A 115,343-nucleotide genomic window follows, 5' to 3' on the forward strand; every position below is an offset into this window, starting at 1 on the left:
TTACGTGCCGCTTTGCGATACACCAGGTTGCCCCAACGGTCGCCTTCGTGAGCTTTGATTAATGCAAAGTCTGCTTTCAGCGGGTATTCCAGTACATAGTGACGCCCGTCGATTTCACGCGTTTCTTTGCCTTCTGCGAGAGGCGTTCCGTAACCGGTTGGCGTGAATACAGCACCCAATCCTGAACCTGCGGCCTGAATTCGTGCCGCGAGGTTGCCTTGTGGCACCAGTTCCAGCTCGACTTCACCACGGCGATACAGGTCATCAAAAATCTGTGAATCCACCTGACGTGGGAATGAACAGACCATTTTGCGCACCCGTCCGGCCTTCAGCAGCGCCGCCAGGCCGACTTCGCCATTTCCCGCGTTGTTATTGATAATCGTCAGGTCTTTCGCGCCCTGAGCAATCAACGCATCGATAAGATGAGTGGGCTGGCCTGCGGTACCGAAGCCACCAATCATGATGGTTGCCCCGTCGAAAATTCCGGCAACCGCCTCTTCGAGCGAAGCCACACTTTTGTTGATCATCACGGTTCTCCTTGATGTGCGCATTTCGCACAAGATTGCGTTGTTCGAACAAAATGTGACCCCGTTAACGAAGCTGGTCAAGGGCGATAATCGAAATATGGTGCGATTATCGAACATCATGTATGTTTGTTTTAAGAGTGTGATCAACGGCGTGATCTACGGCAAACAATCAGGAGAACAGAATGGAAATTCAACGTGATGAACTGGCTGCGGGTGATGGTGATCCGTTTAAGGGCGATCCTAATTTTATGGCGTCTCTGGCTCGCGGGTTGGAAGTGATTCAGGCTTTCACCCCACAGCGTCGGCAGTTGTCTATCTCACAAATCAGCCAAAAAACGGGAATTCCTCGTGCTGCGGTTCGCCGTTGCTTGTACACGCTGGGGAAACTGGGTTTTGTCTACGCAGAAGATGGAAAATATTATCAGTTGAGGCCACGAATTTTATCGCTCGGCCATGCTTATCTGGCTTCAACGCCGCTGGCGAAGTCCACCCAACCGGTGCTGAAACATTTAAGCGAAATGCTCAATGAGTCATGCTCGATTGCCACCCTTGATGGCGACGATATTCTGTATATCGCCCGCGCTTCCAGCTCGCGCATCATGACGATTGATTTAGATATTGGCAGCCGCCTGCCCGCCTGGTCGACGTCGATGGGGCGCGTGTTGTTGAGTTATTTGCCAGAAGAACAGCTCAATGATTTTCTCGGGCGCATCACGATGATCCGCTACACCCCGCAAACGGTGGACTCGGTGAGTAAACTGCGCGAGGAGCTAAAACGCGTGCGCCAACAGGGATTCGCGCTTAACGATCAGGAACTGGAAATGGGGCTGCGTTCGATTGCTGTTCCGCTGGTCAATCCAGACGGTGCGGTGGTTGCTGCACTGAACGTTGGCGTTCACGCCGGGCAAGTTTCCGCTCAGGAACTGCTCACCCGCGTATTACCAAAACTGCAAACTGCGGCAGAAGAGTTGTCGCTGTTATTGAAATAAATTAACGGCTGCGTTTTGCGTGGCGTTCCCAGTTTTCGACTTTTGCCTGGTCGGATTTTTTGAGCGCCACATAGCACGCCCCGCTGCCGCCGTGGTGTGGCATCGCGCTGCAAAACGCCTGCACTTCGTCAAATTCTGCCAGCCAACGGGCGACATAACTGCGCACGATGTTGGCATGAGATTTATCGTCGCGCCCTTTGCCATGAACGATCAGCAAATTGCGCAGTCCGTCTTTTTTAGCCTGTTGAAGGTAAGCAAAAAGCAGCTGGCGGCACTGTTCGACGGGCTGGCGAATGAGGTTGAGGCTGGCTTCCTGTTTATATTTACCCTGCCGCAGTTTATCCAGCACACCGATTTGCAGCCCTTCGCGCTTAAATTCAAGCTGCGTGCCGAGCGGAATAATTTCCAGAAAATCGGTGGTGAGAAAGTTATCAAGCTGAGCGGTATCGAGTTTCTGCACCACCTTCTCTTTCACCGGTTTCAACCACTGGCTGTTGTGACAGTCTTTCAGCGGTTTGACGTCCTCCATGGCATCAAGAAACAGCGATTTTTCGTCAAGGCTCATGCGCAAATCCTCCAGGCTTAATTCTGAAGTCACTATAGCCGCCGATGTGGCGTGGCTCAATGCCCGATTAACGGCACTGGCGACGAAATTGATTGATTAGCGCAGTGGTCAACGGGGCTTGGGTCACATCACGCCGCTGAATCAAATAGTAAGTGGCCTGCGGGAGTGTTTCTGTGATGTGAATTTGCTTGAGTTTATGTGCAAGCAACGGATCGTAGCCGAGTTCTTCGGGCAAGATACTCAGGAAATCACTTTGCGCAATCAGGCTAATGCAGGCGGAAAAGGTTTCGCAGAACACGCTAACATTGGGAATTTCTGAACGCTTATGGAACAGTTCTTCCAGTTGTTTGTAATAACTGCCGCGTGGCGTGGGCAGCGTCCAGTTATAGTGCAGCAACTCTTTTATGGATGTGGCATTGATCGCCGGATGGCCTTCACGGGCAAATATCGCAAACGGCTTTTCAAATAACCGTTCAAAGGTAAATTCCTGATCGTACGGCCCCTGATAATAGGTGTTTATCGTGAAATCCAGTTCGCCCTGGCGCAACGAGTTAATCATGGACACCAGTTGCCCCTCCATGATGCGCACTTTGACCTGAGGATGTTTTTGATGAAACGCCGTGATAACGGGCGGCATCAGGGTGCGGGAGACGCTCGCGCCTAAACCAATGTTGATCTGCCCGGCCAGTTGGCCCTGACGTTGCAAAATATCCTCTTGCGCAGCCCGTAGCTCTTCAAGAATAAGCTGCGCATGCTGATAAAAACTTTCGCCGCATTCGGTCAATGCCACGCCCTGGCTGCGGCGGATAAACAGACGTGCCGATAGCCCCTCCTCTAATTCTTTGATCGATTTTGTCAGCGCGGGCTGTGACATATTTAACGCCCGACTGGCTCCGCGAATGCTGCCATTTTGTGTCACAGCCACGAATGCACGGATTTGATGAAGCTTAACCTGGAAGGTCACACCGCCTCCTGATAACCATTAGCTATCAACCGAAAGATTTTGGCATCTACTGTAATTCAATCTCTTGTGCCAGGGTAATTCCTCGAAGGCGAAAACTTACAAAAATCGCTGAGTGATAAGTAAAAACTATCACAGCGTGAACTCGATCACAGAAGAGGCTTTTACAGGAAGGGTTATGTCGCAAATAGAATTAGCAGTACATGAACTGGCACCGCGCATGCAGCACTGGCGGCGTGATTTTCACCATTTTGCAGAGTCCGGCTGGTTAGAATTTCGCACGGCGACCATCGTGGCAGAAACGTTGCATCAGCTTGGTTATCAGTTGGCGTTGGGCCGTGAAGTGGTTGATGACGCGGCACGTATGGGCTTACCGTCTGCAGAGGTGTTGGCTCGCGAAGAACAACGTGCGTTGGAACAAGGCGCTCTTGCCCGCTGGTTGCCGCATTTTTCGGGCGGATTCACCGGGATTGTTGCCACTCTCGAGACGGGACGCCCGGGCCCGACTCTCGCCTTTCGTGTTGATATGGATGCGCTGGATTTAGGCGAAATGCAACAGCCCGCCCATCGCCCATTTGCCGAGGGGTTTGCCTCATGTAACGCAGGAATGATGCACGCTTGTGGGCATGACGGACACACCGCGATTGGACTGGGTCTTGCCACCGTCCTGCAACAATTTTCCAGCCAGCTAAACGGCACCATCAAACTCATTTTCCAGCCAGCTGAAGAAGGTACTCGCGGGGCGCGAGCGATGGTCGCTGCGGGCGCGCTCGATAATATCGACTATTTTACAGCCATCCATATCGGCACCGGCATACCAACCGGCACCGTGGTGTGTGGTAGCGATAACTTTATGGCAACCACCAAATTTGATGTGCAATTTACCGGTGTTGCTGCACATGCGGGCGGTAAACCTGAAGAAGGTCGTAACGCCCTGCTCGCCGCCGCACAAACCGCGCAGGCATTACATAGCATCGCCCCGCATAGCGCGGGGGCATCACGCGTGAACGTCGGTGTTTTACAAGCCGGAACCGGGCGCAATGTGGTGCCCGCGTCGGCCCTGTTAAAAGTCGAAACCCGGGGTGAAACCAGCGTCATCAACGATTACATGTTTGAGCGTGCCCAAGAAATCATTCGCGGCACGGCGACCATGTATGGCATTGAAGCGCAGGTTAGCCTGATGGGTGCGGCAACCAATAGTGCGCCATCGCCTGAGTGGGTGGCATTTATCCACCAACAGGCATGTGAAGTGAACGGCGTCACGGACGTAGTCGATTCCGTAAAAGGCGCTGCGGGTTCCGAAGATGCGACATTAATGATGGCGCGGGTGCAGGAGCAAGGTGGGAAAGCATCGTATATGGTTTTCGGCACACAATTGAGCGCCGGGCATCATAACGAGAAATTTGATTTCGATGAGAGCGTGATGGAAGTTGCCGTGTGTACCCTGGCGCGCCTCGCACTTAATTTCCCCTGGCCGCGAGGTGTGTAATGAGTTCAATTTATCAGTTTGTTGATGATGTGATTGAAGCTAAGCGCGACACGTTTACAACTATTGCAGATGATATCTGGGATCATCCGGAAACCCGTTTTGAAGAGCACTGGTCCGCAGAACGCCTGGCTTGCGCCCTTGAAGCAGAAGGGTTTAGTGTTGAGCGAAACGCCGGGAATATCGAAACCGCGTTTGTGGCAAGTTTTGGCGCAGGTCTGCCGGTTATTGCGCTGCTCGGTGAATACGATGCGCTGGCAGGGTTAAGCCAGTGCTCGGGTGAAGTGTCGCCTAATCCGCTGGTTGAAGGGGCCAACGGCCACGGCTGCGGCCACAATTTGCTGGGAACCGCCGCGTTTGCTGGGGCTGTGGCCGTGAAACAGTGGCTTGAGCAGTACGGTGGCTCAGGAACGGTGCGTTTTTATGGCTGCCCTGGGGAAGAAGGCGGTTCAGGTAAAACGTTTATGGTGCGCGAAGGGCTTTTTGACGATGTTGATGCTGCCGTTACCTGGCACCCTGAAGCTTACGCGGGCATGTTCAGCACCAGTTCACTGGCTAATATTCAGGTGGCTTATCGCTTCCAGGGGATTGCTGCCCATGCGGCCAACTCTCCGCATTTAGGCCGTAGTGCGCTGGATGCGGTTACGTTGATGACTACCGGGACAAATTTCCTTAACGAACACATCATTGAAAAAGCTCGCGTGCATTACGCCATCACCAACGCAGGAGGAATTTCACCAAACGTGGTCCAGGCGCAGGCCGAAGTACTGTATTTGATTCGCGCTCCGGAAATGGCGCAGGCACAGCATATTTACGAGCGCATCAATAAAATCGCTGAAGGCGCGGCGTTGATGACGGAAACGTCGGTGAATGTGCGTTTTGATAAAGCCTGTTCGAATTACCTGCCGAATCGCCAGTTAGAAAACGTGATGTATCAAGCATTACAGGCGCTGGGTGTGCCTGAATGGGATGAGAAAGAGCTGGCGCTGGCTAAAAAAATTCGTGCCACGTTGACCGAAAACGACCTGCAAAACAGCTTAAATAATATTGCTAACACCTCCAATGATGAGGGAAAAGCGTTTGCTCGTCGCCATCGTGAAACTTTGCTTATAAACGAAATTGCGCCCTATGCGCCAAACGACAAAATCCTCCCGGGTTCAACCGACGTGGGCGATGTCAGTTGGAAAGTCCCGGTCGCACAATGTTTTAGCCCATGCTTTGCAGTAGGAACACCGTTACATACCTGGCAATTGGTGAGCCAGGGGCGTACATCGATTGCACACAAAGGGATGTTACATGCCGGGAAAGTGATGGCAGCCACCGCGCTGCAACTGTTCACTCAACCGCAGACACTGGAAGCCTGCCAAAGCGAGTTGCACGCACAACTTGCTGAACGCCCATACCAGTGTCCGATCCCAGCAGGCGTGACACCGTCACCTTTAAAATAATAAATAAACAACAACACATCGCATGAGGTCAGCCTATGAGCATCTCCTCCATCCCTTCGCGTCCCGGCCCAGGTAAGTTGTATGGTCTGGTCGAAAAGATTGGCAATAAAGTGCCCCATCCTTTTTTGCTGTTCGTCTATTTGATTGTCATTTTATCGGTGAGCACCGCCGTGCTTTCGGCATTGAATGTGGGGGTGCGAAATCCCGCTGACGGCAGTTTGGTGCAGGTCAAAAATCTGCTGAGTGCCGATGGGGTTCAGTGGTTTTTACCCAATGTAATTAAAAACTTCAGCGGGTTTGCGCCGTTAGGGGCCATTCTGGCGCTGGTACTGGGTGCGGGGTTGGCAGAACGTGTCGGTCTGTTACCGAGCCTGATGGTGAAAATGGCTTCGCATGTCAGTGCGCGTTATGCCAGCTATATGGTGTTATTTATCGCCTTCTTCAGCCATATTTCGTCCGATGCCGCGTTGGTGATCATGCCACCGATGGGCGCACTCATCTTCCTCGCCGTGGGTCGCCACCCTATTGCCGGTTTACTGGCGGCCATCGCCGGTGTCGGTTGTGGCTTTACCGCGAACTTATTGATTGTCACCACCGATGTGTTGCTTTCGGGGATCAGTACCGAAGCCGCTCATACTATCGACCCTTTGATGCACGTTAGCGTCATTGATAACTGGTATTTTATGGCGACCTCGGTGATTGTGCTGTCGATTGTAGGCGGGTTGATTACCGATAAAATCGTCGAGCCGCGTTTGGGTGTCTGGCAAGGTGAAAATAAAGAAAAGCTTCAGCAATTAGATGATGTGCAACGCTTCGGTTTGCGCGTCACGGGGATTGTGGCATTGCTGTTTGTTGCGGTTATCGCTCTGCTGCTGGTTCCGGAGAACGGTTTACTGCGTGACCCGGTAAAAGGCACCATTATTCCCTCCCCGTTTATCAGCGGAATTGTGCCGCTGATTATTCTGTTCTTTTTCATCATTTCGCTGGCTTATGGCATCGCGACAAAAAAAATTCGCAAGCAGGCAGATTTACCGCAGTTGATGATCGAACCGATGAAAGAGATGGCGGGTTTTATCGTGATGGTGTTCCCGTTGGCGCAATTTGTCGCGATGTTCAACTGGAGCAACATGGGCAAGTTTATGGCTGTCGGGCTGACTGATGTGTTGGAAGGTTCAGGTCTGAATGGTATTCCGGCGTTTCTTGGTCTTGCGTTACTGTCTTCGTTTTTGTGTATGTTCATTGCCAGCGGTTCGGCTATCTGGTCGATTCTGGCCCCCATTTTTGTGCCAATGTTCATGATGCTCGGTTTTCATCCAGCGTTCGCTCAGATCCTTTTCCGTGTGGCAGACTCATCCGTCATCCCACTCGCCCCGGTTTCGCCTTTTATTCCATTATTCCTGGGCTTTCTGCAACGCTATAAACCCGATGCCAAATTAGGCACGTATTACTCTTTAGTATTACCTTACCCCCTGATCTTTTTGGGTGTCTGGTTGCTACTACTGGTCGCGTGGTATCTTGTGGGCTTACCCATTGGGCCAGGGGTTTACCCACACCTGAGTTAACCGGAGCACAGAATGCTGACACTGTTAGAAGACAAAATCGTTACGCCATTAGGCCCGTTATGGATCATTTGCGACGAGCAATACCATTTGCGTGCAGTGGAATGGGAAGAACATAGCGACAGAATGGTGCAATTACTGGGTCTTCACTATGGTGTCAGCGGCTATCAGCGTGTGGCTTGTGCCAATCCTGACGGCTTGAGCGATAAGTTGCGCGACTATTTTAATGGTGATTTGGCGGTAATTGAAACACTGCCAACCGCCACGGCAGGTACTGCGTTTCAGCGGGAAGTGTGGCAAACACTGCGTACCATCCCTTGCGGTCAGGTGATGCATTACGGGCAATTAGCGGATCTCATTGGTAGACCAGGTGCTGCACGAGCGGTCGGTGCAGCTAATGGCTCAAATCCCGTCAGTGTGGTCGTGCCATGTCATCGCGTTATAGGGCGTAATGGCACCATGACAGGCTATGCCGGTGGCGTGGGGCGAAAAGAGTGGTTATTGCGTCATGAAGGCTATTTGCTGCTTTAGGTTATTGTGCGCTGATCGTTGTTCTTTTTTCGTGCAGACACAATCCACACTCAAAGATAACCCCATTAATTTCAATAGGATGTTTCTTTATCCCTAATATTAATGGTCGTTATATTCTGAATGCGCTTGCATCATACTTACGTGCTCAAGAAAAAGATGTTAAAATTGACTAATATCAATAACGGCCCGAGCATATCTATGATCCCTGAAAAGCGAATTATTCGACGCATTCAGTCTGGCGGTTGTGCTATCCATTGCCAGGATTGCAGCATCAGCCAATTATGCATCCCCTTCACACTCAATGAACATGAGCTTGATCAGCTTGATAATATTATCGAGCGTAAGAAGCCTATTCAGAAGGGACAAACCCTGTTTAAGGCAGGTGATGAGCTGAAGTCGCTGTACGCTATTCGTTCAGGGACCATTAAGAGCTACACCATCACTGAACAAGGTGACGAACAAATTACAGGCTTCCATTTAGCCGGTGATTTGGTGGGCTTTGACGCCATTGGGACAGCAACGCATCCAAGTTTTGCGCAAGCACTCGAAACCGCAATGGTCTGCGAAATCCCATTCGAAACCCTTGATGATTTGTCCGGTAAAATGCCAAACCTGCGCCAGCAGATGATGCGTCTAATGAGCGGCGAAATTAAGGGCGATCAGGATATGATCCTGCTGCTTTCCAAAAAGAATGCAGAAGAGCGTCTGGCCGCATTTATCTATAACCTTTCACGTCGCTTTGCCCAGCGCGGTTTCTCACCTCGTGAGTTCCGTCTGACCATGACGCGCGGTGACATCGGTAACTACCTGGGCCTGACCGTTGAAACCATCAGTCGTCTGTTAGGTCGCTTCCAGAAAAGCGGCATGCTGGCAGTGAAAGGCAAGTACATTACTATCGAAAATAGCGAAATTCTTGCACAACTCGCTGGTCAATCGCGCAACGTTGCCTGATTTCTGCTTCCCTGAGTCGGATCTCTAAATTTTCCTGATTTATTGATCCGGCAAAGGGTTATCACCTGTTTCAATCTACACATATAGGTTAATCTTACTTAACAGACTGTGGTTAAGCAGTTGTAAGGAGACCTGTATGGCAAAGTATCAAAACATGCTAGTCGCAATAGATCCCAATCAGGACGATCAACCCGCCCTGCGGCGTGCTGTTTACTTGCATCAACGGATTGGTGGCAGGATTAAAGCCTTTCTGCCTATCTATGATTTTTCCTACGAAATGACCACCCTTCTGTCGCCAGATGAGCGCACGGCTATGCGTAAAGGTGTAATTAGCCAGCGTGCAGCCTGGATTAAAGATCAAGCCCAGTACTACATTGATTCAGGTGTCCCCATTGAAATCAAAGTGGTTTGGCATAATCGTCCGTTTGAGGCAATTATTCAGGAAGTAATAAGCGGTGGACACGACCTGGTGCTCAAAATGACGCACCAGCACGATAAACTGGAAGCGGTCATTTTCACCCCAACCGACTGGCATTTGCTTCGTAAATGCCCAAGCCCGGTGTGGATGGTTAACGAAAAGCCATGGCCGGAAGGTGGACGAGCGGTCGTCGCAGTAAACCTGGCGAGTGAGGAACAGTACCACAACGCGCTCAACGAGAAGTTGGTTAAAGAGACGATTCGTCTTGCCGAAGATGTTAACCACACTGAAGTTCACCTCGTGGGGGCCTACCCGATAACCCCTATTAATATTGCCATCGAACTTCCTGATTTTGACCCGAGTGTTTATAACGATGCCATCCGCGGCCAGCATTTAGTCGCGATGAAAGCGTTGCGGCAGAAATTTGGTATCGATGAGAAAATGACTCACGTCGAGAAAGGACTACCGGAAGAAGTGATCCCCGATCTGGCAGAGCATCTGCAAGCAGGTATCGTGGTTCTTGGTACGGTGGGACGCACCGGGCTATCCGCTGCTTTCCTCGGCAATACCGCTGAGCAAGTTATTGACCATTTGCGCTGTGATTTGCTGGTCATCAAACCTGATGAGTACCAAACTCCGGTTGAAATGGATGACGATGAAGACGATTAACGCTCTGATTTGATAAAGAAAAGGCCGCTCGTGCAGAACATGAGCGGCCTTTTTATTTGGTAAGGTGCTTAATCTCATACATCACGCTGATGTGGCGAGGAAAATCCCCCGCCACTGAGCTGCTTAACTTGTGCTTACGCCTTCATACAGGCTAACGATGCCACCACCTCAATACTTCCTTTTCGATAATGAAATTCACACAGTGAATCCTTTACCAGGAAAATAATCATGAGGATTGTCAGACAGATAACGATCAAACTGAACAACCTGTTTTTCGATGACATCTTCGCCTCCTGCGTTGCAAACACAAAATTAAGAGGCTACTATCATGGTGTTGATGCATGAGAGGCCTCGGGTTGGTTTAACTGACTCGGGGCTTTTTTCTGTCTGCTTTTCACCATACGGGTCGAAGCATACAGCTTCAGCACCCGGCGATATTTTACTCACCCCCTGCCAATATATCTATTAAATTAATCCATAGATTCAAACAGTTAAATGTAATATTGCATTCATTCCCGTGATGCACAGACGAAAAAAAACCGCCTGTTAAGGCGGTTTTGGTATACAACTCGCAAATTAGAGCGCTTTAAGAATTGCTTCAACGCTGGCTTTGGCATCGCCAAACAGCATGTGCGTATTATCTTTAAAGAACAGCGGGTTTTGCACCCCAGCGTAACCGGTATTCATCGAACGTTTGAACACGATAACGTTCTGCGCTTTCCACACTTCCAGCACTGGCATACCAGCAATTGGGCTACGAGGATCTTCAAGCGCTGCTGGGTTAACGGTGTCATTCGCGCCGATAACCAGAACGGTGTCGGTGTCGGTGAAATCATCGTTAATTTCGTCCATCTCCAGAACCACGTCGTACGGAACGCGGGCTTCTGCCAACAGAACGTTCATGTGGCCAGGCAAACGCCCCGCAACAGGGTGGATACCAAAGCGAACTTTGATGCCGCGTGCGCGCAGTTTCTCAGTGATTTCAGCCACCGGATATTGCGCCTGCGCCACCGCCATGCCATACCCTGGGGTGATGATCACAGACGTCGAGTTCTTCAACATGTCAGCCGTGTCTTCAGCATTAATTTCACGGTGCTCGCCCACTTCCTCGCCTTCACCCGTAGATGAGCCATCTGTGCCGAAGCCGCCCGCGATAACGCTGATAAAGGAGCGGTTCATCGCCTTACACATGATGTAAGACAGAATCGCACCGGAAGAACCGACCAGCGCACCGGTCACGATCAGCAAGTCGTTGCTGAGCATAAAGCCCGCGGCCGCTGCCGCCCATCCTGAGTAGGAGTTCAGCATGGAAACCACAACCGGCATGTCTGCACCGCCAATCGACGCCACCAGGTGCCAACCAACAACCAGTGCGATGATCGTCATCACCAGCAATGCCAGAACCTGTAGGCCAACGCTTTCAGTGCGCACGAAGATGATGAGCATAGCAAAGGAGACTACGATTGCTGCCAGATTCAGCTTGTGGCGGTTTGGCAGCATCAGCGGTTTGGAGGAAATTTTGCCGCGCAATTTACCAAAGGCCACGATAGAACCTGTGAAGGTCACCGCACCGATGAAGATACCGAGAAACACTTCCGTTAAATGGATATTTTCCATTACCGGTTCAAGACCTGGCGCGTGATCAAGGTAGCTGTTGAAGCCAACCAGAACCGCCGCCAGACCAACGAAACTGTGCAGAATCGCAACCAGCTCCGGCATCTCGGTCATCTCAACTTTTTTCGCGAGGTGAATACCGATGGCACCACCAATTACCATAGCCACGATAATCCAGACAACATTGCCCGTTTCAGGCCCAAAGATGGTCGCAACCAGTGCGATCCCCATCCCAGCCATACCGAACAAGTTACCTTGTTTAGATGTTTCGTGTTTTGACAGCCCCGCCAGGCTGAAAATAAACAGAATAGCGGCAACAATGTATGCTGCTGTAACTAATCCACCAGACATGTGTTACCCCTTAGTTCTTCCGGAACATTTTCAGCATGCGCTGAGTGACGGTGAAACCACCAAAAATATTGATACTGGCAATCAGCACCGCGATAAAGCTCAGGAAGCTAACCCAGCCACCATGGCCAATTTGCAACAATGCGCCGACCACGATGATCCCTGAAATGGCGTTTGTCACTGACATCAACGGTGTATGCAGTGCATGAGAAACGTTCCACACCACGTAGTAACCGACCACACATGCCAGTGCGAATACGGTGAAGTGGCTAAGGAACTCTTTCGGAGCGACATCCGCAAGCCAACCAAACAGAATAATCGCCAGGGCCATAAACGCATATTTACGCCATGGTGATGCCGGTTTTTTCTCTTCAACCGGTGCAGCAGCAGGTTTTGCTGCAGCTTGTGGCTGTGCAGAAACCTGGATTGGAGGCGCAGGCCAGGTCACTTCGCCATCGCGAATAACCGTCACACCGCGGATCACCACATCTTCGAAATCAACCACGGTATTGCCATCTTTTTCTTTGCAGAGCAGTTTGAGCAAGTTAACCAGGTTAGTACCGTAAAGCTGAGACGACTGGGTTGGCAAACGGCCCGGTAAATCGGTGTAACCGATAACTTTTACCCCGTTTGGCGTGACCGTCACTTTGTCCGCTACGGTGTATTCGCAGTTCCCGCCGTTTTGTGCAGCCAAATCAACAATGACGCTGCCTGGCTGCATGGAATCAACCATTTCACGCGTAATGAGTTTTGGTGCCGGTTTGCCTGGGATCAGAGCCGTGGTGACAATAATGTCGACTTCTTTAGCTTGTGCCGCGAAGAGTGCCATTTCAGCTTTGATGAACGCCTCGGACATGACTTTGGCGTAACCATCACCACTGCCCGCTTCTTCCTTAAAGTCCAGTTCAAGGAACTCAGCGCCCATGCTTTGCACTTGTTCTTTTACTTCCGGACGGGTGTCGAATGCGCGGACGATTGCGCCAAGGCTGTTTGCCGCACCAATCGCTGCAAGACCAGCAACACCTGCACCGATGACCATCACTTTAGCCGGCGGTACTTTACCTGCTGCCGTTATTTGCCCGGTAAAGAAACGACCAAATTCATGAGCAGCTTCAACAATTGCGCGATAACCCGCAATGTTTGCCATCGAGCTCAGGGCATCAAGGGATTGCGCACGAGAAATACGCGGCACGGAATCCATCGCCATTACGGTGACGTTTTTGGCCGCCAGTTTTTCAAGCAATTCTGGATTTTGCGCAGGCCAGATAAAACTCACCAGCGTTGACCCTTCACGCAGGAGTTCGATTTCGCTGTCCTGTGGTGCATTCACTTTCAGAACAACGTCAGACTGCCAAACGTCAGCGGTATCTGAAATGGTTGCGCCAGCGTGTACAAACGCTTCGTCATCGAAGCTTGCCAGTTTACCCGCGCCACTTTCGACTGCGACGGTGAAGCCTAGCTTCAGCAATTGCTCCACTGTTTTTGGCGTGGCTGCCACGCGGGATTCTCCCGCCCATCGCTCTTTTGGTACCCCAATACGCATAGTATTCCCTTCCATCTGATATTTTTTGTTGATGGTTTGTCAGACATTGCCATGGCAATTCAGACACGTTGCCCGTTTAACACCCAAGGCAATCGTTATTTCCGTTACCCTTTCAATGAAAAATACATCTGTAACAAACTTTTTATAACCTACTGAAAATAACGCCTGTGATCTAGATCAGGATCTCAGTATTTGTATCATTATCGTAAAAGATTAGCGTTGAGCACCTCAGACAGCTCTTTTCGACTGACTTTCATCTGTGAGACCTGATAATCCGCTTTAACAGCGACTCAATTCACGATTCTGAGCCATCGCAAATTGCATATTTAACATTGCATTAACTAATTAAGTTGTAAGCTTTACCGCTTTAACTGGTCAAAGCACTCTTTTATTAACATATAAATTTTCGTTATGGAAAATATCTGCACTGAACGTTTGCAGAATGAAAAATCGCGCAGACAGTTGTTGTGTTTCGATGCATAATCGGCGGCTAACAGGTAACCCTCAGAGAATGCGGTATTTGTATTCATTTTGCGCAAGGCGAAGGATTATTTTTATGAAGCTCAAGACCACCCTTCTGGCGTCAGCACTGATTTCCCTTACTACGCTGTCCGCACAGGCAGCAACGGAATTGACACCGGACCAAGCTGCTGCTCTTAAACCTTTTGATCGCATTACCATCACTGGCCGTTTTAATTCAATTGGTGATGCTGTCAATGCTGCTTCTAAACGTGCGGATAAAATAGGTGCAGCATCCTTCTACGTGTTAGACACCAACGATACCAACGGTAACGGCAACTGGCGCGTAATTGCAGATGTGTATCATACTGATGCCCCTAAAGCTGAGAAACAGAATTACCGCGTAATCAATGGCGTGACCGAATTACCGAAAGACCAAGCATATGCTCTTGAGCCATTCGATACCGTGACAATCCAGGGTTTTTATCGCAGTCAGCCTGAAGTTAACGATGCCATTACGCGCGCCGCTAAACAAAAAGGTGCGGATTCGTACTTCATCGTGCGTCAAATCGACACCAACTCAGGTGGCAACCAGCGCATTACTGCGTTCATCTATAAAAAAGATGCCAAGAAACGTGTACTGCAAAGCGCTGATGCGATCCCTGCTAACTCCGAAGCGGGTAAAGCCGCGTTGGCAGCAGGCGGCGCGGCAGCTGCCAACGTTGAGATCCCAGGTGTTGCAACAACCAGTACCCCTACTACTGATGTCGGTCGCTTCTTCGAAACGCAAACCACTAAAGGTGGTCGTTACACTGTAACGCTGCCAGATGGCACAAAAATCGAAGAAGTGAATAAAGTGACTGCGGCGCAAATGGTTCCGTTTGATAGCGTGAAGTTCACGGGCCACTATAGCAGCAGCACTGAGGTGTCTTACCAGGTGGCTAAACGTGCCGCCAAGAAAGGCGCGAAGTACTACCACATCACCCGTCAATGGGAAGAGCGTGGCGGTAACCTGACGATTAGCGCTGATTTGTATAAGTAAGTTTTCACCTCGTTAAAACTTTCAAAAAGGGCCAGTTGTGCCCTTTTTTTATTTCCCCGCGTATTTTGTGGTTCATGCCATTGCAAGCAGCGCTTACACTCCGTAAAATCCCGCGCCTTAGTGTTACCCACCATTTTTATGCACAAAAGCATAATAATTATTCTGGCTCTATTTTGAATTTTACAGGACTGCAATGGAAAAGAAGCTTGGCCTCGCTGCGTTAACTGCATTGGTTTTGAGTTCAATGCTCGGTGCTGGTGTATTTAGCCTACCGCAAAACATGGCGAGCGTGGCAAGCCCGGCAGCGTTGCTGATCGGCTGGGCCATTACAGGTGCTGGGATTTTACTGCTGGCACTGGCCATGTTGGTGTTGACCCGTTTGCGTCCCGATCTCGATGGCGGGATTTTTACTTATGCACGCGAGGGCTTTGGTGAGCTGATCGGTTTCTTTTCGGCTTGGGGCTACTGGCTTTGTGCGGTCATCGCCAACGTTTCATATTTGGTTATCGTTTTCTCGGCGCTGAGTTTCTTCACTGACACACCAGAATTGCGTCTGTTTGGCGATGGTAATACCTGGCAGTCGATTGTTGGTGCTTCGGTATTGCTGTGGATGGTGCACTTCCTGGTGATGCGTGGTGTGCAAACGGCTGCCAGTATCAACCTGGTCGCGACCCTTGCGAAACTTCTGCCGTTAGGTCTGTTCGTTGTGCTGGCGGCGATGGCCTTTAAACTCTCAACATTTAACCTCGATTTCAGCGGAATTGCGTTGGGCATTCCGGTTTGGGAACAGGTCAAAAACACCATGCTCATTACCCTGTGGGTGTTTATTGGTGTTGAAGGTGCCGTCGTGGTTTCTGCCCGCGCGCGCAATAAAAATGACGTAGGTCGCGCCACATTGCTGGCGGTAATTGCCGCATTATGCGTTTATCTGCTGGTGACGTTACTTTCACTGGGCGTCATCGCGCGTCCAGAACTTGCCGGAATGCGTAATCCGTCAATGGCCGGTTTGATGGTTGAAATGATGGGGCCATGGGGTGAAATCATTATCGCCGCAGGGCTGATTGTTTCAGTGTGCGGAGCCTACTTAAGCTGGACGATTATGGCAGCCGAAGTGCCTTTCCTGGCCGCCACCCACAAAGCTTTCCCGAAAATGTTTGCCCGTCAGAACAAAAATAATGCGCCATCCGCGTCCCTGTGGCTCACTAATATCAGCGTACAAATTTGCCTGGTGTTGATTTGGTTGACCAGGTCGGATTACAACACCCTGTTGACCATTGCTTCAGAAATGATTCTGGTGCCCTACTTCCTGGTCGGTGCCTATTTGCTGAAAATCGCAACTCGTCCACTGCATAAGGCGATTGGTCTTGGTGCATGTATTTATGGCTTATGGTTGCTTTATGCATCTGGCCCCATGCATTTACTGCTTTCAGTGGTACTGTATGCGCCTGGTTTATTAGTCTTTATGTACACACGCAGTACACATACGCATGAAATCGGGCTGAATTTGAAAGAAAAATCAGTCATCGTCTTCATGCTGGTGGCTGCGTTTCCGGCGACGTGGATACTGGTGAAGTAACTCGCTTCATCGCACAAAACAGGTCAGAAAACAGGAGCCGCCAATGGGGATTGCATCATCCGCACGTCCAATTTTAATTACCGGAGCGGGTAAACGAATTGGCCTGGCTTTAGCTCAGCACTTTCTGGCCCAACGACAACCGGTGATTATCAGCTACCGCACGCGTTATGCGGCGGTAGATTCTCTTGAGCAAGCCGGTGCAGTGTGTTTGTACGGGGACTTCTCGAGCAATGACGGCATTGAGCAATTTGCTAATGCCGTGAAACAACATTGCAGCGGCCTGCGCGCAATTTTGCATAATGCCAGTGCCTGGCTTGCGGAATCACCGGATGTATCACCCGCTGAGACTCTGGCGGCAATGCTACAAATTCATGTCCATGCCCCCTACCTGCTCAATCTTCACCTCGAATCTTTACTTCGCGGACAAGGTCATGCCAGTGCAGACATCATTCACTTCACCGATTATGTTGTTGAGCGCGGAAGCGACAAGCATATTGCCTATGCAGCCAGTAAAGCCGCACTGGATAATCTGACCCGTTCGTTTGCCCGTAAGCTGGCACCTGAAGTTAAAGTGAATGCGATTGCACCTGCGATGATTATCTTCAACGAACATGACGATGCTCAGTATCGTCAGGAAGCGCTCAACAAATCGTTGATGAAAATTGCCCCCGGTGAGCAAGAAATTATTGCCCTGGTCGATTACCTGCTCAGCAGCCAATACGTCACAGGGCGAACACATGCTGTGGATGGTGGCCGCCCGCTTCGGTGAATCTGTTTATCCACCATATATGGTGTTAACCGTGTAACCAGGGTATGTTTTCCTTTTGATTCGATGTGCTGGCCATGAACAAAATCGTATACGTAGAAGACGATCCGGAAGTAGGAGCGTTGATTGCCGCTTACCTCGGCAAACATGACATCGACGTTATTGTCGAAAGCCGGGGTGATCGCGCCGAAGCGACTATTGCACAACAAAATCCAGACCTCGTGCTGCTGGATGTGATGTTGCCAGGTAAAGATGGCATGACGTTGTGCCGTGATTTGCGTCCGCAATGGGATGGCCCGATTGTTTTACTCACCTCGCTCGACAGCGATATGAACCATATTTTGTCGCTTGAAATGGGGGCTAACGATTATATTCTTAAAACCACTCCGCCTGCCGTTTTGCTCGCTCGTTTACGTCTTCATCTGCGCCAGCGCGTCTCTGCGCAACTGACCGTTGAAAGCAGTACAAATGCGCTTAAACCTCACAAAGCGATGCGCTTTGGCACGTTGTGTATCGACCCGGTAAACCGTCAGGTCACGTTGGGTAGCGAAACCATTACGCTCTCAACCGCAGATTTCGATTTGTTGTGGGAACTCGCTACCCATGCGGGACAAATCATGGACCGCGATGCGTTGCTAAAAAACCTGCGCGGCGTAACTTATGACGGCTTAGATCGCAGCGTCGATGTCGCGATTTCCCGCTTGAGAAAAAAACTCTACGACAGCGCTACTGAGCCATTCAGAATCAAAACCGTGCGTAATAAAGGCTACCTTTTCGCCCCACATGCCTGGGAGAGTGAGGCGTAAATTTCTCTATCGAGAAAATGCTTCAATTATGCAGTCGTCGCCCCTTCAGTAAAGTACGCGTTTTCGGTGCTATCCCATCGAATTCGCGTCCTGCATATTTATTACCCTAAGGGATCGTTTAATTAAGTCGTCTGCACTATAGAAACACTCGCTCTCGATATGATAGATTCCACTACCGATATATTTATTCGCACATCACTTATTTAATATCTCCTAAGAAGAGAAACTTTATTATTTCGATGTGTTTATTTTGTTATCAGTCTGTTTTACTTACAACTAGCCTGACGATTCCATTGTTTATACAACGCTATTATTTGTTGTAAGCATGTTGCCAATAACAATTAAATTTGAATTTTTTAATGCTTTATTATGGACATTATAAACTCAGTCAAATGTACAAAAAAACAATTCAGCACCTCAGTGAATACTAAAATGACAGAGTTTTATAATTCAGTTATTTGCTTAAAAACAACCCTTAATGAGCTTAATTGCTTTAGGTAATTTCGTGATAAAAGAGTGGCTTTACAACAATCTGCTACGTCGTTTAAATAACAGTCAGATCAAGTTGTTAAACAATCGCTATGCTAATGCCATTATCGCCAGCACGATGGCTATCGTTCCTCTTTCGATTGTTCGTGGGCTTGTGATTACCGCGTCGGTCATCTGTGACACGGCAGGATTCAACAGCGCCGCCGTTTGGTTCATGCAATTGCAGATCGGCTTCTTAGCCTTGGCGCCGCTGGTGATGAATATCTATATCGCCGTACACTGGGCCGTGAGAAACCGTCTTTCCCAAATTTACTGTATTGCACTGAGCATCAGTACCCTGATGATTTTCCGTCGCATACTCGATAATAATGCGCAGTTTTTCCTCGATATAAGTATTCCTATGGCGTTAGCCTCAGGAATTATCGGCAATGTATTGCAGGAGATTGTCAGTAAAAAACTGCTCAAAATCCGTCAATGGAATGATAACTCTAACATCACTATTCTCTCTTTTTTCATCACACTGGGAATTATCGCCCTGTTTAGTAGCGTAATAAAATTAGGGGCGGAAATTTACGTCACCAATGTGATGAGCTTCTTTAGCCGTATTTCGGTGTATTTTTATCCGACAGATTTTTTGCACGGTATTTCGTATGTGCTGTTACGCAGTGTGCCATGGTTCTTTGGTTTGCACGGTTATTATCTATTTATGGACATTGATGTCGCTTTTACTGCGGCTGCCAAAGTTAACATTAGCGAATGGCATGCAGGACACAGCACGCTCAATATTCTCAGCCCGGTTTTTTATGATATGTGGTGTAATTCTGGAGGTACCGGAAACACGCTAAGCCTGATCATCTGTATTTTAATGCAACCAAAGAGCCCGCACCGACGTTTGCTGAGTATTGCCGCCCCTATGGCGTTATTTAATATCAATGAGCCACTGATTTTTGGCTTCCCAATTGTACTCAATCCCGTGATGATTATTCCGTTTGTCCTGACACCGTTAACGGCCTATCTGGTGGCCTACGGCGCGACCTATATGGATCTCATCCCACGAATTTCAGAAATCGTCAGTTGGTCAACACCTGGACCGCTTAAAGTGTGGTTAGCCAGCGGCCATTCAGCGAGCGCGCTAATAGTGTATCTACTGCTACTCGCCCTTGGGGTCATCATTTATCACCCATTCGTCAAAAGCTCGTTAAAACAGTCAGTCGCTGAAAATACCAATCTGGATTTACTGACAGGCGAGATGAAAGTCAATCAGCCGGCTGATTTTGAAATGGTGCCCAATTACAGCCATGTCGTTGAGCAAAACAACTACATCGAGGCGCAGCGGCAAATTGAGAAGTTGCAAAGAGACGGGCAGTTCATCCTCTATTTTCAGCCCCAGGTGCGTATTGCAGACAGCAAAATAGTCGCTCTTGAGGTATTGATACGCCACCAAAGCGACGCAGGAAAAATCACTCCACCGGTGTTCCTGAAATATTATGAGCAAACCGGCATGATGCCGGAGATTGATTTCTGGGTGATGGAACATGCACTGGATTATGTCCGCGAGCATATGTCTGACTGCGAGAAGATGACGCTCTCGGTGAATATTTCACCTCAGACGCTAATCGACTACCGGCTTCCGAACCTGGTGCGTAAGGTGATGGCAACCCCTCTCCCATCCGGGTGGAATCTGGAATTTGAAATAACCGAGTCACAAAAAGTTCAGGATCCGGTACGCGTCGCTGAAGTTCTGGAAAAACTGCGCGGTCTTGGCATCAAGATTGCGTTGGATGACTTTGGCTCCGGATACTCAACGTTGCACTATCTGACACGCTACCCGCTGGATAAAATTAAACTCGATCGTTCCATGGTTCTGGGTTTAGCCAAACCCGATGGATTTAACTTCCTGCAGCAAGTCGTAAAGTTATGCACGGTGATTCAGTGTGAAATTTTGATTGAGGGAGTCGAAACTCAGCAAGAATTAGAACTGGTGCAAAAAGCAGGAATTGAGCTGTGTCAGGGATTTTTCTACTATCGGCCATTACCGGGTGACGTGGTTTACCCACTCCTGAAGGAACAACGACAGCAAGCAAGTCATGCCCATCAAAAGGTTGTCGTAACGGTTTAGCGCCCTCCTTTCTGCACGGATACTCCAGAGTTCTGCACGCCAGATATTGTCAGCAGGGGCAAACCCTGCTTACATAGCCAGCCAGATGGGGCATGAAATTTCTAAAACGACGCCACTCCTGTCCCCATAGCGCGCCTGGACTCCAGGAGGCTGCCCCAACCAACTGATAAGCCGGTGATTTTCGTTGAAAAAGTTATTTATTCAGTTCTATCTCTTGCTGTTCGTCTGCTTCCTGGTGATGACCATGCTGGTTGGCCTGGTTTACAAATTCACCGCTGAGCGTGCTGGCCGCCAGTCGCTGGATGATTTGATGAAGAGCTCGCTGTATTTGATGCGCAGCGAGTTGCGTGAAATCCCGCCTCGCGACTGGAACCGCACCATCAAAGATCTCGACCTTAACCTGTCCTTTAAACTCCATATCGAGCCGATGGACAAGTTCAAACTTGATGAAATAACCATGCGTCATCTGCGTGAAGGCGAAATTGTCGCCCTCGACGACGAATACACCTTTATTCAGCGAATTCCTCGCAGCCATTATGTTCTTGCCGTCGGCCCGATTCCCTATCTCTTTTTCTTGCATCAAATGCGCTTGCTGGATGTGGCACTGATGGCATTTATTGCGATCTCGCTCGCCTTCCCGGTTTTTATTTGGATGCGGCCCCATTGGCAGGACATGCTGAAACTGGAAACTGCGGCGCAAAGATTAGGTAAAGGGCATCTTGATGAGCGTATCCATTTCGACAGCGCTTCAAGTTTTGAGCGTTTAGGTGTCGCATTCAACCAGATGGCAGACAGCATCAACGCACAAATTGCCAGTAAGAAGATGCTGATTGACGGAATTGCGCATGAACTGCGAACACCACTGGTGCGCCTGCGTTACCGCCTTGAGATGAGCGACAACCTTACGGATGCGGAATCATTGGCATTAAACCGTGATATTGGGCAACTGGAAGCCCTGATTGAAGAGCTGCTGACTTACGCACGCCTTGACCGCCCGCAAACGGAGTTGCAACTGGCAAGTGTGGATGTTCCACGCTGGCTTGATGAGCACATTGCCGATGTCAGAATCATTCATCCTCAGCTCGATATTCAACTGGATATTCCATCAGCAGGTAATTTTGGTTTAATCGATCTGCGCCTGATGGAGCGTGTCACCGATAATCTGGTCAATAACGCGCTGCGCTACAGTAATGAGAAATTGCGAATCAGTCTGTGGCTCGACAACCGAACCGCAATTTTACAAGTTGAAGACGATGGCCCAGGCATCCCCGCCGAAGAACGCGAACGGGTATTTGAACCGTTTGTTCGCCTTGACCCCAGCCGCGACCGCGCCACGGGCGGATGCGGGCTAGGGCTTGCGATCGTTCATTCTGTCGCAACAGCGATGGAAGGTTCGGTGGGCGTAGACAGCGGTGCGCTGGGTGGCGCCCGCTTCCGCTTTAGCTGGCCAATCAAAACGGAATCCCCTTTAGCGTTAGCCTCCGTGACGCCGCGCCGCTAAAAATCATTTATCCCTGCCAGGCCATCGAAACGACGATGGCTAGGTTCATCTCCTTGTGTTATAAATTCATGAGTATGTTGTAACTAATGAGTGGCGAAATGGCAAAATATGAATTGATTGAACGCCTAAACAGCACCTTCCGCGAGCTTGAACGCGATTTACATCAACTTCGTGAGCAACTCGATAGTTACAGATTATTGGTGGGACGGGTGTTCCCTTTACCGACCGTGGATAAAGGGAAGGAACATGATGCCGTCACGAAAATAGAAGTCACTCAATTACTGGGGCACGTGGCACATCAGTCCACCCTTTCCCACTTTACGCACTTGTTCATCCAGCAGCAGTCGGAGAAAATCAGCAGCAAAGCCGCTGTACGCTTGCCTGGTGCCGTTTGTTATCAGGTCGATGAGAGAGAACGCGAACAAACGCTGGCACTGATTGAACGCATCAATCAGCGTAAACAGGCGTTTGAAAACATTGTCAGCGTGGAATCCGGTTTACCCAGCGTGCAGCGTTTTGAATGGGTACACCGCCAACTTCCGGGGCTTATCACGCTCAACGCTTATCGGACTATCACCCTGCTGGACAACCCCAGCACACTCAATTTTGGCTGGGCGAATAAGCAAATAATTAAGAATTACACTCGTCGCGAAGTGATGGAGATACTCGAAAAGAGTCTTTTGGCTAATCGCGCTGTGCCGCCGTATACCCGTGAACAATGGGCTGAACAGATCACCCGCGAACTCAATGATATCAGTCGCCTGTCGGATAATACGCGTCTTAAAATCAAGCGCCCCGTCAAGGTACAACCTGTGGCCCGAGCCTGGTATCAGGAACGCAAAAAACAGGTTCAGCATGCCTGTCCTTCGCCGCTGGTCGTCCTGTGTAATCCTGACAACGGTGAAATGCCGCCAGATATTGGCGAGTTGCTCAATTATGATGCGGATAATATTCGTCATCGCTACAAACCGGATGCGCAACCGTTGCGGTTGGTGATCCCGCGCCTGCATCTTTACTGCGAAGAATAGATACAGGCGCGATGAAGCTTACTGTTTCATACTGCCGACCATCTCTTCCGGACGTACCCAGGCATCAAATTCGTCCTCAGTCACATAACCCAGCTTTAACGCAGATGCCTTCAATGTAAGCCCTTCTTTATGGGCTTTTTTGGCAATCTCTGCAGCTTTGTCGTAGCCAATATGGGTATTGAGTGCGGTCACCAGCATCAGTGATTCATTCAGCAATTGTGTGATTCGGTCCCGGTTAGGTTCGATACCCACCGCACAATGTTCGTTGAAACTTTCCATGCCATCGGCCAACAAACGCACAGATTGCAGGAAGTTATGAATCACCATCGGGCGATAGACGTTGAGCTCAAAGTTACCCGAAGCGCCGCCCATATTGACCGCCACGTCGTTACCCATCACCTGGCAACACAGCATAGTCATCGCTTCACACTGCGTCGGGTTGACTTTGCCTGGCATAATTGAACTGCCGGGTTCGTTTTCAGGAATGGCGATTTCACCAATTCCACAGCGCGGCCCTGAGGATAACCAGCGGACATCGTTAGCAATTTTCATCAATGATGCCGCCAGCCCTTTTAATGCTCCGTGGCAATGAACCAGCGCATCACAGGTTGCCAGTGCTTCAAATTTATTCGGTGCAGTGATGAACGGTTGGCGAGTAATCTCAGCCAGTTCTTTTGCGACACGTACCGCGTATTCAGGATGGGTATTCAGTCCAGTTCCCACCGCTGTGCCGCCTAATGCCAGCTCCGCAACGTGTGGTAAGCTGTTTTCGACATGTTTGAGATTATGTTCAAGCATGGCCACCCAGCCGGAAATCTCCTGGCCAAGTGTTAGCGGTGTCGCATCCTGTAAATGCGTACGACCAATTTTGACGATGTCGCGGAAAGCGTCAGCCTTGCCTTGTAACGTCGCTTTCAACACGTTTAATTGTGGGATGAGCTGTTCATGCACCGCTATCAGCGCCGCAACGTGCATCGCTGTCGGGAAAACGTCATTTGAGCTTTGGCTCTTATTCACGTCGTCATTGGGATGAACGTGGCGCTCCATTCCGCGCACACCGCCAAGAATTTCACTTGCACGGTTTGCCAGTACTTCATTCATATTCATATTGCTCTGGGTACCAGAGCCTGTTTGCCAGATGGCGAGCGGAAACTCATCAGGATGCTTGCCGTCCAGCACTTCGTCAGCCGCCTCGATAATGGCTTGACCTCGGTTGTTGTCCAACAAGCCGAGATCCATATTCACCTTCGCGGCAGCGCGTTTGGTTAATGCCAACGCCTGGATCAGCGCCGTGGGCATTTTTTCAGTGGAAATGCGGAAGTGCTCAAGTGAGCGCTGAGTTTGTGCGCCCCACAGTTTATCTGCCGGGACGTCAATTGGGCCCATTGAGTCTGATTCACTACGAACGGCTACCATTTCATTCTCCTTAGATTTTGAGCAAAAAAAACCGCCCTTAAGGGCGGTGATTGAGATTTACTTCACGCATCGCGTACATTGTGAGGCGTGTATTTTCTGGAAGAAGTCATTGCCCTTGTCATCAACCAGAATAAAGGCCGGGAAGTCTTCGACTTCGATTTTCCAGATAGCTTCCATCCCCAGCTCCGCGTACTCGACACAGGTCAGGCTCTTGATGCTTTGTTGCGCCAGAACTGCGGCTGGGCCGCCGATACTTCCCAGATAGAAACCACCGTGTTTATGGCAGGCATCCGTCACCTGTTGGCTACGGTTACCTTTTGCCAGCATCACCATGCTGCCGCCATTGGCTTGCAGCAGATCGACATAGGAATCCATTCGCCCTGCTGTTGTCGGTCCCAACGAACCCGATGCATAACCGTCTGGCGTTTTGGCCGGGCCTGCGTAATACACAGGATGATCCTTGATGTATTGCGGTAAGCCTTCGCCGTTGTCGATACGCTCTTTGAGTTTAGCGTGGGCGATGTCACGTGCCACAATAATCGTGCCACTCAAAGACAGGCGCGTGGAAACCGGGTATTGCGATAACTGTTTTAAGATCTCACTCATTGGGCGATTCAGGTCGACTTTAATCGCCTCACCTTCGCCCGCCTGACGCAGTTCCTGCGGAATAAATTTGCCAGGATTATGTTCGAGTTTCTCAATCCAGATACCGTCACGATTGATCTTCGCTTTAATGTTGCGGTCAGCGGAACAAGAGACGCCCATACCTACCGGGCATGACGCCCCGTGGCGCGGCAAACGCACCACGCGGATATCGTGAGCGAAATATTTGCCACCAAACTGCGCACCCAGCCCCAGATTCTGTGCTTCTTTGAGCAACTCTTCCTCAAGCTGAACATCGCGGAAGGCCTGGCCATGTTCATTACCTTCCGTTGGCAGCCCGTCGTAATATTTGGTGGATGCCAGTTTGACCGTTTTCAGCGTCGCTTCAGCTGAAGTCCCACCAATGACAAATGCCACATGGTACGGCGGGCATGCAGCCGTACCGAGGCTACGCATTTTATCGACCAGATAATCTTTCAGGCGGCCAGGACTCAGCAGCGCCTTCGTTTCCTGATACAGATAGGTTTTGTTCGCTGAGCCGCCGCCTTTGGCAACGCAGAGGAATTTATATTCGTCACCATCAACGGTGTACAGGTCGATTTGCGCAGGCAAGTTGGTGCCAGTGTTGACCTCTTTGTACATATCCAGCGCGGCGTTTTGCGAGTAGCGCAGGTTATCTTCGATAAAGGTGTTATAGACACCGCGAGACAGCGCTTCTTCATCACCGCCGCCGGTCCAGACGCGTTGCCCTTTTTTACCCATGATGATCGCCGTGCCGGTATCCTGGCAGGTCGGCAAAATACCTTTCGCAGCGATTTCGGAGTTACGCAGGAACTGGAGCGCAACGTACTTATCGTTTTCGGAGGCTTCAGGATCATTCAGGATATCGGCCACTTGCTGTTGGTGAGCGGGGCGCAACATAAACGAGGCATCATGGAATGCGTGTTGGGTCAGTAACGTGAGGGCTTTGGGATCAACTTTCAGGACTTCCTGCCCTTCGAACTCTGACACTGAAACATAATCACTGCTTAGCAAGTAGTATTCTGTTTCGTCTTTTTTTAACGGGAATGGATCTTGATAATGAAAGGCTTTGTTGGACATTGTTCTCTCACTTACGACATTTATTTTTAGCTCGCCAATATGCTACACAATTTTTTAACAAAAACTGAGACTAGTACGACTTTTTGCTCCCCTGGTTACTTCATCTCAGATAATTGGTTTAATAGCCGGAACTTTGTCTACATTACTACAGGGCTTGATAATGCAAAAACTCATCAACTCAGTGCAAAACTATGCATGGGGAAGTAAAACTGCGTTAACGGAACTTTATGGCGTGCAAAATCCTGAGAACCTGCCGATGGCAGAACTATGGATGGGCGCACATCCGAAAAGCAGCTCAAAAATTCTTGAAAATGGTCAGCCACGTTCATTGCGTGATGTTATTGATGCTAACAAGCCCACCCTGTTAGGTAAGAACGTGGCAGAGCGTTTTGGTGAGCTGCCGTTTCTCTTCAAAGTGTTGTGTGCCGATCAACCTCTTTCCATTCAGGTTCACCCTAACAAGAAAGCTTCTGAGATAGGTTTTGCCAAAGAGAACGCCGCAGGCATTCCCTTAGATGCGGCCGAACGTAACTACAAAGATCCTAACCACAAACCTGAACTCGTGTTCGCATTAACACCGTTCCTCGCCATGAATGCATTCCGCGAATTTGCCGATATTGTTTCGCTGCTGCAGCCGGTTTCAGGCGCACATCCAGCGATTGCGCACTTCTTGCAAGAGCCTGATGCTGAGCGTTTGTCACAGCTTTTCGCCAGTTTGCTGAACATGAAAGGTGATGAAAAGTCGCTTGCATTAGGCGTACTAAAAGCTGCGCTCAACAACCAACAGGGCGAGCCGTGGGAAACCATTCGAGTTATTTCTGAATTCTACCCGGATGACAGCGGCTTGTTCTCACCCCTGCTGTTAAACGTGGTAAAACTTCAGACAGGTGAAGCGATGTTCCTGTTCGCCGAAACGCCGCACGCCTACCTGAAAGGTGTCGCGCTGGAGGTAATGGCGAATTCCGATAACGTGCTGCGCGCCGGTCTGACGCCAAAATACATCGACATTCCTGAGCTGGTCGCAAACGTGAAGTTTGAACCTAAACCGGCTGATCAGTTGCTAACTCAACCGGTGAAACGGGCAAACGAGCTAGACTTCCCTATTCCGGTTGATGATTTCGCATTCTCTTTGCACGATCTCAGCGCTAAACAGACCCCGCTTGCCCAAACCAGCGCGGCTATCGTGTTTTGTACCGAAGGTGAAGCGGTATTGAGTAAAGACCAACAGCAACTGGTGCTCAAACCGGGTGAATCTGCATTTATCTCCGCAGAAGAATCGCCGGTTTCTCTCAGCGGTGTTGGCCGTGTAGCGCGCGTCTATTCCAAAATCTGAGTTGTAAGCAACTTACTGATTTTTTATGGATAGATTGCTAAGCTTCACAGGACTGTTTTCTTAGATGCCTGCTGGCATTTCAATCGTCTGCCGGAGGACTACCGGCAGACGCACTTAATATGGACGACGACAGAATGAAAAAATCACTGGTTGCTGTAGGTGTCATTGTAGCGCTGGGCGTAGTGTGGACGGGCACCGCCTGGTACACCGGTAAACAGCTTGAAGGCCGCATGGCTGAGATGGTGGGTAATGCTAACGCCGTATTGAAAAAAGCCTCGCCAGAAGCAGGTTTAACGCTTAGCTACCAGGACTATCATCGTGGTCTGTTCCATAGCTCAATGCAGCTGGTTATCAAACCCACTGCGGGAATGACCAGTGCGATTCTCAAGCCTGATCAAAGCATCGTTTTCAATGAAATCATCGATCATGGTCCGTTCCCCTTCGCACAGCTGAAAAAATTCAATCTGCTGCCGTCCATGGCATCCGTTCATACCACACTTGTGAACAATCCGACGACTAAACCTTTGTTTGATATTACTAAAGGTCTGTCGTTTATCGATGCACAAACGCGTATCGGCTATAACGGTGATACCTCTTCAGATATCGATTTGCTGCCACTCGACTATGTTAAAGGCGAAGAGAAAGTCGCCTTCAGCGGTGGCCAGTTCAAAGCGGATGTCGATGGAAAGGGTGACAAAATTTCCATTCGCGGTGAAGCACAAAGCGGCTTGGTGAATACCAGCAATGAGTATGGCCAGCACGTGCAGATGACCTTTAACGGCATCAAAACCGAAGGCGATAGCAGTCGAAGCGAATTTATCGAGCGTATTGGTAGCCAAAAAGCGTCTATCGAAAAACTCGCTATTTCCGTTGAAGGCAAAGAAATGGCCGTTGTTGAAGGCTTAAGTATCAATGCCAAATCCGAGTTGCAGGAAGATAAAAAACATCTTTCCGGCCAAATTGATTACACCCTGAACTCACTAAAAGTGCAGAACCAGGATATTGGCAGCGGCAAATTAACGTTAAAAATCGGTAACCTCGATGGCGCAGCGGTTCAGGAATTCAGCAATAAGTACAATGCTGAGTCCCAAAAACTGTTGGCAGACCCCGCAACCGCGCAGAATCCAGAAGCTTATCAGCAGCAAATTGTCGAACTGTTTGCCGCTAACCTGCCTCTTCTGTTGAAAGGGGATCCGGTGATCACCGTGGCACCATTAAGCTGGAAGAATGCAAAAGGTGAAAGTAGCTTTAATCTTTCGCTGTTCCTGAAAGACCCTGCCCTGACGACGACCGAGCCAACCACGCCGGAAGAGCAACTTAACCGTGTTGTGAAATCGCTGGATAGCAAGCTGGTTATCCCAGTGGATATGGCAACTGCGTTTATGACGCAGGTAGCCCAGCTTGAAGGCTACCAGCCAGCCGAAGCCGCTAAACTTGCTGAACAGCAAATCAAAGGCCTGGCCGCGATGGGGCAAATGTTCCGAGTGACCACAATGGAAGACAACAAAGTGGTTTCCAGCCTGCAATACGCAAATGGCCAGGTGACGCTGAACGGGCAGAAAATGCCGTTAAGTGATCTACTGGGTATGTTCGGTATGCCAGGCATGGACGATCAAACTGCGCCAGCGCCTGAACTGGAAGCGCCAGCGGCTCCAGTTGCGCCAGCAGTACCGCAGCAGTAATCCTGAATTGTCTCGGTATAAGCCTCCTTCGGGAGGCTTTTTTTTAAATTAATGTACCTTCATGCGTAAACACAAATTTCTGGAGAGGGATAGTGATGTTGACCGGCCTTAATCATTTGACTCTCGCAGTGAGCGACGTGGCCCGCAGTTTCGATTTTTATGTACATCAGCTTGGTTTCACTCCACGCGCTAAATGGGCAAAAGGCGCTTACTTATCTCTGGGCGACCTTTGGCTGTGTTTATCGCTTGATACGGTAGATGACAAACGTGATTACACTCATTACGCCTTTACCATTTCAGAGCCGTACATCGTTAGCTTCAGGGAAAAACTGCGTGCTGCAAGGATCGTAGAGTGGAAGGACAACACGAGTGAAGGTGCATCACTTTACTTTCTTGATCCTGATGGCCACCGATTAGAAGTGCATAGCGGTGGCCTTGAAACCAGACTTCAGGCCTGCAAAGAAAAACCCTATGAAGGAATGATCTTTTACTGATATTCGAGCAGATAACCAACTACCGCCCCCTCTCCTGTCGCGCCTCAAGCACGACAAACGGCATGCCCCCAAGACACTGCATCATGCGAGAAAACATCACCATGAGTCCCGCAGACACTATAAATACCACGCCGGCTCGCTTTATGGGTCGGTTTTAATGCAGCTGCAGTTCAGCATTCCTATCACGCGGCTACTGGGTTTATTTTTGTACACAAACCTCAGACGATACATGCATTTGCATGTATGGATACTGACGAGCCACACGGACAGTCTGCGAGTCACGAGGTACGCTTGCCCTACTCTGTGCAGCAATGTACAAATCAAAATCACCGCCATCGCACCCTCGACTCGCTCATCAAATTCAATGAGGGATACGTAAAGTTGACGCCCTGGCGTTAACAGTTGCGGCTATATCAGTTAAAGGTTTATCAATTCATCTGATTGAGACGGCTTGCTATACACTTCCACGGCATTGCTGCCCCCTTTCTTGGCACGGTACATCGCCTCATCACCCAAGAGCAGTAAGTCGCGCGCATTATTCGCATGGTCGGGGTACATCACCACACCGATACTCGATGAAATATCCAACGCCACACCCGTATCCATGATGAAAGGTTTCTCGAGCCAGCTTCGGATTTTCTCAGCAACCAGAACCGCTTCCTCTGTATGGCTAATTGCGGGAAGAAGAACCACAAATTCGTCGCCACCGATGCGTGAGGCAATATCAGAAATGCGTAGAACAGACTGGATTCGGCATGCAACCTGCTTCAGTAACCAGTCGCCAGCCTCGTGCCCATGTTGATCATTGACCGCTTTGAACTTATCCAAATCGATAAATAGCAGTGACAATTTACGTTTTTCCCGCTGGCACAGCGCCAGCATTTGACCAAGCTGTTCTAACATCATTCTGCGATTGGGTAATCCGGTCAGCGGATCGACAAATGCCATGTTACGTATGGTTTCTTCTGCCGCTTTTCGCTCGGTAATATCCATCATGATGCCCACGATGCCCGCCACTTCACTTTGATTATCGCGGAATACGGCCTTATGGAATACGCCGTCTCGAAGTGTTCCATCGTGATGAACAATTTTTGCTTCATAGACGGAGGATGAATTGCTCTCGAGCAGAGCGATGTCTGCCTCGACGTAGGTTTGCGATACCTCTCGCGGCCAGAGTTCTAAAGCGGTCTTACCAAGAACTTCCTCAGGTGATTTTCCATTGTGCTCTTCGAATGCTCTGTTACACATCAGATAGCGTCCCTTCAGGTCTTTGGCGAAAACCGGGCTGGGTATTGCATTGATGAGTGTTTGCGCAAACAGTAACTGGTTGGCAAGTTCTTCCCGAGCCTGAGCCAGAGCCTTTTCCGCCGCCTTACGCTGAGTGATTCTCCGGGAGCTGCCCACAATGTGAATCGGCCTGGATTCGCTGTCCAGCATTATGGTCGCCACCACCTCAATGGGGAAACTGTATCCCTCCTTGTGCAGGACCTCGGTCTCAAAATGGATGAATCGCCCCTTCATATCACCGTCGTTCACACGCTGAAAATGTTTCGCCAGTACTTCATTACACTGGTCACATGAATCCCTGGGCATTAAAGCTTCGCCAGTGAGGCTGGAAAATTCTTGCTGATTCCAGCCGCGCAATCGTTCCACCGAAGGGCTGACATAACTGTATTTTAACGAGGGGTACTGCATCACCCAGACCATATCGTTACTGTTTTCCGCAATCAGTCGATACTGAGTCAGACTTTCGTGTAACGCATCAGCGAGGCGCGAACGCTCGATGACCATCTGCGCGAGCCTCGCATAATCCGCCAGCAGAACAAGATCATGGGTTTCGGGTTTCGCAATCTCCCGTTTATACAATGTAAAGACTCCCAGGATCTTACCCTCATTGTTTTTGATAGGCTGAGCCCAGGACGCGCGCAGCCCCAGTTCAAGCGCCATTTGACGCTTTGCGACCCAACAGGAATGGGTAGCCACATCCTCCGCAATCACGGTTTCACCATGAAGAACGGCGGCTACTGCAGACCCGTATCCTTCCATGATCGGGAGTCGCTTTGTTGCGCTTAACCATGCGTCAGACAAATTGGGTGCGGCACAGCCAACCAGCTCCCGGCCATCATCAGAAACGAGCAATACCGCCCCGAGCATACCTGGGCGATAGTCATCAATAATCCGCACCATCGTATCTAATACTTCTGACAGCGGGGCATTCTGGCTCAGTTTCTCCAGTACCTGATTGTTCAGCCATAAAATATGGTTGCGCGCAGCCAGTTCACGGGTTCGTTCCTGGGCCATTTCCTCAAGCATGCGGTTTCGTTCTTGTATATCGGTATGCGGCGTACAGCTTGATGAATTCAATGAGGGGATGAGTGGGTGGCGGTCGTGCTGCATCTGCGGCCTGTCATAATGAGTATTATTTAGGCCGGCACAATAGCGCTTTCAGGAGGAGTGAGATTTGATCTTATCCAACTTCAGTTATTATTTAATCGCGTTATCATTCACATTGGTTATTATTCCTGCGGTGCCTGAACCTGAATAGTTAACTTTTCCGCACCACCAGTCTCGCGGGCATTATCTGACTACGAACTTCTTCGTTGTCGTTTTGTACGCGTTTCAGTATACGTTGCCCGGCACTGCGGCCAATTTCACGTGCAGGCGTCGACACCCAGGTTAACGGTAAATCATCCAGTTCATCGTCCATCACCTCGGCGAATGCGGCCAATGCGACGTGTTGGTCGTAATAACTGTCGATGCTTCCTTCACCGCTTTGCCGTCCGGCGCGCAGTAAACCAAACCACGCGCCCATCGCTACGGTGCTGTTGTGACAAAGTACGGCGGTGATGGTCGGGTTATGTTGTAACAGCGTAGTTATTGCATCGGCCGCCTTCTTCTGGCTGGGTTCGCATTCGATTATCCATTCACTGTGAAAAGGCAAACCGTATTTCAGCAAGGTTGCGCAGTAGCCGCCGACACGCTCGGCACGGGTTAATGAAGAACCATCACCGCCCAGCCAGGCAATACGCTGATGGCCGCGCTTGATCAGGTGTTCTGTCACTAATTGCGAGGCTTGCATATTGTCCGGCCTGATAATATCGGCATCGTCGAGGTAACTGGCTCGTGAGACAAAGACAAGTGGCAGATTTTTTTGTTCCGCAACAGTACGCATATCCGCGCCCTGTCCTGCCGCACCAGCCACAATCACGCCGTCCACGCCCTGTGAAACCAGCGTCTCAAAGCAGCGCTGCATATGCTGCCCCTGAGCGCCGCTTTGTGTCAGAAAGAGCAATTTCCCCTGTTTTTCCAGCTCATCAGTCAGGCCCGCAGTCAGTTCCGCATAGAAAGGATTGCACAGATCGCGCACGATCAAGCCAATAACGCCACTTTGGCCGCCACGCAAGGAGACGGCTTGTCGGTTACGCACGAACCCCAGCTTTTCTATCGCTTCGTTCACACGCAATCCGGTCGCTGGTGAGATGCGCCCTTTACCACTGAGTACCAGAGAAACCGTGGTAACAGATACCCCAGCAGCCTCGGCAACTTCATTAATGGTTATTTTCTTTTCCTGAATCGTCATTAGTAAGACGAAACCTCCATGAATCTTAATGCAGTGATAAAACGTTTTATCTTAATGCGTATATTAGGCCCTGTACCGAGATTTGGATCTGTGAGCTTACGCGCAATAAAGCTTGGTAAAACGTTTTATCATCCGCTTCGTTTTGTTCCCCTACCCATTTATCAACCAAGGTCAAGGAGTCGTTATGGCGGCTAATACACCACAAAAAATTACGCTTTGGGAGTTTTTTCAAAACCTTGGCAAAACCTTTATGTTACCCGTGGCGCTGTTGTCGTTCTGCGGCATTATGCTGGGTATCGGCAGTTCGCTGAGCAGCCATGATGTGGTGACGCTGTTACCGGCATTAGGGAATCCCGTTTTACAGCTCATATTCGTCTGGATGAGCAAAGTGGGATCGTTTGCATTTAGCTTCCTGCCAATCATGTTCTGTATCGCCATTCCTTTAGGGTTGGCTCGCGAGAACAAAGGTGTGGCTGCGTTTGCTGGTTTTGTGGGTTACGCCGTCATGAACCTGGCGGTAAACTTCTGGTTGACCGCAAAAGGCATTCTCCCGACGACCGACGCCGCTATTCTGAAGGCAAACAACATCCAGAACATCCTCGGTATTCAGTCCATTGATACCGGTATTTTGGGTGCAGTGATTGTTGGGGTGATTGTTTTCCTGCTTCACGAACGTTTCCACAATGTCCGCCTGCCTGATGCGCTGGCGTTCTTTGGTGGTACGCGTTTTGTGCCTATCATCACTACCCTGGTGATGGGTCTGGTGGGTCTGGTGATCCCGTTGATTTGGCCGGTATTTGCTGCAGGCATCAACGCACTGGGCAATATGATCAACAGCGCTGGCGTGTTTGGTCCGATGATTTTTGGGACTGGCGAGCGTTTATTACTGCCGTTCGGTTTGCACCACATTCTGGTGGCTCTGATTCGCTTTACTGAAGCTGGCGGTACGCTGGATGTTTGCGGGCATAGCGTGAGCGGTGCGTTAACTATCTTCCAGGCTCAGTTGAGCTGCCCGACTTCTCACGGTTTTGCGGAAAGTGCAACTCGCTTCCTGTCCCAGGGTAAAATGCCAGCGTTCCTTGGCGGCTTACCGGGTGCTGCATTAGCCATGTACCACTGCGCTCGCCCTGAAAATCGTCACAAAATTAAAGGCCTGCTGATTTCCGGCGTTATTGCTTGCGTCATCGGCGGTACCACTGAACCTCTGGAATTCCTGTTCCTGTTCGTGGCTCCGGTTCTGTATCTCATCCATGCCCTGCTGACCGGCCTTGGCTTTACTGTAATGGCAGTGTTGGGTGTGACTATCGGTAATACTGACGGTAACATCATCGATTTCGTGGTATTTGGTATTCTGCACGGCCTGGCGACCAAGTGGTATCTGGTGCCAGTTGTGGCGGCGATTTGGTTCACTGTTTACTACGTGATCTTCCGTTTCGCGATTACCCGTTTCAATATCAAAACCCCAGGTCGTGATGTCGAAAGCGCGATAGAAAAAGCGGTTGTGGGCCAGGTGGGAAAATCCGGTTACAACGTGCCAGCCATCCTTGCCGCGCTAGGTGGTAAAGACAATATTGTCTCACTGGATAACTGCATCACTCGTCTGCGTTTATCGGTGAAAGATATGTCGTTGGTGGACAGTGCCGCACTGAAAAACCTGCGTGCCATTGGCGTGGTGCAGCTTAACCAACATAATCTGCAAGTGGTGATTGGGCCTCAGGTCCAGTCGGTGAAAGATGAAATGTCGCATCTGATGCAAACGGCTCAGGCGTAAATCATTCAAATAAAAATGGGCGCTCCTGTGCCCATTTGTTGTGAGGTGATATGTTCGATTTTTCCACACCCGTTGACCGACATGGAACCTGGTGTACCCAGTGGGATTATGTCGCAGACCGTTTCGGCGCCGCCGATCTCCTGCCCTTTACCATTTCTGATATGGATTTCCCGACCGCTCCGGTCATTCTGGATGCTTTGCAAAAACGCTTATCTCACGGCGTTTTAGGTTATAGCCGCTGGAAGAATGACGAGTTTCTTGGCGCGATTGCGCATTGGTATCAGACACGTTTTAACAGCGTAATTGATAAAGAGTCGGTGGTTTACGGCCCGTCCGTTATCTATATGGTTTCACAGCTGATTCGCCAATGGTCAGTCCCAGGTGATGCGGTACTTATTCACACTCCAGCTTATGACGCGTTTTACAAAGCGATTGAAGGCAATCAGCGTCAGGTCTTTGGCGCGCCGTTGCATAAAACGGACAGCGGCTGGATATCCGATATGGCGGCACTGGAAGCGCAACTGGCTAAACCTGAATGCAAAATCATGCTGTTGTGCAGCCCGCAAAACCCGACCGGGAAAGTCTGGACGCGTGATGAGCTGGAAACCATGGCAATGCTGTGCGAACGACACGGCGTCAGAGTTATCAGTGATGAAATTCATATGGATATGATCTGGGAAGGCCACGTTCATACGCCATGGTCCGAAGTCGGTAAAGGCCAATGGGCACTGTTCACCTCAGGCTCCAAGAGTTTCAATATCCCGGCATTAACCGGTGCATACGGCCTGATTAACGACGCCAATGAACGCCAACAGTATCTGAATGTGCTCAAAGGCCAGGATGGGCTGTCATCGCCAGCAATCCTTGCTGTGGTTGCCCATATTGCCGCGTATCAGGAAGGCGCTGCATGGCTGGACGAACTGCGCACTTACCTGCAAGGCAATCTTCATTATGTGGCTGACTCGTTGAATCGTGAATTCCCACAACTCAACTGGCAGCCGCCACAATCTACGTACCTGGCATGGATTGATTTACGCCCGTTGGGCATTGATGACAACGAACTGCAAAAAGCGCTAATCGAGCAGCAAAAAGTCGCCATCATGCCGGGATATACGTACGGTGAGGAAGGAAAAGGTTTTGTGCGCCTGAATGCCGGTTGTCCACGCGTTAAACTTGAAGAAGGCATGAAGCGATTAATAGGGGCAATAAAGTCGCTACAGTAAGTATTCAGGGGAGGAAACTCCCCTTTTTAATACATTATTGTTAAGTCGCCCCCATCACATAAGCAGCTTAAAGTATGACGGATAGTTAAATAGATTTGCCAAATTGGGCTGTTATATTTATCGCTTTGTACCATGCTATTTATACCCGCCTGTTTGCGGAGGAATGTTCACATACAACAAGCAATTAATTCTTCTCTTTAGAGAACATTATGCACAAATCAGTGATTCCGCTCATCACCGCGGTGATGTTTTTCTTTACAGGACTGTTTATTTTAAACATGCAGCTGTGGTTTTCTGCAGGTTACGCAATCTCTGCCGGAGCCGTGAGGGCCGCTAAAAGCATTGACGGGATCCTTGAAGAAGCCAGAACTGCGACTCAAGAAGTCAGGGGCATTGCTGATAAAAAATGTACATCAGAGGCGCAATACCAGCTCGGGACTGAAGCGGCGTTAGAACCCCATCTCAGAACCATTCTGATTGTTAAGCATGACAAAATATGGTGTTCTTCTCTCCCCGGAAATCGCCTGTTGCTGGCGAACTTAGCCGAACTCCCTGACACGATGCTCGCGCTTGTTCAGGCAAGATACAGCCTTAATGGATTGCCTGTACTGCTTTACCAAACGCCTTTAAAGGACGCAAAAATAATTGTGACCATCAGTGACTCTCATATTCGGGATGCACTGAACACCTCACTTAAAAATACACATTTCCTGTTGGTCGTTCATGGTCGGGCGATTGGCCTTACCGGTGCTGTTAAAGATTATTCCATCAGCGACGAAAAATACGGTTTTGTGCAGTCAAACAATTATCCTTTCAGGATCGTCTATAACCATCCTGCTTTTTTCAGCCTGCAACGGTTGTTTGACCAGGGAGCCGGGGTACTGCTGTTTATTCTGCTTATCTCCTGCGCAGTGGCTTATGCCCTACGGAAATACTTCAACAAATACACCACACCCGAAGACACATTGCGTAGTGCTATCAATAATGGCGAGATTGTTCCTTTTTATCAGCCCATCGTAAATGGCAGAACCGGAACGCTTCGGGGGGTAGAAGTTCTGGCTCGATGGAAACACCCGACGGCGGGTTTTATTTCCCCGTCATCCTTCATACCGATTGCTGAAAAATCAGGTCTGATTATCCCGTTAACTCAGTCCCTGATGGCACAGGTGATCGTCAATATGAATGCTATTGCCAGCAAGTTACCGGAAGGTTTTCATCTCGGGATCAATTTTAGCGCAACGCATATTAATTCCCCCGCTTTCCTCGATGACTGCATGAAATACCGCGACAGTTTCCAGTTCAGGGATCTGACGCACGTGATTGAGGTGACTGAGCGGGAACCTTTAAATGTTGACGAGCAACTCATTACTAAACTCAATATCCTGCATGACAGTGGTTTTGCCATCGCACTGGATGATTTTGGTACGGGTTATTCGGGGCTTTCTTACCTCAATGATTTACAAATTGATTATATTAAAATCGACCAGAGTTTCGTGGGCAGAGTGAACGAAAATGCGGAGTCCACCATACTGCTAGATTGTGTTATTGACCTGGCGAGTAGGCTGTCATTAAGCATTGTGGCGGAGGGTGTTGAAACCCTGGCACAAGTGGAATATCTGAACCGGCATAACATTACCTTTCTTCAGGGATACTATTTTTACAAGCCTGTCAGTTTTACGGAGCTGGTAAAAATTCTACTGTCCAGGCCCAGAGAAAAGGTTGTCATTGAATGAACCAGCGCCTTTTATGGTGAAGGTTACAGCCTCTTACCATTCCTGGTATCTTCAATACATTCTTTGTCAGACATAACGTTAACGAACAACGTTAAACTCACTTATCCCAACCCAGTCAATCTGGATTTTTGAATGTTTGCGTTTAAACGATTTCATCTTCTGGCCATTGCCACCCTTTTCTCACTGCCAGTAACGGCATTTTCCGCCCCTGAAATACAGGTCGGCTTCTCACCTGAAGGTTCCGCGCGAGCATTGGTGTTAAGAACAATTAATCAGGCACACACCTCTATAGAGATGATTGGTTATTCTTTCCAGGCGCCTGATATCGCTCAGGCACTGGTCAACGCACACGCCCGAGGAGTGAAAGTGCGTGTTGTGGTGGATGAAAAACGTAATCAGGTTAAAGCCAGCAGGAATACTATGCAGTATGTCGCGTCCCACGGGGTTGAACTACGCATTGACGGGCATTATCACATACAGCACGACAAGACGATTATCGTTGACGATCGCACTGTCGAAACGGGCTCGTTTAACTTCGCGCCCTCCGCCGAGACTGAAAATTCAGAAAATGTCGTTGTGATAAACGGTATGCCAGACGTGACCCAACAGTATATTGCCCACTGGCAGTCACGATGGGACTTAGGCAAACCCTATGCTGTTCAGGCGTTAAATATCGGATAAAAAAAGACCAGCAATCGGAAAGCTGGTCAATCATATGCAGGCGCAGATTATCTTGCTACGAGCTGAACGCTCATTGAATTGTTATGTCGAGAGCATTATCAAATGCGCTTTGAGTATAGAGCAAGAAGAAAAACACGTGGCAAGGATGGGACTGAATTCGATGTGTATGCGGGTCTGCAGAACTGAATGAATTACCACTTTCTGCTTTTATTTTCAGGTAATTATCTTTGTTTCTAATAGCTTACAACACCGTGCTATAATGTACCGCACTTTAATCAATAAAAGAGTGCGACCATGATTGATACCTCCATCCCATTAACCGATTTGCACCGCCATCTTGATGGTAATATTCGTGCACAAACGATCCTCGATCTAGGCCGCCAGTTTAACTTGTCACTCCCGGCTGATTCTCTTGAAGCACTTCGTCCTCATGTACAGGTCGTGGAAACCGCGCCTGATTTGGTGAGTTTCCTGCAAAAACTCGACTGGGGCGTGAAAGTCCTGGCCTCTCTGGATGCCTGTCGCCGTGTAGCATGGGAAAATATTGAAGATGCCGCACGCAACGGCCTGCATTATGTGGAGTTGCGCTTCTCGCCAGGATATATGGCGATGACGCATAACTTGCCGGTCGCCGGTGTGGTAGAAGCAGTGATTGAAGGCGTTCGTCAAGGCTGCCGCGATTTTGGTGTTGAAGCACGTCTGATCGGCATTCTGAGCCGTACGTTTGGTGAGGCTGCATGCGAAGCTGAGTTGGATGCCCTTCTGACGCATCGCGACCACATTACCGCGCTTGACCTTGCAGGTGATGAACTGGGTTTCCCGGGCAGTTTATTCTTAAACCACTTTAACCGCGCACGCGATGCTGGCTGGCATATTACCGTCCACGCGGGCGAAGCCGCTGGCCCGGAAAGCATCTGGCAGGCGATTCGTGAACTGGGTGCAGTGCGTATCGGTCACGGTGTGAAAGCTGTTGAAGATCCGGCACTGATGGATTTCCTGGCTGAACACGGTATCGGTATCGAATCCTGTCTGACATCAAATATTCAAACCAGCACCGTGGCATCTTTGGATAAGCACCCGTTGATTACCTTCCTGAATAAAGGTGTGCTGGCGACCATTAATACCGATGATCCGGCAGTCCAGGGTATCGATATTATTCATGAATATACTGTTGCGGCCCCGCAAGCGGGTCTGAGCGCGGCACACATCCGTACCGCGCAAGAGAATGGTTTGAAAATTGCCTTCCTGAGTGAAGCGGAAAAGCAGGCGCTGATCGCTAAAGTTCGCGCCGCGTAAATATTCCCATTCATCGTCAAACGCTTGAGTCAGGAGACTGACTCAAGTGCTCTCTTTTCTTTCGCTGTTTTGCGTGCATAACGCTGCGCCAGCACCGCACAGACCATCAATTGCACCTGATGGAATATCATCAATGGCAAAACCATCATGCCCACGGCACTGGCCGGGAACAGCACGTTTGCCATCGGCACTCCGTTCGCGAGGCTTTTTTTCGAGCCACAGAACACAATGGTAATTTCGTCCGCCGTGTTGAAACCCATAAACCGCGCAACCCAGGTATTGATCACCAGAACTATCGCCAGCAACACAATTGAACAGCCCAAAATGGCTAACAATGCGGTGCCATTAACCTGCTGCCAAATGCCTTCCACTACCGCTTCGCTAAAGGCCACATACACCACCAGCAAAATAGATGACCTGTCGGTCATGCTAATCAGTTTTTTATGTTTATCGACCCAACGACCAATCAGTGGACGCGACAAATGCCCCACCACAAACGGCACCATCAATTGCAGGATGATTTTGCCAATGGCATGCAGTGTGTCAGTAGTGCCTTCCTGGGTATTCATTAATGCACCGACTAAAACCGGTGACAGGAAAATCCCCAAAATACTGGATGCCGAAGCGCTGCACACCGCCGCCGCAACGTTTCCGCCCGCGACCGACGTGAAGGCAATGGCCGACTGTACCGTCGCGGGCAACGCGCAAAGATACAGAAAACCCATGTACAACGGCTGATTAAGAATACCTGGCGAAAGAAAGCCCATCGCCAGCCCCAACAGTGGGAAAAGCGCGAAGGTACTGAGGAAAACCACAAGATGGAGTTTCCAGTGCCCCATGCCTGCCACAATCGCATCCCGGGAAAGTTTTGCCCCGTGCATGAAAAACAGCAGCGCAATCGCGGCCGTAGTCAGGTATTCAAATGCGGTTTTTACTGCACCTTCGCAGGGGAAAAGCGAAGCAATGACCACGACGGCGATCATAATCAGTAAAAAAGTATCGATTTTCAGGCGCTGCAACCACTTCATCCGACTTCCTTCTACAGGTGCCAATATTTTTGACGTTGAATCAAACCAGCCGAACTTGCGAACGTTCGGTCTCAATAGTAATTGATGTCATTCTTGATGATGTACGTTTCAACTTTGGACGGCTTAGCATTGAGATCGGTAATGTTCAGCACACATTCCAGTGGATTAAAATGGCCGTCGTAATCGCAGGTTTGTTTAACCTTCGCAATAGATTTGCCGTTCAGCATACTTTCAGAAGTGAAATCGAGTTTTTTCTTGAGGTCACTGCCTGTTTTCGCAGTGATAGTCAGGGTTTCATCATTCGATTGCGTCGTTTTGCCTAACGGGAAACCGTCCGCATCGTAGCGATAAACTATCGATGTCTCTTTACCGTGTGCTGCGACCACAAAGCCTTTATCGTCGGTTTCATAAGTGAGGACCGCCTGGGGTAACTCCGCCAGTTGGCATTTACCCTGCAGTTTCACGCGTCTTTCATGGGTAATGGCATCGATATAATAGTTAGCATTCAGCACAAGCGTAGCGCCGGTGTTACTTTCCAGATCATGAAATTCAAGTTCGTTAAAACACCCTTCTTCCGACACCAGACCCACGACGCGTTTTATCACCTCACCCTTCTGATTGATGAGCGTTTGGGTGAAATCTTTGACTGGCCCACGTAATGGATCAAAGTCGAATTCATTTGAAAAACTGGCCATTTCTGGCGTGTAGGAGAGCGTATTATTCTGATTATCACACCCGGCAACAGAGGCTACCAGCGCACTAAGGATAATGATTTTCTTCACGTAAATCTGGCTCCGACTTGAAATGTAACCAACATGATATACCCAAAATAATTCAAGTTGCTTAAAGACGGCAAACCCGTGACAAATCTGTCTGGAACAGATTTGAACAGCGCTTGCGCTGGCCCGTAGGGTGAGCCTCATGGATGAGGCTCATCAATCCCCAGGAGCTTACTTAAGTAAGTGACTGGGGTGAGCGGGTGTAGCCAACGCATAAGCAGCTTGAAGTATGAAGGGTATAAGCAAATACAACACTTTACACTACAGAGACTATGCTTATACAACGCCCCTAAGATAAGGAAGAGATGATGAAACGCTCAATTTGGCTGGGTGTATGTCTGTTAATCGCGACCACTCCGGTTCTCGCCGCGCAGACGTCATGCGATACAGTCAAGGCCGACATTCAGCAAAAGATTATTAAAAATGGTGTCCCGGAAACAGGGTTTACTTTGACGATAGTGCCAAATGATCAGGCCTCTCAACCTGATGCACAAGTTGTTGGCCACTGCGCTAATGATACTCAGAAAATTCTCTATACGCGTACCAGCAGTGGAAACTATCCCGCTAGCGGCGGAAATACTCAGGACGGTACACCGGCTGAACCGCAGTAATCATGCTATCGGGGCGTTTTCGCCCCGTCACACCAAACATAACCAACTGAATAATAAAAATATTAATCAATAGCAAATCACAAACAGACCCAGTGCGATTTAGATATTACTGGTGGTGATTTATTTTTAAACATAATAGTTCGTGTGGTTTAGTCCTGTTTTGCGGTATTTCCATTTTTTTTGTTAAACGCAAAACGTTAGGAAACTGCAAATGGCTTTAATTTCTTGCAAGGAATGCCAAACAGAAGTATCGAGGTCCGCAAAAGCATGTCCACATTGTGGTGTCAGCAAACCTGCTGCCACCAAAGAGAAAACGGTTAAAGGCTTTTTGGGTTTGGTGACTCTCATTTTGGGCGGGTTGATTTGTTTTGGCTCGGTAAATGCCCAGGCAAATATTCAACAAAATGAAAGCGTTAATGAACCCACAACGTCGAAAGAAATCGTAAGTTACACCGCCGTTCAATTGTCCAAAGCCTATGAAGAAAACGAAGTGGCTACCGATGAGGCATTGAAAGGCAAGCGGGTAATTGTCACAGGCCAGGTGGAGTCAATAGACAAAGATTACTCCGGCACGCTATTTATCCATCTCAGCACTTTAAATGAGGTTATGCCCGCCAGAATGGATATTGCGGAGAGGCAAAAGGCCGCGGCATCTTCGCTTCGTGACGGCGACAAAATTAGTATCACATGTGAAAAAATGTCGCGACTGGTTGGAGAACCTTATGGCAGTGATTGCGTCATTAACCCACCCGCTGATGCGCAACCTGTAACTGCAACGGCCACCACGGCCACTCAGTCTGCTGAAAATAAAACGTTTACCTGTGACGAGACAGACCCTGGTTGCCTCGTGGCAAAAGTCATCCTGAGCGCCTGGCCTGAATGCTTGAGAGGCATTGAAAAAGAAGCCGGAGAAAACTTTAAATGGGGCAACGGGGGTAACGTTTCTGGTTATGATCAAATAACCAATATAGGGACTGTTGATGGCAACAACATTAGCGTTACCGATGCAAACGGGGTCACTTCTCAGCTAAATTATACATGTAAAATAGATATATCCACCAAACGCGTACTCTCTGTAAACATCAATAAGTAGCGCAATAAACTGCCGTGGTAATAAGGGGCTTTCGCCCCGTTTTCCTCACACTAGCCTCCAGCAAGTTTCATACAACTCTCCGCCCTAACTTTGATGCGTGTTAACAACACCTACTCCTAAATAGGTAAAAATCATTTTCGGTCGATAATATTCGCTTGATAAGCAATATTTCGCTTTGCCGTCATGAATACAAAACAACCACAACAACAAAGACATCCTGAGATAACACGTCATGGAGTGAGTTATGTCGAACCAATCTTGCCCTAATGGAATAACCCGTCGAAACCTGATGAAGACCAGCGCCATTGGCGGGCTGGCCCTCGCGGTGGGGGGAATATCCCTGCCATTTGGCTTGCGAGCCGCAGCCGCGGCGGTGGGAGATGCTGTTTCCCCTAATGAAGATAAAGTCGTTTGGGGGGCCTGTTCAGTCAACTGCGGTAGCCGCTGCGCCCTGCGTTTACACGTGCGCGATAATGAAGTCACCTGGGTTGAAACGGATAACACCGGTAACGATGTCTATGGTGATCACCAGGTGCGCGCCTGCCTGCGTGGCCGTTCAATTCGCCGACGTATTAACCATCCTGAGCGCCTGAACTACCCAATGAAGCGCGTCGGTAAACGTGGTGAAGGGAAATTTGAGCGAATCTCATGGGATGAAGCGCTGGATACCATCACGAACAGCCTGAAAAACACAGTAGAAAAATACGGTAACGAAGCGGTTTACATTAACTACACTTCGGGGATTGTTGGCGGCAACATCACCCGTTCCTCACCCAGTGCATCGTTGATTACTCGCCTGATGAACAGCTACGGCGGCTTCCTCGGCCAATACGGTACCTACAGCACCGCGCAAATCGCCTGCGCCATGCCGTACACCTATGGCACCAACGATGGAAATAGCACCTCCGATATCGAGAACAGTAAGCTGGTCGTCTTGTTTGGTAATAATCCTGCCGAAACCCGCATGAGCGGAGGTGGCATCACCTATTACCTGGAACAGGCGCGTGAACGCTCCAATGCGCGAATGATTGTTATCGACCCGCGCTACACCGATACCGCAGCCGGACGCGAAGATGAGTGGCTCCCTATTCGTCCAGGCACAGATGCCGCATTAGTTGCCGGTATCGCCCACGTTTTGATTACCCAAAACCTCGTCGATCAACCCTTCCTCGATAAATACTGTGTCGGATACGATGAGAAAACGCTGCCGGAGGGCGCTCCTGCCAACGGTCACTATAAAGCCTGGATCCTCGGTCAGGGCGATGACGGCGTTGAAAAATCCCCGCATTGGGCATCAGCAATTACCGGTATTCCGGTTGATAAAATCATCAAACTTGCCTACGAAATTGGCAGCACCAAACCGGCGTATATCGCTCAGGGTTGGGGACCACAACGCCAGGCAAACGGCGAACTGACTGCCCGCGCCATCGCCATGTTGCCGATTTTGACCGGAAACGTAGGGATTAGCGGCGGAAACAGCGGTGCGCGTGAATCCACCTACACCATCACCATTGAGCGTATGCCGGTATTAACCAACCCGGTAAAAACACAAATTTCCTGCTTTAGTTGGACTGATGCGATTACACGCGGCCCGGAAATGACCGCCAAACGCGATGGAGTGAGAGGGAAAGATAAACTCGATGTGCCCATTAAGTTCATCTGGAACTACGCCGGTAACACCATTACCAATCAGCATTCTGACATCAACAAAACGCACGATACGCTGCAAGACGATAGCAAGTGCGAGATGATTGTGGTCATCGAGAACTTTATGACCTCGTCGGCAAAATACGCCGATATCCTGCTACCGGACCTAATGACCGTCGAACAAGAAGACATCATTCCTAACGACTATGCCGGCAATATGGGTTACCTGATTTTTATCCAACCCGCCACGGAACCGAAATTTGAGCGCAAGCCGATTTACTGGATCACCAGCGAAGTGGCTCGTCGTTTAGGGCCGGATATTCATCAGAAATTTACCGAAGGGCGCACTCAGGAGCAGTGGCTACAGTTTTTGTACGCGAAGATGCTGGAAAAAGATCCCCAATTACCGTCGTATGAAGAACTGCGCGCGATGGGGATTTATAAACGTAAAGACCCGAACGGTCATTTTGTCGCGTACAAAGCGTTCCGCACCGACCCGGACGCTAATCCATTAAAAACGCCTTCCGGTAAAATCGAAATCTACTCCAGCAAACTTGCAGACATCGCCGCCAGTTGGGAGTTAGAAAAAGACGAAACCATCAGCCCACTGCCGATTTACGCCTCCACCTTCGATGGCTGGGATGCACCAGAGCGCAGCTCGTACCCGCTTCAACTGTTCGGCTTCCATTACAAAGCCCGTACCCACTCAAGCTACGGCAACATAGATGTGTTGAAAGCTGCCTGCCGCCAGGAAGTGTGGATTAACCCGATTGATGCCCAGGCGCGTGGTATCGCCAACGGCGATATGGTGCGGGTGTTTAATGGTCGTGGCGAGTTGCGCATTCCGGCGAAAGTCACGCCGCGCATCATGCCTGGGGTTACAGCGATGGGCCAGGGTGCCTGGCACGAAGCCAACATGGCCGGTGACCGTATCGACCACGGCTCATGTATCAACACGTTGACTACTCAGCGCCCTTCCCCTTTGGCGAAAGGGAATCCGCAACATACTAATCTGGTCGAAATCCAAAAGGCATAGGGAATAGCTGATGACAACCCAATATGGTTTTTATATTGATTCCAGTCGTTGCACCGGCTGCAAAACTTGCGAGCTGGCCTGCAAGGACTACAAAAATTTATCCCCCGACGTCAGCTTCCGTCGCATTTATGAATATGCAGGTGGCGACTGGCAGGAAGACAACGGCGTCTGGCAACAAAATGTCTTTGCCTATTACTTATCCATTGCCTGCAACCATTGCGAAGATCCCGCCTGCACCAAAGTCTGCCCAAGTGGTGCGATGCACAAACGCGAAGACGGTTTTGTGGTGGTGAATGAGGACGTTTGTATTGGCTGCCGTTACTGCCATATGGCCTGCCCGTACGGTGCGCCGCAATACAATGCTGAAAAAGGCCACATGACCAAATGCGATGGCTGTTACTCGCGCATTGCTGAAGGCAAGAAGCCCATTTGTGTTGAATCCTGCCCGTTACGTGCGCTGGATATGGCACCGATTGACGAACTGCGTAAAAAATATGGTGTGCAAGCCGCTATTGCTCCGCTGCCGTCGGCGCACTTCACCAAGCCAAATATTGTGATTAAACCCAATGCCAACAGCCGCCCTTGTGGGGATAAAACCGGCTATCTGGCGAATCCAGAGGAGGTTTGAGATGGGAAGCGGATGGCATGAATGGCCGTTGGTGTTGTTTACTGTACTGGGCCAGTGCGTCGTTGGGGCGGTAATCGTGATGGGACTGGCATGGAATGCCGCCAGTAATAATAGCGAATTACAGCAACGGGTCGTTCGATCCATGTTCTTTATCTGGCTGATCATGGGCATTGCATTTATCGCCTCGGTGATGCATCTGGGTTCACCCCTGCGAGCGTTCAACTCGCTTAATCGCGTCGGGCAATCGGCATTGAGCAATGAAATTGCCAGTGGCTCGGTGTTCTTTGCGGTTGGCGGTTTATGGTGGTTGCTGGCAGTGCTGAAGAAAATGCCGGTCGCGATTGGCAAGGTATGGCTGGCTGCAACCATGGTGCTGGGGCTGGTGTTCGTCTGGGCAATGACCCGTGTCTACCAGATTGATACCGTGCCAACCTGGCACAACAGTTACACAACGTGGAGTTTCTTTTTGACGGTTCTTCTGGGCGGCCCGCTATTGGGAACTCTGCTGCTCCAGACGGTACGGTATTCATTCCACGGCAGTAAACTGGCGACGATTAGCGCTTTAGCTCTGTTTGCGGCAATGGCCATCATCGTATTGCAAGGTAGCGAGCTGGCGGATATTCAGAGCTCAGTACAGCACGCCAGCGCGTTAGTACCTGATTATGCCTCGTTGCAGGTGTGGCGTATTGCACTGATAGCGCTCGGATTGGGTTGCTGGATTTGCCCAATTGTACGGCGCACCTCGCCAAAAACAGCCGGGTTCTTGTTCGGATTAATATTGGTCATTGTCGGTGAATGTATTGGTCGTGGAATTTTTTACGGCCTGCATATGACCGTCGGCATGGCGGTAACAGGTTAATTGATACAAAATGCGCGGGGTAACTCGCGCAACAAGGAAGAGAATGATGTCTAACACTACACAAAGACTGGCGACTATCGCCCTGACAGGAAAAGTACTGGGCGCGCTATTTTATCAAGCCCCCACCAGTCAGGATGTCGCCGCACTTTACGCCACACTTGAAGACCCTGAATGGGCAAAACAATGGCCGGTTCAGCACGCTGAGTTGGATGCCATCGCGACACGCATGGCTGAGGGTTTTAACTATTCGCAAGAGTCATTAAGCGAAGCCTGGCAACGTCTGTTTATCGGCCCTTACGCATTACCGGCTTCGCCATGGGGTTCTGTTTATCTCGATAAAGAAAATGTGCTGTTTGGTGACTCGATGCTTGAGCTGCGCCAGTGGATGCGCGAAAACGACATCGCCAATGAGCAAGAAAGTAACGAACCTGATGATCATATCGGGATTTTGTTGATGCTGGCGGCATGGCTCGCAGAAGAAGGCATGATGCAAAAAGTAGATGAACTGCTCGCCTGGCATATCCTGCCGTGGAGCGGGCGTTTTCTGGAGCTGTTTATTGCCAATGCCGAACATCCGTTTTATCAGGCACTGGGCGAATTAACCCGCATTACGCTTGCCGACTGGAGCAAGGAGTTGTTGATTCCCGTCGCGCAAAAAGAGATTTATTTCTGATAACCGGCTTCAATCCCGCTCGTCACTGGGCGGGAATGTTAATAGCTGCGATGGTTAAAAGTGACATTGTCACATAAAATCGCCATCATCCCGTCAGCATTTCGTTGTGGTTAATGGCCTTCATGACGCACAATATCCCTCTTTTCCCGCTACGCTAATTGGCATGCATCGCTTACACCACTTCCCGGACATGAAAGGCATGTTACGGCGGCTGATTTTCGCCGTCTGGATTGGCGTCGCCTCGGCGATAGTCGTCTGGCTGTTTCGCCAGTCGATGTACTTTCTGGAAGGTCTATTTTTGGGCGATCACAGCGGCAGCCTGGTTGCCGCCGCTGCGGCACTGCCATCATGGCGACGATTGCTCACCCCTGCATTAGGTGGGTTACTTGCCGGTACGCTTCTTTGGGCATGGCAACGCGCTACGCGCCAGCGCCCTTCTGCGCCCACCGACTACATGGAAGCCATTGAAACGGGTGACGGACGCTTAGATGTTGGAGCTAGCCTGGTTAAATCGGCAGCCTCGCTGATCGTGGTCGCCAGCGGCAGCGCCATTGGCCGTGAAGGGGCAATGGTGCTACTGGCAACCGTTTTTGCTTCTGTATTCGCCCAGCGTTGCTCACATAAAGACGAATGGAAGTTGTGGGTCGCCTGTGGCGCAGCCGCCGGGATGGCAAGCGCCTATCATGCGCCGCTGGCGGGTAGTTTGTTTATCGCAGAAATTCTGTTTGGCACCCTGATGCTTGCCTCCCTTGGCCCAGTGGTGATTGCCGCCGTCTGCGCCCTGCTGATGACCCACCTATTAAACGACGAGCAAACGCTGCTTTATACTGTCCGCGCACTCAGCGCCCCACAGCCGGTTCAATATCTACTCATGGCGTCGCTCGGTCTGCTTGCGGGTATTGCCGGGCCGCTGTTTCTTTGGTTGATGGCGCAAAGCAGTCAACTGTTCCAGCGTTTGCAGTTAACCCCTCCGTTACAACTTGCGTTAGGGGGATTGCTGGTTGGGCTGCTTTCGCTTATCACACCGCTGGTTTGGGGCAATGGTTACAGCGTAGTACAGTCATTTCTCTCGCAACCGCCTGCGCTGCTGTTCGTGGCTGGGATTCTGGTCTACAAATTGGCGGCGGTGCTGGCAAGCAGTGGCTCAGGTGCCCCAGGCGGCGTGTTTACCCCGACGTTATTTGTCGGCGCGGCATTGGGAATGCTAGTGGGGCAATGGTTCGGAATATGGGCGTGGAGCGGGGATAACGTTGCAATTTTGCTGGCGCTCACAGGAATGGCAACGCTGTTGGCTGCCACCACGCATGCACCGATAATGTCTACACTGATGGTTTGTGAAATGACGGGGGAGTTTACACTGCTCCCCGGTTTACTGGTGTCGTGCGTGATGGCTTCGGCACTTTCGCGCTGGTTACGCCCGCAGACGGTCTACGCTCAGCGCGCCACTAAGACGGGATAAATCGATGTAGTTTGCCAGGTCACGCTGTTCTGCGCGTGGCAAATAAGGCAACTCCCCCACCAGTGGCCCTGGCAGTTTTTTACTCAGTACATCAATGATTTCTGCGTAATGCGCAAGTCCTGGATTGATGCGGTTCGCCACCCAGCCAATCAACGGTAAACCGTCATTAGCAATGGCCTGAGCCGTCAGCAAGGCGTGATTAATACACCCTTCCTGAATACCCACAACCATCAATACCGGTAATTGCTCTTGCACCACCCACTCGGATAACGGACGTAAATCGTTCATTAAACTGCGCCACCCACCAGTGCCCTCAACCACAACGTGATCCACAAGGCCGGTTAAATTTTTCAACCCGTCAGACAGCAACGAATAGTTGATTTGGCAATTGTGGCTCACGCTGCTTTCTTCTTCGCTCAGCGCGATTGGGTTGATGGCTTCATAAGCCAGTGAAACGGTGGAAACACTTTGTAGAACTAACGCATCTTTGTTGCGCAGGCCCTCTGGCGTCTCTTTACACCCTTTGGCCACCGGCTTATAGCCGACAACACTTTTGCCACTGGCTGCAAGCGCCTGCAACAAGGCGCGAGAAACCACAGTCTTCCCGACTGCAGTATCGGTTCCTGTTATAAAGAAACGCGTAAGCATGACTAACTCCCAAGGCAATGCTTCAAATACCCGTCTTTCTCAGTGAGGTAAGACGGATATTAGTGATTAGAAATTGAATAATTCAGGAGTGAAAGTCTAAAAGAATAGTGATTCGACCAGTTTGAGATAGCGCAATTTTTAGTGGATCAGCCTACGACATTACCCTTGCAGCAGACGAATCAATAACGAACCGTTATACATTGCGTCTTTTACCAGCGCCGCACCGGCCATGGTTCCACGGTGATTATATTGCGTGCTTTCGACAATCATGTGCTCGCTATACGCCGGTAACGACTGCTGACGAATGCAATCCGTGATTGCCGGATGCAGAATTTCCGCGGCCCGGTTGAATGGCGAACCAATCAGGATTTTTTGTGGATGGAACAAATTGACCATAATCGCAAGTATTCGGCCGACGTTGGTGCCTACCCCGAGAATAATATCTTTCGCTAATAGGTCGCCGTTGAGCGCGGCATCACACAACGATTCGACGGTGAGTGGCTGTTCATGCAGCATGGACCCCATCGACTGGCTCATGCGCAACTGAGCTAACTCCAGCACGCTGTCGATGCTGGCTATCGTTTCAAGACAACCGTTATTGCCGCAATAGCAGCGTTTGCCGTAGGGGTCGACCTGAGTATGACCAATTTCGACCAGGCTGCTGCTCCCCGCGTGGAGCAGGCGTCCATCGGTAATAACACCGGCACCGACGTTATCATCAATCACCACCTGAATCACATCACGCGCACCCTTTGATGCACCAAACAGACCTTCGGCCATCGTCCACGCGCTGATATCGTGTTGAACATACACCGGCACACCCGTGTAATTTTCAAGGATCTCGCCCAGCGGCATATCACAGACGTCATAAAACGGCATCCGATGGACGATGCCGCGCTTGGTGTCGATAATCCCAGGCATCGTAATGGCAATCGCGGTGAGACGTTCGAGCTTTTGCTGGTGGCGGATAAAGAACTGGTCGATCTGCGCGATGATCCGCTCAATGAGCGGTTGTGCATCCGCAATACTGAGTGCAACGGTATCTTCAACAATCAGTTTGCTGCTTAAATCATGTAGACCAAGAGAAATTTCCCCACGGCTGATTCGCACGGACAAATAGTGCCATGCTTCAGTTTCCAGCATCAGCCCCACAGCAGGACGCCCGCGGCTGCCAGGATCCTGAATTTCAGTTTCCTGCACCAGATGGGCTTCAATCATTTCACGAACAATTTTCGTGATGCTGGCAGGAGCGAGTTGCGCCAGACGAGAAAGATCGATTCGCGACACCGGTCCATGGGTATCAATCAGACGATAAACAACGCCCGCATTGGTTTGCTTAATCTGATCGATATGGCCCGGTTGGCTATCAGCAACCACTTGCGACTCCCTTTATTTTCGCGCTTCGAAATAAACTTTGGGCTATGGTGAAACACTTCAACCAGAGGAGTCAAATATTTACGTAGGGTTGTGATTTACCGCACATATTAGGCCGCTTTAATCGTCTTTTAGAACCATTATTGACTGAGTCAGCAAGGCTGAGATTCTAAGTGCTGCGGCTGACAATTCGCGATGTTTTGGCCACACTAACCACATTTCTGACTGCGCCTCGGATTCTTCAATGGGCAACCAAACCACTTCCGATAAATGAACACGTTTAAATGATGCCGGAAGAATCGAGACTCCCAGCCCCGCAGACACCAGACCGATTATTGTCATCGCCTCACCCACTTCCTGGGTGATATAGGGTGTGATTCCATGGCGCTGTAACAGGCCGAGAATATCGTCATACAGCCCGGTTCCGACATGAGGGTCAAAAAAGACAAACGGTTCGTTTGCCAGCTGTTGTAGAGAAATCGCCGCGCATTGGGCAAGCTTGTTATCGCGGTGCACCATCGCCAGCAGGGGTTCCCGCAACACCACCTTCCAGTCCAGCGTGTCCGGAAGCCGAGTATTACGCATTAATCCCAGTTCAAGTTCACCATCATTAAGCGGCGCGATTTGCTCGCGGGTGTTAATTTCCCGCATCTGCAAATGCACATCGGGATAACTGCGGCGAAAAGTCGACAGACTGTCAGATACCGTTTTGATAAACGGCGCAGAAGAGGTGAAACCAATGCGTAATTCACCCGCCTCACCTTGATGCAACCTGGCAGCCCGCCCTGCAGCGATCTCAACCTGGCTTAAAATCTGCCGCGCATCCTGCAAAAACTGACGCCCCGCAGCGGTCAGGCTCACGCTTCGGTTGGTTCTCGCCAGTAGACGTGCACCAATTTGTTGTTCAAGGATTTGAATCTGCTGACTCAGCGGTGGCTGTGAAATACGCAGGCGTGCAGCCGCACGACCAAAATGGAGCTCTTCCGCAACCGCCACAAAGTAACGCAGATGCCGCAATTCAATATTCATATTTTAAACATATCAATTGAGATTATTAATATATTAGACAGAACATTAGCGATTTTCTACTCTGAACAGAAGACTTCAAAAGCGTATTAAGGACCCATTTTGAGCCGTACAACCCTCGTCGACACCGCAGAGGCAGAAGATGTTGACGACAGAATTTCACTCCAGCCTGCCACTTATATTAAACGGGGTTCGCCTCAGTTCATGCGCGTCACCCTGGCGCTATTTTCTGCAGGACTCGCAACCTTTGCGCTGCTTTATTGTGTGCAACCCATCTTGCCGGTTCTGTCTCATGAGTTTGGCGTTTCCCCCGCCAACAGTAGCGTTTCCCTTTCGGTTTCTACCGCCATGCTGGCGATTGGGCTGCTGTTTACCGGGCCACTTTCTGATGCCATTGGCCGTAAACCCGTGATGGTGACCGCGTTATTGCTCGCTTCAAGCTGCACATTGCTCTCCACCATGATGACCAGTTGGCAGGGTATACTGGTGATGCGCGCCTTAATTGGATTATCGCTAAGCGGGGTTGCCGCCGTCGGCATGACCTATCTGAGTGAAGAAATTCACCCAAGCGTCGTGGCCTTTTCGATGGGGTTGTATATCAGTGGTAACGCGATTGGCGGCATGAGTGGCCGTCTGTTAAGTGGGGTCCTGACCGATTTCTTTAACTGGCGTATTGCGGTCGCCGCCATCGGCTGTTTCGCCCTGGCCTCGGCCCTCATGTTCTGGAAAATACTGCCTGAATCCCGACACTTCCGCCCTTCTTCCCTGCGCCCTAAAACCCTGTTTATTAATTTCCGTCTGCACTGGCGTGACCCGGGATTGCCGCTGTTATTCGCTCAGGGCTTTTTATTGATGGGCGCGTTTGTCACTCTGTTCAATTACATTGGTTACCGCTTGATGCAAGGGCCATGGTATTTGAGCCAGGCGGTAGTCGGCTTACTGTCAGTGGTGTATTTAATTGGAACCTGGAGTTCACCCAAAGCCGGCGCGATGGCCGCAAAATTTGGTCGTGGCCCTGTCATGATCTTTTCTACCGCCGTGATGCTGCTCGGTTTGGTATTAACCGTGCTCTCACCCCTTGCGATTATTTTCATCGGGATGCTGCTTTTTTCTGCCGGATTCTTCGCCGCGCATTCAGTCGCCAGTGGCTGGATTGGCCCGCGTGCGAAACGCGCAAAAGGGCAAGCCTCATCACTCTATTTGTTTAGCTATTACCTGGGCTCAAGCCTTGCCGGGACGTTTGGTGGAATATTCTGGCACCAGTTCGGATGGACCGGTGTGGCAAGTTTTATCGGCTCTCTTTTGGTCATCTCATTGTTAGTGGGGACGCGTTTGCATCATCGCGCACATTAACTCTGCCACAGCCTCGTTTTCGGGATGGCTTTTTGCTATTTTCGCTTGCGTACATCATCTCTTCACGAGGCTCTATGGAAAAGCAAAACTACAATCACCTCACCCGCACCTTCCAGCGTCTTTCCCGTTTTGGACACCTCTCAGCCATCGCTGGCTGGGATATGTTCACCAATATGCCGCCTAATGGCAGCACAGCTCGCGGTGAAGCCCTGGCTGAACTTAGCGTTTTGCAACACCAAATCCTGACCGATAAAAAAATCGCCACGCTGTTACAAGCTGCGGTTCAGGAAGACCTTAACGATGTTGAACGCGCCAACCTGCGTGAAATGACCCGCCAATATCAAGAAGCCATTTTGCTGCCAGCTTCACTGGTAGAAGAGAAATCGCTGGTGGGTACGCGCTGTGAGCATGGCTGGCGGACACAACGCCCCGCCAACGACTGGCAAGGGTTTGCTGCCAATCTGAAAGAGGTGGTTCGCGTTTCCCGTGAAGAGGCAACACTTCGCGCCGATGCCAAAGGAAAATCCCGCTACGACGCACTGTTAGATATTTACGAGCCGGGCATGAGCAGCGCCAAACTCGATGTGTTATTCGGTGATTTACGCAGTTGGTTGCCTGAATTACTGCAAAAAGTGGTCGATAAGCAGGCGAAAGAATCTGTCATAACACCGGCAGGCCCGTTCGCTACCCATGACCAACGCGAGCTAGGTCTGGAAACCATGAAGTTGCTGGGCTTTGACTTTAACGGCGGCAGACTGGATGTCAGCGCTCATCCCTTCTGCGGCGGCGTGCCAGAGGATGTGCGTATTACCACGCGCTACGACGAATCCGACCTGGTTAGCGCACTGTTTGGCGTTATCCACGAAACAGGCCACGCTCGCTATGAACAAAACCTGCCGCGTGAATGGCTCGGCCAGCCGGTCGCCTTAGCGCGTTCGACGGCTATCCACGAATCCCAGAGCCTGTTTTTCGAGATGCAATTGGGTCGCAGCAAAGAGTTCCTGAAGCTGCTATTACCGATGGTGACGGCGCGTTTCGGCAAACAACCTGCGTTTGAAACATCGAACTTTATTGCTGTGAACCAACGCGTAGAACGTGGATTTATTCGTGTTGACGCCGATGAAGTCAGCTATCCGGCCCACGTCGTTTTGCGCTACGAAATTGAGCGGGCGCTGATTGATGGCGATATCGAGGTTGAGGATATCCCTGCACTTTGGGATGAGAAAATGCAGCACTGGCTGGGGCTGTCTACCAAAGACAACTTCCGCAACGGCTGTATGCAAGATATTCACTGGACGGATGGTGCGTTTGGTTACTTCCCATCGTACACACTGGGTGCGATGTATGCCGCGCAACTGTTCAATGCCGCCAAACTCGCATTGCCGCAGCTCGAAGCAGATATTGCCGAGGGTAACTTCAGCGCACTTTTCGACTGGTTACGTCAGAATATCTGGCAGCACGGTAGCCGGTTCACCACCTCAGAACTGATCACCAACGCGACAGGTGAGGACCTTAACCCGCTCTATTTCCGCAAACATTTAGAAGCTCGATATTTGTAATCACCTTAACTACCCAAAATAGTTCGAGTGGTAGAAAGCCGGCAAGCACGTGGACCCCAGGAGCATAGATAACTATGTGACTGGGGCAGCCCGCGCATCAACAACTTGAAGTATGACGGGGGGGTTGTACAAACCGTTACACGCCGATACCAATCACTCACTGAAGCCCTTGATCCACATGTTTATAGTTCATCTCAACGGCCCCGCTGGGGTTTAAACATAAACAAATTCGAGGATGTCGAGATGAATAAAGTATTAGCTCTGGTAGTTGCCGCTGCAATGGGTCTGTCCTCTGCCGCTTTCGCTGCTGAAACAACTGCAACTCCAGCACCTGTTGCAACCTCTTCTGCTGCTAAAGCTCCTACTGCAAAAACCACTCATCACAAAAAACACAAAAAAGCAGCCACCGAGCAAAAAGCTCAAGCCGCTAAAAAACACAAAAAAGAAGTGAAGAAAACTGAAGCAGCAAAACCTGCTCAGGTTGAACAAAAAGCGCAGGCAGCTAAAAAGCACCACAAAAAACCTGTAGCTAAAGCCGATGCGGCTAAACCTGCTGCGCAAAAAGCCCAGGCAGCCAAAAAACACCACAAAAAACCTGTAGCAAAAACTGAAGCTGCAAAACCAGCCGCTCAGCCAGCTGCATAAGTTGTTACCCGTGAGCATTCGCGTAGCAGCTAACGCCGCCTGAAGAATCACGGGTCTATCGGGGCAACCCCGAAAGCATAGCCACACTAAAAACACCCGGTTCGCCGGGTGTTTACTTCCGGAGTCTGGATGATGTTGCGACGCTATAGTTTTGAAATCATCCTCACGCTGCTCATCCTTTGCGGCATTATTACGCTAAGCTTCTGGCTGTAATGACTTTTTACTCCCACTTTCTGTGCGACCCGTCTATAGTTAATCCATTCGCTGGGTTTGTATAAAAATCAAAATTAATCGCCCCATCAGAGAGTGATATGCGCAAAAAAGTTGTGATGCTGTTAGGAGTGTTGTGTTTTTTACCTGCCCTTTCCCACGCTGATGGCGAGAGCGCAGCTGACGTCAAAACGCTGTTTTTTGGTAAGGATGACCGCACGCGAGTTACCGATCCTGCAAGTTCTCCGTGGGATGCCATTGGCCAGCTTGAGACTGCCAGTGGTAATTTGTGCACCGCAACCTTAATCTCCCCCCACCTCGCATTGACCGCCGGGCATTGCTTGTTGCAACCGCCGCGCGGAACACCTGACAAAGCTATCGCTTTGCGGTTTGTCTCGCATAAGGGAACGTGGCGCTACGAAATTCATGGCATTGAAGGACGAGTGGAATCAACGCTTGGACGTCGTCTGAAACCTGATGGTGAGGGATGGATTGTCCCGCCGGGTGCGGCTCCCCATGATTTTGGTCTGATTGTGTTGCACAACCCACCATCCGGTATCACGCCGCTGCCACTGTTTGAAGGCGACCGCGATGCGCTCACCGAAGCACTCAAAAACCAGAATCGAAAAGTCACGCAATCAGGTTATCCGGAAGATCATCTTGACGACCTTTATACCCATAACGATTGCCTGATTACGGGCTGGGCGCAGAAAACCGTACTTTCACATCAGTGCGATACTTTGCCTGGGGACAGCGGCTCACCGTTAATGCTGAAAACAGAAAATGGGTGGCAATTAATTGCCGTACAAAGTTCGGCACCTGCGGCGAAAGATCGCTATCGAGCAGATAATCGCGCCATTTCGGTGACCGGTTTTCGCGATCAGTTACAGAAATTAGCCAATCAATAATCAAACCGCCCGGTCTTCGCGCCGGGCGGTTTTTCTTTTACGCCAGTTTGATGAGTACCATCCCTGTGAGCAGTAACACCAGGCCTATACAGCCTTTACTGTTGAGCCGTTGGCCAAACAAAATCCAACCGGCCGCCACGGTTGCAATAATGCCAAACCCGCCCCACAGCGCATACGCGACCGACAATTCAATACCTTTAACCGCCTGTGACAGCGCGCTGAAGGCCGCCAGTACCGCACAAAGGGATAGCACGCCATAACCAAAACGGCGGAAACCATCAGAGTGTTTCAGGAAAATGTTAGCTAAAATTTCCAGCACGATAGCCGCCAGCAGCCACAATGCGTGTACCCATTCAAACGACGACATGTTGACCATCCTTTATGGGTTTTAAGACCTTCTCTTTTTTCGTGGCCGTGCCTGATTTAATCAGCGCGATCCCGACCACCAGCGTAGTGAGCCCCATAATTTTCATCAATGAGATGGACTCATCAAACAGCAGAACGCTGAATAAGGTTATAAATAAAATACCGATACCTTCCCACATGGCATAGGCCACCCCGAGGGCGATTTTTTTAACCGAAAATGATAATAAAATATAAGACAACGTAATCATTAACAGCATGAAAATATAACCCATGTTGTCATCGCTTACGCTTGACCATTTCATAGATAAAGTGCCGGTAATTTCCGCAACAATGGCAAGTGCCAATAAAATCCAATAGATCATGATTTCTCTCCTGAGAAAGTAAATAGCCATACCACAGCTAAAATCGCGCTAAAAATATGCAGCGATAAAATAAAAAAGCTATACGACGGGATAAAACAGGAGAGAGATCTAAAGCGCGTTGCGCCAGTGTTGCTCACCGGAAAGAGAAAAAGCAGAAGAAAAAGAGGGTGTTTGACGGATTTCTAATGTTTTGAACAGCTTGTTAGTAAGCATAATGTCCATAGTTTTCACAACTTATCCGCGTTGTTGCTTCTCATCAGTTGCGGATAGTAAATTGTCCTCAGCAGTTATACATAAGTAATTTGTACCATAACCAGGAATGTTCTTGCCTTCCCCTTTTCAATTCTTTACGAATATTTCCACAAAAAATAACGGTGTATTACTGAGTTGCGCCCCCGTATTATACCGTTAATTAAGGAATGAATAATTTCGCTGGAGATAATCAATAGTGGCAAAACCCATTATTACGTTAAGTGGATTAAAACTCGTCATCATGTTGGGGATGTTAGTGATAATCCTGGTAGGGATAAAGGTGGCGGCGGATATCATCATTCCGTTTATTTTATCGCTGTTTATTGCCATCGTTCTCAACCCGATGATACGCCGCCTGGAACGGATGCATGTCCCGCGAGTGCTGGCGATTACCATGGTTATTTCAGTGATTATCTTCTTCGTTGTACTGCTGCTTGCTTATCTTGGCACCACGCTCAATGAGCTGACCCGGACACTGCCGCAATATCGCGCATCCTTTATTTCTCCACTCCAGGCCATGGACCCCTGGCTGCAACGAGCCGGGATCACGGTATCGGTGGACGAACTGTTCAAGTATATCGATCCCAATGCCGCTATGACGTTAGCCACAAGCCTGATCACTCAGCTTTCCAACGCGATGTCTTCAATCTTTTTATTGCTGCTAACCGTGGTATTTATGCTAATTGAAGTGCCGCAATTACCGATAAAACTTCATCAATTGATGTCTCGCCCAGAGGTCGGCATGGGGGCGATTCAACGAGCACTGGACAGCGTAAGTCGTTATCTGGTGCTGAAAACGGCGATAAGCCTGGTCACCGGTCTGGTGGTCTGGATGATGTTGGCCATGCTTGATGTGCGTTTTGCTTTCGTCTGGGCGCTGCTCGCCTTCTCGCTCAATTACATTCCCAACATCGGTTCAGTACTGGCAGCCATTCCCCCTGTCGCGCAAGTGTTGGTGTTTAGTGGTTTGTATGAGGCATTGCTGGTGGTTGCCGGTTATCTGGCTATCAACCTGGTGTTCGGTAATATCATTGAGCCACGCATGATGGGCCGAGGTTTAGGATTATCCACTCTGGTGGTGTTCTTATCGTTGATATTCTGGGGTTGGCTTTTGGGGCCGGTGGGTATGCTGCTATCGGTTCCGCTCACTATTGCCGTGAAAATTGCTCTTGAGCAAAATGAAGGCGGCAAAAGTATTGCTGTGCTGCTCAGTGATGTGACTAAAAGCTAAACTGCCAGAGCCGTTTACCAACGGTGAGCGGCTCTGGCGTCTGTTTACAGGGTATAACCCGGTTTTTTGGCAAGCGTATCAAGAGCCGGAGCGATCTCTTTATCGTAAACATCCTCTTTCCAACGGTCTTTCTGGATAGGGGTTAACGCAACAGATAATGATTCATCTGTTGAATTGAAATGCTTCTTGAGTACGGCACAAATATCAGCAGCCAGCGCTTCTTTTTGCTCGTCAGTCAGTTCACGCGGAAAGTGTTTTACAGTGATATGTGGCACAGCGGTTCTCCCCTTTATTGGAAATAACATACTTACGTTAAGCATCCGTTTGTTGCAACAGCTATGGCAGATTAATCGCCGCAAATTCAGCCTGGCTGAAACCGTAGCGCGGGTCATTGACGCTCAGACCGAATTTATCCTGAAGCAACTGATATAACTCCGCTGCGTCGTCTATGGTTCGCGGCTGCCCGTCGTTAAATTGTCGATCGTTTTGCGTCAACGTAGTGCCATCGGCATTTTTCAAACACATCATTAAATGATGATAGAAATGCGACTGAGGCCAGGTCGAAACATAATGGTTGGCGACTTCGAAGTCTGATGCGTACTGAGGCTGTAAATCAAATCGATACAACGGCAGCCATTCATCCTGTTGTTGAATACTCAGCAGATAGTCATCATCGATTTGCGTCAACCGATAATCACCAAAGTCGGTGTTCTGCACCACATCTGGCTCGAGGCGCAGCGCAGACGTCAGCGTTTTGCCACCAAAACCCACATCCGCCAGATAGCGTTGCGTGTTTAGGGTGATAAGTAACAAGCGATGCGTGCGAGGCGGCATCTCGGTGGGTTGTGCGATCAACACTCGGGCACCCAGGTCTTCAACCACAAAACCGATATGCTCAAGCGCCGCACGCAACAAAGCATTTTGCTCGTAGCAGTATCCTCCCCGCCCTGCGACCACGAGTTTTTCAAAAACGGCGTCGATATCTAAGCGAATTTCACGTCTTAGTAGCACATCTATATTTTCAAATGGTATCGCGCACGTATGCAGAAGATGAATGCGTTGTAAGGTTTCGAGGTTCGGTTTTGCCTCGCCCTGGAAAGCGATGCGAGTGAAATACGCCTGAAGGTCAAAAGCCATGATCTCAATCTCTTAAAAATAGATGCATTCACTATAATGCGTTTTTTTGCCCGTAAATGATCGATAATGCCAAATACACTTCGGAAATGAACGCCACAAGGAAACCTGCCATGAAAACCAAATCGATGACGCTTTACGATGTGGCGAAACATGCCCATGTTTCCTATCAAACGGTCTCGCGCGTTATCAATCAGGCGGAACACGTTTCTGACAAAACCCGGCGTAAAGTCGAAGCTTCAATGCGGTCGCTCAATTACGTTCCCAACCGTGTCGCACAGCAACTGGCAGGGAAACTGAGCCAAAACATTGGTCTGGTGACCAGTAATTTGTCGCTGCATGCACCGTCGCAAATCGCCTCAGCCATTAAGACTCAGGCCAGCAAACTTCACTTTAACGTGATGATGTCGATGATTGAGCAGCCTGATATAGAAGCCTGTAAAAATGCGGTCAACAGTTTGCTGTCTCAGCGCGTTGACGGCTTGATTATCAACATTCCGTTGGAAGATGAGCAGGCACAAACTCTCACCGAAATGTGCGGCCATGTTCCGGTATTATTCCTGGATGTCTCGCCCGCACTGAATAGTGACAGCATTACTTTTGATGCGACAGCCGGTACGCATCTGGCGATTGAGCATCTGGTTGCGCAAGGTCATCAGCGTATCGCGTTACTGAACGGGCCGCTCACTTCCGTCTCTGCCCGCCTACGCCTTGAGGGTTGGCAACAGGCGCTGGCGCAACACCAGTTGCATGCCGCGGCGCAATTACAGGGGGACTGGAGTTCGCAATCGGGTTATCTCCAGACGCTTGCGCTGCTCGGCCAGGGGGGGAAATTCACCGCACTATTGGTCGCCAATGATCAAATGGCGTTAGGGGCTTTACGCGCGCTGAATGAATCGGGCTTATCCGTGCCAGGACACGTTTCGGTCATTGGCTATGATGACACTGAAGATAGCGCCTGCTTTATTCCACCGCTCACCACCATCAAACAGGACTTTAAAGCGCTGGGCAGTGCGAGCGTTGACCGTCTGCTTGAACAAATTCACTCGCCGAATCAACCGGTGCAAGCCTACGTACTTCCGGTCACGCTGATTGAGCGTAAAACCACTGCTGCCCCAAACGCCTTCACCGCATCACCACAAGCGCTGGCCGAGGCACTGACGGTGCTCGCCCGTCAGGTCGCACAGCTCAAATGATTTCTGTGAATCCCCTCACCTGAAACTGTTTTGTTGCTTTACATTGCAGCTCACAAAAACCATAGTGATTTAAATTGTGAGCGCATAGCAAAAACGTAAAGGAACCTTCAGCATGACATGTCTATCGGGTACAGTCGCCGCATCACTGGCAGCGATTCTTGGCCGACGCGACTGGGAAAACCCAGCGGTCACGCAATTCAACCGCCTGGCTGCTCATCCGCCGTTTGCCAGCTGGCGTGATGAACAAGCCGCACGTGACGGTCTGGCCTCACAGAGCCTGCTTAGCCTTAACGGTGACTGGCGGTTCAGTTATTTTACGCAACCCGAGAAGGTTCCAGAAACCTGGCTTGCTGCAGACTTACCTGATGCACAAACTTTACCCGTCCCTTCAAACTGGCAAATGCACGGTTTTGATGCCCCTATTTATACCAATGTCACCTACCCCATCCCCGTCACACCGCCGTATGTTCCAGAAGAAAACCCCACTGGTTGTTACTCGCTCACATTTAATGTCGAACCAGCATGGCTTGAGAACGGGCAAACACGGATTATTTTTGATGGCGTGAATTCTGCTTTCCATCTGTGGTGCAACGGCCACTGGATAGGCTACGGACAGGACAGCCGCCTGCCCTCTGAATTTGACCTCAGCAAAGTGCTCAATGCCGGGCAAAACCGCATCGCGGTGATGGTGCTGCGCTGGTGCGACGGCAGTTATCTCGAAGATCAGGATATGTGGCGGATGAGCGGGATTTTCCGCGATGTAACGCTGCTGCATAAACCCATGACTCAGTTGAGCGATGTGCGGATCTCAACACATCTTAATGAAGATTTTAGCCACGCCGTTGTTGAAACGCAGGTGGTGGTAAAAGGTGAAATCGACCCTGGATTGCAGGTTTGTGTGCAACTGTGGCGTGACCAACAGTGTGTAGGGGAAAAACAGCAGGCGCTCGGCAGTGAGATTATTGATGAACGTGGTGCATACAGTGACCGTACCACGATCAAAATCCCCGTCGCTAATCCACTGCTGTGGAGTGCCGAAGCACCTCATCTTTATCGCGCAGTGGTAATTTTGCGCGATGAGAAAGGTGTAACTATAGAAGCAGAAGCCTATGACGTCGGCTTGCGTAAAGTCGAAATTCATCAGGGATTGTTAAAATTAAACGGCAAACCGTTGCTGATCCGTGGCACCAATCGCCATGAGCATCACCCGCAAAATGGCCAGGTGATGGACGCAGAAACCATGCGGCAGGATATCTTGCTCATGAAGCAGCACAACTTTAATGCGGTGCGCTGCTCGCATTATCCAAATCATCCATTGTGGTATCGCCTGTGCGACCGTTATGGTCTGTATGTGGTGGATGAAGCGAACATAGAAACCCACGGTATGGTGCCGATGAATCGCCTGAGCGACGATCCGGTCTGGCTGCCGGCGATGACAGAGCGCGTGACCCGCATGGTACTGCGCGATATCAACCATCCCTCGATTATCATCTGGTCGCTCGGTAACGAGTCCGGCCATGGTGCTAACCATGATGCCCTTTATCGCTGGATAAAATCAGTCGATCCTTCACGCCCGGTGCAATATGAAGGTGGCGGTGCCAACACTGCCGCTACCGATATTATTTGCCCGATGTACGCACGCGTAGACCAGGATCAGCCCTTCCCGGCCGTACCAAAATGGTCAATAAAAAAGTGGATCGGCATGCCGGATGAAACGCGCCCACTTATTCTTTGCGAATACGCCCACGCAATGGGCAACAGCTTTGGCGGTTTCCATAAATATTGGCAAGCGTTCCGTCAGTACCCGCGTTTGCAGGGCGGTTTTGTCTGGGACTGGGTGGATCAATCTCTGGTCAAACTTGACGAGAACGGCGAACCTTTTTCGGCGTATGGCGGTGATTTTGGCGATAAGCCAAACGATCGTCAGTTCTGTATGAATGGCCTGGTGTTTGCTGACCGCACACCACATCCGGCGCTGTATGAGGCCCAGCAAGCGCAACAGTTTTTCCAGTTCGAGCTACACCATGAAACCCCATTGCGCCTCGAAATTACCAGCGAATATTTGTTCCGCCACAGTGATAACGAACGTTTGCTTTGGCACGTTTCGCAAGCGGGAACACGGCTCGCCGAAGGTGAAGTGCGGCTCGATATTACACCGCAGGGTAAACAGGTTATCGTTCTCGACTCACTTCCTGCCATTACTGAAAATGGCGACGTATGGCTGACCGTAAAAGTGCAGCAAATTAACGCCACAGACTGGTCTGAGGCTGGGCATATTTGCGCTTGGGACCAATGGCAGCTTGCGGACGTCCTTCTCGCAACGACACCACCCGTTGACGGCGAGTCCCCAACGCTTGAGGTCAGCCATTGTCATTTTGATATCCGCCATGGCCGCCATCATTGGCAATTCAATCGTGAAACCGGATTACTGAGCCAGTGGTGGAAAGCACAACAACCCACGCTGTTACAGCCGCTCCAGGATCAGTTCACCCGTGCTCCGTTAGATAACGATATCGGTGTCAGTGAAGTGACACGCATTGATCCCAACGCCTGGGTCGAACGCTGGAAAGCGGCGGGGTTGTACTCACTCGAGTCACAGCTGGAATTCTGTGAAGCTGAAGCCCTGGCAAATGAAGTTCAGGTACGTACGGTGCATAGTTGGCAGCACAACGGAAAATCGTTGTTTATCAGCCGTAAACTCTGGCGAGTCGATTGCATGGGCACCCTCCACGTCAGTGTGGATGTTGACGTTGCTTTTGGCACTCCTCCTCCTGCGCGTATCGGGCTTACCTGCCAGTTAGCGCAGGTTGCGGCACAAGTGAGCTGGCTGGGATTAGGCCCGCACGAGAACTATCCCGATCGTCAGCAATCGGCGCTGTTTGATTACTGGCAGCGCCCGCTTGAAGCGCTCTATACCCCTTATGTTTTCCCAACGGAAAACGGGCTGCGTTGTGAAACTCAAAGCCTGGAATATGGCGATCATCACTGGCAGGGTAAATTCCACTTCAACATCAGCCGCTTTAGCCAACAGCAACTGCGTGAGACCTCACATCGGCATTTACTCGTGGCGGAGCCTGGTACGTGGCTCAATCTGGATGGTTTCCACATGGGCGTAGGAGGAGATGACTCCTGGAGTCCCAGCGTATCGCCAGAATACTTACTCGATAAATCTCATTATCACTATGCGATAAGTTGGAAACGCGACTAACGCCGGAAACCCGGCGTCAACACGCCATGCTCGCGATGCCTACCCGTCCAGGATGCCTCCCAGCTCCTGGCGGTTTTTTTTGTCAACGTCACCACAATATGATGACCGCGCAATTCAACCAATGCCGGGGTAATGACAGTGATAGTCGCAGGTTTACCGTCGATATAAGCTGCTGCAAAATTCTCATCGACGCGAACCTCATGGTATCCCTTAAAGTTTAATGGGCCATCCGTGGCAATTCGTGCAGCGGTTTCTGAAGCCGAAGAAAATAAAGCCGCAGCCAAAATAACCCCCATTCCCATTTTTTGCCTTATTTATCGTACAAATAGCACGATACCATTAAGAATAATCTGCAACATAAATATACTGTCAGAATATAAAGTCAATCTCCCACATTAAATTAAAAGGCTATTCGTTTAGATTTAATTTAATAACCTCCCTTAGTTTACCTTTGTTAGTTAAATAACATTATCACTATTAACATATTTCACAAATTTACAATCTTTTACTGATCGGTCCACTGAACTCTAATGCAGCAAAGCTTAAATAGAGCTTAGTTTCATTGAAAACAAACAACAAAGAACATAGTTCTGATGATTTTTATTAAAACATCACTATTATTTCAATATCAAGATAGTAAATTACTATAAACCAGAATATTTGCCTTTCAACTGGTTGCACCAGTGATCAGAAAACCCACTCCGGGCTATGAGATACTTCCTGGTTAAAGCAATTCTCAAGCTCAGTTGATTTGTATCAATCAAAGACATAGAGCATGTTTACTCGAAGTTTTGGCATGCTATTTATTATGCCAGTCACAACAAATGTTATAATTACAACATCACGAGAAACATAATGAGTCACACTGACCCAAAGAAGAAAAAAAGAACGCCCATTGGGAAGTTTATGCTATGGCTGTTCTATTTATTCTGTATTTATGCTGTTTTCTGTTTATTTAAAGCAGGCGTAGCCTTTAGCCATATACACCCGGCACCAGAGCAGGAATTAGCCGTCAGAGCTGGTGAGTTTGCCGGGACATTAATCATTCTCATCTATCTCGGAATTATTGGTGGGATAATAGGCCTGTTGACCTGGTTAACTCGCGCGAAATAGCCTTTGCACAGTCAATACACAATGCTTTAATTCAGGAACACTGAAATGAAAAGATTTTTAAAATTTGCGACAATTGTTTTGCTGCCGACCATTTTCCTCGCAGGATGCGTTATCGCTGAACCGGCGGAATATGCGCACCATCATCGGGTGAAGAACCAAAGCCAGGATGCACAGGGCGTCCCTGAGTCCCAACAAAGTCAACAACTCGATGAAACCATCGACTGCAGCCTCCCTTTGCCAGTTGATGCGGTCAATTCACAAATTGATGCTTATGACCGTCAGTGTCTTTAACGTAAATTAGTTCCCCCCTCAAGCGACGGTCTGCACATTGGCAGCCGTCGGTCTTTAGCTCCTTATCTGTTAACAAAAAGACATTAGCGTCCTATCGCGTTTATGAGTAGGATTTAGCGCCCTTTTTGCCATGACGCTGAAATTAAAAAAAAGCCAGGCAAAACGGTGGGTATCTTTTTAACAACACGACAGGGACCACAATGGAAACACTACAAAAAACGGAAGTGGAAAATCACGCGGCTAAACGTCGATGGCTGAATTCGCACGACTCCGGGTATCACAAAGCGATGGGCAACCGTCAGGTTCAGATGATTGCCATCGGCGGAGCCATTGGCACCGGCCTCTTTTTAGGTGCAGGCGCGCGACTGCAAATGGCTGGCCCCGCCTTAGCACTGGTGTATCTGGTGTGCGGGATCTTTTCATTCTTCATTTTACGTGCGCTAGGTGAATTGGTGCTCCATCGCCCGTCGAGCGGCAGCTTTGTCTCTTACGCCCGTGAGTTTCTGGGCGAAAAAGCCTCTTATGTTGCGGGGTGGATGTACTTCGTCAACTGGGCAATGACCGGCATTGTCGATATCACCGCCGTCGCGCTTTATATGCACTACTGGGGCGCATTCGGTGATGTTCCGCAGTGGGTCTTTGCCCTTTGCGCACTGGGGATTGTCGGCACCATGAACATGATCGGCGTGAAATGGTTCGCCGAAATGGAGTTCTGGTTCGCATTAATCAAAGTCCTCGCCATCGTGGTCTTTTTGGTTGTCGGTACGATTTTCCTCGGCAGCGGTAAAATGCTGGATGGCAATACGACGGGTTTCCACTTAATCACGGATAACGGCGGCCTCTTCCCACATGGTTTGCTCCCTGCATTGGTTCTTGTACAAGGGGTGGTTTTTGCCTTTGCGTCGATTGAACTGGTCGGGACGGCAGCAGGTGAATGTAAAGACCCGCAAACGATGGTGCCGAAAGCCATTAACAGCGTTATCTGGCGTATCGGTCTGTTTTATGTGGGCTCAGTGGTTTTACTGGTGCTGCTGTTGCCGTGGAATGCCTATCAAGCAGGGCAAAGCCCGTTTGTGACATTTTTCTCAAAACTCGGCGTGCCTTACATTGGCGACATCATGAACATGGTAGTACTGAGTGCTGCTCTTTCGAGCCTCAACTCTGGCCTCTATTCTACCGGGCGCATTCTGCGTTCGATGTCGATGGGCGGTTCGGCACCTAAATTCATGTCGAAAATGAGCAAGCAACAAGTTCCTTATGCCGGGATCCTGGTTACGCTTGGTGTATACGTATTTGGCGTGCTGCTGAATTATCTGGTGCCTTCACAAGTATTCGAAATCGTCCTCAATATTGCGTCGCTGGGTATTATCTCTTCCTGGGCATTTATCGTGATTTGCCAGTTGCGCTTACGCAAAGCGATAAAAGAAGGTAAAGCGGCAGATGTCAGCTTTAAATTACCCGGAGCGCCATTCACATCATGGCTGACGCTGTTATTCCTGTTTAGCGTGTTGGTACTGATGGGCTTTGATTACCCGAACGGAACATACACCATTGCCTCTATTCCGCTGATTGCGGTGGTACTGGTGCTGGGTTGGTTTGGCGTCCGTAAACGTGTTCGCGAAATTGCCAACGAGGTGGATTTCCATCACGAAGAAAGCACAACGTTAACCGATAAGCGTTAAGTCATTTTGTTTGAAACAGATAGCCACCTGCCCATGGGTGGCTATCTTTTAAGCCTTCATACCACAAATCGCCATAGCATTAACGTTATGTGCCGTTAACACTTTTCAAACATTCATCACAAGTATTAACATATGGACCTGAATGTTCCAGATGGTTCGTCTGGAGCGTAAATGCTCCCACCTGTGAAAATGTCTGATGAAAATTGTGCAACATGGAAAGCTTTCCCTTCCACTGATCCTGGCTCCGGCGCTGTCGTCTTTTGCCCTTCCTGCGCTTGCGGCAGAAGAGACGATGGTCGTCACCGCAACACAAGGCCCTATTTCTGAGCTGGATACGCCAGCGGCAGTGAGTGTCGTTAATGGCGACGATATGCGCCAGGCCGCACCACGTATTAATCTTTCAGAAAGCCTGAGCAGCGTACCCGGTCTGCAAGTCCAGAATCGCCAGAACTATGCACAAGATTTACAGCTTTCGATTCGTGGATTCGGTTCGCGCTCAACTTATGGCGTGCGCGGGATACGAATGTATGTGGACGGTATCCCCGCCACGATGCCTGACGGGCAAGGCCAAACCTCGAATATCGATTTAAACAGCGTTGAAAGCGTTGAGATTTTGCGCGGCCCTTTCTCCGCGTTGTACGGTAATGCCTCCGGTGGCGTGATGAATGTCACCACCACCACTGGCGCACAACCACCGACCTTTGAAGCCAGTAGTTATTACGGCAGTTTCGGAAGCTGGCGTAACAGTATAAAAGCCACGGGCGCAACGGGCGACGGTACTCAGGCTGGCGATGTTGATTACGCCGTTTCTGCCTCACGCTTTACCACGCATGGTTATCGTGACCATAGCAGCGCACAAAAAAATCTGGGTAACGCCAAACTGGGCGTGCGGCTTAACGAAGCCAGCAAATTGACGCTGATGCTCAACAGTGTCGATATTGATGCCAACGATCCGGGCGGTTTAACCGAACAGGAGTGGCATGACAACCCGACTCAGGCGCCACGCGCTGAGCAATACAATACTCGCAAGACGACCAAACAGACCCAGGCTGGCCTGCGTTATGACCGGCAGCTTTCGGCAAACGATGATCTCAGCATCATGACCTATGCGGGGGTGCGAGAAACCACGCAATACCAATCCATCCCCGTCGGCCCGCAGTTAAACCCCACACATCCGGGTGGCGTTATCGAGCTTTCACGTCATTATCAAGGGATCGATTCACGCTGGACACACCGAGGGAATCTGCTGTCCGTTCCGGTGGTCTTTACCACCGGTGTGGATTACGAAACCCTGTCAGAAAAACGCAAAGGCTATGAAAACTTTGTCGTAGAAAGCGGCACCACCGTATTGGGTGAGAAAGGCGATCTGCGCCGTGACGAACGCAATCTGATGTGGAACGTTGACCCTTACCTGCAAACGGCCTGGCAGCTTACCGATAAGTTGAGTCTGGATGCAGGTGTCCGCTTTAGCTCGGTTTACTTCGATTCCAATGATGAATACATCACCGCGCTGAATGGAGATGACAGCGGCGAGGCGAGCTATCACAAATGGCTGCCAGCCGCCGCGCTGAAATATGCAATTACTGACGCGTGGAATGTTTATACATCGGCGGGACGCGGATTTGAAACGCCGACCATTAACGAGCTCTCGTATCGTGATAACGGCCAATCAGGTTTGAACTTTGGCCTAAAATCCGCCACCAGCGATACCGTGGAAATAGGTAGCAAAACCCGTTTCGGTAATAGCCTGTTGAAGGCGGCGCTTTTCCAGACCGATACCGACGACGAAATTGTCGCCGACCAGAGTAGCGGCGGACGTACGACCTATAAAAATGCTGGTGAAACACGACGCCGGGGCATGGAGCTATCCGCCGATAGCCAGCTTGGCTATGACTGGCGTATAAAAATGGCGTGGACCTATCTGGATGCAACGTATCGCAGCAACGCGTGTGGTGATGACCATTGCGAGGGAAATCGCCTGCCGGGTATTGCGCGTAACATGGGTTACGCATCACTTGAATACGCGCCACCAGAGGGGTTCTATGCCGGTGCCGACGTCCGTTATATGAGTGATATTCAAGCCAATGATGAGAATACTGCCCAGGCACCCGCCTATACGGTTGCCTCACTGAACAGTGGTTATAAGGTGCTTATTCAGGAAAGTTGGATGTTGGATGTGTGGGGGCGTGTCGATAACTTATTCGATCGGGAATATGTGGGTTCTGTCATCGTAAATGAAAGTAACGGTCGTTACTTCGAACCCGCACCGGGGCGCAATTACGGCGTGGGGGTGAATTTGAGTTACACCTTCCTTTAAGCATTTAAAAACAAAAACGGAACCCTGAGGTTCCGTTTTTTATTCGGTCAAGGAGTCAGATTACTCCATCGTCGCGCCGCCATTAAGCTTGAACACGACGTTGACAATCAAACCCTGGCCTGGCTTACCACTTTCGTAGCGCCACTTTTTCATCGCCATTTTCACTTCGCGTTCAAACATATTGGCAGGTTGTGCGGAGAGAATACTCACGTTACTCACACTACCATCTGGGCCAACATCAAACTTCACTCGCACTTTACCTTCGATACGTAACGCATGTGCACGAGCCGGATACTGAGGTGAATTTCGGCTAAGTGCGCGCGGCCCTGTCGCCACCGGAGCGGTCGACGCCACTGGTGCAGTCTTAGCAACCGGAGCCGGACGAGCAGGTGCTGTATTGGTTACCGGCGCTGTCGGGCGCGGTTCAACCGGCTGAACTTCACGCTTCGGCTGCTCAACCTTTTTCACAGGCTTTGGTTTTGGCTTCGGTTTCGGTTTTGGCTCTGGTTTTTGAATAACAACCGGTGCCTCTTTCGGCGGCTCGGGAATCGGTTCAGGTTCCACTACTGGCTCAGGTGGTGGCTGCACAACTTCAGGTTGTGGGGGTTCCAACTCAGCAGGAGCCACCATGGTGACACTGATAGGTTGTGCAGGCGCTGGCAACTCAATAACCTGATGTACCGAGGTGTAGAGCAACCCCGCGACAACAGCACCATGTAGCACAACCGAAAGTGCGGTCGGCCATGGAAAGCGGCGAGGTAAATCAAGGGTCATTGACGTCATAATGGCTTAGGTCTCTTAAACAGGCGTCAATTTTAAATGCAAATAGCAATCATATTCAACAACGCATCGAATAAAGTGACGCATTTTGCTGTCGGCTGGGTGAAATTCCCTCATTCGTGACCACGATTTAACATCTTGTTTATCTTTCAATTGCAGTCTTAGCGCCATTCACTTACCGTATTTTACATACCTCATATCAATAAGGAGTGCTGCACGTGCTGTATGTCATTTATGCGGAAGATAATGCCGACTCTCTCGAAAAGCGGCTAGCTGTGCGCCCTGCCCATTTGGCTCGTCTACAATTACTGCGCGATGAAGGTCGTCTGTTAACCGCAGGGCCAATGCCTGCCGTTGATAGTAACGATCCTGGTGCGGCGGGTTTTACCGGCTCAACGGTGATTGCAGAGTTTACGTCGCTTGAAGAGGCTCAAGCCTGGGCCGATGCTGATCCTTATAACGCCGCCGGTGTTTATAAGCATGTGGCGATTAAGCCATACAAAAAAGTTTTTTGATTCAACTAAAAACCATTTAAATTTAATACCTTACATTCATAAACCCATCAAAAGCATCCATAAAAGGCACTTCAAAATACACTGTGTATTTTGAAGTGCCTTTTTTATAATTCTCCTATATCTTCATCCTAATCCTGGCTTTTTACTGTGTCATTTCACCTACAATTTATGGGTGATTACATTTAATCACTCGTAAGCCTGGAGGATGTAATGATGAAAAATTTACTTCATTTTTCAATAGCTGTGATCCTGATAGCTCTTCCGATAACGACCTTTGCTGTTGATTCTCTTACCAATGGAAACTCTGCCAGTCAAGTGAGCGGCACTCTCACTGCAAAGGGAAACAGTGTTGCAGAAGTTGAAAGTTCTCTTAAATCGGAAGCAATTAACAGCGGTGCATCAGCATATACGATTACTACTGAGAGTCATGATGATGGGCAAGTCTACGGTGAAGCAACCCTCTATAAATAAATTTTGATCAACAGGAAGAATGTATCATCTGAAAAGTTAACGGCCCCCTCAACAGAGCCTCTATACCCAGGTAAAACTAAGCCCCGCATTAGCGGGGCTGATCACAAAACCAACTTAGTTATAACTGGCTGATTTATTGACGTATATGACCAAAATGGCTGTGGTCGTGAAAAATATCATGCCCCGGCAAGAGTCCAAACGAACCTGGTCTACCAGGTGTGCCGAAATCATCAAAATCACTAAATCCATCCAGACCGTGGTCATGACGTAAGCGTCCTCGAATACGCAAGTCATCATCTAACAAGTGGTTACTCTGGATAATCTGAACGCCTATATCCATCTGCATATCCGGCATTAGGGTGATGTCGCCAGCACGAGCAACAAGTGGAGAAGATATCAATAATACCATTACAAGAATCACTGACCTGAACATAATCACTCCTTACGCTCGGTATCTGTGAGGTGGGCTCTTAATACAATTTTAGGAGTTTGCAAGTGAGTGGGTTTAGTTTTGTCGTTTCATGAACTGGCTACAGCACTAATTGCTCATTTATCTGATTAAATGCGGGCAATTCCCAGAGGAGATGATGATTTTTGGACACATCCCCCATTTCCCATCTTTTGATGACAGTGATAACCTCAGAATAATTTTCGTTCTGTATTTGAAATTATCAGGAGTGTTGATGGATCTTTTTGATGAGTCTTATGAGCGGCATAAGCAGTCGGTGGGTAATCAGGAAGCTCGCTGGAACAGCTGGCTGGCCAGTCATCCCCTGGTGATTGTTGCAGTGGCTTTGGTAACAGTGATCATTATTTTACTGGCAATGCACTTCTCATAAACTCCGTTTTGCCCCCTGCTCACATCTTCCCATTCAGTCGGTAAATCAGCTTATCAGCATGGCTAAAACGTTTGGCTGGTACTGGGCACCGCATGCGGTGCCCTTTTCTTTACGACGCCCATTGATCGTGAATGGCAAACAACAAGGAATTACGCGCGCGGTTTGCCTGGCACTTTCTGATGGCGTGAATTCGCATGTTGCGGCGTGACTGACCTTCCAGCCAACGCGATCTGCGCCGTTGCGTCTGACGAAGCATACGCCACCGTCCGACCTCAGTTCTACTACGCCTCATTTTTCCGACTCTGGTTGCATGTAAGACGCGCCATTATAGTGTCTTCTGTCCCACAGACCAGCCGTTTTACGATGAGTCCTGCAACTCAAATTATTTTGGGTATAGTTTTAGTGTCAACCGGTGGCTGTTGTGCGTAAACTCAAAAGCATACGGTTTCTAAAGGATTTTTGAACGATGACAACCTTCTATACAGTCTTTAGTTGGCTGATAATTTTAGGTTACTGGCTTTTAATAGCCGGCGTGACGCTGCGAATTTTGATGAAGCGTCGTGCAGTTCCTTCAGCCATGGCATGGCTTCTTATCATTTATATTCTTCCGCTCGTCGGGATTATTGCCTATCTCTCGTTTGGCGAATTACATCTGGGCAAACGTCGTGCAGAGCGTGCGCGCGCCATGTGGCCTTCGACGGCCAAGTGGTTAAACGACCTTAAAAGCTGCAAACATATTTTTGCCGAAGAAAACAGTGAAGTCGCGACGTCACTGTTCCAGCTGTGCGAACGCCGTCAGGGGATTGGCGGTGTAAAAGGCAACCAGCTCCAGTTGCTCACGACGTCTGACGAAACGATGCATGCGCTGATTCGTGACATTCAACTGGCCCGCCATAACATCGAGATGGTGTTTTATATCTGGCAACCTGGGGGTTTAGCCGATCAGGTCGCCGAATCGCTGATGGCTGCCGCACGTCGTGGTATTCATTGCCGCTTGCTGTTGGACTCGGCGGGGAGTGTCGCATTCTTCCGCAGCCCATGGGCAAACATGATGCGTAACGCGGGCGTGGAAGTGGTCGAAGCGCTGAAAGTTAATCTTATGCGTGTGTTCCTACGCCGCATGGATTTACGCCAGCATCGTAAAATGGTGATGATCGATAATTACATCGCTTATACCGGCAGCATGAACCTGGTTGATCCGCGCTTCTTTAAACAAGATGCAGGCGTCGGGCAATGGGTCGATTTAATGGCGCGTATGGAAGGCCCGGTTGCCACCGCAATGGGGATTGTCTATTCCTGCGACTGGGAGATAGAAACCGGTAAACGTATTTTACCGCCTGCCCCAGATACCAATATTATGCCTTTTGAAGAGGCCACTGGGCACACGATTCATACCATTGCTTCCGGCCCTGGATTCCCTGAAGACCTGATTCATCAGGCGCTTCTGACGTCGGTTTATGCGGCGCGTGAATATCTGATAATGACGACCCCTTACTTTGTGCCAAGTGACGACTTGCTCCATGCCATTTGCACCGCGGCGCAACGTGGCGTCGACGTGAGTATTATCGTTCCACGTAAGAATGACTCACTACTGGTGGGCTGGGCCAGCCGCGCCTTCTTTACTGAGTTGCTTGCCGCAGGGGTGAAGATTTATCAGTTCGAAGGCGGTTTGCTGCATACCAAGAGCGTGCTGGTTGATGGGCAATTAAGTTTAGTCGGTACTGTGAATCTGGACATGCGCAGCTTGTGGCTGAATTTCGAGATAACGTTGGTGATTGATGACTCCGGTTTTGCCAGCGATCTTGCGGCTGTTCAGGACGACTATATCTCCCGCTCTCGCTTACTTGACCCGCGTTTGTGGGTTAAGCGCCCAATGTGGCAACGTGTAGTAGAGCGACTGTTTTACTTCTTTAGCCCGTTGCTGTAAAACGTGGCGCAAACTGTATTTGATAAGTGGAACCAGACATGGAAATGGATCTGAACAATCGCCTGACAGAAGATGAAACTCTCGAGCAGGCTTACGATATTTTTCTCGAGCTGGCGGTCGATAACCTCGATCCGGCAGATGTGATTTTGTTTAACCTGCAATTTGAAGAGCGTGGCGGTGCTGAGCTTTTTGACCCAGCCGAAGATTGGCAGGAGCATGTGGATTTCGACCTAAATCCAGATTTCTTTGCTGAAGTGGTTATTGGACTTGCAGATACCGACGGTGGGGAAATTAACGACATCTTCGCACGTGTACTGTTGTGCCGTGAGAAAGACCATAAACTTTGCCATATTCTTTGGCGCGAATAAGTTCGCAGAAATTAAGCATCAGGGCAGCGTAAAGCTGCCCTTTTCTTTCATATACCCGTCATACTTCAAGCTGCTTATGCGTTGGCTGCACTCGCTCACCCCAGTCACTTACTTGAGTAAGCTCCTGGGGATTCTCAAGTTTGCCGCCTTTAAGCAACTCGAATTATTTTGGGTATAGTTCCTACAACTTCGGCAACACGCTCCCGCAAGATTTGCAGAAACGGGCTTCGGCGTCGTGGTCACCCTTATGGCAGCGAGTACACAAACGGGCATTCCGTTGTTTCTGAAACTCATTGGTCATATGTGCGGTAATAATCCCCGTTGGGATGGCAATGACCGAGTAACCAATCAAGATAAGAATTGAGGCAACCATTCGGCCCGCTCCGGTATGCGGAGTAATATCGCCATACCCCACTGTCGTCACGGTGACGACAGCCCAGTACACCGACGTTCCCAAATTGCTAAAGCCGTTTGGCGGTCCTTCGATGCCATACATCAATCCGCCAGCAACGACCATCACAATAAGAATAAAGGAGTAGAAAAGGATCAACTGGTGCCGGGCATTAAGAATCGCCTGCCATAACGTATGCAGTGTCGGCATGTAGCGCAGTAGTTTGAGAATTCGCAGCACGCGTATCGCACGCATTGCACGCCACGCGAAGACATAATTGACGCCTATTTCAGGCCACAGCCACAACACGTATAGCGGCAGAATTGTCGCCAGATCGATGAAACCCCAAAAACTAAAGACATATTTCCTGGGTTCAGGCCAGCAAAGCACTCGCAGAATATATTCCAGCGTGAACAACAACGTGAAACCCAATTCCAGTGCGACAAATACTTGCCATTGATCATAGTTCAGATGATATTGCGTCCCGAGTCCTGACTCGACAAAAACCGCAATCACACTGAGTAAAGCGAATAGCCCGCATAACGCTTCAAAGCGTCGGCCTGAGCGTGTTTTTTGATCAAAGAGAAGGTGGTACATCCGCTTACGGGTGGAACGAATAAGCACGGGCAAAGTAACCTCACAAACTAAAAGGGCTGGCATCATGCCAGCCCTGCGAGATTATAGCGGGTCTACCTTCAGACAGGAAACCGCATGCTTGAAGCTGCCCTCCAGCACCGGGCGAGTTTTCGCACATTCCGGCCCGGCAATTGGGCAGCGGGTGCGGAAAACACAACCTGATGGCGGATTTATTGGCGACGGCAACTCCCCTTCGAGAAGTTGTATCGTTTTGTTTCTTTCCAAATCGGGATCGGGAATGGGCACCGCAGACATCAATGCTTTGGTATAAGGGTGCAACGGATTATGGTACACCTCGTCATAGGTGCCCAACTCCACCGCATGTCCCAGATACATCACCAGCACGCGGTCTGAAATGTGTTTTACCACAGCCAGATCGTGGGCGATGAAGATAAGCGACAACCCCATTTCACGTTGCAATTTTTGCAGCAGATTGACTACCTGCGCCTGAATCGACACGTCGAGCGCTGAAACTGGTTCGTCACAGATGATCAGTTTTGGTTCAAGGATCAGTGCACGAGCAATCCCGATACGTTGGCACTGCCCTCCTGAAAACTCGTGTGGGTAACGGTTAATCAGGTTTGGTAACAAGCCCACCTTCATCATCATCGCTTTCACGCGGTCACGAACTTCCTGACGCGGCATTTTAGGATGATAAGTACGCAGCGGTTCAGCAATGATATCGCCGATATTCATACGCGGGTTTAATGAGGCCAGCGGATCCTGGAAAATCATCTGGATGTCGCTACGCACATTGCGCCACTCGTCCTGATTCATTCCCAGCAAATCTTTACCCAACCACGCAACACGGCCTTCAGTTGCTTTGACCAGACCGATAATGGCGCGGGCAAACGTCGATTTGCCGCAACCTGACTCCCCTACCACACCCAGCGTTTCGCCTTCGTATAAACGCAGCGTCACACCATCTACGGCTTTCAACGTTTTAGAGGGTTGCCAGAACCACTGTTTACCGTCTTTGATGTCAAAATGCACTTTGAGATCGGCAATTTCCAGCAGGACTTTTTTCTCTTGTGTCACGGCGTTCATACCAACTCCTCCACTGGCTTAAAGCAAGCGCGCAAACGGCCTTCACCGAAAGGTTCCAGAGGCGGCATGCTATTACAGATTTCCATCGCGTGCGGACAACGCGGCTGGAACGGGCAGCCTTTTGGCAGACGCAGCAGGTTCGGCGGGTTGCCAGGAATGGTCAGCAAAGATTCGCCTTCAGCATCAAGTCGAGGAACCGCGTTGAGCAGACCGATGGAGTAAGGATGAACCGGGTTGTAGAACACGTCACGAGCCTGACCATATTCCATGGTACGACCCGCATACATCACCAGCACTTTGTCACAGATCCCAGCAACCACGCCGAGATCGTGGGTGATCATGATAATTGCTGTATTGAACTCACGTTTGAGCTCGTTAAGCAGTGTCATGATTTGCGCCTGAACGGTGACGTCCAGCGCCGTAGTCGGTTCATCCGCAATCAGCAGTTTTGGACGGCATAACAGCGCCATCGCGATCATGACACGCTGACGCATACCACCGGAAAACTCATGCGGGAACATCCGCATACGCTTACGGGCTTCAGGCATTTTCACGGCATCAAGCATGCGGACGGATTCTTCAAACGCTTCTGCTTTGCCCAATTTCTTGTGCAGCATCAGCACTTCCATCAACTGCTCGCCGACACGCATATACGGGTTAAGCGAGGTCATTGGGTCCTGAAAAATCATCGAAATCTGCTCCGCACGCAGGCGGTTAAGCTGGTTCTCTGGCAGATTCAGGATCTCTTTACCGTTAAATTTAGCAGACCCGCCGATACGGCCATTTGCGGCCAGCAGTCCCATCAAAGCAAAAGCTGTTTGCGATTTTCCGGAACCCGATTCCCCAACGATGCCCAATGTTTCACCGGCACGCAGGCTGAAGTTCAGATCGTTTACCGCAGTAACATCACCGTCTGGCGTACCGAAGGTGACGCGCAGATCTTTTACGTCTAACAACGTAGAAGTCTGGCTCAGTGGAGTAACCACCGCAGGATTTTCAATTGTGCTCATCGCGGCACTCCTTAACGATCTTTCGGGTCGAGGGCATCACGCAGGCCATCGCCGATAAAGTTGAAACAGAACAGGGTGATGACGAGGAAGCCTGCCGGGAACATCAGCAGCCACGGTGAAACTTCCATCGAGTTCGCACCATCACTCAGCAATGCGCCCCAGCTACTTAAAGGCTCTTGTGTACCCAAACCCAGGAAGCTCAGGAAGGATTCGAACAAGATCATGCTCGGCACCAGCAGCGAGGCGTAAACCACAACCACCCCCAGTACGTTTGGCACAATGTGACGCACGACTATATTCGCCGTTGAAACACCGCCAACCTGGGCTGCTTCGATGAACTCTTTACGCTTCAGGCTCAGGGTTTGTCCACGAACGATACGCGCCATGTCCAGCCAGGAAACCATCCCGATTGCCACAAAGATAAGCAGAATGTTTTGCCCAAAGAAGGTCACCAGTAAAATAACGAAGAACATGAACGGGAAGGAGTTGAGGATCTCCAGCAAACGCATCATGACTGAGTCAGTTTTACCGCCCAGATAACCCGCGAGCGAGCCGTATAATGTTCCTACAACCACAGCAACCAGCGCCGCAGCCACACCGACCATCAGCGAAATACGCCCGCCGATTGCCACCCTGACTAACAGGTCACGACCAGAGGAGTCGGTGCCAAAGTAGTGCCCTGACTCCATGTCAGGTGCTGCCGACATCATTCCCCAGTCGGTATCAAAATAGCTAAACTGCGACAACATCGGCGCAAAAGTCACGAATAGCGCAATGAGAGCCAGAACAATCAGACTGGCCACCGCAGCACGGTTATGCATAAAACGGCGGCGCGCATCTTGCCAAAGGCTACGGCCTTCTACTTCAAGTTTTTCACTGAAGTTTTCCAGCGCCTCGCTGTTTTTGTTACTCAACATCATGGCGAACTCCAGTATCAGTAACGGATTTTCGGATCGATAACGGCATACAGCACGTCAACAATCGCGTTAAAGAGAATAGTCAACGCGCCTACCAGAATGGTGAGGCTCAGAACCAGAGAATAGTCACGGTTCAACGCTCCGTTTACGAACAACTGGCCAATACCTGGCAATCCGTAAATGGTTTCAATAACCATCGAGCCTGTGATGATACCGACAAAGGCTGGCCCCAAATAAGACAGCACAGGTAACAGAGCGGGTTTCAAAGCGTGGCGCAAAATAATGCGACGCATTGGCAGCCCTTTGGCGCGAGCAGTACGGATGAAGTTTGAGTGCAGCACTTCAATCATTGAGCCACGAGTAATACGCGCAATACTCGCAATATAAGCTAATGAAAGTGCGACCATTGGCAGGATCATGTATTGAAGCGCCCCGCCATTCCAGCCCCCGCCAGGCAGCCATTTAAGTGTGATAGCAAATATCAGAACCAGTAACGGGGCAACCACGAAACTGGGGATAACGACCCCGGTCATGGCGATCCCCATGACGGCGTAATCCCATTTAGTGTTTTGATTCAGTGCGGCGATAACTCCAGCTAACACCCCTAAAACCACGGCAAAGATAAATGCGGCTGCACCTAATTTCGCAGAGACAGGGAAGCTCGAAGCAACCAAATCGTTAACTGAATAATCTTTATATTTAAATGACGGGCCAAAATCACCATGAGCCAGTTGCTTCAGATAACTGAAGTACTGTGTCGTGATCGGATCGTTTAAATGGTATTTAGCTTCAATGTTCGCCATAACTTCTGGCGGAAGTGCGCGTTCGCTGGTAAATGGACTACCCGGCGCAAGACGCATCATGAAGAATGAAATTGTTATAAGAATAAAGAGTGTCGGAATTGCTTCCAGACAACGACGTAGAATAAATTTCAACATTGCCCGTACCTTCTGGCGTGTGCCTTTAAGTAGTAATGAAATAAGACACGATGGGGCAAGGCGTTAAACCTCGCCCCACGATTTGCCATTAATGTTTGATGATATACATATCTTTGGTGTAGATATTGTCCATCGGGTCTTTACCGGTATAACCGCCAACCCATGGTTTCACCAGACGAGCATTCACGTAGTAATAAACCGGAACGATAGCGGAGTCTTTGCCCAGCTGTTGTTCGGCTTTATCGTACGCAGCACTGCGCTGTGCTTCATCAGTCGCCTTCAGCGATTCTGCCATGATGGCGTCAAATGCCGGGCTCTTATAATGCGCGGTGTTCATTGAACTACCAGACAGCATGGTATTCAGGAAGGACGTTGGTTCGTTGTAGTCAGCACACCAGCCAGCACGCGCCACATCGTAGTTACCCTGGTGACGAGTATCGAGGAAGGTTTTCCATTCCTGGTTGACCAACTTCACGTTCACACCGAGGTTTTTCTGCCAGATAGAGGCAGCAGCGATAGCCAGTTTTTTATGCAGGTCAGATGTGTTGTACAGCAGGTCAAAGGTCAGCGGTTTATCTTTGCTATAACCCGCTTCAGCCAGCAATTTCTTAGCTTCTTCGTTACGTTTTTCCTGAGTCCAGGAGAACCACTCAGGTTTTGTCAGCTTAGCGCCGTCAGCATAAGGAGGCGTGTAGCCATAAGCAGGCAGATCGCCCTGCGCTTTTACCTTGTTTACGATAATGTCACGATCCAGGCCCAGTTTCAGAGCGGTACGAACACGCGCATCGTTAAATGGAGCTTTCTGGTTGTTGATTTCGTAGTAATAAGTACACAGATACGGGTCAACGTGAACTTCAGCTGGGATCTCTTTTTTCAGCTTCTGGAACAGTTCGATCGGCAGGTTGTTATAAGTCATGTCGATTTCGCCGCTGCGGTAGCGGTTTACATCGGTAACTTCAGAAGAAATTGGCAGATAAGTAATCTGATCAATGACAGTTTTCGCGTTATCCCAATAATTGGTATTACGCTCCATCACGATACGTTCGTTAACAACCCAGTCTTTCAGTTTATATGCGCCGTTAGAAACGAGGTTCGCAGGCTGGGTCCACTTCTCACCAAACTTCTCAATGGCGGTTTTATTCACCGGGGACATCGCCGGGTTAACCAGAAGTTTGTAGAAGTAAGGAACTGGCTCGCTCAAAGTCACTTCCAGCGTATGGTCGTCAATCGCTTTTACGCCCAGCTCACTTGGTTTCTTTTTGCCATCGATGATTTCATCAACGTTTACGATATGGCCATATTGCGGATAGCTTGCATACGGGGAAGCGGTATTTGGATCAACCAGGCGCTGCCAGCTATATACGAAATCTTGTGCTGTTACAGGTTCGCCGTTAGACCATTTAGCATCTTTACGCAGATGGAAAGTCCACACTTTAAAATCTTTGTTATCCCAGGATTCTGCAACACCTGGAATTGGGTGGCCATCTTTTGGAGAAGTAATCAGCAGACCTTCGAACAGGTCACGGCTTACGTTTGATTCAGGAACACCTTCAATTTTATTGGGATCCAGAGACTGCGGCTCAGCACCGTTATTTCGAATCAACGTTTGCTTTTCTGACAGTTGGACACCTGCAGGAACTTCGGCCGCCGTGGCCACATTGCCTACAATTAGCGCGGTTAAAATGCTTGCTGCAACCAGACTTTTTTTTGTGATGATGGACATTGTGTTGATACTCCACTCATTATAATTACCGACCCGAAAGCCAGCCTCTTCCCCTTTGGGGTTCCTTAACAGCACAAGAGCGTTATGCGACTGCCAGGATTTATTTTGTGTTACCTGCTATCACCGACTTTATTTGGGGGATGCTCTTTATGGCACCCTGCTCCGTCGATTCTTAATCAACCTACCCTGTTCTCAGGTTGATTTTGATGAGTCATCTGTAAATGAAACATTTTTCAGATAATTGTGTTGTCTGGAAAGTATCAAAAGCACCTGATGCCCGCCAATACAATTTGCAAATTTGTTAACCATTTCTCTTTTATCTGTCCAGGATGCGGTCTGAAACGCTCCTGTTCCAGCTCATTTATTCGAGATAACTCTCTAAAAATAAAAGAAATAGCAGTATTAAGATGGTTGGTTATCTCGCGGCATGACGAAGGAACATGATTGTTCACGAAAAATTAACAATTGGTTATTTTTTAGCACATTCATCTGCGAGACAGCGTGAATAACTAATATCATCTCAATAAAGCCACAGCAAGTATCATTGTGTAGTGTTAGTTAATTAACGATTTGATTGGGAGTTTTATGTACAGAGTACAAAAGTGCACGCCGCTAATACGCGGTTTCCAAAGCTTTTTGTTATGAATGATTTTCTTATGAAGGGGATAGAAGTGCTAATGCGGCAAACAAGTTGGTGGCTATTTAACAAAAAAAAAGCAGAATTGTTATTCTGCTTTTTCCTACGCCAGTTGTAGCAGAACTAACTTAATAACCCGGGGAAAATAGTTTTCAGCCCGGTAACGATAAATTCAATACCCAGAGCCATCAGAAGCAGCCCCATAATACGGGTTATAACGTTAATGCCAGTTTGCCCCAGCAGACGCACTAAGAAAGGCGCAAGGCGGAAAACCAACCAGCAGCAAAAAGCAAAGAGTGCGATGGCTATCGTAAAACCGATTAAATAATTCCAGCTATGGTAGCGCGTGCCCCAGACGATAGTCGAACTGATTGCACCAGGACCGGCCATTAATGGAAGAGCCAACGGGACGACGCCAACGCTTTCGCGGATAGCGCTCTCTGATTTTTCTTGTTTGTTCTGTTTATCTTCCCCGAGTTTACCGCTGATCATCGACATCGCGATGGTTACGACCAGGATACCGCCAGCAATACGGAAAGAATCTATTGATATGCCGAATAGTTGCAGAATGCCGTCGCCAAGAAACAACGAAGTCCACAAAATAATCGCGACAGAAAGGTTCGCAGTGAGATTGGTTTTATTCCTCGCTATCGCAGTTTGATAGCTGGTCATGCTGATAAAAACGGGAATGATCCCTACTGGGTTTACCAGAGCAAACAATCCAATAAAGAACTTAAAATAGGTTGGCAAATCAAATAAGGATTGAGCCACTAAAAACTCCGCAAATGAACGTAGCAAAGGCCGCGGTAATGTAATGGAAAACCACTGCAGGCGCTATGCCCTTTCGCAGCATAGATAACTACTTTTATACACAATTGCGATATTAAACAATATTGTTACCCAGTTGTTGAAAATATGGTAGTTTGTTTTATCTTTGCTGTGACGAATATTTTAAAGACTTATCAACAACCTGAATCCGCCCTGCTGAATGGAGTCAGCCTTGAGATAATGTGATGCAAGTCACAAAAAACCTACTCAGAAGTGAGTACTCTTAGATACATCTGAAGAGCGTTTGATTCAGACCATGAATAGGTTTTTTCGATAAGGCTCTTTTAGTAAATCAGCAAGATGTTTTGGGAAGTTTTTGGATAGTCGTGGCCCCTCTTCTACGCAAGCTGTTGCCCGCTGACTATACTGTCGTCTCGAGCAGCTCATTTACTAAAAGAGTTTAACATTATCAGGAGAGCATTATGGCTGTAACTAATGTCGCTGAACTTAACGCACTTGTAGAGCGCGTCAAGAAAGCCCAGCGTGAATATGCCAACTTCACTCAAGAGCAAGTCGATAAAATCTTCCGCGCCGCCGCCCTGGCTGCCGCTGATGCTCGAATTCCCCTCGCGAAACTGGCCGTTGCCGAATCTGGCATGGGTATCGTTGAAGATAAAGTGATCAAAAACCACTTTGCTTCAGAGTATATCTACAACGCTTATAAAGATGAGAAAACTTGTGGTGTTCTGGACGAAGACCACACCTTCGGTACTATCACTATCGCTGAGCCAATCGGCATCATCTGCGGTATCGTACCGACGACTAACCCAACATCTACTGCGATCTTTAAGTCTCTGATCAGCCTTAAGACCCGTAACGCGATCATCTTCTCTCCACACCCACGTGCAAAAGACGCGACTAACAAAGCCGCAGACATCGTTCTGCAAGCTGCTATCGCTGCGGGTGCACCTAAAGATCTGATCGGTTGGATTGACCAGCCATCTGTAGAACTGTCTAACGCCCTGATGCATCACCCAGATATCAACATGATTCTGGCAACGGGTGGCCCAGGCATGGTTAAAGCGGCATACAGCTCCGGTAAACCAGCAATCGGCGTAGGCGCAGGTAACACTCCTGTTGTTGTTGACGAAACTGCTGACATTAAACGTGTTGTTGCTTCTATCCTGATGTCCAAAACCTTCGATAACGGCGTAATCTGTGCTTCCGAGCAGTCAGTCATCGTTGTTGACTCTGCATACAATGCAGTGCGTGAACGTTTTGCATCCCACGGCGGCTACATGCTGCAGGGTAAAGAGCTGAAAGCTGTTCAGGACATTATCCTGAAAAATGGCGCACTGAACGCAGCTATCGTTGGTCAGCCAGCAACCAAAATTGCTGAACTGGCAGGTTTCACAGTACCGGCTGACACCAAAATTCTGATTGGTGAAGTTAGCGTTGTTGACGATTCTGAGCCATTCGCTCACGAAAAACTGTCTCCAACTCTGGCTATGTACCGTGCTAAGAGCTTCGAAGATGCAGTCGTTAAAGCTGAGAAACTGGTTGAGATGGGCGGTATCGGTCATACCTCTTGCCTGTACACCGACCAGGACAACCAGCCAGAGCGCGTTAAGCACTTCGGCGACAAAATGAAAACTGCACGTATCCTGATCAACACCCCAGCTTCTCAGGGTGGTATCGGTGACCTGTACAACTTCAAGCTCGCGCCTTCCCTGACTCTGGGTTGTGGTTCATGGGGTGGTAACTCCATCTCTGAGAACGTGGGTCCTAAGCACCTGATCAACAAGAAAACCGTTGCTAAGCGAGCTGAGAACATGTTGTGGCATAAACTTCCGAAATCTATCTACTTCCGCCGTGGCTCTCTGCCAATCGCGCTGGACGAAGTGATTACTGATGGTCACAAACGTGCGATGATCGTTACCGACCGCTTCCTGTTCAACAACGGTTATGCAGACCAGATCACTTCTGTTCTGAAAGCAGCGGGCGTTGAAACTGAAGTCTTCTTCGAAGTAGAAGCGGATCCAACTCTGTCCGTAGTACGTAAAGGTGCAGAACTGGCGAACTCCTTCAAACCAGACGTGATCATCGCGCTGGGCGGCGGTTCCCCGATGGATGCTGCGAAAATCATGTGGGTTATGTACGAGCATCCAGAAACTCACTTCGAAGAACTGGCACTGCGCTTTATGGACATCCGTAAGCGTATCTACAAGTTCCCGAAAATGGGCGTAAAAGCGAAAATGATCGCGGTTACCACCACTTCCGGTACAGGTTCAGAAGTCACTCCGTTTGCAGTTGTAACTGATGATGCAACAGGCCAGAAATACCCACTGGCTGACTACGCTCTGACTCCAGACATGGCGATTGTTGATGCCAACCTGGTGATGGATATGCCTAAGTCCCTGTGTGCATTCGGTGGTCTGGATGCGGTAACTCACTCACTGGAAGCTTACGTTTCCGTACTGGCGAGCGAGTTCTCTGACGGTCAGGCTCTGCAAGCACTGAAACTGCTGAAAGAAAACCTGCCAGCGTCTTACCATGAAGGCTCTAAAAACCCAGTTGCTCGTGAGCGTGTACACAATGCTGCGACCATCGCGGGTATCGCGTTTGCGAACGCCTTCCTGGGTGTGTGTCACTCAATGGCGCACAAACTGGGTTCACAGTTCCACATTCCTCACGGTCTGGCGAACGCCCTGTTGATCTCCAACGTTATCCGCTATAACGCGAATGACAACCCAACTAAGCAGACTGCTTTCAGCCAGTATGACCGCCCACAAGCGCGTCGTCGTTATGCTGAAATCGCAGACCACTTAGGTCTGAGCGCACCGGGCGACCGTACTGCTGCTAAGATCGAGAAACTGCTGGCATGGCTGGAAAGCATCAAGGCTGAACTGGGTATTCCTAAGTCCATCCGCGAAGCAGGCGTTCAGGAAGCTGACTTCCTGGCTCACGTTGATAAACTGTCTGAAGATGCGTTCGATGACCAGTGTACCGGTGCTAACCCACGTTACCCACTGATCTCTGAATTGAAACAGATTCTGATGGATACCTTCTACGGTCGTGATTATGTAGAAGAAGGCAGCGTGCCAGCATCAACTGCGAAAGAAGCTGCTCCAGCAGCTAAAGCTGACAAGAAAGCGAAGAAAACCGCTTAATTGTAAAGCCTAATAAAAAACCCGCTTCGGCGGGTTTTTTTATGACTATTTTTCAAATACGCAGTACAACGCATCTCACGGAGATGAGAGACCAGGACGAGCCCTAGCCTCTTTTTTGTTTTTTATGCGCTCTGAATGCCCTGTAGAGAGCCGGTTTGCAACGCCTCCTTGTAATGCTTACGGCAAACCGATACGTAACGCTCGTTACCCCCTATGACCACTTGTTCACCCTGGTTATAGGGACGACCTTCCTGATCAAGTCGCAGCACCATACTGGCTTTGCGGCCACAGAAACAGATAGTTTTTAATTCCACGAGCTTATCTGACCATGCCAATAAATATTGGCTCCCGCCAAATAATTCCCCCTGAAAATCAGTGCGTAATCCATAACACAATACGGGAATATCTAATTCATCCACGACGTCTGATAACGCCAGTACCTGGTCGCGCGTTAAAAATTGGCATTCGTCCACCAGAACACAATGCACGGCATCACGCTGATGCTCATCGCGTATTTCACTGAATAACTGAGTCGCACCATTGAAAAGCTTGGCAGGCGACGACAGCCCAATACGCGAACTCACCTTTCCAGAGCCAAACCGATTGTCAATTTCTGCGGTATACACCAGTGTGCGCATTCCACGCTCTTGATAGTTGTATGAGGATTGCAGTAATGCCGTGGATTTACCCGCATTCATTGCGGAATAGTAAAAGTAGAGTTGTGCCATTGGTCAGCTAGCCTGAGTTAAAATGTAAATATTATTAACACGGATTATATCATAAGCCGTTACAGAGTTGCCGTTACACGACGTTCCCAGGAAAAATTTCTGTATTGTTCGTCTGATATATAAGTTGCAGAGCGAAATTGATGAAGGCCTCAGATGTTTGAAGTTCGTCACGTTGCACTTAACTAACGGAGCTTTAAGCATTTTCTTAGCTATTCAGTGGAACTCATTGAATCCCTAATAATAATTAACTATTAAGAATATCCCCCATGGCAAACAATAATACCAAAGGTTGATATTTCACCATTAATGCTCTCATGCCTCAATTTAGCGCCTCAACAACCCCTGTTACTATCAGGGTTGTTGTAGAAAAAGTGAGTTATCCAGGTTTTGTTAACTCACCATGTGAGACAAAATTTAAGTTAATGTTCTTTAATAAATCGACAAAATATTATGTAATTTTGAATTCCTTACATTACCGCCTATTGCAGAACTTAATTTAAGCCTCTATTATTAGCCCATCAAGCCAACCATCAATATAAGATTGAGATTACTAAAATGAGCGAAGCACTTAAAATTCTGAACAACATCCGCACCCTTCGTGCCCAAGCTAGAGAATGTACTCTGGAAACGTTGGAAGAAATGCTGGAAAAATTAGAAGTTGTAGTTAACGAACGTCGCGAAGAAGATAATGCTGCTGCAGCAGAAATTGAAGAGCGTACTCGTAAACTGCAACAATACCGTGAAATGCTGATTGCTGACGGCATTGATCCTAATGAATTACTGAATAGCATGGCTGCTGTTAAATCTGCAGGCAAAGCAAAACGCGCTGCGCGCCCTGCTAAATATCAGTACATCGACGAAAACGGCGAAAGCAAAACCTGGACCGGCCAGGGCCGTACTCCAGCTGTAATCAAGAAAGCAATGGAAGAACAAGGTAAGAAACTGGAAGACTTCCTGATTGCCTAATTTTTGCTTTTAGTGCTGCTTATTAAATCCCGCTTCGGCGGGATTTTTATTTTCTGCGTTATGCTTTTTTAAATTCTGCCGATAAACAGTAGCCATAAAAAAAGGAAGCCAGGGCTCCCTTTTATCATTTGTGGGCTAATCACGACTTAGGTATCAGCTGACTTTATAGAACGCGTTATACCAGTCTACGAAGCGCTGTACGCCATCTTGTACTGACGTCTGTGGCTTGAAGCTGATAACGTCATACAACGCCTGTGTATCCGCGCTGGTTTCCAGTACGTCACCAGGCTGCATAGGCAGCATGTTCTTCTGCGCAACTTTGCCCAGTGAGGTCTCCAGTGCCGTAATATAGTCCATCAGCGTCACAGGATTGCTATTACCGATGTTATACACACGGTAAGGCGCTGAACTGGTTGCTGGCGTCCCTTCTTCTACTGTCCATTGTGCATCAGGTTGTGGAATGACATCCTGTAAACGCACAATCGCTTCGGCAATATCATCAATATAAGTAAAATCACGACGCATTTGTCCGTGATTGTAAACATCAATACTCTTCCCTTCGACAATCGCACGGGTAAATTTAAATAATGCCATATCCGGGCGACCCCATGGGCCATAAACGGTAAAGAAACGCAAACCGGTTGTCGGCAGACCATATAAGTGTGAGTAGGTATGTGACATCAACTCGTTAGCTTTTTTAGTCGCCGCATATAAAGAAATGGGATGGTCGACGCTGTCATCCGTTGAGAACGGAAGTTTACGATTCAGGCCATATACTGAGCTCGAAGACGCATATAACAGATGCCCTACTTTATTATGGCGGCAACCTTCAAGGACATTTAAATGCCCCACCAGGTTTGAATCCGCATAAGCCAGAGGGTTATCGATTGAATAACGAACACCTGCTTGTGCCGCAAGATGAATCACACGATCGAATTTCTCTGTAGCAAATAACTCTGCCATGGCATTACGATCGGCGAGGTCAATTTTTTCGAAACGGAATGAAGTGTGAGGCGTGAGGAGATCAAGACGAGCTTGCTTAAGATTGACGTCATAATAGTCGTTCAGGTTATCGATACCGATAACCTGGTGACCGGCGTTCAGCAGACGTTCGCTAACATGAAATCCAATAAAGCCTGCCGCGCCGGTAACCAGAAATTTCATACAACCCTCATTTATTATGCAATATTGATGGACGCTCCGCGGCCAATTGCATAATAAACAAAGCCGCGTTTGCTTAGTCTCTCAGGATCATACAGGTTACGGCCATCAAAGATAACCGGTTGTTTAAGTGATTTCTTAATTGCGTCGAAATCAGGGGCACGGAAACTTTGCCATTCGGTACAAATCACCAGAGCATCCGCATCTTGCAATGCCGCTTCTTTCGTTCCCATCAGTTTTAAATCAGAACGATGTCCGTAAATGCGCTGGGTTTCATCCATAGCTTCCGGGTCATACGCCTGCACCTGAGCACCGCGTTCCCAAAGCGCTTCCATCAGGACGCGGCTTGAGGCTTCACGCATATCATCGGTATTGGGTTTGAAAGAAAGCCCCCACAGCGCGAAGGTTTTGCCTTTCAGATCTTCACCAAAGTGACGAGATATAAACTCAGGGAGTTTTAACTTCTGGTCGTGGTTGACCTCTTCTACTGCTTGCAGAATACGTGGCGTATAGCCAATCTGCTGAGCAGTACGAATCAGTGCCTGGACATCTTTAGGGAAGCAGGAGCCGCCGTAGCCGCAGCCAGGATAGATGAAGCTGTAACCGATGCGTGAGTCAGAACCGATCCCCATACGCACTTTCTCGATATCCGCACCCAGGCGTTCTGCCAGGTTTGAGATTTCGTTCATAAAGCTGATTTTGGTCGCCAACATGCAGTTTGCGGCGTACTTGGTCAACTCGGCGCTACGAATATCCATCAGGATCATACGATCGTGATTGCGGTTGAACGGTTCGTACAGTTCACGCAGCAAATCGACCACATCGTCGTTATCAGTACCGATAACAATACGCTCAGGGCGCATGCAGTCAGAAACTGCGGCCCCTTCCTTAAGGAACTCTGGGTTGGAAACCACATCGAATGTGATATCCACACCGCGGGCTTTCAGCGTTTCTTCCATTACGCTACGCACTTTGTCTGCAGTTCCAACTGGAACAGTAGATTTATCGAGCACAACTTTATGTGAAGTCATGTGCTGCGCGATGGTACGTGCTACAGCGGTGACATATTTAAGGTCAGCAGAACCATCTTCATCCGGTGGCGTTCCGACTGCAATAAATTGCATTTCACCATGATGAACACCCATTTCAGCATCGGTGCTGAACTGCAAACGGCCTTCTTCATAGTTTTTCTTAACCAGCGGCGTTAAGCCGGGTTCAAAAATCGGGATCACGCCGTTTTTCAGATTTTCGACTTTCTTCGCATCGACATCTATGCACATAACTTCGTGACCGACTTCCGCAAGCACTGCTGCTTGTACAAGTCCAACATAGCCGATACCAAATACAGTAACTTTCATCTTTCTATCCTGCGTTGAAATGAATTACTTTTTCGCGCCAACGGTCTCTTCTAACCAGGCTTTGAAATCTGGTCCAAGAGTGTTGTGACGGATGCCGTATTCCACAAACGCCTGCATGTAGCCGAGTTTATTACCGCAGTCATGGCTCACGCCTTTCATGTGGTAGGCTTCAACAGTCTGTTTCTCCATCAGCATAGCAATGGAATCAGTCAGCTGAATTTCATCGCCAGCGCCCGGAGGAGTTTTGGACAGCAGCGGCCAAATATCTGCAGTCAGAACATAACGACCCACTACCGCAAGGTTTGAGGGTGCAACGTTCGCTTTAGGTTTTTCAACGATGCCAACCATAGGCACGCTGTCGCCTTCATTCAATTCAACGCCTTTACAGTCAACAACACCGTAAGCAGTAACATCTTCTACCGGCTCAACCATGATTTGGCTGTGGCCAGTAGCATCGAAACGTTTGATCATCTCAGCCAGGTTATCCTGGGAAAGATCTGACTCGAATTCATCGAGGATGACATCAGGCAGGATTACCGCAACTGGCTCATCGCCAACAACCGGGTGAGCACACAGCACGGCGTGGCCAAGGCCTTTTGCCAGACCCTGACGAACTTGCATAATCGTCACATGCGGAGGACAGATTGCCTGAACTTCTTCCAGCAACTGGCGCTTAACGCGTTTTTCCAGCATAGCTTCCAGTTCGAAACTGGTATCGAAGTGGTTTTCGATGGAGTTTTTCGAAGAGTGAGTTACCAGCACAATTTCAGTAATACCTGCGGCGATACATTCGTTGACCACATACTGAATTAAAGGTTTATCAACCAGAGGCAGCATTTCTTTAGGAATAGCCTTGGTAGCAGGTAACATACGCGTGCCTAATCCCGCGACAGGGATTACTGCTTTTCTTACTTTAGAATTAATGGCAGCCATTGAAAAATCTCCTGGACTGTTCAAGTTTTCACTTGCAAGTCAATTAAAAAACGCCTCGAGTATATCAGCTTAAAAATGAAATCTACGGCTGATTACCCGATGCGTTGGTAATTTAAGATAAATACGAATGCGTTAAATGCGATATTAACACCCACGCTGGCAGGGGAGAAAACCTAAATGTTTTCAATCGTCCAGATGCTCATTCTGCAGACAACATCAGACGCAATCGACCACCTGCACCCCACACCTGGCACTGCCAGGATTCGCAGCGCTGGCTGATTTGATTGAGGTAAGTATTGCCCATAGTGCCTAACGGCACACCGTTGCTGACCTGAATTTGATGTTCACCCGTATTCAACGTGGCATTGAGTCCCGCCGACACCAAAATGAGATTCTTGAGCCCGCTATGATAATAGCCCACCATCAATGGGAATTGGCCGGTCAAATTCGCCTGACGTAATAGCTGGTTCACTTGTTTAAGTAAACTCCCCAATTCTGGTAAGCGCTGGTGCTGCTGGGCAAGATGCTCTTGCAACAATCCATTAAATAACGCGCGTAATAGCAACGCCGCTAACACACCGTTATCCCCGGCACGCGTCACATCAAGGCAATAAAAAGCGAGATCGTTTTCCGATAGCGGCGCAATATCCAGAACCAGCCCTGGTTGGTTGAGCGTAATGAGTTGGCGGTAGTTGACGCGACAGCGGGATATCACTTGTTGCACCGGGGGTTGTAGTTCTTGCAGCAGTTTGGAGGCTGCCTGCGGGTCGCTCACTAGTGCGTCCCAGTCCTGAAATAACCGTTCTTCTTCTTCAACGCGAGAATTGAACATATTTGGATAGAGGCAGGCGTACACCGTTTCACGCAGGCGGTTGAGATCTTTAATCGGTTTAAGCAGAACATCCTGCACGCCAAAGCGCAACGCTTTGGCGATATCTGACATATTCTCAGTGGCAGAAATGACCAAAATCGGCGTCTGAACGCCTTCATTACGCAAATGTTCCACCAGCTTCAGTCCGTTCATGCGTGGCATAGCCAGGTCACAAATCAGCAAATCGGGCGCAAAACGGGTCATTTTTTCCAGAGCGTCCACGCCGTCAGTTGCAACCGCAATGTTCGCCCCTAAAGAAGTGAGGTAGTCCTCCAGCAAAGAGCGGAAAACGGGCTCGTCCTCGACAATGAGAATCTGTTTCCCAACGAGTGGCTGTGTCATGTGCGCTCCCCTGACTGGCGATAGATCAATAGTGGCATGGTATGACAATCACCGCCTGTCAGAATTACCTGAAGATGCGAGTTTTCATCGTACTCAATCATGGGTACGAACCAGTGGCAGTAACTCGTCCATCTTTTTCTCAACAGCCAGGCTCCCGGCGCTGATCGCCTCAGCGGCACGGTGGAAATCCAGAGTTGAAATCTGCGGACAAAAAGGTTGCAACAAGATATCCGGCGGATCACCCGCCATCCTGTTGCGTTTTAAACGGTTTTCCAGCACCTGAATCGACGTGGTCATGATTTCCATCGCCGTCGGTGTGGTCGTCGCGCGGCGGGTGGTTATTTTACCGAGCTGTTCACGCAGCCGACCGCGCCAGGTATCCGGTTGCACCTGGTTTTCAGCCATCGGCGTCGTCGTATTAACGGAGAGTAAATCTTGCTGCATCAGATGCGCATCGTGTTGCAAGTCGACGGCAATAACGATATCGGCCCCTAACGCTCGGGTCAGCGAAACCGGCACGGGATTAACCACCGCGCCATCAACCAACCAATAGCCGTTGTACCCGACAGGCGAAAGCAAGCCCGGCATGCTACAAGAAGCACGAACCGCTTGATGGAGATCGCCATCCGTGAACCACAGCTCACGCCCGGTGCTTAAATTAGTGGCAACCGAACCAAAACGCAGCGCGCAGTCTTCAATATTTTCTTCAGTGATTATTTTACGAACGTTATTGAACACCCTTTCGCCACGCAACAAACCGCCACGACGCCAGGAAAGATCCATCAGCCGCAGGACATCCCAATAGCCGAACGAGCGTACCCACCGCTCCATCATCGGCAAGCGATTACTGGCATAAGCGGCACCGACCAGCGCCCCTACAGAGCAACCTGCGACGATATCAATCTGTATGCCTGCACGTTTTAACGCATTTATAACACCAATATGCGCCCATCCTTTTGCTGCTCCCGACCCTAATGCCAGGCCGATCTTTACCTGTCTCATTCCGCCTCGGTCTATCTTCCCCGGTTTATCACCTCGTGACGAAGTCGCCACTGCTCAGTTAACATAACTACCCCGCGTATTTACGCCGACTCTTTTTTTGTAACCAAGGAGATGCTGTGTCGCAACTTTGCCCTTGTGGTAGCGGTCTGGAGTATAGCTTATGTTGCCAGCCATATATAAGCGCAGACACGCTCGCGCCAACCCCATCACAGCTTATGCGCTCACGTTATTCCGCCTATGTGATGCAGGACGCAGATTATCTGGTGGCAAGCTGGCACCCACAAACGCGCAGCCTTTCGCTGAAAAGTGATATTTCCGGAAGTTTTTCGACCACTCACTGGCGGGGTCTGACAGTCTATGAAACGGCTGCCGGACGAGATGAGAACGAAGGTTTCGTCAGTTTCGTTGCGCGGTTTGAAGAGCAAGGTGTGGAAAGTGCCATAATAGAACGTTCCCGTTTCTTAAAGGAAAACGGTCAATGGTACTATGTTGACGGAACGCGCCCACAGTTTGGACGTAATGACCCCTGCCCTTGTGGCTCTGGCAAAAAATTTAAAAAGTGTTGTGGTAGGTAACTCTCCGTGGCACAAATCAAGAAAATACACACAACAGGACTCACCCAGTGACGCAAGCATTACAACGTAAAGTACTACGCACCATCTGCCCTGATGCAAAAGGGTTAATCGCCAAGATCACCAATATTTGTTACAAGCACGAACTGAACATTGTTCAGAATAATGAATTTGTTGATCATCGTACCGGGCGCTTCTTTATGCGCACCGAGCTCGAAGGTATTTTCAATGACAACACCCTGCTTGCGGATTTAGATGGCGCATTACCTGAAGGTTCGGTGCGCGAATTGACACCTGCAGGCCGTCGTCGCATCGTGATTCTGGTGACCAAAGAAGCACACTGTCTGGGCGATCTATTGATGAAGGCCAACTATGGCGGCCTGGACGTCGAAATTGCCGCAGTTATCGGCAACCATGAGACGCTGCGCACGCTGGTTGAACGTTTTGATATTCCGTTTGAGCTGGTGAGCCACGAAGGGCTGACGCGTGAAAATCACGATAAACAGATGGCTGACGCGATTGAAGCGCATAAACCAGATTTCGTGGTACTGGCGAAATATATGCGCGTGTTAACGCCAGAATTCGTTTCACGTTTCCCGAACCAGATTATCAATATTCACCATTCGTTCCTGCCTGCATTTATCGGCGCGCGCCCTTATCATCAGGCATACGAGCGTGGCGTGAAGATCATCGGTGCTACCGCGCACTATGTGAATGACAATCTGGATGAAGGCCCGATCATCATGCAGGACGTGATTAACGTCGATCACACCTACAGCGCCGAAGATATGATGCGTGCCGGACGTGATGTTGAGAAAAATGTTCTGAGCCGTGCGCTATACCAGGTACTGGCCCAGCGCGTGTTTGTTTACGGTAATCGCACTATCATTTTGTAGCTGAGAGGAGGTGAATTGTTTAGCTTTACGACGTTACGTGTAAAAAAACGGCAAACGATTCATTTTCTTACAGTGAATGCTTTACAGCGGCGCTTCATTTGATATGATGCGCCCCGCTTCCTGACGAAGGCAGCGAGTAAGAAAGCCATACCCCTGGCGGGGTTCCCGAGCGGCCAAAGGGAGCAGACTGTAAATCTGCCGTCATCGACTTCGAAGGTTCGAATCCTTCCCCCGCCACCATCTTCAAGCATTATGCACGGCCAGTAATACCAACACCCCTGGCGGGGTTCCCGAGCGGCCAAAGGGAGCAGACTGTAAATCTGCCGTCATCGACTTCGAAGGTTCGAATCCTTCCCCCGCCACCATCTCTTTAAGTACCTTCCCAACGCATCCAAATTGTACAATCTTTCATATTCCCGTTGGGAAAGGATGAGAAGCTTCGATCAAGGTTCGATTCGAGCGTAGCGAGAAAGCGTTGCCGCAGGCAACGACCCGAAGGGCGAGACGCGTTAGCGTCGAGTCATCCTTCCCCCGCCACCATCTTCTGAAATACCTTCCCAATTTATCCAAATCGCATAATCTTTCATATTCCCGTTGGGGGAGGATGAGAAGCTTCGATCAAGGTTCGATTCGAGCGTAGCGAGAAAGCGTTGCCGTAGGCAACGACCCGAAGGGCGAGACGCGTTAGCGTCGAGTCATCCTTCCCCCGCCACCATCTTCTGAAGTACCTTCCCAATTTATCCAAACCGTACAATCTTTCATATTCCCGTTGGGGAAGAGTTTATTACGCCCTCATCCCAACCTTCTCCCCCAGGAGAAGGAGAAAACCCAAAGACGAAAACCGAACGCTCCCTCTCCTGAGGGAGAGGGCTGGGGTGAGGGCAAAAAATGCCAAATTAAAAGCAAAAAAATACCCAGCCGAAGCCGGGTATTTCATATCAAGCAATCAGAACTCAGCGACGAGCGCGAACAATCTGATATTTACGTGTCAGATACTCAACCGGCGCGCTCCAGACGTGCACCAGACGGGTAAACGGGAACAGCAGGAACAGCGTCATCCCCAACACTAAATGCACGCGGAAGATAAACGCGACGCCATCCAGATGTTCAGATGCACCACCGTGGAAGGTGACAACAGCCTGCGCCCATCCCACCAACTTCATCATCTCGCTGCCATCCATATGCTGTGCCGAGAATGGGATCGTCAGCAGACCCAGCGCACATTGAATCATCAGCAGACTGAGGATCAGAATATCCGCTGTGCTTGATGTTGCACGAATACGCGGGTTGAACAGACGGCGCTTAAGCAGCAGCAAGCCACCCACCAGCGTCATCACACCACACGCACCACCGGCTATCATCGCCATTTTCTGCTTCACATCGATTGGCAGGAATGACTCATACATCCAGTGCGGTGTGAGCATGCCAAGGAAGTGACCGGCGAAAATACCCAAAATCCCGATATGAAACAGGTTAGACGCGAGATTCATCCCTTTGCGATCGAGCATCTGGCTGGAGCCCGCTTTCCAGGTGTACTGCCCGTAGTCGTAACGCAACCAACTGCCCAGCAGGAATACCGTACCGCAGAGATACGGATAAATGTCGTAGAAGAACACATTGAGAAAATGCATGATTATTGTCCCTCGATATTCAAATACTGTGGAGCGACAGCCCCGGCAAAACGACGCTGATGGCTGCTAATTTCAGACTCACCGCATCCTGCGTCCGCTACAAATTTCACCTGTTCTTCTTCCCAAACCGCATCCAGCGCCTGCGGGGTGTCATCGCGAGCCTCACATGCAATCTGTTGGCTGACGCTTTCCACCGCCACATCGCTTTGCGAGATGCCCAACAGCACATCAAACAGCACCGCATAATCGCTTTCACGTTGCTTCAGACGCGCCGCCAGCAGTGCCAGAATTGGCGCAACATCCTGCAAACCACCGCGAGCTTCGGCTTCGTCACGCTGTGACAGATATTCCAGATACAACGGCAGATGGTCAGGCAGCTCACGGCTGCCGATTTCCATTCCGGCTTGCTGATACTGGTTCATCAAATTCACCATTGCCTGCCCACGGTCACGGGATTCACCGTGAACATGTTCAAACAGCAGCAAAGAGGTGGCACGTCCACGGTCGAACAACTCGCTATAGCTGGCCTGCGCATCCAACAAATCACGGCGACATAACGAAGTGATAAAGTCGTTCAGCTGCGCCGCCTGTTGTAAGTTCAGTGCGTTACCTTCGACTAATGCATCGCGAAGCTCCTGCTGATGCTGCCATAAGGCAGCATCCGGATACTCGAGCAAACGGGAAATCACCAGAAGTTCAATCATGGTTTTGGCTCCGTTTTGCTGGTCACATCAATCGCGTCAATACGTTTGCTATTGAACAGGTTGAATTTGCTGTCTGAACCGTGGCAACCATCACCAAAGCTGAAACCGCAGCCTTTGCTTTCAGGGAAGGCATCCGCCGCCAGTTCACGATGGCTGGATGGCACCACGAAACGATCTTCATAGTTGGCAATCGCCAGGTAACGATACATTTCCTGCGCCTGCGCTTCGGTCAGGCCTACTTCTTCCAACGCACGCGTGTCGTTCACGCCTTCGACGGTTTCAGCACGTTTGTAATGGCGCATGGCCATCATGCGTTTCAGGGCGCGCAGAACCGGTGCGGTATCCCCTGCAGTCAGCAAATTCGCCAGGTATTCCACCGGAATACGCAGGCTTTCCACGTCAGGCAAAATACCGGTGTGCGGCAGTTCACCCGCGTCAGCCGCTGACTGAATTGGCGACAACGGCGGCACATACCAAACCATCGGCAAGGTACGATATTCAGGGTGCAACGGCAGCGCCAGCTTCCAGTCCACCGCCATTTTGTAAACAGGTGACTGCTGTGCCGCATCGATAACACTCTGCGGTACGCCATCTTTCAGTGCCTGTTCAATAACCGTCGGGTCATTCGGGTCGAGGAAAATACTCAGCTGACGCTCGTAGAGATCTTTTTCATGCTCGGTGCTTGCTGCCTGCTCGATAGCATCCGCGTCATACAACAACACGCCGAGGTAACGAATACGGCCAACGCAGGTTTCGGAACAGACTGTCGGCATCCCCGCTTCAATGCGTGGATAACAGAAAATGCACTTCTCGGATTTGCCGCTTTTCCAGTTGAAGTAGATTTTTTTGTATGGACAACCGGTGATACACATACGCCAGCCGCGGCATTTGTCCTGGTCAATCAGCACAATGCCGTCTTCTTCACGCTTATAGATAGCGCCGCTCGGGCAGGTCGCCGCACACGCCGGGTTCAGGCAGTGTTCGCACAAGCGTGGCAGATAAGCCATAAAGGTGTTTTCGAACTGGCCGTACATCGCCTTCTGCATATTCTGGAAGTTCTGATCTTTGGCGCGTTTATCAAATTCGCCACCAAGGATCTCCTCCCAGTTTGGGCCCGCTTCGATTTTGTTCATCCGCTGGCCGGTGATCAGCGAACGCGGACGCGCAATCGGCTGATGCTTACCTTCCGGCGCGTTATGCAGATGCTGATAGTCGTAATCAAACGGTTCGTAGTAATCGTCAATCCCCGGCAGATGCGGGTTGGCAAAGATTTTACCCAGCAGCATTGCGCGGTTGCCCATGCGCGGTTGCAACTTACCGTTAATTTTACGGATCCAACCGCCCTTCCATTTCTCCTGGTTTTCCCAGTCGTTCGGATAACCGATACCCGGTTTGGTTTCGACGTTGTTAAACCACGCGTACTCCATCCCTTCGCGGCTGGTCCAGACGTTTTTACAGGTCACAGAACAGGTGTGACAGCCGATGCATTTATCAAGATTCAACACCATGCCGACTTGTGAACGAATTTTCATTTTACGCTCTCCTGTTTCTGGTCATTGCCTTCACCGTCCAACCAGTTAATGTCTTTCATCTTACGTACCACCACGAACTCATCACGGTTTGAACCGACGGTGCCGTAGTAGTTAAAGCCGTATGCCAGCTGTGCGTAACCGCCAATCATATGCGTCGGTTTCGGGCTAATTCGGGTGACCGAGTTATGAATACCGCCACGCTGACCGGTGATTTCGGAACCCGGCAGATTCACGATACGTTCCTGCGCGTGGTACATCATCGTCATGCCTTCTGGCACACGTTGACTCACTACCGCACGCGCCGTTAGCGCACCGTTTTTGTTGAACACTTCAATCCAGTCGTTGTCCTCGATGCCTAAATCTTTGGCGTCGATTTCGCTCATCCACACAATCGGCCCACCGCGTGACAGCGTCAGCATCAGCAGGTTGTCGCTGTAAGTAGAGTGAATGCCCCATTTCTGGTGTGGCGTCAGGAAGTTCAACGCTTTCTCTGGGTTACCGTTGGATTTTTTACCCATCACACCTTTTACCGAACGGGTATCAATCGGCGGACGGTACACCAGCAGGCTTTCGCCAAAATCACGCATCCACTGGTGATCCTGATACAGCTGCTGGCGACCAGACAGCGTACGCCATGGGATCAGCTCGTGAACGTTGGTATAACCGGCGCTGTAGGAAACGTGCTCATCTTCAAGGCCAGACCAGGTCGGGCTGGAGATGATTTTGCGCGGCTGTGCCTGAATATCGCGGAAGCGAATTTTCTCGTCTTCTTTGTTGAGCGCCAGGTGCGTGTGGTCACGACCGGTAAATTCGCTCAGCGCAGCCCAGGCTTTGACGGCCACCTGGCCGTTAGTTTCAGGTGCCAGAGTCAGGATCATTTCTGCGGCATCGATCGCCGAGTTGATCATCGGCTGACCTTTGGCCGGGCCTTCGGTTTTGGTGTAGTTGAGCTTTCGCAGCAGATCCATTTCGCTCTGCGTATTCCACGCAATACCTTTACCGCCGTTACCGATGGTTTCCATCAGCGGGCCGATAGAGGTGAAACGCTCGTACGTTGCCGGATAATCGCGCTCAACGGTGATCAGGTGCGGAGCGGTTTGACCTGGGATCAAGTCGCATTCACCTTTTTTCCAGTCCATCACGCCAAACGGCTGCGCCAGTTCGGCAGCTGAGTCGTGCTGGATTGGCAATGTCACCACATCGGTCTCTTTACCTAAGTGACCGACGCAGACTTCGGAGAATTTCTTCGCGATACCTTTGTAGATTTCCCAGTCGCTTTTCGATTCCCAGGCTGGGTCAACGGCGGCAGAAAGCGGGTGAATAAACGGATGCATATCCGAAGTATTCATATCGTCTTTCTCATACCAGGTCGCAGTTGGCAGCACGATATCGGAATACAGACAGGTACTCGACAGACGGAAGTCCAGTGTCACCACCAGATCCAGTTTGCCGTCCAGACCGTTATCGACCCACTCGACTTCTTCCGGCATCACGCCGCCTTCTTTGCCCAGATCTTTACCCTGGATACCGTTCTCGGTACCGAGCAAATACTTGAGCATATACTCGTGGCCCTTACCGGATGAACCCAGTAAGTTGGAGCGCCAGACAAACAGGTTACGCGGATGGTTATTGCCCGCATCAGGCTGCTCTGCCGCAAAGCGAATATCGCCGCTTTTCAGCTGCTGCACGGTGAACTCAGCCGGAGTCATACCCGCCGCTTTCGCCTGCGCTGCAATGGTCAACGGGTTTGTGTTGAGCTGTGGAGCCGACGGCAGCCAGCCCATACGCTCTGCGCGCACGTTGAAGTCAATTAAATGGCCGCTGTAGCGAGATTTATCCGCCAGCGGGGAAAGCAGTTCTTCAGCGGTCAGCGACTCATAACGCCATTGGCTTGAGTGGTTGTAGAAGAACGAGGTGCTGTTCATATGGCGCGGTGGGCGCTGCCAGTCCAGCGCGAACGCCAGTGGAGTCCAGCCGGTTTGCGGACGCAGTTTTTCCTGGCCCACATAGTGCGCCCAACCGCCGCCGCTCTGCCCTACGCAACCGCAGAAGATCAACATGTTGATCAAGCCACGGTAGTTCATGTCCATGTGGAACCAGTGGTTCATACCCGCACCGACGATGATCATCGAGCGGCCATGGGTTTTGTCGGCGTTGTCAGCAAACTCGCGCGCAATGCGGATGATGTTCTGGCGAGAAACACCGGTGATTTGCTCGGCCCACGCTGGGGTATACGCTTTCACGTCGTCATAGCTGGACGCGCAGTTTTCATCATCCAGGCCGCGATCAAGACCGTAGTTAGCCAGCGTCAGGTCGTAAACAGTGGTTACCAACGCAGTAGAACCATCAGCCAGTTGAATACGTTTCACTGGCAGTTTGTGCATCAACACATTATCAAGTTTAACGTTGCTGAAGTGCTCGGTGCTTTCGCCGCCAAAGTATGGGAAACCGACGTCTGCCACTTCGTCATGGCTGCCCAGCAAGCTCAGGCGCAGCTCGGCTTCGTCGCCGCTGGTGCCATCACGCTGTTCCAGGTTCCACTTGCCTTTTTCACCCCAGCGATAACCGATAGAACCGTTTGGTGCCAGCAGTTCGTCACTCCGGTTGTCCAGTGCCACCGTTTTCCACTGCGGATTGTTTTCCTGGCCCAGACCATCAACCAGGTCAGAAGCACGCAGCATACGGCCCGCCGCGTAGAAACCCTCACGCTCTTCGAGCATCACCAGCATCGGCATGTCGGTGTAACGGCGCACATAATCGGTGAAGTACTGGCTTGGGTTGTCGAGGTGGAACTCGCGCAACATAACATGGCCCATGGCCAGCGCCATTGCCGCATCGGTGCCTTGTTTTGGCGCTAACCACTGGTCGCACAATTTGGCGATTTCAGCGTAGTCCGGCGTGACCGCAACAGTTTTCGTCCCTTTGTAGCGAACTTCAGTGAAGAAGTGAGCATCAGGCGTACGCGTCTGTGGAACGTTAGAACCCCAGGCGATGATGTAGCTGGAGTTATACCAGTCGGCGGATTCCGGAACGTCCGTTTGCTCGCCCCACGTCATCGGTGACGCTGGCGGTAAGTCGCAATACCAGTCGTAGAAGCTCAGACAGGTGCCGCCAATCAGGGACAGATAGCGTGCGCCAGAAGCGTAAGAGACCATCGACATTGCCGGGATCGGCGAGAAACCGGCGATGCGGTCCGGGCCGAAGGTTTTTGCGGTAAAGACGTTGGCTGCCGCAATCAGTTCATTCACTTCCTGCCAGCTTGAGCGCACAAAACCACCGCGACCACGAGCTTGTTTATAGCTTTTTGCTTTTTCGGGATCGTTGATGATGGAGGCCCAGGCATTCACCGGGTCGTTATGTTGGGTTTTGGCTTCGCGCCACAGTTTGATCAGACGCTTGCGCATCAATGGGTATTTTAAGCGGTTAGCACTGTAGAGATACCAGGAGTAGCTCGCACCACGTGGGCAGCCGCGCGGCTCGTGGTTTGGCATATCAGGACGGGTGCGTGGGTAATCGGTTTGTTGAGTTTCCCATGTCACCAGGCCGCTTTTGACGTAGATCTTCCAGCTACAGGAGCCCGTGCAGTTTACACCATGAGTGGAACGTACCACTTTGTCGTGCTGCCACCGCTGACGATAACCTTCTTCCCAATCACGATTGGTATCGAGCAGTTGGCCATGTCCATCGGCAAAAGTTTCGCCCTTCTGTTTGAAGTAACGAAACCGGTCAAGAAATTTGCTCATCGGGGTTCTCCTGATGTGGAGCCTGGAGGCTCTATCTTATGAATACGACATTGCTGACAATGACGGCACGGTAACCCGCGTAAATGAAGGGATAATTGATGCCGATCAACTGGGAGGGATGCTGCTATATAGAGGAAAAGTTGATCTACCACCTAAGTGGCAATAACAAAATCACTCTTAAGATATTGAAATAATGAAATTTATGTTCATCACCACAACAGGTAAGGAGTAGAAATTCACGAAGCTGGGTATTAAGGGGTAAGTCAGGAAAAGTGGTAGCGATGAAATGAAAATGGGGCTTTCCACGAGACTGGAAAACCCCATTCAGTGATGTGCAGTTATCAGGCAGAGGCTAACGATTCTGACTGACGTGCCGCACGAATATTTTTAATCAGCAGGCCGGAAATAATAATACCTGCGCAAGCAAACACCGCCATCAAACCAAACACGATTTGATAACCCAGCAGACCCGGTTGTGAATCTAGAATGTAACCATACAGGCTGTAGCAGAACATGGCAGGGGCATAGCCAATAAAGCTACCCAGCGCCATCGCCGCACCGGTATTTTTCTCACTGATACCCGCCTCACCGATAGGCGCAAAGAACACCGCACGTTGAGTAAAGATCACCGCACCAAACAGTAAAGTACAAGCCATACCCAAATAAACTGGCATCTGTTCATGCGGTAATAAAATAAGACCGACCAATGCGATAGCACTAATAATAAAGGTATAGAACAGATATTTACTTGGGGATTGTAAAACTTTATCCGCAATTAACCCACCAATCGGGCCGCCGACCATCTTCAGGCAATATTGGTTAATAATCCCGTACGCCCCTACCAACGCAATCGGAAGTGCGTAGACATTTCTTAGGAATGGGATAAAGAAGGTCAAGCCACAATATACGGCGTAAACACAGAACACACTGAAGGCAATGAGCCAAACGGTTTTGTTTTTTAATACGCCACCCAATCCAGGACGGCTCTCTTTATTAGCCTCTTGCTCTTTTTTAGCCACTTGCTCTTCAGGGCTTTCTTTCAATACAAAGAGAATCACGACACCCACAACGATCGCAATAAACGAGTAGAAGAGAATAGCCGCTTTAAAGCCGAAATAGTCGCTGCCAAACCAGGTGAATACTGCCAGGGCGCTGAACGCAATAATGGTATCAACGATGCCTCGTCCTGTTTCGAAGAAGCCAAACAGTCGCCCTTGTTGCGTGTTGTCTCCAAGTAAACTCACCGACTTCAACAGTACCGGCCAGTTCAGCATGTCACAGGTCACGCCGAACAGTGCCCAGACAAAGAGGATCCCCCAGTAGCCAGGCATCGTCGACAGATAAACGCCGAGCAAACCGGTGGCAATCAACGAGAAAGACATGGTAAACCGACGTGGCAAACGGTCGGAAAAGTAGATCGATAAGAAGAAACCAATGGTCGTGACAATCGAGTTAACCGACATCGCGTTGCCGATCTCCCCATTGGTCAGATGAAAATACTCCTGCATCGGGACATAAAATGCGTCTTTCAATGACGGCAATTTATATATTGTCCCACCACACAGAACCAATAAGCTAAATATGGTCCATCTTTTTTTAGTTAGCATAAAACACCTACCCCTGGAATAGCGGAATTAATTATTTATTTGAAAGTTCAGTCATCTCACAAACGGTGAGAGTTCTGAGTTTATACGTTTCGGATAATTTATTGTTTTAAAACAGCCAGGGCATCTTTATTGAGAGAATCAAGAATATTACGCACATGACGTATTTGATTCATTGCATCATCGATCTCTTTATTCAATCTTTCTTCAAGCCCGGATGTAGGTAAAGGCGTTTCACTCATCTCACGCAAGGGAATCCACGGATTACTGTCTTCATTGGTAAAACGAAATGCCGGTGCATAATAATCCACTTCTTCCTCAAGACCGAATGCCGTGACTTGTGGTTTATCTTCACCTAAACAGACTAATTGCAGGAGTAATTCTTTAAACGGTAATTCACCCTGTCCGGAAATACAGGCTGTATGTCCGCGCCCTTGGCCTTCGTGATTAATTAATGCATCTTTGATATGCACCTGGGTAATTTCTTTGCCCATCACCGCTAATGCGTCAAGCGGTTCTTCGTTGGCATTAATCATATTGGCAAAATCAAACAGCAGGGATAACTGCGGGAAGTCGGCTTGTTGAACCAACTGCACCAGCTCATGACTTTGCAAATCTTCATGTTGCTCAAGGGTAAATGTCAGGCCGCTGTGCTGGTATTGCTTTTTAATGTACTGAATATCTTTGGCAATGATCTCCATGACCTCAGAGAGCGAGCCTTCATAACGCGGGTAAAAACGCACAGAAGTTGCGCCCGATTTCAGCGCAATATTCACCGCTTCATCGATGGTTTTCGCGTCCGATGCACTGGTTTCGATATGAACATCCAGTCCTAACTGGCGTGCTTTCGCCGCAAAACGGTCCAGTCGCTCGTCGCTGGCATGTCTTAGCGACTGGCTTTCGCCATCCACGACATGAATTTTTACGCCTTTCAATTGCTGCTGGCTGGCGATATCCAGCAGATCTTCCGGCAGGATTTTTTCCATCCGCATATTTAAATGGAACGCATAAGCGTGCAGATACAGAGGCAGATCTGCGACACGCTCAACAATTTTTGTAGCCTGGATGCTATCCATGGTAACTCCTATAAATCGATAAAAAATTCTACAGATTCAAAACGCCAATATTCGATATCAACCTGAATAACGTGCCCGACTTCGTCAGAACGGTACTTTTCAACACGTATAGACGGGGTGCCTGGTGTGCCGCCCATCCCTTTACATGCGCCCACCGAAAGCCGTGTCGGTTTAAACGCTAAATGCTGCGTGCGCGAGGTTTTGCCAAAGGCTTCTTGCCACACGTCGACAAAAGAACGGTCGCCTAACTTGTCGATAAACCCTGGGGCAAACTGTGCGTTGATAAATGTTTCGTGATAGAAAACTTTATGGTTATCAAGCGCTCCCCATCCGCTGATTTTGTAAATCTCATCACCGTCTTGCACCTTCAACAGCGACAGAATTTCCGGCTCAGCACTATAAATTCGCTCTTTTTCCAGAAATCCCCAGGAGGGTAAACGCCCCTGTTCCAGCGCGGCCTGCTTGAAACTGGTGGAGGTATTCGGGCTGTATTTGAAACATGGCAAGGCAACAAACCAGCCACGACGATCCTTACGAAAGATCTTCTCTTCCCCTTCGAGGAACAACAACGCCTGACGTAACGTCATACGCTTGATGCCGAGTAACTCTTCCAGTTCACGTTCGGAAGGTAATTTACCGCCCGGCTGGACAACACCTTTGTTGAGCCATTCGTTAAGCATCTCTTTTGCGGCTTCGACCGTTGAGGTGTTTTTCATGTTTGAACCCATTTGGTTTAAACCAGATTTTCCGTCACGGTACTCTCAGCTAACGAGTGTGACAATGGTCCCTGGGGGAGTAGATATTCTAAATGTGAGGTTTCTCTCAGAATAAAGTCGGACGAGGGGGTTTTTCAGGCAAAAAAAAGCGCGGACTTAGCCGCGCAAGGGATAACCAAAAGGTCAATCGGTTAAAAATTACTTTGATGATTTACGCCCATAAACGACCCAGGTAATCACCACACAGACGATGTAAAACACGAGGAAGACTTTCATTGCGCCCGCCGGAGAACCGGTCAAAGCCAGCGATGTACCAAATGCTTTAGGGATGAAGAACCCGCCTACCGCACCGATCGCTGAGATAAACCCTAACGCGGCAGCAGTATCGGTCGCCGCTTCACGCAACGCTCGTTCTTCTGTTCCGCCCTGCGCTTTCACGCGGTCCATCGTCAATTTACGGAAGATAACCGAGATCATCTGGAAGGTGGAACCGCTCCCCAAACCTGCCGTCAGGAACAGCATCAGGAACACACCGAAGAAGGCGATGAAGTTACCGCCCACACCGTTGTGTGGCAGCGTGGTGAATAACAGCGCACTGAATACCGCCATGAACACAAAGTTAATCAGTGACACTTTCGTCCCGCCAAAGCGGTCGGAGATTGCGCCACCCGCTGAACGCGCCAGAGCACCAAATAGCGGGCCGAAGAAGGCAAAGTGCAGAATGTTAATGTCCGGGAACTGGGTTTTTGCCAGCATCGCAAAACCGGCAGAAAAACCGATAAACGAACCAAACGTCGCCAGATACAGCACGCCCATAATCCACAGATGAGCGCGCTTGAGTACCGGCAATTGCGCTTTCAGAGAGGCTTTCGAGGTCGCCAGGTCATTCATACCAAACCAGGCGGCAAGGGTTAAAATCGCCAGCAACGGCACCCACACCCAGGCGGCGTTCTCCAGGAACAGCATGGTGCCATCCGCTTGCTCAACGCCGGTTCCGCCAAATACCGCGAACATGGAAAGCGAAATCACCAGCGGAGCCACTAACTGCATGACACTCACGCCGAGATTACCCAGGCCACCGTTAATACCCAGTGCGCCACCCTGTTTTGCTTTCGGGAAGAAGAAGCTAATGTTCGCCATGCTGGAGGCAAAGTTTGCCCCTGCAAAACCACACAGCAGCGCGATGATGATGAACACGCCAAATGGCGTCGCCGGGTTTTGCACCGCAAAACCTAACCAGACACAAGGGATAATCAAAATCCCGGTGCTGAACGCCGTCCAGCGACGACCGCCGAAGACCGGTACCATGAAGGAGTAAGGCACACGCAATAAGGCGCCAGAAACAGACGGCAGCGCAGTCAGCATAAACAGTTGATCGGTGGAGAAGTTGAAACCCACTTTATTCAGGTTAACCGCGACCGCACTAAACAGCATCCACACGCAGAACGCTAACAATAAGCAGGGTACGGAAATCCATAAGTTGCGGCTGGCAATGCCATGGCCCTTACTTTGCCAAAATGCAGGTTCCTCTGGCCGCCATTCGGTAATGAGCGAACCCGATTTTGGGCTTTGTTCGGGAGACTGAGACATAAACACCTCAAAAATTGTGAGAGTAATTGCCGTCACATTAGGTGCTAATGGGGAATAAAAATTGATGTGAATCAAGGGATAAACCATCTGAATCATGCCTAAAAATTGACCATCATTCTTTATGGGTAATGATAAATCATGAAAATAGTGTGGTTTTTCACATGGCTGAACCACCCTGCTAATCTCCTTACACCTCGAGATGCTACCTATGGCTATTTGTGGGTAATCCTTAATGGGTATGGGTATACTCCAGGGGATGTTTGAGAATACGCGCATTCTTTGTCCGCCCAGGAGCTCACCTCACGATGCTAAAACGCCTGCTGTCCCCTCTCACCTTGTTTAACCAACTGGCATTGATTGTGCTGCTGTTGGCGCTGCTGGGTGTCGCGGGAATGAGTCTTGCGGGTTGGTTGGCTCAGGGTATTCAGGGCAACGCGCACGCGATCAATAAAGCCGGCTCGATGCGTATGCAAAGCTATCGCCTGCTGGCCGCCGTTCCACTCACCGACAAAGACAGTGCTCTGCTGGATGAGATGGAAAAAACCACCTGGAGCGATGACCTGAAAGAGGCAGCAGAACAGGACGGGCAACAGGATCAATTAGCCGCGCTGCAACATTACTGGCGCGAAGCGTTAGAGCCCGCCCTGCGTCGTGCCACCAATGCCGAACAGGTTAAACCCCACGTAGCGGGTTTCGTCGGGCGCATTGACCAACTGGTCACCACGTTTGATCACACCACCGAACTGCGTTTGCAACGGATTATCCAGCTACAACTGGGTATGGCCGCGTTAATGGGTTTGTTGATAATTTTCACCGTCATCTGGTTACGCAAACGCCTGCTGCGCCCGTGGCGAAAACTCCTGGCGATGGCGCAAGCCATTGGGCAGCGTGACTTCACCCATCGCGTCAATGTGCGGGGGCGAAATGAGATGGCGACGCTGGGTGTTGCGTTAAACAGTATGTCGGCAGAACTGGCAGAAAGTTACGCAAGCCTTGAGCAGCGTGTGCGCGAGAAAACCGCCGGGCTTGAGCAAAAAAACCAGATGCTGTCCTTTCTCTATCAGGCTAATCGCCGCTTACACTCGCAGGCTCCACTGTGTCAGCGCCTCTCCCCGGTCCTTAGCGATTTACAGCATTTGACGCCGCTGCGTAATCTCGAACTGCGGGTCTACGAGTATGAAGACGAAGAGAACTACGAAGAGTATACCTACCAGCCCGACAGCAGCTGTGAAGCCAGCGGTTGCCATCTTTGCCCACGCGAACCCATCCCAGAGCCTTGCGAGACCACACCGCAAAAATGGCGATTAACCGATAACCATATTCAATACGGTCTGGTGCTGGCGCAGTTACCGCTGGGCAGCAGCCTGACGCACGACCAACAGCAATTAGTGCTGACGCTGATGGAGCAACTGACAGCCACCCTCGCGCTGGAGCGTCAGTATGAACGTCAACAGCAACTGGTGGTCATGGAGGAGCGATCCGCTATTGCGCGCGAATTACACGACTCCATCGCCCAGTCGCTCTCCTGCCTGAAGATGCAGGTCAGCTGTTTGCAAATGCAGGGGGCTACGCTGCCCCCAGAGATGCAGACACTCCTCGGCCAGATGCGTAGCGAACTGAACACTTCATGGCGCCAGCTGCGCGAATTATTGACCACCTTCCGTCTGCAACTGACCGAGCCTGGATTGCGGCCGGCGCTCGAAGAGAGTTGTCGCGAATTTAGTGAAAAACTCGGTTTCCCGGTGGTCCTCGATTATCAGGTCCCGCCGCGTCTGGTGCCCTCACATCAGGCGATTCATCTGGTGCAAATCGCCCGTGAAGCCTTGAATAACTGCCTGAAACACGCCAACGCCACAGCATGTGGGGTAAGCGTGATACACCGCGAGAATCAAATGACCTTAACCATATGGGATAACGGTTGTGGTATCCCCGACAACGGTGAACGCCGCAATCACTACGGACTGATTATTATGCGAGACCGCGCACAGAGCCTGAAAGGTGACTGCCAGGTGCTTGCCCGCCCAGGCGGCGGTACTCAAGTCGTCGTGAGTTTTATCCCCGAAATAGCCACAGGAGCCCATCATGAGTAACCCGGAAGCCTCGACCATTTTGCTAATCGACGATCATCCGATGCTGCGTACTGGCGTTAAACAATTGATCAGTATGGCGCCGGAACTGGCCGTCGTGGGCGAAGCAGGCAATGGCGCGCAAGGCGTACTGCTGGCGGAGGAGCTCGACCCCGATCTGATTCTGCTGGATTTGAATATGCCGGGCATGAACGGCCTGGAAACGCTGGATTGCCTGCGTGAAAAACCGCTTTCTGGCCGCATTGTGGTCTTTAGCGTCTCAAACCATGAAGAAGATGTGGTCACCGCGCTGAAGAGAGGAGCCGATGGTTATTTGTTGAAAGACATGGAGCCGGAAGATTTACTCAAGGCCCTGCAACAAGCCGCCGCGGGCGAGATGGTACTGAGCGAAGCGCTAACGCCAGTGCTGGCCGCAAGTTTACGCGCCAACCGCGCCACTTCTGACCGCGATGTGAACCTTCTGACCCCGCGTGAGCGCGATATTCTCAAGCTGATCGCCCAGGGTTTGCCGAACAAAATGATCGCCCGTCGCCTCGACATCACGGAAAGCACAGTGAAAGTTCACGTAAAGCATCTGCTTAAAAAGATGAAGCTCAAATCCCGCGTAGAAGCGGCAGTTTGGGTGCACCAGGATCGTATTTTCTGATTGCGTGTGTCATCGATGAACGGTGGATGCCGCGGCTATTCGGGTAATAACTCGTAACGCGGATCGTTAAGCGGATCCACCCGCAGCGGTTCGGCCATTTTCAACGTAATCCAGTTAGACGTGACTTTCTGGCCTTTATCATCCTCGATAACCACAGACAGACGGTATTCGTGCGGCCCCTGCTCACTCCATGCAGGCATAATCATGCTCCAGCCGTTGGTATCACGATTATTGGCAGGTGGCGTCAAACTCAGATCCTGCGTGTCGCCCAGCCAGATGATGCTACGAATTTTGTGACTGGCGCGGATTTGTAACTTGAGTTCCACCGTTTCGCCAGGCTGTAATTCCCAGGGAGGCGTGGCCAAAAAGACCGACAAGGTTTTACGTTGGCGATACTCCAGCACCGGCAGCGAATCCCGCTCCACGCTGTCATACCGACTGCCGCGCAGCGAACTGGTGGTCGCCACTTCAGCGGCCGAAAGCTGTTTGCTCACCGGTACGCCAAAACGATAGTTGACTTTCAGCCCCAGGTTATCCTGCGACACACCACTCTCCCCCTGTTTATGCTGGGCTGTGAGCGTAACGAGCGGGATCGGGGTGTAATTCAGCCCCATCGTCACCGCCACAGGGTTGCGATAACCGGTGCCGCTATCAAACAGATCAACACTGTCACCAAAATATTTCTCGAAACTCAGACTGGTATTGATGTGTCGATAAAAAGGTAGCCAGGCTTGTGCGGTCACGTCGTAGCCCCGCGCAAGGCGCTGCTCCAGCGTTTCGCTGTCGCCTTCCTGCCAGCCATTGAGCGGCTGATAAAAGTTTGCCGAAAGACGTAAATATTCACCCCATGCTTCAGCGCCTAACCCTGCGCGTTGCAAATGAGTGGAAAGCTGATGGTCATAAAAAGCGTTGTAGCCCAACAACCACTGCCCGGCGACCCAACGCTGCCCCGCGCCGAAGTTGCCAATCATGCCGTCATCCTGTTGAGCAAAACCGACCTGACTCCAGGTCAGATAACGATTGTTATCTTCCCAGGGGCTAAACAGCGAGGCGCTGCTGCCGTCCCAGTTGCCGTGTTCATCCACCAGCAAATTGATGTTGGCTTTGCCCCAGGGGGATAACAACGATTCCGCTTCGTTGGTGACCTTGTCAGTTAACACATCGCGCAGGCGGGCAAAAGCGAACATCCGCGCCTGCTCGCCTGAATCCAGCCCATCATCCAACATACTGGCTTCACCGAACTTCTTTGCCATCGCGGCGATTTCACGCGCAGCGGCATCGCTTTCTGGGGCAAGGCCCATATCGGGCAGTTGTTCGGTGGTTTGGTCGAAAGGATTTTCAGCTTGCTCAATAAAGGTCTGCCGGGTGCTGGCAGCCCCTCCCGCGCTGAGGAGTGCATATGACAGGGTAAAAAACGGAACGGCTTTTCTAAACATCTGGAAATTATAACATCTCAACCCTGCAAATCACGCCAAAAGGGGTAAACACAGATTACTCCTGAAATGCTTTCGTCATATGTCGAAGGTCTTAGCGAGCAGCGTTTTCAGTTCAGGGACACACGAACCGCATTGGGTTCCGCAGCGCAGTTTCTCACCGAGCAGGGTCACCGAATGGCAGCCCGACGCGATAGCGAGCGTAATCGATTTCTCCCCGACGCTAAAACAGCTGCACACGGTGCGACCGGCATCAACGAGGGTTCCCGCCGCTTTTCCCCCCAGCAAAAGATGGCGCTCCTGTGCCGTTTGCGGCGCGGTTTCAAATCCCGAAACCACCGAAGTGGCGTAAATATCTGGCCATGTTGTCGCGCTGTAAAACGCCAGTTGCAGCTCACCAGCGTGCCAGGCGAGCACGTTATACAGCGCACTATTTCCCCGGGCATACTGCAACTGCCAGCCTCTGGCAGCACACAGCGTTTCAATCCACGACTCAGGCGGTGTGTCCGCGGCGCACAGAAAATGGTGTACGCCTACAGAAGCCTGACGCCACCACTGAATATCGTCCGTAAACGCTATCTGATTGCGGGCAAATATTTCTCCCCGCCATGACGGCTGCCAGCGTTGAATACGCACCGCCGTTTGTTTGCTTTCCGGCTGGCCGGAATGAGGACAACACACACTCGCCACCAGGCTATTCAACTGCCCTTTGCGGGCAAACTGTTGACTCCAGTGCATGGGGATAAACACATTGCCGGGCAGCTGGTTTTCACTCTCCTGAACACGCGCCACCATTCCCCCCAGCCTTGAGACCACTCTCACCAACCCATCATTAGTGACGCCGTAACGTTTTGCATCGAGTGGATGAATATCCAATAGCGGCATATTGATATGCTGCATTAAACGAGGAACGCGCCCCGTACGTGTCATGGTATGCCACTGATCGCGGATCCGTCCGCTGTTGAGGATCAGCGGATAGTGAGCATCAGCAACAGCCTGCGGTAATTCCGGTTCGACCGGCACCATCTGGAATTTGCCATTGGGTCGCCAGCTTTTTAAGGGCTGATGACCCTGCGCGGTAACGGGCCAACGAACCGGCTCGAGCGCGTCGTACTGCTCACGACTCAGATTTGCCAGCCCGCTGATATCAAATGCGCGAGAGCCATTATTTTCAAAACCGGAAAGCGCCGCATGCTCGCTGAAAATGTCGTGCGGATGCTGCCAGTTAAAGGCATCACGATAGCCCAGACGTTGCGCAATTTGCGCCAGTATCCACCAGTCTGCCCGGGCCTCGCCCGCTGCGGACATAAATGCACGCTGGCGTGAAATCCGGCGTTCAGAGTTGGTGACCGTACCGTTCTTCTCACCCCACGCCAGCGCCGGGAATCTGACCGACGCGTAACGCGACGTGTCCGTCTCACGCACCACGTCAGAGACGATCACCAGCGGGCAGTTCGCCAGCGCCTGCTCTACACGCGACGCATCGGGCAGCGAAACCACTGGATTCGTGCCCATTATCCATACCGCTTTGACTTCGCCGCGCCCGATAGCGGCAAACAGTTCCACCGCCATCAGCCCCGGCGTTTGGGCAATGCGTTCACTCCCCCAGAAACGCCCTAGCCTGGCAATATCTGCAGCATCAAAATTCATATGGCTGGCCAGTTGATTCGCCAGGCCACCCACCTCGCGCCCCCCCATTGCATTTGGCTGTCCGGTCAGCGAAAACGGGCCGCACCCTTCCCGCCCAATCTTGCCACTCGCCAGATGGACGTTGATTATCGCGTTGCATTTGTCGCTACCGCTCGAGGATTGATTAATTCCCATGGTGTAAAGCGTCATGGCGCGATCGCACTGACTGAACCATTGCCACAACGTCTGCACATCATCCTGATTGAGCTGACAAAAGTCGGCGGTTTTGGCCAGATCCCAGCTTTCAGCACAGCCCAACGCCGCACTTTGTCCATCAAACTGTCCGGCAATCAGGGGTTGTTGTTGGTGCAGATAATTCAACAAGCCGACAAACAGTGCGGCATCGCTGCCAGGTCGCAGCGCCAGGTGCAAATCCGCGATGTCGCAGGTCGCGGTACGGCGCGGGTCGATGACGACAATTTTCATGCCCGGACGCTGTTGTTTAGCGTGCACCAGGCGTTGATACAGTACCGGATGCGCCCAGGCCGCATTAGAGCCGGTCAATATCACCAGGTCGGTTTGTTCCAGGTCTTCATAGCGACACGGAACGTAATCTGCGCCAAATGCGCGTTTGTAGCCCACCACGGCTGAAGACATACACAACCGTGAATTGGTGTCGATATTGGCCGCGCCGATGAATCCCTTCATCAGCTTATTCGCAACGTAATAGTCTTCGGTCAGCAGCTGACCGGAGGCATAAAACGCCACCGCTTTCGGGCCGAACTCTTCAATAATGGCATTCAGCCGTCGCGCCGTTTCATCCAGTGCCGCACTCCATTCCACGCGTTCGCCGTTAACTTCGGGATACAGCAAACGCCCCTCTTGCCCCAGCGTTTCGCCGAGTGCTGCGCCCTTCACGCATAACCGTCCAAAATTTGCGGGATGCTGTTTGTCGCCGCGTATGTCGAAGGTTCCGGCTGCGGTTTGCTC

At 50.0% G+C, this 115,343-nt stretch carries 97 protein-coding genes, 2 tRNA genes and 2 other RNA genes (2 of these 101 only partly in view); 55 read left to right on the forward strand and 46 right to left on the reverse strand.

Features of this window, described 5'->3' with window-relative positions:
• Positions 1-527: the 5' portion of a 3-oxoacid CoA-transferase subunit A gene (locus OH773_RS11740; protein ID WP_270138832.1), read on the reverse strand. The gene continues 157 nt to the left of window position 1, outside the view; only the first 527 of its 684 coding nucleotides appear in the window; the start codon lies at positions 525-527; the stop codon falls past the left edge of the window.
• A gap of 182 nt (positions 528-709) precedes the next feature.
• Between OH773_RS11740 and OH773_RS11745 the strand changes: the two genes are divergently transcribed.
• Complete coding sequence (locus OH773_RS11745) at positions 710-1,516, forward strand: IclR family transcriptional regulator domain-containing protein (RefSeq protein WP_270138834.1); 807 nt, start codon at positions 710-712, stop codon at positions 1,514-1,516.
• A gap of 1 nt (position 1,517) precedes the next feature.
• Here OH773_RS11745 and smrA read toward each other — a convergent pair whose 3' ends face one another.
• Entirely contained in the window at positions 1,518-2,081 is a 564-nt protein-coding gene (gene smrA / locus OH773_RS11750; protein ID WP_270138836.1) for a DNA endonuclease SmrA, read from the reverse strand.
• Between the two features lie 67 nt (positions 2,082-2,148).
• Positions 2,149-3,045, reverse strand: coding sequence for a LysR family transcriptional regulator (locus OH773_RS11755; protein ID WP_270138838.1), 897 nt, complete (start codon positions 3,043-3,045; stop codon positions 2,149-2,151).
• A 175-nt stretch (positions 3,046-3,220) separates the two neighbouring features.
• Between OH773_RS11755 and OH773_RS11760 the strand changes: the two genes are divergently transcribed.
• The 6 genes from OH773_RS11760 to uspE all read left to right on the forward strand — a co-directional run bounded on the left by OH773_RS11760 (position 3,221) and on the right by uspE (position 10,104).
• Positions 3,221-4,531, forward strand: a complete 1,311-nt coding sequence (locus OH773_RS11760; RefSeq protein WP_270138841.1) for a M20 family metallo-hydrolase — start codon at positions 3,221-3,223, stop codon at positions 4,529-4,531.
• A complete protein-coding gene (locus OH773_RS11765; RefSeq protein WP_270138843.1) occupies positions 4,531-5,976 on the forward strand; it encodes a M20 family metallopeptidase in 1,446 nt (481 codons plus the stop codon). Before OH773_RS11760 ends, OH773_RS11765 begins: the two co-directional genes overlap by 1 nt.
• A 35-nt stretch (positions 5,977-6,011) precedes the next feature.
• Positions 6,012-7,538 (forward strand): p-aminobenzoyl-glutamate transporter, encoded by a 1,527-nt coding sequence (abgT, locus tag OH773_RS11770; RefSeq protein WP_270138845.1) that lies wholly within the window; start codon positions 6,012-6,014, stop codon positions 7,536-7,538.
• 12 nt (positions 7,539-7,550) lie between these two features.
• Complete coding sequence (gene ogt, locus OH773_RS11775; protein ID WP_270138853.1) at positions 7,551-8,066, forward strand: methylated-DNA--[protein]-cysteine S-methyltransferase; 516 nt, start codon at positions 7,551-7,553, stop codon at positions 8,064-8,066.
• Positions 8,067-8,264: 198 nt separating this feature from the next.
• Complete coding sequence (fnr, locus tag OH773_RS11780; protein WP_183271596.1) at positions 8,265-9,017, forward strand: fumarate/nitrate reduction transcriptional regulator Fnr; 753 nt, start codon at positions 8,265-8,267, stop codon at positions 9,015-9,017.
• 136 nt (positions 9,018-9,153) lie between these two features.
• Positions 9,154-10,104, forward strand: a complete 951-nt coding sequence (gene uspE, locus OH773_RS11785; RefSeq protein ID WP_183271597.1) for a universal stress protein UspE — start codon at positions 9,154-9,156, stop codon at positions 10,102-10,104.
• A 134-nt stretch (positions 10,105-10,238) separates the two neighbouring features.
• On the opposite strand, the gene OH773_RS11790 is transcribed toward uspE, so the two are convergent.
• The 3 genes from OH773_RS11790 to pntA form a co-directional block, all read right to left on the reverse strand.
• Entirely contained in the window at positions 10,239-10,388 is a 150-nt protein-coding gene (locus OH773_RS11790; RefSeq protein WP_270138857.1) for a Hok/Gef family protein, read from the reverse strand.
• 292 nt (positions 10,389-10,680) lie between these two features.
• Positions 10,681-12,069 (reverse strand): Re/Si-specific NAD(P)(+) transhydrogenase subunit beta, encoded by a 1,389-nt coding sequence (pntB, locus tag OH773_RS11795; protein ID WP_270138859.1) that lies wholly within the window; start codon positions 12,067-12,069, stop codon positions 10,681-10,683.
• Positions 12,070-12,079: 10 nt separating this feature from the next.
• A complete protein-coding gene (gene pntA / locus OH773_RS11800) occupies positions 12,080-13,609 on the reverse strand; it encodes a Re/Si-specific NAD(P)(+) transhydrogenase subunit alpha (RefSeq protein ID WP_270138861.1) in 1,530 nt (509 codons plus the stop codon).
• Positions 13,610-14,165: 556 nt separating this feature from the next.
• Here pntA and ydgH point away from each other — a divergent pair.
• The 7 genes from ydgH (at position 14,166) to tus (ending at position 23,395) form a co-directional block, all read left to right on the forward strand.
• Complete coding sequence (gene ydgH / locus OH773_RS11805) at positions 14,166-15,110, forward strand: DUF1471 family protein YdgH (RefSeq protein ID WP_270138863.1); 945 nt, start codon at positions 14,166-14,168, stop codon at positions 15,108-15,110.
• Positions 15,111-15,303: 193 nt separating this feature from the next.
• Complete coding sequence (locus OH773_RS11810; RefSeq protein WP_270138871.1) at positions 15,304-16,686, forward strand: amino acid permease; 1,383 nt, start codon at positions 15,304-15,306, stop codon at positions 16,684-16,686.
• Positions 16,687-16,729: 43 nt separating this feature from the next.
• Positions 16,730-17,455, forward strand: a complete 726-nt coding sequence (folM, locus tag OH773_RS11815) for a dihydromonapterin reductase (RefSeq protein WP_270138873.1) — start codon at positions 16,730-16,732, stop codon at positions 17,453-17,455.
• Between the two features lie 74 nt (positions 17,456-17,529).
• Positions 17,530-18,258, forward strand: a complete 729-nt coding sequence (gene rstA, locus OH773_RS11820; protein WP_183271604.1) for a two-component system response regulator RstA — start codon at positions 17,530-17,532, stop codon at positions 18,256-18,258.
• Positions 18,259-18,736: 478 nt separating this feature from the next.
• On the forward strand, positions 18,737-20,866 hold the full coding sequence (locus OH773_RS11825; protein ID WP_270138875.1) for an EAL domain-containing protein: 2,130 nt from the start codon (positions 18,737-18,739) through the stop codon (positions 20,864-20,866).
• 184 nt (positions 20,867-21,050) lie between these two features.
• Positions 21,051-22,367: a two-component system sensor histidine kinase RstB gene (gene rstB, locus OH773_RS11830; RefSeq protein WP_270138878.1), complete on the forward strand. Its 1,317-nt coding sequence runs from the start codon at positions 21,051-21,053 to the stop codon at positions 22,365-22,367.
• Positions 22,368-22,465: 98 nt separating this feature from the next.
• Positions 22,466-23,395 carry a DNA replication terminus site-binding protein gene (gene tus / locus OH773_RS11835; RefSeq protein WP_270138880.1) on the forward strand — a complete coding sequence of 310 codons (930 nt, stop codon included), beginning with the start codon at positions 22,466-22,468 and terminating at the stop codon, positions 23,393-23,395.
• 18 nt (positions 23,396-23,413) lie between these two features.
• On the opposite strand, the gene fumC is transcribed toward tus, so the two are convergent.
• Both fumC and fumA read right to left on the reverse strand, forming a co-directional pair.
• Positions 23,414-24,811, reverse strand: a complete 1,398-nt coding sequence (gene fumC / locus OH773_RS11840; RefSeq protein WP_270138883.1) for a class II fumarate hydratase — start codon at positions 24,809-24,811, stop codon at positions 23,414-23,416.
• A 57-nt stretch (positions 24,812-24,868) separates the two neighbouring features.
• On the reverse strand, positions 24,869-26,515 hold the full coding sequence (gene fumA / locus OH773_RS11845) for a class I fumarate hydratase FumA (protein WP_270138885.1): 1,647 nt from the start codon (positions 26,513-26,515) through the stop codon (positions 24,869-24,871).
• A 160-nt stretch (positions 26,516-26,675) separates the two neighbouring features.
• Between fumA and manA the strand changes: the two genes are divergently transcribed.
• From manA to fos, 3 genes are all read left to right on the forward strand, one after another.
• Positions 26,676-27,848: a mannose-6-phosphate isomerase gene (manA, locus tag OH773_RS11850; RefSeq protein ID WP_270138887.1), complete on the forward strand. Its 1,173-nt coding sequence runs from the start codon at positions 26,676-26,678 to the stop codon at positions 27,846-27,848.
• Between the two features lie 134 nt (positions 27,849-27,982).
• Positions 27,983-29,530: a YdgA family protein gene (locus OH773_RS11855; protein WP_270138889.1), complete on the forward strand. Its 1,548-nt coding sequence runs from the start codon at positions 27,983-27,985 to the stop codon at positions 29,528-29,530.
• A 95-nt stretch (positions 29,531-29,625) separates the two neighbouring features.
• A complete protein-coding gene (fos, locus tag OH773_RS11860) occupies positions 29,626-30,024 on the forward strand; it encodes a fosfomycin resistance glutathione transferase (protein WP_270145830.1) in 399 nt (132 codons plus the stop codon).
• A gap of 417 nt (positions 30,025-30,441) precedes the next feature.
• Here the strand turns inward: fos and OH773_RS11865 are convergent, their stop codons facing one another.
• Together OH773_RS11865 and OH773_RS11870 are read right to left on the reverse strand one after the other, a co-directional pair.
• The gene (locus tag OH773_RS11865; protein ID WP_333482165.1) at positions 30,442-32,421 is read right to left on the reverse strand and encodes a sensor domain-containing diguanylate cyclase; all 1,980 of its coding nucleotides are present in this window, start codon (positions 32,419-32,421) and stop codon (positions 30,442-30,444) included.
• A 148-nt stretch (positions 32,422-32,569) separates the two neighbouring features.
• On the reverse strand, positions 32,570-33,604 hold the full coding sequence (locus tag OH773_RS11870; protein WP_270138891.1) for a Mal regulon transcriptional regulator MalI: 1,035 nt from the start codon (positions 33,602-33,604) through the stop codon (positions 32,570-32,572).
• 184 nt (positions 33,605-33,788) lie between these two features.
• On the opposite strand from OH773_RS11870, the gene malX reads away from it, so the two are divergent.
• The 5 genes from malX to add all read left to right on the forward strand — a co-directional run bounded on the left by malX (position 33,789) and on the right by add (position 40,308).
• The gene (gene malX, locus OH773_RS11875; RefSeq protein ID WP_270138893.1) at positions 33,789-35,375 is read left to right on the forward strand and encodes a maltose/glucose-specific PTS transporter subunit IIBC; all 1,587 of its coding nucleotides are present in this window, start codon (positions 33,789-33,791) and stop codon (positions 35,373-35,375) included.
• A gap of 50 nt (positions 35,376-35,425) precedes the next feature.
• Entirely contained in the window at positions 35,426-36,598 is a 1,173-nt protein-coding gene (locus OH773_RS11880) for a MalY/PatB family protein (RefSeq protein WP_270138895.1), read from the forward strand.
• Positions 36,599-36,807: 209 nt separating this feature from the next.
• The gene (locus tag OH773_RS11885) at positions 36,808-38,331 is read left to right on the forward strand and encodes an EAL domain-containing protein (RefSeq protein WP_270138897.1); all 1,524 of its coding nucleotides are present in this window, start codon (positions 36,808-36,810) and stop codon (positions 38,329-38,331) included.
• Positions 38,332-38,463: 132 nt separating this feature from the next.
• Positions 38,464-39,012 (forward strand): phospholipase D family nuclease, encoded by a 549-nt coding sequence (locus OH773_RS11890; RefSeq protein WP_270138899.1) that lies wholly within the window; start codon positions 38,464-38,466, stop codon positions 39,010-39,012.
• A 294-nt stretch (positions 39,013-39,306) separates the two neighbouring features.
• Positions 39,307-40,308 (forward strand): adenosine deaminase, encoded by a 1,002-nt coding sequence (gene add, locus OH773_RS11895; protein ID WP_270138901.1) that lies wholly within the window; start codon positions 39,307-39,309, stop codon positions 40,306-40,308.
• Between the two features lie 29 nt (positions 40,309-40,337).
• Here add and OH773_RS11900 read toward each other — a convergent pair whose 3' ends face one another.
• Together OH773_RS11900 and OH773_RS11905 are read right to left on the reverse strand one after the other, a co-directional pair.
• On the reverse strand, positions 40,338-41,336 hold the full coding sequence (locus OH773_RS11900; protein ID WP_270138903.1) for a bile acid:sodium symporter family protein: 999 nt from the start codon (positions 41,334-41,336) through the stop codon (positions 40,338-40,340).
• 71 nt (positions 41,337-41,407) lie between these two features.
• Positions 41,408-42,118: a YnfC family lipoprotein gene (locus OH773_RS11905; protein WP_270138905.1), complete on the reverse strand. Its 711-nt coding sequence runs from the start codon at positions 42,116-42,118 to the stop codon at positions 41,408-41,410.
• Positions 42,119-42,423: 305 nt separating this feature from the next.
• Here OH773_RS11905 and OH773_RS11910 point away from each other — a divergent pair, with 305 nt between their 5' ends.
• The 7 genes from OH773_RS11910 (at position 42,424) to clcB (ending at position 50,121) form a co-directional block, all read left to right on the forward strand.
• Complete coding sequence (locus OH773_RS11910) at positions 42,424-42,726, forward strand: DUF1161 domain-containing protein (RefSeq protein WP_270138907.1); 303 nt, start codon at positions 42,424-42,426, stop codon at positions 42,724-42,726.
• A gap of 211 nt (positions 42,727-42,937) precedes the next feature.
• On the forward strand, positions 42,938-43,819 hold the full coding sequence (locus OH773_RS11915) for an OB-fold protein (protein ID WP_270138909.1): 882 nt from the start codon (positions 42,938-42,940) through the stop codon (positions 43,817-43,819).
• A gap of 244 nt (positions 43,820-44,063) precedes the next feature.
• Positions 44,064-46,502: a selenate/tellurate reductase subunit YnfE gene (ynfE, locus tag OH773_RS11920; protein WP_270138910.1), complete on the forward strand. Its 2,439-nt coding sequence runs from the start codon at positions 44,064-44,066 to the stop codon at positions 46,500-46,502.
• A 10-nt stretch (positions 46,503-46,512) separates the two neighbouring features.
• Positions 46,513-47,130, forward strand: coding sequence for a DMSO/selenate family reductase complex B subunit (locus OH773_RS11925; protein ID WP_270138912.1), 618 nt, complete (start codon positions 46,513-46,515; stop codon positions 47,128-47,130).
• Position 47,131: 1 nt separating this feature from the next.
• Positions 47,132-47,989: a dimethyl sulfoxide reductase anchor subunit family protein gene (locus OH773_RS11930; RefSeq protein WP_270138914.1), complete on the forward strand. Its 858-nt coding sequence runs from the start codon at positions 47,132-47,134 to the stop codon at positions 47,987-47,989.
• 46 nt (positions 47,990-48,035) lie between these two features.
• On the forward strand, positions 48,036-48,662 hold the full coding sequence (dmsD, locus tag OH773_RS11935; RefSeq protein WP_270145834.1) for a Tat proofreading chaperone DmsD: 627 nt from the start codon (positions 48,036-48,038) through the stop codon (positions 48,660-48,662).
• 163 nt (positions 48,663-48,825) lie between these two features.
• Positions 48,826-50,121: a voltage-gated ClC-type chloride channel ClcB gene (gene clcB / locus OH773_RS11940; RefSeq protein ID WP_270145837.1), complete on the forward strand. Its 1,296-nt coding sequence runs from the start codon at positions 48,826-48,828 to the stop codon at positions 50,119-50,121.
• Here the strand turns inward: clcB and bioD are convergent.
• The 3 genes from bioD to OH773_RS11955 all read right to left on the reverse strand — a co-directional run bounded on the left by bioD (position 50,074) and on the right by OH773_RS11955 (position 53,172).
• Positions 50,074-50,769 (reverse strand): dethiobiotin synthase, encoded by a 696-nt coding sequence (gene bioD / locus OH773_RS11945; protein ID WP_270138916.1) that lies wholly within the window; start codon positions 50,767-50,769, stop codon positions 50,074-50,076. The two genes, clcB and bioD, sit on opposite strands and share 48 nt — an antisense overlap.
• Before the next feature lie 159 nt (positions 50,770-50,928).
• Positions 50,929-52,146 carry a sugar metabolism global transcriptional regulator Mlc gene (gene mlc, locus OH773_RS11950; RefSeq protein ID WP_270138918.1) on the reverse strand — a complete coding sequence of 406 codons (1,218 nt, stop codon included), beginning with the start codon at positions 52,144-52,146 and terminating at the stop codon, positions 50,929-50,931.
• Between the two features lie 117 nt (positions 52,147-52,263).
• Complete coding sequence (locus OH773_RS11955; RefSeq protein ID WP_270138921.1) at positions 52,264-53,172, reverse strand: LysR family transcriptional regulator; 909 nt, start codon at positions 53,170-53,172, stop codon at positions 52,264-52,266.
• Between the two features lie 99 nt (positions 53,173-53,271).
• On the opposite strand from OH773_RS11955, the gene OH773_RS11960 reads away from it, so the two are divergent.
• The 4 genes from OH773_RS11960 to OH773_RS11975 all read left to right on the forward strand — a co-directional run bounded on the left by OH773_RS11960 (position 53,272) and on the right by OH773_RS11975 (position 57,844).
• Positions 53,272-54,522 carry an MFS transporter gene (locus OH773_RS11960; protein ID WP_270138923.1) on the forward strand — a complete coding sequence of 417 codons (1,251 nt, stop codon included), beginning with the start codon at positions 53,272-53,274 and terminating at the stop codon, positions 54,520-54,522.
• 74 nt (positions 54,523-54,596) lie between these two features.
• Positions 54,597-56,081, forward strand: a complete 1,485-nt coding sequence (locus OH773_RS11965; RefSeq protein WP_270138926.1) for a carboxypeptidase M32 — start codon at positions 54,597-54,599, stop codon at positions 56,079-56,081.
• A gap of 243 nt (positions 56,082-56,324) precedes the next feature.
• Positions 56,325-56,726, forward strand: a complete 402-nt coding sequence (asr, locus tag OH773_RS11970; protein ID WP_270138928.1) for an acid resistance repetitive basic protein Asr — start codon at positions 56,325-56,327, stop codon at positions 56,724-56,726.
• A 311-nt stretch (positions 56,727-57,037) separates the two neighbouring features.
• Entirely contained in the window at positions 57,038-57,844 is an 807-nt protein-coding gene (locus OH773_RS11975) for a trypsin-like serine peptidase (protein ID WP_270138930.1), read from the forward strand.
• A gap of 37 nt (positions 57,845-57,881) precedes the next feature.
• Here OH773_RS11975 and mdtI read toward each other — a convergent pair whose 3' ends face one another.
• Together mdtI and mdtJ are read right to left on the reverse strand one after the other, a co-directional pair.
• On the reverse strand, positions 57,882-58,211 hold the full coding sequence (mdtI, locus tag OH773_RS11980) for a multidrug/spermidine efflux SMR transporter subunit MdtI (RefSeq protein WP_270138932.1): 330 nt from the start codon (positions 58,209-58,211) through the stop codon (positions 57,882-57,884).
• Positions 58,198-58,575, reverse strand: a complete 378-nt coding sequence (gene mdtJ, locus OH773_RS11985; RefSeq protein ID WP_270145839.1) for a multidrug/spermidine efflux SMR transporter subunit MdtJ — start codon at positions 58,573-58,575, stop codon at positions 58,198-58,200. The genes mdtI and mdtJ overlap by 14 nt, the downstream gene beginning before the upstream one ends.
• A 445-nt stretch (positions 58,576-59,020) precedes the next feature.
• Here mdtJ and OH773_RS11990 point away from each other — a divergent pair, with 445 nt between their 5' ends.
• Positions 59,021-60,055: an AI-2E family transporter gene (locus OH773_RS11990; protein WP_270138934.1), complete on the forward strand. Its 1,035-nt coding sequence runs from the start codon at positions 59,021-59,023 to the stop codon at positions 60,053-60,055.
• A 44-nt stretch (positions 60,056-60,099) separates the two neighbouring features.
• Here the strand turns inward: OH773_RS11990 and pptA are convergent, their stop codons facing one another.
• Both pptA and OH773_RS12000 read right to left on the reverse strand, forming a co-directional pair.
• Complete coding sequence (gene pptA, locus OH773_RS11995; RefSeq protein ID WP_064547288.1) at positions 60,100-60,330, reverse strand: tautomerase PptA; 231 nt, start codon at positions 60,328-60,330, stop codon at positions 60,100-60,102.
• Positions 60,331-60,391: 61 nt separating this feature from the next.
• The gene (locus tag OH773_RS12000; RefSeq protein WP_270138939.1) at positions 60,392-61,192 is read right to left on the reverse strand and encodes an arylamine N-acetyltransferase family protein; all 801 of its coding nucleotides are present in this window, start codon (positions 61,190-61,192) and stop codon (positions 60,392-60,394) included.
• Between the two features lie 110 nt (positions 61,193-61,302).
• Between OH773_RS12000 and OH773_RS12005 the strand changes: the two genes are divergently transcribed.
• Positions 61,303-62,385 carry a LacI family DNA-binding transcriptional regulator gene (locus OH773_RS12005; protein WP_270138941.1) on the forward strand — a complete coding sequence of 361 codons (1,083 nt, stop codon included), beginning with the start codon at positions 61,303-61,305 and terminating at the stop codon, positions 62,383-62,385.
• Between the two features lie 112 nt (positions 62,386-62,497).
• The gene (locus tag OH773_RS12010; protein ID WP_270138943.1) at positions 62,498-65,593 is read left to right on the forward strand and encodes a beta-galactosidase; all 3,096 of its coding nucleotides are present in this window, start codon (positions 62,498-62,500) and stop codon (positions 65,591-65,593) included.
• Here OH773_RS12010 and OH773_RS12015 read toward each other — a convergent pair.
• A complete protein-coding gene (locus OH773_RS12015) occupies positions 65,590-65,889 on the reverse strand; it encodes a hypothetical protein (RefSeq protein WP_270138946.1) in 300 nt (99 codons plus the stop codon). The genes OH773_RS12010 and OH773_RS12015 overlap by 4 nt on opposite strands.
• Before the next feature lie 559 nt (positions 65,890-66,448).
• Here OH773_RS12015 and drpB point away from each other — a divergent pair.
• The 4 genes from drpB to pqqU all read left to right on the forward strand — a co-directional run bounded on the left by drpB (position 66,449) and on the right by pqqU (position 70,996).
• Entirely contained in the window at positions 66,449-66,706 is a 258-nt protein-coding gene (gene drpB / locus OH773_RS12020) for a cell division protein DrpB (RefSeq protein WP_270138948.1), read from the forward strand.
• 45 nt (positions 66,707-66,751) lie between these two features.
• Positions 66,752-66,997: a hypothetical protein gene (locus tag OH773_RS12025; protein ID WP_270138950.1), complete on the forward strand. Its 246-nt coding sequence runs from the start codon at positions 66,752-66,754 to the stop codon at positions 66,995-66,997.
• Between the two features lie 200 nt (positions 66,998-67,197).
• Entirely contained in the window at positions 67,198-68,679 is a 1,482-nt protein-coding gene (ansP, locus tag OH773_RS12030; protein WP_270138952.1) for an L-asparagine permease, read from the forward strand.
• 196 nt (positions 68,680-68,875) lie between these two features.
• A complete protein-coding gene (gene pqqU / locus OH773_RS12035) occupies positions 68,876-70,996 on the forward strand; it encodes a TonB-dependent receptor PqqU (RefSeq protein ID WP_270138954.1) in 2,121 nt (706 codons plus the stop codon).
• Between the two features lie 60 nt (positions 70,997-71,056).
• On the opposite strand, the gene tonB is transcribed toward pqqU, so the two are convergent.
• Positions 71,057-71,770 carry a TonB system transport protein TonB gene (tonB, locus tag OH773_RS12040; protein WP_270145842.1) on the reverse strand — a complete coding sequence of 238 codons (714 nt, stop codon included), beginning with the start codon at positions 71,768-71,770 and terminating at the stop codon, positions 71,057-71,059.
• A gap of 224 nt (positions 71,771-71,994) precedes the next feature.
• Between tonB and OH773_RS12045 the strand changes: the two genes are divergently transcribed.
• Together OH773_RS12045 and OH773_RS12050 are read left to right on the forward strand one after the other, a co-directional pair.
• Positions 71,995-72,291: a YciI family protein gene (locus OH773_RS12045; RefSeq protein WP_183271642.1), complete on the forward strand. Its 297-nt coding sequence runs from the start codon at positions 71,995-71,997 to the stop codon at positions 72,289-72,291.
• 210 nt (positions 72,292-72,501) lie between these two features.
• Positions 72,502-72,762, forward strand: coding sequence for a YdgH/BhsA/McbA-like domain containing protein (locus OH773_RS12050; RefSeq protein WP_270138957.1), 261 nt, complete (start codon positions 72,502-72,504; stop codon positions 72,760-72,762).
• A gap of 133 nt (positions 72,763-72,895) precedes the next feature.
• On the opposite strand, the gene OH773_RS12055 is transcribed toward OH773_RS12050, so the two are convergent.
• A complete protein-coding gene (locus OH773_RS12055) occupies positions 72,896-73,195 on the reverse strand; it encodes a hypothetical protein (RefSeq protein WP_270138959.1) in 300 nt (99 codons plus the stop codon).
• 250 nt (positions 73,196-73,445) lie between these two features.
• Between OH773_RS12055 and OH773_RS12060 the strand changes: the two genes are divergently transcribed.
• The gene (locus OH773_RS12060) at positions 73,446-73,601 is read left to right on the forward strand and encodes a hypothetical protein (protein ID WP_270138961.1); all 156 of its coding nucleotides are present in this window, start codon (positions 73,446-73,448) and stop codon (positions 73,599-73,601) included.
• A gap of 109 nt (positions 73,602-73,710) precedes the next feature.
• Here the strand turns inward: OH773_RS12060 and OH773_RS12065 are convergent, their stop codons facing one another.
• The gene (locus OH773_RS12065) at positions 73,711-73,893 is read right to left on the reverse strand and encodes a YciY family protein (protein ID WP_183271646.1); all 183 of its coding nucleotides are present in this window, start codon (positions 73,891-73,893) and stop codon (positions 73,711-73,713) included.
• Positions 73,894-74,067: 174 nt separating this feature from the next.
• Here OH773_RS12065 and cls point away from each other — a divergent pair, with 174 nt between their 5' ends.
• A complete protein-coding gene (gene cls / locus OH773_RS12070) occupies positions 74,068-75,528 on the forward strand; it encodes a cardiolipin synthase (protein ID WP_183271647.1) in 1,461 nt (486 codons plus the stop codon).
• Between the two features lie 38 nt (positions 75,529-75,566).
• Positions 75,567-75,896, forward strand: a complete 330-nt coding sequence (locus OH773_RS12075) for an HI1450 family dsDNA-mimic protein (RefSeq protein ID WP_034455830.1) — start codon at positions 75,567-75,569, stop codon at positions 75,894-75,896.
• A gap of 181 nt (positions 75,897-76,077) precedes the next feature.
• Here OH773_RS12075 and OH773_RS12080 read toward each other — a convergent pair whose 3' ends face one another.
• From OH773_RS12080 to OH773_RS12110, 7 genes are all read right to left on the reverse strand, one after another.
• Positions 76,078-76,950 carry an ion transporter gene (locus OH773_RS12080; RefSeq protein WP_270138967.1) on the reverse strand — a complete coding sequence of 291 codons (873 nt, stop codon included), beginning with the start codon at positions 76,948-76,950 and terminating at the stop codon, positions 76,078-76,080.
• 15 nt (positions 76,951-76,965) lie between these two features.
• Positions 76,966-77,970: a murein tripeptide/oligopeptide ABC transporter ATP binding protein OppF gene (gene oppF, locus OH773_RS12085; RefSeq protein ID WP_064558016.1), complete on the reverse strand. Its 1,005-nt coding sequence runs from the start codon at positions 77,968-77,970 to the stop codon at positions 76,966-76,968.
• Positions 77,967-78,980 carry an ABC transporter ATP-binding protein gene (locus OH773_RS12090; protein ID WP_183271650.1) on the reverse strand — a complete coding sequence of 338 codons (1,014 nt, stop codon included), beginning with the start codon at positions 78,978-78,980 and terminating at the stop codon, positions 77,967-77,969. Before OH773_RS12090 ends, oppF begins: the two co-directional genes overlap by 4 nt.
• An 11-nt stretch (positions 78,981-78,991) precedes the next feature.
• Positions 78,992-79,900, reverse strand: a complete 909-nt coding sequence (gene oppC, locus OH773_RS12095) for an oligopeptide ABC transporter permease OppC (RefSeq protein ID WP_270138971.1) — start codon at positions 79,898-79,900, stop codon at positions 78,992-78,994.
• 14 nt (positions 79,901-79,914) lie between these two features.
• Complete coding sequence (gene oppB, locus OH773_RS12100; RefSeq protein ID WP_121268847.1) at positions 79,915-80,835, reverse strand: oligopeptide ABC transporter permease OppB; 921 nt, start codon at positions 80,833-80,835, stop codon at positions 79,915-79,917.
• An 88-nt stretch (positions 80,836-80,923) separates the two neighbouring features.
• Complete coding sequence (gene oppA, locus OH773_RS12105; RefSeq protein ID WP_270138975.1) at positions 80,924-82,558, reverse strand: oligopeptide ABC transporter substrate-binding protein OppA; 1,635 nt, start codon at positions 82,556-82,558, stop codon at positions 80,924-80,926.
• Between the two features lie 760 nt (positions 82,559-83,318).
• Positions 83,319-83,966 (reverse strand): YchE family NAAT transporter, encoded by a 648-nt coding sequence (locus OH773_RS12110; RefSeq protein WP_183271654.1) that lies wholly within the window; start codon positions 83,964-83,966, stop codon positions 83,319-83,321.
• A 479-nt stretch (positions 83,967-84,445) separates the two neighbouring features.
• Between OH773_RS12110 and adhE the strand changes: the two genes are divergently transcribed.
• The gene (gene adhE, locus OH773_RS12115; protein WP_183271655.1) at positions 84,446-87,133 is read left to right on the forward strand and encodes a bifunctional acetaldehyde-CoA/alcohol dehydrogenase; all 2,688 of its coding nucleotides are present in this window, start codon (positions 84,446-84,448) and stop codon (positions 87,131-87,133) included.
• A gap of 122 nt (positions 87,134-87,255) precedes the next feature.
• Here the strand turns inward: adhE and tdk are convergent, their stop codons facing one another.
• Complete coding sequence (gene tdk / locus OH773_RS12120; RefSeq protein WP_270138979.1) at positions 87,256-87,861, reverse strand: thymidine kinase; 606 nt, start codon at positions 87,859-87,861, stop codon at positions 87,256-87,258.
• Between the two features lie 555 nt (positions 87,862-88,416).
• Here tdk and hns point away from each other — a divergent pair.
• Complete coding sequence (hns, locus tag OH773_RS12125; protein ID WP_034494985.1) at positions 88,417-88,827, forward strand: histone-like nucleoid-structuring protein H-NS; 411 nt, start codon at positions 88,417-88,419, stop codon at positions 88,825-88,827.
• Between the two features lie 153 nt (positions 88,828-88,980).
• Here the strand turns inward: hns and OH773_RS12130 are convergent, their stop codons facing one another.
• From OH773_RS12130 to rssA, 5 genes are all read right to left on the reverse strand, one after another.
• Positions 88,981-89,991 carry an NAD-dependent epimerase gene (locus tag OH773_RS12130; protein WP_270138982.1) on the reverse strand — a complete coding sequence of 337 codons (1,011 nt, stop codon included), beginning with the start codon at positions 89,989-89,991 and terminating at the stop codon, positions 88,981-88,983.
• Positions 89,992-90,005: 14 nt separating this feature from the next.
• Positions 90,006-91,346 (reverse strand): UDP-glucose dehydrogenase family protein, encoded by a 1,341-nt coding sequence (locus tag OH773_RS12135; RefSeq protein WP_183271658.1) that lies wholly within the window; start codon positions 91,344-91,346, stop codon positions 90,006-90,008.
• Positions 91,347-91,370: 24 nt separating this feature from the next.
• A complete protein-coding gene (gene galU, locus OH773_RS12140) occupies positions 91,371-92,279 on the reverse strand; it encodes a UTP--glucose-1-phosphate uridylyltransferase GalU (protein WP_183271659.1) in 909 nt (302 codons plus the stop codon).
• Positions 92,280-92,478: 199 nt separating this feature from the next.
• Entirely contained in the window at positions 92,479-93,492 is a 1,014-nt protein-coding gene (rssB, locus tag OH773_RS12145) for a two-component system response regulator RssB (protein WP_270138985.1), read from the reverse strand.
• A 93-nt stretch (positions 93,493-93,585) separates the two neighbouring features.
• A complete protein-coding gene (rssA, locus tag OH773_RS12150; protein ID WP_270138987.1) occupies positions 93,586-94,494 on the reverse strand; it encodes a patatin-like phospholipase RssA in 909 nt (302 codons plus the stop codon).
• A 116-nt stretch (positions 94,495-94,610) separates the two neighbouring features.
• Between rssA and OH773_RS12155 the strand changes: the two genes are divergently transcribed.
• The 6 genes from OH773_RS12155 to OH773_RS12180 all read left to right on the forward strand — a co-directional run bounded on the left by OH773_RS12155 (position 94,611) and on the right by OH773_RS12180 (position 96,677).
• Positions 94,611-95,069, forward strand: coding sequence for a YchJ family protein (locus OH773_RS12155; protein WP_270138988.1), 459 nt, complete (start codon positions 94,611-94,613; stop codon positions 95,067-95,069).
• A 47-nt stretch (positions 95,070-95,116) separates the two neighbouring features.
• Positions 95,117-95,962, forward strand: a complete 846-nt coding sequence (gene purU, locus OH773_RS12160; protein WP_270138990.1) for a formyltetrahydrofolate deformylase — start codon at positions 95,117-95,119, stop codon at positions 95,960-95,962.
• A 155-nt stretch (positions 95,963-96,117) separates the two neighbouring features.
• Positions 96,118-96,202, forward strand: a tRNA-Tyr gene (locus OH773_RS12165).
• Positions 96,203-96,242: 40 nt separating this feature from the next.
• Positions 96,243-96,327: transfer RNA gene (locus tag OH773_RS12170), tRNA-Tyr, on the forward strand.
• A gap of 43 nt (positions 96,328-96,370) precedes the next feature.
• Positions 96,371-96,502, forward strand: a non-coding RNA gene (locus OH773_RS12175) — RtT sRNA.
• A 43-nt stretch (positions 96,503-96,545) separates the two neighbouring features.
• A non-coding RNA gene (locus OH773_RS12180) (RtT sRNA) lies at positions 96,546-96,677 on the forward strand.
• A 238-nt stretch (positions 96,678-96,915) separates the two neighbouring features.
• On the opposite strand, the gene narI is transcribed toward OH773_RS12180, so the two are convergent.
• From narI to narU, 8 genes are all read right to left on the reverse strand, one after another.
• Positions 96,916-97,593, reverse strand: a complete 678-nt coding sequence (gene narI / locus OH773_RS12185) for a respiratory nitrate reductase subunit gamma (protein WP_270138992.1) — start codon at positions 97,591-97,593, stop codon at positions 96,916-96,918.
• Between the two features lie 2 nt (positions 97,594-97,595).
• Entirely contained in the window at positions 97,596-98,297 is a 702-nt protein-coding gene (gene narJ / locus OH773_RS12190) for a nitrate reductase molybdenum cofactor assembly chaperone (RefSeq protein WP_270138993.1), read from the reverse strand.
• Positions 98,294-99,829, reverse strand: coding sequence for a nitrate reductase subunit beta (gene narH / locus OH773_RS12195; protein WP_270138994.1), 1,536 nt, complete (start codon positions 99,827-99,829; stop codon positions 98,294-98,296). Before narH ends, narJ begins: the two co-directional genes overlap by 4 nt.
• Positions 99,826-103,572, reverse strand: a complete 3,747-nt coding sequence (locus OH773_RS12200; protein ID WP_270139000.1) for a nitrate reductase subunit alpha — start codon at positions 103,570-103,572, stop codon at positions 99,826-99,828. Before OH773_RS12200 ends, narH begins: the two co-directional genes overlap by 4 nt.
• A gap of 341 nt (positions 103,573-103,913) precedes the next feature.
• Positions 103,914-105,179: an MFS transporter gene (locus tag OH773_RS12205; protein ID WP_270139002.1), complete on the reverse strand. Its 1,266-nt coding sequence runs from the start codon at positions 105,177-105,179 to the stop codon at positions 103,914-103,916.
• Positions 105,180-105,277: 98 nt separating this feature from the next.
• A complete protein-coding gene (locus tag OH773_RS12210; protein ID WP_270139008.1) occupies positions 105,278-106,252 on the reverse strand; it encodes a sugar phosphate isomerase/epimerase family protein in 975 nt (324 codons plus the stop codon).
• A gap of 8 nt (positions 106,253-106,260) precedes the next feature.
• Positions 106,261-106,968 (reverse strand): GntR family transcriptional regulator, encoded by a 708-nt coding sequence (locus tag OH773_RS12215; RefSeq protein ID WP_270139010.1) that lies wholly within the window; start codon positions 106,966-106,968, stop codon positions 106,261-106,263.
• A gap of 198 nt (positions 106,969-107,166) precedes the next feature.
• The gene (gene narU, locus OH773_RS12220; protein ID WP_270139013.1) at positions 107,167-108,558 is read right to left on the reverse strand and encodes a nitrate/nitrite transporter NarU; all 1,392 of its coding nucleotides are present in this window, start codon (positions 108,556-108,558) and stop codon (positions 107,167-107,169) included.
• Between the two features lie 305 nt (positions 108,559-108,863).
• On the opposite strand from narU, the gene narX reads away from it, so the two are divergent.
• On the forward strand, positions 108,864-110,648 hold the full coding sequence (narX, locus tag OH773_RS12225; RefSeq protein WP_270139015.1) for a nitrate/nitrite two-component system sensor histidine kinase NarX: 1,785 nt from the start codon (positions 108,864-108,866) through the stop codon (positions 110,646-110,648).
• Positions 110,641-111,291: a two-component system response regulator NarL gene (gene narL, locus OH773_RS12230; protein WP_183271673.1), complete on the forward strand. Its 651-nt coding sequence runs from the start codon at positions 110,641-110,643 to the stop codon at positions 111,289-111,291. Before narX ends, narL begins: the two co-directional genes overlap by 8 nt.
• 35 nt (positions 111,292-111,326) lie before the next feature.
• Here narL and OH773_RS12235 read toward each other — a convergent pair whose 3' ends face one another.
• Entirely contained in the window at positions 111,327-112,727 is a 1,401-nt protein-coding gene (locus OH773_RS12235; RefSeq protein ID WP_270139018.1) for a YchO/YchP family invasin, read from the reverse strand.
• Between the two features lie 75 nt (positions 112,728-112,802).
• On the reverse strand, positions 112,803-115,343 hold the 3' portion of the coding sequence (locus OH773_RS12240; protein WP_270139020.1) for a nitrate reductase. 60 nt of this gene lie beyond the right edge of the window; 2,541 of the gene's 2,601 nt are visible here — the last part of the coding sequence; its start codon lies beyond the right edge, outside the window — the gene reads right to left on this strand; the stop codon is at positions 112,803-112,805.

The organism is Buttiauxella sp. WJP83 (assembly GCF_027594725.1).
Classification (GTDB): Bacteria; Pseudomonadota; Gammaproteobacteria; order Enterobacterales; family Enterobacteriaceae; genus Buttiauxella; species Buttiauxella selenatireducens.

Bases quoted from the DNA above. Each gene is read 5' to 3' on its own strand.
- drpB (WP_270138948.1), top strand. From the start codon at position 66,449: ATGAGTCACACTGACCCAAAGAAGAAAAAAAGAACGCCCATTGGGAAG.
- OH773_RS12025 (WP_270138950.1), top strand. From the start codon at position 66,752: ATGAAAAGATTTTTAAAATTTGCGACAATTGTTTTGCTGCCGACCATT.
- rstA (WP_183271604.1), top strand. From the start codon at position 17,530: ATGAACAAAATCGTATACGTAGAAGACGATCCGGAAGTAGGAGCGTTG.
- OH773_RS11870 (WP_270138891.1), bottom strand. From the start codon at position 33,604: ATGACGATTCAGGAAAAGAAAATAACCATTAATGAAGTTGCCGAGGCT.
- adhE (WP_183271655.1), top strand. From the start codon at position 84,446: ATGGCTGTAACTAATGTCGCTGAACTTAACGCACTTGTAGAGCGCGTC.
- folM (WP_270138873.1), top strand. From the start codon at position 16,730: ATGGGGATTGCATCATCCGCACGTCCAATTTTAATTACCGGAGCGGGT.
- ogt (WP_270138853.1), top strand. From the start codon at position 7,551: ATGCTGACACTGTTAGAAGACAAAATCGTTACGCCATTAGGCCCGTTA.
- OH773_RS11885 (WP_270138897.1), top strand. From the start codon at position 36,808: ATGCACAAATCAGTGATTCCGCTCATCACCGCGGTGATGTTTTTCTTT.
- OH773_RS11825 (WP_270138875.1), top strand. From the start codon at position 18,737: ATGAGCTTAATTGCTTTAGGTAATTTCGTGATAAAAGAGTGGCTTTAC.
- OH773_RS12090 (WP_183271650.1), bottom strand. From the start codon at position 78,980: ATGAGCACAATTGAAAATCCTGCGGTGGTTACTCCACTGAGCCAGACT.
- OH773_RS12055 (WP_270138959.1), bottom strand. From the start codon at position 73,195: ATGTTCAGGTCAGTGATTCTTGTAATGGTATTATTGATATCTTCTCCA.
- pntB (WP_270138859.1), bottom strand. From the start codon at position 12,069: ATGTCTGGTGGATTAGTTACAGCAGCATACATTGTTGCCGCTATTCTG.
- hns (WP_034494985.1), top strand. From the start codon at position 88,417: ATGAGCGAAGCACTTAAAATTCTGAACAACATCCGCACCCTTCGTGCC.
- ynfE (WP_270138910.1), top strand. From the start codon at position 44,064: ATGTCGAACCAATCTTGCCCTAATGGAATAACCCGTCGAAACCTGATG.
- narH (WP_270138994.1), bottom strand. From the start codon at position 99,829: ATGAAAATTCGTTCACAAGTCGGCATGGTGTTGAATCTTGATAAATGC.
- OH773_RS11865 (WP_333482165.1), bottom strand. From the start codon at position 32,421: ATGCAGCACGACCGCCACCCACTCATCCCCTCATTGAATTCATCAAGC.
- OH773_RS12200 (WP_270139000.1), bottom strand. From the start codon at position 103,572: ATGAGCAAATTTCTTGACCGGTTTCGTTACTTCAAACAGAAGGGCGAA.
- OH773_RS12135 (WP_183271658.1), bottom strand. From the start codon at position 91,346: ATGAAAGTTACTGTATTTGGTATCGGCTATGTTGGACTTGTACAAGCA.
- bioD (WP_270138916.1), bottom strand. From the start codon at position 50,769: ATGCTTACGCGTTTCTTTATAACAGGAACCGATACTGCAGTCGGGAAG.
- OH773_RS12235 (WP_270139018.1), bottom strand. From the start codon at position 112,727: ATGTTTAGAAAAGCCGTTCCGTTTTTTACCCTGTCATATGCACTCCTC.
- OH773_RS11765 (WP_270138843.1), top strand. From the start codon at position 4,531: ATGAGTTCAATTTATCAGTTTGTTGATGATGTGATTGAAGCTAAGCGC.
- fos (WP_270145830.1), top strand. From the start codon at position 29,626: ATGTTGACCGGCCTTAATCATTTGACTCTCGCAGTGAGCGACGTGGCC.
- oppA (WP_270138975.1), bottom strand. From the start codon at position 82,558: ATGTCCATCATCACAAAAAAAAGTCTGGTTGCAGCAAGCATTTTAACC.
- cls (WP_183271647.1), top strand. From the start codon at position 74,068: ATGACAACCTTCTATACAGTCTTTAGTTGGCTGATAATTTTAGGTTAC.
- rssB (WP_270138985.1), bottom strand. From the start codon at position 93,492: ATGACACAGCCACTCGTTGGGAAACAGATTCTCATTGTCGAGGACGAG.
- OH773_RS12060 (WP_270138961.1), top strand. From the start codon at position 73,446: ATGGATCTTTTTGATGAGTCTTATGAGCGGCATAAGCAGTCGGTGGGT.
- OH773_RS12080 (WP_270138967.1), bottom strand. From the start codon at position 76,950: ATGATGCCAGCCCTTTTAGTTTGTGAGGTTACTTTGCCCGTGCTTATT.
- tus (WP_270138880.1), top strand. From the start codon at position 22,466: ATGGCAAAATATGAATTGATTGAACGCCTAAACAGCACCTTCCGCGAG.
- OH773_RS12005 (WP_270138941.1), top strand. From the start codon at position 61,303: ATGAAAACCAAATCGATGACGCTTTACGATGTGGCGAAACATGCCCAT.
- galU (WP_183271659.1), bottom strand. From the start codon at position 92,279: ATGGCTGCCATTAATTCTAAAGTAAGAAAAGCAGTAATCCCTGTCGCG.
- ydgH (WP_270138863.1), top strand. From the start codon at position 14,166: ATGAAGCTCAAGACCACCCTTCTGGCGTCAGCACTGATTTCCCTTACT.
- OH773_RS12215 (WP_270139010.1), bottom strand. From the start codon at position 106,968: ATGAAAAACACCTCAACGGTCGAAGCCGCAAAAGAGATGCTTAACGAA.
- OH773_RS12010 (WP_270138943.1), top strand. From the start codon at position 62,498: ATGACATGTCTATCGGGTACAGTCGCCGCATCACTGGCAGCGATTCTT.
- asr (WP_270138928.1), top strand. From the start codon at position 56,325: ATGAATAAAGTATTAGCTCTGGTAGTTGCCGCTGCAATGGGTCTGTCC.
- OH773_RS12015 (WP_270138946.1), bottom strand. From the start codon at position 65,889: ATGGGGGTTATTTTGGCTGCGGCTTTATTTTCTTCGGCTTCAGAAACC.
- malX (WP_270138893.1), top strand. From the start codon at position 33,789: ATGGCGGCTAATACACCACAAAAAATTACGCTTTGGGAGTTTTTTCAA.
- pntA (WP_270138861.1), bottom strand. From the start codon at position 13,609: ATGCGTATTGGGGTACCAAAAGAGCGATGGGCGGGAGAATCCCGCGTG.
- ansP (WP_270138952.1), top strand. From the start codon at position 67,198: ATGGAAACACTACAAAAAACGGAAGTGGAAAATCACGCGGCTAAACGT.
- OH773_RS11930 (WP_270138914.1), top strand. From the start codon at position 47,132: ATGGGAAGCGGATGGCATGAATGGCCGTTGGTGTTGTTTACTGTACTG.
- abgT (WP_270138845.1), top strand. From the start codon at position 6,012: ATGAGCATCTCCTCCATCCCTTCGCGTCCCGGCCCAGGTAAGTTGTAT.
- OH773_RS11790 (WP_270138857.1), bottom strand. From the start codon at position 10,388: ATGTCATCGAAAAACAGGTTGTTCAGTTTGATCGTTATCTGTCTGACA.
- tonB (WP_270145842.1), bottom strand. From the start codon at position 71,770: ATGACCCTTGATTTACCTCGCCGCTTTCCATGGCCGACCGCACTTTCG.
- OH773_RS12210 (WP_270139008.1), bottom strand. From the start codon at position 106,252: ATGGATAGCATCCAGGCTACAAAAATTGTTGAGCGTGTCGCAGATCTG.
- pqqU (WP_270138954.1), top strand. From the start codon at position 68,876: ATGAAAATTGTGCAACATGGAAAGCTTTCCCTTCCACTGATCCTGGCT.
- OH773_RS12130 (WP_270138982.1), bottom strand. From the start codon at position 89,991: ATGAAATTTCTGGTTACCGGCGCGGCAGGCTTTATTGGATTTCATGTT.
- narU (WP_270139013.1), bottom strand. From the start codon at position 108,558: ATGTCTCAGTCTCCCGAACAAAGCCCAAAATCGGGTTCGCTCATTACC.
- tdk (WP_270138979.1), bottom strand. From the start codon at position 87,861: ATGGCACAACTCTACTTTTACTATTCCGCAATGAATGCGGGTAAATCC.
- narL (WP_183271673.1), top strand. From the start codon at position 110,641: ATGAGTAACCCGGAAGCCTCGACCATTTTGCTAATCGACGATCATCCG.
- smrA (WP_270138836.1), bottom strand. From the start codon at position 2,081: ATGAGCCTTGACGAAAAATCGCTGTTTCTTGATGCCATGGAGGACGTC.
- narJ (WP_270138993.1), bottom strand. From the start codon at position 98,297: ATGATTGAACTTCTGGTGATTTCCCGTTTGCTCGAGTATCCGGATGCT.
- fnr (WP_183271596.1), top strand. From the start codon at position 8,265: ATGATCCCTGAAAAGCGAATTATTCGACGCATTCAGTCTGGCGGTTGT.
- oppC (WP_270138971.1), bottom strand. From the start codon at position 79,900: ATGATGTTGAGTAACAAAAACAGCGAGGCGCTGGAAAACTTCAGTGAA.
- OH773_RS11955 (WP_270138921.1), bottom strand. From the start codon at position 53,172: ATGAATATTGAATTGCGGCATCTGCGTTACTTTGTGGCGGTTGCGGAA.
- OH773_RS11855 (WP_270138889.1), top strand. From the start codon at position 27,983: ATGAAAAAATCACTGGTTGCTGTAGGTGTCATTGTAGCGCTGGGCGTA.
- OH773_RS12050 (WP_270138957.1), top strand. From the start codon at position 72,502: ATGATGAAAAATTTACTTCATTTTTCAATAGCTGTGATCCTGATAGCT.
- oppB (WP_121268847.1), bottom strand. From the start codon at position 80,835: ATGTTGAAATTTATTCTACGTCGTTGTCTGGAAGCAATTCCGACACTC.
- OH773_RS11880 (WP_270138895.1), top strand. From the start codon at position 35,426: ATGTTCGATTTTTCCACACCCGTTGACCGACATGGAACCTGGTGTACC.
- OH773_RS11925 (WP_270138912.1), top strand. From the start codon at position 46,513: ATGACAACCCAATATGGTTTTTATATTGATTCCAGTCGTTGCACCGGC.
- uspE (WP_183271597.1), top strand. From the start codon at position 9,154: ATGGCAAAGTATCAAAACATGCTAGTCGCAATAGATCCCAATCAGGAC.
- add (WP_270138901.1), top strand. From the start codon at position 39,307: ATGATTGATACCTCCATCCCATTAACCGATTTGCACCGCCATCTTGAT.
- fumC (WP_270138883.1), bottom strand. From the start codon at position 24,811: ATGGTAGCCGTTCGTAGTGAATCAGACTCAATGGGCCCAATTGACGTC.
- OH773_RS11910 (WP_270138907.1), top strand. From the start codon at position 42,424: ATGAAACGCTCAATTTGGCTGGGTGTATGTCTGTTAATCGCGACCACT.
- OH773_RS11965 (WP_270138926.1), top strand. From the start codon at position 54,597: ATGGAAAAGCAAAACTACAATCACCTCACCCGCACCTTCCAGCGTCTT.
- OH773_RS12000 (WP_270138939.1), bottom strand. From the start codon at position 61,192: ATGGCTTTTGACCTTCAGGCGTATTTCACTCGCATCGCTTTCCAGGGC.
- clcB (WP_270145837.1), top strand. From the start codon at position 48,826: ATGCATCGCTTACACCACTTCCCGGACATGAAAGGCATGTTACGGCGG.
- rssA (WP_270138987.1), bottom strand. From the start codon at position 94,494: ATGAGACAGGTAAAGATCGGCCTGGCATTAGGGTCGGGAGCAGCAAAA.
- narX (WP_270139015.1), top strand. From the start codon at position 108,864: ATGCTAAAACGCCTGCTGTCCCCTCTCACCTTGTTTAACCAACTGGCA.
- narI (WP_270138992.1), bottom strand. From the start codon at position 97,593: ATGCATTTTCTCAATGTGTTCTTCTACGACATTTATCCGTATCTCTGC.
- OH773_RS11745 (WP_270138834.1), top strand. From the start codon at position 710: ATGGAAATTCAACGTGATGAACTGGCTGCGGGTGATGGTGATCCGTTT.
- OH773_RS12075 (WP_034455830.1), top strand. From the start codon at position 75,567: ATGGAAATGGATCTGAACAATCGCCTGACAGAAGATGAAACTCTCGAG.
- OH773_RS11890 (WP_270138899.1), top strand. From the start codon at position 38,464: ATGTTTGCGTTTAAACGATTTCATCTTCTGGCCATTGCCACCCTTTTC.
- OH773_RS11760 (WP_270138841.1), top strand. From the start codon at position 3,221: ATGTCGCAAATAGAATTAGCAGTACATGAACTGGCACCGCGCATGCAG.
- mdtI (WP_270138932.1), bottom strand. From the start codon at position 58,211: ATGTCGTCGTTTGAATGGGTACACGCATTGTGGCTGCTGGCGGCTATC.
- OH773_RS12205 (WP_270139002.1), bottom strand. From the start codon at position 105,179: ATGCTAACTAAAAAAAGATGGACCATATTTAGCTTATTGGTTCTGTGT.
- fumA (WP_270138885.1), bottom strand. From the start codon at position 26,515: ATGTCCAACAAAGCCTTTCATTATCAAGATCCATTCCCGTTAAAAAAA.
- OH773_RS11975 (WP_270138930.1), top strand. From the start codon at position 57,038: ATGCGCAAAAAAGTTGTGATGCTGTTAGGAGTGTTGTGTTTTTTACCT.
- OH773_RS11900 (WP_270138903.1), bottom strand. From the start codon at position 41,336: ATGAAGTGGTTGCAGCGCCTGAAAATCGATACTTTTTTACTGATTATG.
- OH773_RS12065 (WP_183271646.1), bottom strand. From the start codon at position 73,893: ATGAGGCGTAGTAGAACTGAGGTCGGACGGTGGCGTATGCTTCGTCAG.
- OH773_RS11810 (WP_270138871.1), top strand. From the start codon at position 15,304: ATGGAAAAGAAGCTTGGCCTCGCTGCGTTAACTGCATTGGTTTTGAGT.
- oppF (WP_064558016.1), bottom strand. From the start codon at position 77,970: ATGAACGCCGTGACACAAGAGAAAAAAGTCCTGCTGGAAATTGCCGAT.
- OH773_RS11915 (WP_270138909.1), top strand. From the start codon at position 42,938: ATGGCTTTAATTTCTTGCAAGGAATGCCAAACAGAAGTATCGAGGTCC.
- manA (WP_270138887.1), top strand. From the start codon at position 26,676: ATGCAAAAACTCATCAACTCAGTGCAAAACTATGCATGGGGAAGTAAA.
- dmsD (WP_270145834.1), top strand. From the start codon at position 48,036: ATGTCTAACACTACACAAAGACTGGCGACTATCGCCCTGACAGGAAAA.